Consider the following 113,917-nt stretch of genomic DNA (forward strand, 5'->3'; position numbering starts at 1 on the left):
CGAAACCGCCGGCGTGGTGTCGCAGATATTGAGGGGCCGCTGAAGCGGGTTCATGAACGCGTACGTGAGAGCGACCTGCCGCTGTATCAAAAGAACGGCTGCGGATCGTTTCTCGTCTTCCTCTTTGATCGGCGGATCGAGCCGCGCCAGATCACGACAGAGACGCTACGGGACTATTACGAATATCGTCTCGAGAGCTCCTGTAAAGGTGAGGCAAAATCCCGCCGTCATGTGAAGGAAATGGCAACGCTCGTGACGACCTTGGCCGCGCGCCAAGACTTCGCGGATTGCGGGTTTGTCGCGGTATCGCATCCCTTTATGGACGCCCGTGACCGGTATGGCGTATCCGATGGTGCCCTCGTTTCGCTCTTGCAGGAGTTCGACGATCGGGTTGCCCCATGGGCCCTGGGTCAAATGTCGAACCAAGGTGAGCTGCTGAGTGTCTTTCTTGAGAGACTTGATGCCCACGCCGGCGCGGCCGTGACTGGGAAGAAGGCCCTTCTGCGCAGGAATGGAAGGCATCGAACGCCGCAGGAAAAGTCTGAGCACAATGAGACACTGCTTCGGCAGGGATACCTGCCAGCGGATAGGCGCTGGTCACAAGCCACGCTGAGAACGCGGCGCGGATACGTGGTCGCTGCGGCTAAGGCATTGATGTCGGACAGCGGCTATCTGATTGAGAGCATCCACGAGTTGACGGACCCTGAGGTCGTTGGCGGCATCGCGGATGCCCTCAGCGATGCGAACGCTGGAAACCCGTTTCATAGCGACTACGTTGCGTCGGTGTTGAAAGCGATCCGCAAAATTGCGGTCGGTTATTGCACGCGGCCTGCCGAGGAAATTCGCGAACTCGCTGAACTCATCCAAGAGTTTGAGACCGGGCACAAGGGCGTCGCCGCGCGGAACAAGGCAAAGCTTCAAGCATTTACCAAAGCCCGCATCCTGAGATTTCTCGGAACATCCGACGAAATCATCTCGGACGTGAATGGCCGGGCGGAGGTAGCAAAGCAGCGGCTTCGCAAGGCGGGACACAGCACCCTAAACTTGGCAGATGTTTACGACGCGGAGATGATCAGGGACGTGATGGCAGCCGTTGCGCACGACATCCTGATTGCACGCGCGCCAAGGACGGAAAACGTCGTCGGAATTCGGCTCGACTGGATCCGCTGGACAGGAGCATGCGCGCGGATCGTCGTCCCCGCAGCTGAGGTGAAGATGCGCTCTGCCGAGGATCGGGACCTGGTGATCCCGCTCACTGAGACGGCGAGTAAGCGGATGGGCCTGTTCGTTGATCGGCTGCGTCCGCTTGCGCTTCAGGCGGGAGATGCTCGCAATCCGTACCTGTTTCCCGCTCAGCGCTATTCAGGGAACAACGAGAGCGGAAGGTACGGTGGCTTGTTGCAGCGGCTAAGCCGGCGGGTCTCAAGGGTAACGGGAGTGCCGATCAATCCTCATCTCTATCGCCATCTCATCGGCTGGATCTGGCTGAAAGACAATCCCGACAAGCTTCCAGCGGTCCAGAAGTTACTGGGCCACAAATGGTTGCAGACGACGCTCGATTACTACGCGGAGATCGATGAAGATCTCGCACTTGATCAATGGCAGGAATACATCAATGAAACAAGGCGGTCGGGGGAGTGGGGACGACGACGTGCGTGAACTCTTGGGCTGTGGCGAATTGGCAGAGACTCCGGGCAGCGCGGCGCGCGCCGCGCTGAAGGCATTTCTGGCGTTTCGCGAGGATGGCGCGCGCGTACCAACAAGGATGGAAGCCAGAGCATACCTCGAGGCTCTGGTGGCCGGAAAGGGCAGGGCGACCGCATATGCGGAGTTCGCTTGGCTCCAGATCGCCGCGGCTCATGCTTGGGGTGCTTCCGACACATCCTTTTTTGCGACGGTTTTGAGGCAGTTTCGGGTGGGTGAAAAGGGTGTGCGCCTCTCGCAATGGGATCGTGCCGAGGTCGCCATAGCGGCATTGCCGGAGGAGTGGAGGTCGCAATTCAGCGGCGTGCTTGTGCATTCGCGTGACCACCGCCGGCGGCGGCGTGGGGCCGTCACTTGGAGTGCAAGCCATATAACGGCGGTCTCTCGCGCACTTGCACGATGGCATCGCCATTGTGTGCTGGCTGGACATGACTTGGAGCCGTCAGGCCAAGGATTTCAGAAATTTGCGGAGGTTCTTGTCGCCGAGGAGGTTTCGGCAAGGTCGATCCACAGCTACTTGCAGCGGGTCTACTCGGGATATTCCACTGTGATTGCTCCTGGCTTTCAGGCACCGGGGTGCGCCTTCATGATCAGAGAGTATCGGATTGCTGCGGCCAGTACGGTTGCTGTGACCAAGACAGGCCGGATTGCCGCGAGGGACCTCTATGCTCTGGGCTTCGAACTGACGGAGGAAGCCCGAGCTGCGTCGGTTCGGGGTCTGTGCGCCGCGCTGACGTTTCGCGATGGGGTGATGATCGCGCTGGCTGTCGCGCTCCCGCAGCGAGCTCGGGCGCTGTCAGCTTTTGAACTGGATGCAACCATCAAACTTGATGAGTTTCCATCGATCTCGATCAATCTCCCAGGGGCGGTCCTCAAACTGCCCGAGGCTCAAAAGCGACGGGAGAGCTACACGAAGACGATCCAGAACCCGGACCTGTGGGAGGCGCTCTCTGAGTACCTGTCTGAATACCGGCCGATCTTTGATGACGGCCGTGCGCTCTTCCCGTCGAAGATCGCGCCGGGACAGGGCCTCTCTGAGGCGCAAATCGGACGTCATATCGGAGATGTCACCCTTCGCAGGTTCGGGGTGCGGATTTCGGTTCATCGCTTCCGCGACAGCGTTGCAACTGAAGCTGCGGAAGAGATGGAGAGAGGAGGTGTACTGACGTCAGCTCTCCTCGGACACCGTGATCTGCGGACGACGCAGCGCCACTACGACCATTCGGAAGGGGTGCGGATCGCGCGCGAGTTTGCGGATCTGGCCGCGGCCATGAAGGGCACGAACGTCGATCTTGTCTTGTGATCCGGTGGCTCGCGCTTCTCCGCAAGCTGCTCTATTTTCCGGTAATTCCGAATGTGGTTGAGAAGGGTAGATGATCACCCGCACGGGGTGATGGGATACCCTTTTCAACTTATTCCACACTCCGCTGCACCTACCTTTGGTCGCTGTTTCCTGAGCCGAGGAGTTATAACTATTGTATGGGAGTGATACTCTGGCTGAAAAAGTGCGGTGGAGTTGCCATGTCTTTCTCTCCAGGAGACTAAGTGGGCGATCGAGTTTGACATCATATGGTTCAAGAATCTTATTCGGTAAATGAAGTGGTGGAGGATGATCACTATGCCTCCCGAAATGCTGCGCACTGGTAGCGTCTTTCTTTCGATATACAGGTGGATCCGGTATCCTGGCCACCACCTCATGGTAGAGAATCCCAAGAACGCCAGCGACGAGATCGAGGAGGTCTTGGACCGAACGTTCGAGCCTATGAAACACGACCTCCGCGACCGCTCGCCGGCACACTACCAGGCTGTTCTCAGACCTAACAATTGGCGAGATGAACCAGAGGAGAGATAGGGAACGAAGGGTTCTCGATGACTTGGCTCGCCTTTACGGTCGTCACGGCCTTGCGGTGCGCAAGCATAACATCAGGACTTTGATTGAACAGCCGCAGGTAAGGACTGCTTTCCGCCGCTGCTTCGGGCAGAATTTCAGTTCCCGAGGTGGGCGGGCGGCAGCACTCTCACCAAGATGGCGAAGGTCTCTGTAGCCGAGTAGTTGGCGAGGCCCGAAAGCTGGTCCTCAAGGTTCCTCAACCGATCCGTCATTCCTTCAATTCGCGTCGTCATGCGGCGCTGCTCGGCGGCGATTTGCCCTTCAGTCATCTGGATTTGTTGCTGGTCTTGGATATTACGTGAACGCAAATGCTCGATGCTCATCTGCTTCCATCGAACATAGGTTTCGGTTTCATAATTTAAGATCTGGTGCCTGTCTGAGAAGGCGACCCGCGCTTCTTCCCGCGATTCTGCAAGCCGAAGACGCTCTTCCTGGATAATCTCCCGCTCCAGCTCTTTTACAAACTTCTGAGCTTCGCGGAAGGGCGAAATCGTCCTTTGTATCTGGCGGTTAGTAGTCGGGGTGCAGTCTCCGCTTAGCAGGGCTCGGATGATCTTGGCGGTGCCGACATGGGTCACCCCATCATCGGAGATCACGAGGCTGCGCGTCCGTACCCAGTCGGGAAAAAGGATGGAAATCCACCGGCGGTCTGAAAGGCGTCCTATTCGCACGGCTGGAGCATCGTTGTCGCGCGCTTTGAGCTTTTTTTCTTTCAGCAATGAGGGCCGACAGGCGCTACGAACGAGTAGTAGTGTTTTCCCGGCCAGATCTGTAGTCAGGCTTTCGTCAGACAGGTGGACGCCAACTGGGATCGGCGAAAACATCCCGGCTTTCGAAGAAATATATGCCTGAGAAACCAAGTCATCGTGTAATTCGTCTCCGGTCGAAAAGAAGCGCGCCCGTTTTCCGAGGCGATCCTTTGGCAGGAGAACATCCTTTCTTGGTGACTTCCCAAGTTGATCCCGGCGCCAGCGGAAAACTTCAGACTCGTGTGTCGTCATCGCGCCGAGAGTGTAGGGGCAATTCTCTAACTGTGGCGGCAAAGACAGTGTTGCGACGGGCTCGCCATCGTTTGCTTTGGGAAAGCCGCCTTTCAGGGCGCCACTGATATGCAACAGGCGCAACCAATCCTTTCCGACACATTCCGATGCGAGAATGTTGTCGACGATCTTTCTTATCTCATCAGGATTATCGGGCTGAAGCGAAGTGATGCTGTCTCCAGATTGATTTAGGCCGAAGGAAAGTTCGTTTTTCAGCTCGGAGGCAGCCTGTCTGAAGTTAGCTTTACCGGCTGCAGCCTCGGTGATGATCCTGTCAATACGTTGGGACAAGGCTTCGTCGAGGTAAGGTAGCGGGTGTTCGAATACGTTGAGGAGGTCGAGGGCCTCGAGAACTCTCTCATCAGCCGAGCCGGCGACAACCATTCGCCAAATGCCGATCGTGCCAACGGTCCTGTCTTTCATATATGCGCTGAGCCCGCCGGAACGCAGGCGGTCAAGGCGGCCGATGAGCTGATCGATACGCGAGGCCTGCCATGGCAGGTTGTAGAAGATCATGTCGACGGCGAAGTTATGCAGGTTGAGGCCTGCTTCAACAAACTCCTCCATGATCAGGACCGTGGCTTGGCTCTGAACGGCACCCACGACATCCACCAGATCTGTGTTGTGGCGGCCACGCATGGTTGCAATGCCGTCGTCAGAGAGGTGCGGAAACATTTCTGACAGACGCCGTTCCAGCATGTCCACGGTGGGCGTGTCACCGGCGACGACGATAATGCGCCGCTTTGGATCTTTGTGCCAGTAGCCGAGCAGCACGTCGCACAGGTCGTCGAACAGCGCGTTTCCGGGGCTGCGCGACAGGATGCTTTCCACCTCGTCACGCAGCTCCGGATGCACCGAGAAGGTTCGGTGGTGCAGCACGGCGCGCAGGCTTGGTCCAGCCCGGAACATCTGACGGCACTGGGACCAGGGCGCTGACTCTATCTCGGTGTTCCGGCCGTCGCGGCAGGCCGCATTTTGCAGCATAATCTTCGGCATCTCGGCATCAGAGGGCGCGGTTCGGACCGTGTACACTTTTCGTGTCGGCGCAATGCCTGGCCACTGGCTCCTGGTCTGACGGAGGATACGGCGATCCGCTGCGAAGGCTGCCCTGTAGGCCGCGGCGGAGAGCGTGCCGTCCGTCACGCGCGCCTGTGCCGCAGCAGCCTCTTCGGCAAGGAATTCGAGGGGCTCGCGCCCGAGAAGATTGGCTATTGCGGAGCGTTCTGGTTCGATCGCACCAATGACAGCCCGCGCCCATGCAGGATTGCCCAGCCGTGGCGTTGCTGTCAGCAGCAGGACGTGTCTGAACCGTGGAGAGTCGCCGCGCTCACGGCACATGCTGGAAAGGAAAGCTGCATCCTCGAGATTCATGGCGTGGATTTCGTCCACGATGAGCATGTCATAGTCTTCCGGCGAGGGGCGTGCCGGTTGCCTGCGAACCATGTCAGCCTTGATCAGGTGGACATAGCCTTCCCCATCGGGATGCTCCTGTTCTTCATCTGCGTCTGTCAGGATGCGGGCCAATATGTGTCCACGCGCCGAAAGCTCGACCTGCCACTGATAGCAGATGCGTTCGGGCGCAACGATTGCGACCCGCAAAGACGGGTCACGCCTGCGCAGGATATTGAGGATCATCAAGGCCTGCACCGTTTTGCCCATGCCAACTTCATCAGCGAGTAAGTGACGGATTTCCGTGTCGGCAAGGATGCGGCGAAGGTTTGCGATCTGATGGGGGTACGGGTCGGCTGCGACGCCGAGGGCTCCACCCATCTCCCAAGATTCCGCTGCGACGAGGCGTTCGAGCGCATGAAAACCGGATTGGGTGAGGTGAAAGGTATTCATGAAAGGCCAACATTTGTCGTCGCACGATAGCGCAGGGCAACATACCGGACGGCACGTGCGGTAAAACGGTCCGCGCCGAAGCGAAGCAGTCTGCCTCGCCATTCAGGATCATCCATCACCCGTTCCGGGGCGAGGAAAAGTGACAGCAAGGCGCGCAGGTCGGCGGGCGTGATCCAGCGTCCACTTCGGGACTGAAGATCGACATGGCTGGACACGAGGGCGGCAATCAGGTCGTCTTGGTGACTGGATTCGTATGACAGACGTTCGAGGGTTTGCGCGCGCTGCGAGGGCAGCACAAGTGCGGACAGCTCGGGCAGGCGGGCCGCCTCACGGGCGCGCGCCACGGTTCTCTGCCAACCACCATCAGCGTTGCCAGCATCGAATTCGAGCTCAGCAGAGCCTTTGGACATAGCTTTCTCAGAAAGATGCTCCCACGCATCGAGAACGGCATCGTCCATTTCCGGCCACATCTCTCCGCCGGGAATGACGATTAGATCTGGTGCGGGTAATATTCGGCGGAAGCAGTCCTCAAGATAGCCGGAGAGTGCGTACTTCTGATCGTCATTCAGCGGCGAGAAGGCTGTGGTGTCACAGACAAGGCCGACCTTCATGGCTTCGGTGACCAGCCGTCGGTGAAAGCCCGTCCCAAGTCCGCGACAGGCCTTTTCCGTCTTCATCCAGAGATCGCCGCAGAGTGCGGCGACAAGCCGATCCTCAAGCTTTCGGCGAACGCTGGAGCGGAGGCCTTCACCCATTACGGTTCCAGCCGAGGCGAGGCTCCAGCTGAGATAAGCTTCAATGCCTTCAGTTAGGCCGCGTGCATCTCCTTGAGTGTCCGCTATACGATGAATTTGTTCTGCTGCGGCGTGGGGGATACTGTCAAGTGCCGCGCCAGCTTCAGGTTCTACCATAATGCAACTGCGTAAGGCCCCATCACCTCTACCTGTGGGACGGAGGAGTACATATCCCGAAGACAGTGCGACAGACGACTTTTCGGTCGGCACAAACGCCGCGCACGAGGTCAAGGGATCGCAGAACAGTGACGCCAGCGCCCCTTGCCCTTCGGCGGTCCATTCTCCGCTTCGACGATCGTATTTCCACTCTGGCTCCGGAGCTGCCAGTGCCCAGGATTGGGTGTCCAGCCCGTTTGCGCAGACCTGCAGACGAGCGTGCATGCCGCCCCCGGTCCAAAGACGGGCTGCGGACCGGATATCGGCAAATTCCGGGCTGTCGAATGCGATCCTCAGTGGCGAACTCGGCGCGCGGATTCGCGCGGCGCTGGTCTGGCCGTCACTGGAACTCAACGTGATGTCGAGGTCCACATCATGCAGAGTGATCGGGGTCGACAGATGCAGCGCGCCGGCGCCGCGCGCAATTTCTGCGAGGCCGACTTCATCTGGCTGGAGGGACAGGCGTACGGGGGCAGGCGGTTCAATGTCACGAAAAACGAGGTCGATCGGCGCAACCTTAGAGGTGTCGAGCGGCGACAGTGTCCAGATCCCCTCGGTCATCGGCAACTGGTGCCATCGGCCGTCGGGAAGACGGAACTCGATGCTTTCCGACTGGTCGAGGCGCTCTGCAGAGATTGTAACCGGTGTCCTCGGACGCGCGCTAACCGGCCGTCCCGAAGCCTGAGACACGGTGGCACCATCATGGCGAAGGGTCAGGCCACCGAGGAAGTCGACGAAGGGTTCCGCTTCGACATGGATCCCATGCTGGGACAAGACGGTATCCCCCTCCGGCGTTCCGCTTGTAAAATGGTAGAGTCCGTCTCCCCACTCATCAGGGTTCAGCCCTTCCAGTTTCAACACATAAAAGGAAACTCCCGGAGTCACTTTATCAGTAGGTCGGAGTTGCGTCTGATAGCCGTCGTCGCCCTCGTCTCGAAAGAGCAGCCCCGCCGCGGGAATGATGACAGCTTCCAGCCAGGCGGGGGCGTTGATCAGGCTGACCATCGGGCGAGGGACTGCTCCGATCGGACGTCCTACAAAGACTGCATCGCCACATAGGAAACGCTCGAGCGTCGTGGATCGCGCACCGACGGTAACCGTCAAATTCGACAGCGGGGCATCGACTTCTGCCCTAACGGCCTCGAGTTCGGCGGGGGTGAGGCTCGGGCCTCTCACCGCCAAGCCTATGGCTTCGGCATCATCAAGTAGAAGCTCATAAGTCGCCCTCGGAAGACTCTCCACCCCCTGATGCTGCGCAAGTCGTCTTGCCTTGATGACACGTTCGAGGCGCCGGACCTCACTTTCGGAGCGCAAGTCCAAGGTGAGCCGCTGGAGGAAACTGGGTTCTATGCCCAAGTCGCCTGTCCGTCCTGAGACGAGATGGCCGATGACCGCCAGCGCAAGGTCGTCATCCTGCAGCCAAGACTCCAGCCTTCGCGAACCGAAACCCCGGGCGAGTTCCCGCAGGCTCGGTAGCGTGGCGCGGGTTACACTGAGATTGCGAGTCTGGCTTAGGAACTCTCTGACGAGACGTGCCAAGGGGCCATGGATCTCGCGAGGGACCATGGCATTGCGGATGGGCCATGCAATATGTGGAAAGGCTGAAGACCATCCATCGTCGAGAGGTCTCGCGGTCCCAAACTGTCTGGCGCAATCCCGGAACAGGTCAGAGATTCCGCTTCGTTGTGGAATTGGAATATCGACCTTGAGTGCTGACTCAACCAATGGCCAAAAGTCAGTCCCTGTCCCCCTATATTCATAGCCGACTTCGGTCACGATTACGGAAAGCGATAGGACGAAGTCCTGCCATGCCCGCTTGGCAAATTGGTACAAACCAGCTCTATGGCTGACAAGGTATAGCAATTGCTCGATTTCGTCGCGAGCGAGCCCATGTTCGATCAGGTAGATGGATCCGCCATCCCGTTGCCGGGAAAGGTCAGAAAAAGTCTGCGCCAGCAGATTTTCACTTGCAAACAACTCATTCATCTTTTCATTTCGTCACGCAGGCGCCAGTAATGGTGCTACATGCTTGAAGCGGTTCGCGGTGATTTTCAATAGGCATGTTATTACTTTGGGTCGAGTACAACGCGGAATGCAAAACACTGAAGTCGACATGATGGACGCCCTTGTCCCTTGTCAAAAGCTCGCCGCTCAGTTGCGCAGGGATGTCCATGATCTGGGGGCAGTGCCGGCATCTCGGGCAATCGCAGGGCTGAAAGCAGCCGCCATGGCCGATGGCTTCTCGGAGGCGGCAGCAAAGCTGCAGGCACAGGTTGTCGTGTCAGTGCTGATCGCGTGTGGTGATCTTGGCTCGGGCAAATCGTACGGTGACACGGTCTTGGTGAAACGGCGATCGGTGTCGGTGCTGTTTCAGGGGGATCGCTGCATCCTCTTTGGGGGCGATCCGTCTCAAGGTGAAACTCATGGCCTGTTGCGGGCAACGGATGTTGTGCCTGCTGATGTTACCAGTTTCCTGGACTGGGCCGGCGAGCTTTCAAATGAGGACATTGTTGGTATCTGGCAAATTCTGGACGCGGGTGTCTGGTCGTTGGACGCAATTTTGTCGGACGGAGCGGCGCGCGCCCTCTGCCTTGCAGGCGTCGTGCCTGAAGGCCTTATTCCCGAAGAGGCATCTGTTTGGCTCAGGGAGAACTTTCCTTTGCCGCGGAAAGAGGGGAATGCTGCAGATCCATCGCAAACCGCGGTGATCGAGCGCCCCGCAAGCGCACGGCAGATCGTCACCGCCGGGCCGGGCAGTGGCAAAACGCACACCGCCACGGAACGTGTCATCCATCTTGTGAAACAGGGTGTGCCGCCCGCTGGAATTCGCCTCATCACATTTACCCGCGTCGCGGCTGGAGAGGTGGGCCGTCGCATCTCGCATGCCCTGGCTGAACATACCTACTCCGGTGGCGTCATATGCGGGACGATTGACTCCCTCGCGTGGAACTTGGTGACCACGCTTGGGAATGCGCCTTCCGGTGGACACGAGCGGATTATCCAAGTTGCTCGAAAGTCGATCGCCGGCGGCGAGCAGGCGATGCTGGATTTGCTTGCAGGTATTTCCCATCTGGTGATCGACGAAGCACAGGACATCGTTGGAGAGCGGCATATGTTTTGCCGCGCATTGATCGATGCGCTGCCAACGAGCGTTGGCGTCACGGTGTTGGGTGACGGAGCACAGGCGATCTACGGATCGTGGGCGGGTGACAAAGGAGGCGGAGGCTCACTTCATGCCGAGCTCAAACGCGGCAACGGTTGGGAAGACCGTTCCCTGACGGCAAACCATCGGACGAAATCGGACGGCTTGAGGAGGTTCTTTGCGCAAGCGCGTGCACTGTTGGATGTCGATGGTGATCCTCGTTCGATCTATCTCGAAATTCGGGAAATGCTCGAAGATGTTGCGACCGACCCGAGCGTAAGTCTGACCGGACCGGTTTTCCCATGGCGGGATGACAGCCTGATCCTATTCCGGGGCCGCGCCGCAACCGAGGCGGCGTCAGTTCGGCTTACGCGCGCTGCGCGCGCGCACCGACTAAAACTTGCGGGTCAAACCACCGTTTGTGATCCTTTGGTGGGCGCGATCTGTGCAGGTCTTGGTGCCGGGGCCGCAATCCGGCTTGAGCACGTCCGGCGGCGACTTGCAGACCTTCATCCTGCGCCGTTTGGTCTGATCGAAGAGGACGTGCTTTCTGACCTTCAGTCCCTCGGGAGTGGACCAACTGCTCGTGTTCAGGACATCGCGGAAGCTGTAGAGCGGGAGCCGATGCGACACACACGCGATCATGTCGGCACCGCAGGTCCGTTGCTTGGTTCCATTCATGGTGCGAAGGGACGGGAAGCATCGAACGTGCTTCTTATGCTGCCGCCAGTTCCGACCGGCGATGATGTCGATTGGCGAGAGGAAGCTCGCGTTCTGTTCGTCGGGGCGACGAGAGCATCAGCACACCTGTATCTGGGCAGGGCACTGTCTGGAATTGTTCGGCCTGGAAAAAATGGCGGTAGATGGATGCGCGGAAACGGTGGAGGACTACTTCTTTCCGGATCAGACGGTTTGCGGCCCCTCGCCGGGATCGCTCCGGCCTTGGCAGTTTGGGAGGCCGCATTCCGGCAGCCGAGTTGTGGGTTCCGGCGCAGTGAAACAGATGACGGGGCTCCTTGGCATCTTTTCACGGACAGTGGTGAGCCGCTGGCGCAAGTCGATAGCCCGCTGGCCGCTAACCTCGACTACATCGAGTCTGCCCGGGGCGGCCTCGCGGTCGGCACGTTGCGCGTCGTCGGGGCCACGACCGTAGTTGACCGTCGGAGCGATGGCAAAATTCAATCGGTGACCCTGCTGCCGGTGCTTCAGGGCGTCGCGCGAGGCGCCGAGAACGAGGACAATCAAGATGACCAGTAACGACGCGGATGTCGCGCGCCAGCGTATGATCGAACGCCTCAGGCAGGATCTCATGGGTCCCTTGGCTGATGATGAGGTTCTGCACGACAGCCCATCGGAAATCTACATGACAGGTATTCTGTTCGCCCAGAAGAATCCTCAGGGCGTGGGTGAGACGGAGGGCGCGGTTCTTGTTTCCGACGAGGAGGACGATGCAGCCTCCCGGGTGCCGCCGGATACCTTCCGCCCGAGCTCGGCGGGATTGTCGTTTGCCGTACGCTCGAACGATGGCGAAAACGTCTTGCTCAACGTGGATGTTTCGGCGGCCCGGTATGAGGTCCGACCCCGTGCCACCTCAGACGACGGGCGCCCACGCTTTGACTGGATACGCAAACCGCTGAGCGCTCGTACCTCCATCGAGTTGCCTGGTGATCGCGATGGGGCATACGATGTGCCGGGTATTCCGGATCTGGCGCTCTGGTTGCGTACGCGCAAACATGGCGACCTTTATCTCGTGACGATTATTCTTCTGAACAGGAACGTGACGCCAGAGAAGCCCGAACCCGGATTACGGGATGCCGGTAATCTGCATCAGGTTGGCTTCTGCGTCGACGCTGATTCAGATTTTGGCGTCATAGTGCCCCGTCCAGATCCCATGCAGCGAATGCCCGATGAAGACCGCGCTACGGCCGCGCTGCTTTATCGCGACTCTCCCGACTATGGCGCCGGGCATACCTGCTCCATTCGCAGTGAGCAAATGCCGGATGGAACGGTTCGCCTCTCGACCGAGTGGCTGCCCTCAAAGCTGGTCAGATCGCCGGGGCCGCTGGGTGATCCGGAGCATTTTGCGAAACTCGTCGCGACAAAGCTTGAGGGGGCCCTCGGCTCCGAGTGGCTGTCTATCGCGCCCTCTGGCGATGTTTGCGTGGCACTCGATGACCTCTGCGCGTGCTACGACGAATGGATTTCTGCTCGAAATGCTGAGGTTGCTGCACTGCCATCTGGGCTACAGGATACGGCGCGGCGACATCTGACTGAGTGTCGCAAAGCATCCGGCAGGATGAGAGAGGGTGTGGCTCTTCTTCGGAAGGATGGTCCCGAACTCATCGCTTTCCGGCTCGCCAATCGCGCTCTCTGGCAGCAGAACGAATGGAAGCGTAAGCGAAACTCCAAGATTGCCCCATTGGTCTGGCGCCCGTTTCAGATGGCCTTCGTGCTGCTGTGCATGGCGTCGACAGGGGACAGGGATCACACTGATCGTGGTGTGATGGATTTGCTCTGGTTTCCCACAGGGGGGGGCAAGACCGAGGCCTACCTGCTGCTGACGGCGTACACGATTTTCCTGCGCCGTCAGCAAGGTGGGCCAGAAACGGAAGGTGTGACCGTTCTGATGCGCTACACGCTGCGCCTTTTGACGGCGCAGCAATTCCAGCGGGCAGCGGCGATGATCCTTGCCTGTGATCTGCTGCGGACCGGAGACTGCGACTGCCCCGGCATCGACATACCTTCGTCACTCGCGAAAGGCGCGCCAATTTCCATCGGGCTCTGGGTCGGGAGGGACACGACTCCGAACTGGGTTGTCGAAACGGAAAAGACTGGCTCACCTGCACAGATCGAGCACTGCCCGGATTGCGGTTCGCACCTTGAATGGGACATCGCGTCCACCGGTGACCGGATCCATGCATGCTGCCGTGATACCGGATGCAAATCAGGGCAGGCGCGCAACCACTTTCCTTTCTGGACGGTCGACGAAGACATCTACCGCGAACTTCCGACACTGCTCCTGGGCACTGCGGACAAATTCGTTCAGATTGTCACAAAGAAGGAAACCGGTCGCCTGTTCGGGCTTGGCGATGCCGGTCGGTTACCGCCTGACCTGATCATTCAGGATGAACTTCATCTCATCTCCGGGCCATTGGGCAGCATGGCGGGCCTTTTCGAAACCGCAATCGACGCACTGTGCACCCGGGACGGACGGCGCCCGAAGGTGATCGGCTCCACTGCAACGATCAGGCGCGCAGCGGATCAGGTGCTGAACCTGTTCGATCGCTCCGTCATGCAATTCCCTCCACCGGGATTGCACCATGCCAATTCCGGCTTTGCCTGTGTCGAGCAGGACAGCCCGGGTCGGCTGTATCTGGGCGTCACAACGGCGGGTCGCACCGGTAGCTACATTTATCAGGCGATTGCATCATCTCTTCTCCAAGGCGCTGCTGATCAGTCGTTTTCCGGTGCAGAGGAAGATTACTACTGGACGCTTGTCGGTTACTTCAATTCGCTGCGCGAACTCGGGAGTGCCTCGATCATCATGCAGGACGACGTCACGCATGGGATCGAACTGGTTTCGGCACGACGGCACGAGCAGCCGCGTCATCTTCATCCGCCGACTGAACTGACAAGCCGAGTTAAGTCGGACGAGATCCGCGAAAAGCTCCTGGAACTGGATGCAACGCGCGACAGCGACGGGGCGGCAGACGTCGTTCTGGCATCAAACATGATCTCGGTCGGTCTCGACGTCGGGCGTCTGGGCCTCATGCTCGTCAATGGCCAGCCAAAGACCATCGCTGAATACATCCAAGCAACAAGCCGCGTTGGTCGCGGTCGCGTTCCCGGACTTGTCGTCACGCTCTATAATGCGAGCAAGTCCCGGGACCGAAGCCGTTATGAGACCTTCCCGACTTGGCATGGCGCTCTCTATCGGGATGTCGAGGCAACCGGAGTGACGCCCTTCGCACCGAGGGCGCGGGACAAGGCACTCCATGCCCCGTTCGTTGCAATGGTGCGGCATCTGGTGCCGGGCATGCTGGACTCGCCAGCTGTGGCGGCGAGCCACGAGGCGAAGCTGAACACACTGATCGATGTGATATGTCAGCGGATCTCCAACGTAGACCCGGGTGAGGCTGATGCTGCCCGTCGCGAACTTGGGGAATTCATGATGCGCTGGCTTCGCCGCGGCGCGCTGCCAAAATACTGGGACAACTGGTCGGACAACGCTCTGCTGATTTCAGCGGATGCACAGGCGACATCCAATGCCTCCGGCTTCTCCAAAGGTCTCGCACGGGCCACTCCAGGAACGCTGCGCGCTGTCGAGCCTTCGACAGAATTCGTCATCAAAGAAATTGCGTCGTCGGACGTTGAGGAAATCCAATGAGCAAGAATGTCGGCAGCATCCGCCGCAGCCAGATCATCTCGACCTTCGGTCCGGGGGCGATCGTCGATTTCCGTCTACCGGGAAGCGGAGCACTGCTTTCAGGTGTCATGCAAGGTTTGGAGGCGTGGGAGGCCTACACGAAAGGCGGTTTCAAGCAGGATGTGGTACGCGAACCGCGACTTGAAGCGCTCTTGGGAGTCGACCATTTTCGGGCGCCCCCAGTCGGGACCTATCTGAAGGACGGTCAGACCAGAGATCGAGTGCTTCCGATAGAACGTTTTCCGGATTGGCTTTCATGTCCAGAGTGCCACGTCATCAACCGTTCACAGCATTGGGCACCGTCGCGAAACGGCGACAGTCTGCATTGCGGTCAATGTCGTGGGAAGCCTGCCGTGGTACCCGTGCGCTTTGTTGCCATTTGCGAGAATGGGCATCTCGATGATTTCCCTTGGGCTTCCTGGTTGACGCACGAGGCCAGGTGTTCCCGGCCGATCCTGGCTTTGAAGACGGTCGGCGCGGGTATTGGGGGACTGCTACTGACCTGCAAGTCCTGCGATGCCGCGCGTACGATGGCCGAGGCATTCTCGCCCAAGGGCATTCCGAAACACAGATGCGGCGGCGGCAGGCCTTGGCTTGGTGGTCGCCAGTTGGGATGCGAAGCTCCGCCGCGGATCACGCAGCGCGGCGCGAGCAATGTCTATTTCTCGATCGAGCAAAGCGCGATTACCCTTCCTGACTGGAAGGTGACCTTCAAAGAGAAGATTTCTGACTTCGTGGACACGCTCGATTTCTTTGATGATAAGGATACGCTTGTCGCTTTTATTGCGAAGAAAATCCTACCGACTTGGGACGGTGCTGAGAGTGCAGAAGAAATCGCCTGTCTTTACAGGGAGATGAAGGAAGATAACTCGGGAGCCGAAGGAGACCTGCGGTTGGACGAGTTCCGGATGCTGCTGACGGATACTTCTGCGTCGGACGAAAGCGCGATGACCCTGCTGAACCGTCAGCAACCTGTGCCAGCCCCATTGTCAGGGATGATCACTTGGATTTCGTCGGTGGAACGTCTTCGGGAAGTGCGTGCCCTGACCGGATTCACGAGGCTGAAGGCGCAGGTCGGTGGCAAGCCGGATCCGGTGCCGCTGTCTCGATCTGGATTGTCATGGTTGCCAGCCGTTGCCATGCATGGGGAAGGTATCTTCCTGTCGTTGGATCTCGACGCTGTTTCAGAGTGGGAGAGCCGGACGGATGTTGTCGAACATCTTGCCGGCTTGATCCAGACACACATTGAGACCGCTCGTGCTGAAGGAAAACAGGTGGATGGTGCGCCGCTACAACTCAATGCCCGGTACATGCTAATCCATACTTTGGCGCACGCACTGATCGCTCGCCTGTCTCTCGACAGTGGGTATTCCTCGAGCGCCTTGCGTGAGCGCCTTTATGTCGGGCCGGATATGGCTGGATTGCTTATCTACACCTCAACGCCCGATGCGGATGGAACGATGGGCGGGCTTTCACGGCAGGCCCGACCGACCCGCATGGAGCAACTGGTCCTACAGGCGCTGGCGGACCATGAACTTTGCTCCGCTGATCCGCTTTGTTCCGAAGGGATGGCGCGGAGTGGCTCGAACGGAAATCACGCAGCGTGCCATAACTGTGTCTTCCTTCCGGAAACCAGCTGCGAGGCTTGGAATGGCTTTCTTGACCGGAGCTTGTTGAGTGCCGGACCGCTTTCGTTTTTCAAAAATCTGGTCGAATGAATAAGCTGATCGAGCATTGACCTCCTGCCGCCGGTCTTCCGGTCAGCGGAGAGTCAATGCACGCGGCGCCAGCCGGCAGAAATCTTGATGCGGACGGGGCCATCGTCGGCTGGTTCGTCGGGTTCCTGCGGTGCTTTGACGACGTTGATCTGGTAGCGGGTCGCGCCGTCTTCTTTGGATATTTCGAAAGAGTCGCCCTCCTTTGCGCCTTCGACCCTGAAGAACTTTGTCAGGTGCGTGATCCGGTATTCATTCCGTGTCCCTTTCGGCTTGTGGAAGCGGTTGTTGTAATAGACGTAACGCAGGCGAAGTTCGCGCCCATCGGGGGTTACGCAAATAATCCACTCGCTCGGATTGTATTCGTTGGGGTCCAAGTGCGGGAGAAATGCCAGAAGCTCGCTGTCGCCCTTCGGGATGAGGATGCCGCCCATGTGGGCACCCGTTGAACCGACGTCATTGGCGCTAAGGGTCTTCAGGAATTTCTTCATCGGGACTTTCCGTTGGGAGTCATTTGGAGTGCCCGGGTCAGATCTTCGGCGTCACGGATCGCTACAGGCACGGTTTCGTTTGCGAGTTCACTTTTCCACGCCGAACGTTCGATCATAACTTGTTCGACCGTATCCGCGTAGAAGAGGCGGTAGATGGTGACCGGCTCGGTCTGGCCGCGGCGATGCGCACGGGCACTGGCCTGTGCCTCAAGTGCCGGATTCCATAGGGGCGTGAAGTGGATGACGATTCTCGCGGCGGTGATGTTCAGGCCTGCACCTGCAGCGCGCGGGTTGAGCACGAGGCAGGCTGGGCCATCTATGGACGAGAATTCATCGACGATGGCTTGGCGCTCCTGCTGAGCTGTGCTGCCGTTGATGGCACCCCACCATGCGTCAGGCAGGTCATGACCGGCTTCCTTCAAGAGGTCTCCGAGCCTATTGAAGGAAGCAAAGACGAGCACTTTGCGCCGGTTGATGAATACTTCGCGCAATAGCGCAACGGCCCGCTCCATCTTCGGCGTCATCAGTGGTACGGTATCGCTTTTCACCACGTCGGCATTTTCGTCGCCTTGCGCGTCGTCTGCGCTCCTGAGCCATGGGTGGGCACAGAACAGTTGCAACTGCAGCGTTGCAACCAGCGCCCCGGCCACCGGATATTTCTCGAGGGTCGTCTGTCTGACCAATTCGTATTGCCGGGCAAGCTCGTCATCGAGCGAGAGCGGCAGCTCAACATCGATCCGTTCGGGCAGGTCGCCTGCCACATCAACGACCCGCCGTTTCAGGATGACAGGGTCGGTCAGCTGTGCCAGCCGATGAGCGGCTTCCACAGTGTCAGGATATTCAACCTCGAAGACGCTCCGTTGGCCTAACATACCCGGGACCGCCAGATCGATCAGCGACCAGAGGTCGAGAAGAGTGTTCTCGACCGGTGTTCCTGTCATGGGGATAGCACAGCGCCGCGGTATGGTGGCCAGTGCCTGACGACGGTTGGACTCCGGGTTCTTGACTGCTTGCGCTTCGTCACAGATCACCCAAGACCATTCCAAGGACGAGAGCAAGGCGATGTCGTTTACCATGGTGTCGTAGGTCGTGATGACGACGGAGGAGACCTGCAGGTCGCGGAAAATGCCGGCCCGATACGCACCTCGATGCACCAAAATGGTGAGCGACGGTGCAAAGCGGCGGACCTCGCGGACCCAGTTGGCAATCAGGCTTGTCGGGCAGACGATGAGCGCCGGTGCAGTGTCCGGAGGCGGATCCATCATCAGGAGCGCGATAATTTGCAGGGTTTTCCCAAGGCCCATTTCATCCGCGAGGATCAGGCCGCCGGTCCGCTTGGCGGTCTGCCACATCCACTGGACGCCTCGGGCCTGATAGGGAAACAGCTTCGCGTCCAGGCCGGGGATGGACATTTCCGAGCCAAGACCGTCCGCCGCAACCGTGCCAGGTCGAAATACTTCTTGGTCGGCCTCGACTTGTATCAGATCGTTCAGTTCCCGGGTGAGCCTCACGCCCAAGGCAAACGGGATATCCTGCGGATCGGCTCCTTCGAGGACTTCGGCCACCAGATCGGGCGTATCTTGGGGCAGAGGCCTGATCGTTTTGCCATCGAGCACCCAGGCGTGGCGGGGTGAGGGAGCCTCGATGAAGCTTTGGGTGCCACGCAGCATCCGAAGGCCACCCAGCCGTGCGGCAAGGCGCACGGGGCCATTGCCGATCCGGAGGGCTGGATCGAGGACCCGCTCAGAAACGCTGAACCGGTCGCCAAATTCTGCGACAACCTCATCGAACGTGATGGGCATGTCGGTCGGTGTGCTCACAGGACACCAGCCTTGCCCATCGGGTCGGCCATCAATTCGAGAAGTTCCTCCAACGACCAGGGTTCGGGACGGCGCGTGTGCACGGCGCGATGACAATTCGGGCAGAGGGGCGCGAGGTCGCGTGCCGGGTCATAGGGGCGCGGTTCTTTCAGTAGCGAAAGAGGTTCGAGATGGTGAACCTCGATGATGCTGCCTGCCGCGCCGTATGTCTCGCGCGGATCAAGGCCGCAGCAGGCGCAGGTTTCACCGTGCAGCCTGATACACAGGAGCCGGTTGCGGGGGTTACGTTCCCGGCGTCTGACGGTCGAGACGAGTTCTGCCCCTTCGTATTCCGGCACGCCGCCATTATCGTCCTCATCAATGACGTCGTATCCGATCAGTTCGGCCATGGCAGCCATCATGGGCACGATCGTGTCGCGGCTGACTTCTGTCAGGGCGACCTCGGGGTCACGCGGAAGGTTGCGGATCGTGGCCGTCATCCTGAAGTCTCCGGAAGTAATCTTCCAGTCGGCCATGTCCTGCCCTTGGATTTCGACCTCGACAGAGCTGTCGATGGATGAGACGAGGGCCCGCGCCAGGCGGACATCTTCGGACCCAGCATTGGCGATCCGCCGCACGACCTCACCCGCAAATGCGCCAAAACCCAGCGTTACAGCGAAACCCTTCAGACCGTATGGACGCAGCTCGGCTACGGGGCCGTGCCGCTCCTCGATGTCCGCAAACCAGATCCGCAGCCCGGTCCGCGATTTCGATCCGTCGACAGCCATGCTGATCGCCGCGCCGGTTCCGGCCTCCAGTTCTTCACGGATGAGGATTTGGCGGGCTGACAGCATCTCAGTCTTCGTCAACCTCGGTCAGTTCCACCGACGTAGGATCTGGAAGGTTGCGGAGCAGCTTCTTGAGGTTGGAAGATATCTCCTCGCGAATGTCCTCGAACACCGGCTCCAGTTCGGGATCGGTGTTGTTCTGTTCCGCCATCGCGAAGGCGTAGAGGAGCAGGTCCATGCCCTCAACGGCATATCCGCTGGCTGCAGCGCGCTGGTAAATCTTCTGATAGAAGTCATGATGCTTGTTCAGAAGAACGCCCGGCACATGATCCGAAACGCCAGGGCTGCGGTACGCCGGCTCGAATAGGTGCCCACTGGTGATGGTCGTAACTGCCTCGACGTAGATCGAATCCGGATTGACGTGATCTTGGACGGGCACCTTGATCCGGATCTTGACACCACGCCGGTTGTTGACCTCCACGGTTTGGCGCGCCGGGTCTGTGCAGGCCACTTGCGGTTTTGCAACGTTCGCCGTTGCCGCGATGTTCTTGTTTGAACTCCCGTGGTCGACCGTCGCCTTCTTGTTGGAATCGTCGCGGGTGATGCGGCGATACCTGTTTCCGGCTTCACGGTAGACAGGTTGCAGGAGGCCGCGAAGTCCGTCTTCAAGTTCCGGATGGAACAGGATGCGAGATTTTTTCACGTCGATACGGAAGGCTTCGTCCAATTCATGGGTGAAGTCGAATTCGATACGCAGGAGTGAAGTATGGGGTTCGGGTGCGCCAAACACGTCCAGCCAGCCACCATCCTGAATGAGGCGCCCCTCGCGATAGACATAAAAGCCCTGCGCCCGGTTCGAAATGCGCGCGAATTCGGCTTCTTCTTCCTTTGTCATGTCGCGGCGGTGAGGCAGAATCCACGCCTTTATCCCGGCTTCGGCTTCGCTGCCATCAGGCAGTTCAACAAGGATCCGCTGCTTCGATTCTGCAAGCACCTGATCGGAGCGAGTCGGATAGAATGGGTTCCACGCAGGAACATCGGCGCCGTTGATCCGGATGGCAACGTGCCGTTCGCGTTCGTCAGATGTATCGAGAAACCGGTGAAAGACCAGCGCGACGTGCTTTCCCAAGGTTTCGGCCAGCCGTTTAATTGCGGCTTTTTCTTTCGAGCCTGGGTCGTAATCCTTGGACAGGATACGGTCGCAGTTTTCCCAGACGACGAGCGTCCCGGTCTCGCCACAAAGTTCCTCGAACATATCAGCCTGATCGGGCGTCACCGGATCATCGAGCATTTCCCAGATGTTCTGTGCCTCGACATGTTCGAGATCCCAGGTCAGCTTGGCCAGTTCCTGGTCGGGCGACTTCCTCGAAATCAGGCTGTAACGCTTACAGACCGAACTCGAAGCTGTTTTCAGCCCCAAGCCAAATTTCCCGAGGCTCTTGGCGTCCGACCGCTTGTCAGCACCATAGCGCATCGCATTGCGGACCTCATGGCGGGTCATGCCCTGACCATCATCACCGAAATAGACGATCTTCCGCCCATCGTGCATCAACTCGATGTTGATGTTCACCGCATTGGCTCCGGCCGCGATTGAGTTATCGATGATGTCGGCTGCCGCGGTCTTGACGTTGTAACCGGTGTCACGAAGCCCGACGATGAGGCGTGCGGCATTCGGATCGTTGATGAGGTCGTGCATACTCGTTCTCTTTCAGGTCACTACTGAGCGTCGATGCGATCCGTTGGAGGAAAGAAATCCCGCTCCGAAATATTGCCTGCATAATCGGACCCAGCCAGCCAATCTGCAACCTCAGTTGTTAAGGGAACCTCTGGCACACGTCGAGTTGCACATTCCCATACTGTCAAAACGCGCCAACCCGATTCCATCAGTTTTGCTTGGACTTCAGCATCACGGACTTGATTGCGCCTAATCTTTGCCAGCCAAAATTCTGTGTTCGTCTTTGGAACCTTGAAAAAACTACAGCCTTCGTGGCCGTGCCAGAAACATCCATGGACGAATATCACTGATTGGTATTTTGGCAGAACGATGTCCGGTTTTCCTGGTAAGTCCTTTCGATGCAGACGATACCGAAAACCGAACTTATGCAAGCCTTTGCGTATTACAAGTTCCGGTTTCGTGTTCTTGCTTCCAATACCAGCCATCATGGCGGATCGGGTCATTGGTTTCTTCTCAGGCACGCAGTCCCCGTTTTGGACGCAGTGCCACTGTATTGGTTAACCAAGGGGCCATTGCGTCTGCAATTGCGATGGCGACGGGTGCCGCTACGGCATTTCCGAACTGACGATATGCTTGAGTATCAGATACAACAATATTCCACGGATGGTTTGAACCTTGTCTGTCAAATCCCATCAGTCTTGCGCATTCCCTCGGCGTCAGTCGTCGAGGCGTGCCGCAATTTTGCGCGATCAGGATCTCACTCCCGTCCTTATAGTAACGCGCGCTCAATGTTCGGGAGACATTGTGTGGCTCGCAAAGTCCAAAGCCGAAACCGTTTCCTGCAGCTTTATGCTTTGCAGCATAATTCTGGAGATATTCCCACAATTTTGGGGTGAGCGTGTACTTGTCGGCAACCCTGGCGAGGGCGCCTGTGGTGTAGGGCTTTTCAACAGTCTCCGACCCGTCCTGTGGATGGAGAATGTCTGCCAAGGTCGGCGTGGGCCCATCGGGCAGGATTACATCGTCCAGAGAAAACGCGACTGGCATGTCACGCCGGAAGCCAACGATGAAAATACGCTCACGGTGTTGCGGAACCCAGTGACGTGCATCGATCACCTTGTGGTCGACGTCGTAGCCGAGTTCGTCGAGGGCATGCATGATAACCCGGAAAGTGTTTCCCTTGTCGTGGGACAGCAGATTTTTGACGTTTTCCAGAAGGAAGGCCTTCGGCTTGTGATGTCGAAGTATACGGACTACGTCGAAGAACAGCGTACCCTGGGTCTCGTCCGCGAACCCGTGGGCACGGCCCAACGAATTCTTCTTCGACACCCCGGCAATGGAAAACGGCTGGCAGGGGAAACCGGCGAGCAGGACATCATGAGCGGGAATGTCACGCTCATCGACCTTCGTGATGTCACCGTTGATTTCATGACCGTCATCGAAGTTGGCTCTGTAGGTCTGCTGTGAGAACTTGTTCCACTCGCTCGTGAATACGCACCTGCCGCCGATGGCCTCAAAACCAATACGCAGGCCACCGATCCCTGCGAACAGGTCGATGAATGAAAAACCGCGCGAAATGCTGGTCATGCGACCCCTCCGAAAGAATGTGCCAGATACGAAAACCTGGGCTGCAGAACTCAGACGCTACTACCTGTAGCTCAGCTTGGCGACTAAGAAAACGTCTACGGTCCAAGCTGCGGTGACATCGTGAAGGATGAATTCGACGTACAAACGGAGCGATCATAATTGCCACTTGGGAAACGTTTAGTTGATCTCTGTCGGCTCATGTCCCGCTCTGATCAGCTTCGCTTGGACTGCCGACGGCGCAGAAGACATGGGGGATAGTGCGTGGCCATACCCTCAAAGGAGCCCTTCTTCCCGACGTGCTATGGCTCGGAATACACAAGCGGCACCGCCATGGAAGGGGCCGAGAACTGCTCATCGATGAGCTGGGCTTCGTGCCTCTGTCAAGAACCGGAGCCGAGCTACTCTTCAGAGATGATCTCGCAACGCTACGAGCGGGGCCGGGGCGCCACGCTCATCACCACCAGCACCTGCCGTTCGACGAGTGGACCGAGACCTTCGGAACAGAGCGCCTGACCGGCGCTCTCCTCGACTGCCTTACCCACCACGTCAAAAACCTCAGGGTGCATGGCGAGAGCTACAGGCTCGCCAAAAGCCTGGTTCGAAACTCCGGTCGTACCCCATAGAAAACCGCGACGCGCTTGAGTCCGCCGCTTGGGCTACGCCCTCCCGGCGGGCTCAAGCGCGCAATAAGGTGGTCTGCTTTTGCGCCGCCCCGTGGCCGGTTTTTGCTCCGCCATTGCCAGCTCATCGATCGCCGCCCCGACCTTGCGGTTGTCGATCGCGGCTACTGTGGTCATGGCGTAACCAGAACGCGTGTCCTGATCTCCGGAATGCGCCACGGGATGACCGAGCCGCTGAAGGCCCAACGCCGAAGGCGAAGAGCAATCCAGCCGGAAATCGGTCACATGAAGATGGATAGTCGCCTTGCACGCTGCCCGCTCAAGGGGGGCGCCAGCGATGCCATCTTCGCCGTCCTGTGTGGCTGCGGGCACAATTTCCGCAAGCTCCTGGCCTACCTGAGAACCCTCTTGCTCATTTGCCTCGCGTGGCTGGAGGGCCTGCTCGGGGGATGTACCGCCCGGAACACGCGTTAGCAGGCATTCATCGCCGGCGCATAGCCTTGCTCAAGTTCGGCTAAATCGATGTCTTGTGTGACGTGCTTACCGAAAATTTCCTCAATATCGGTAAGTTTCTCATTGTGGCCCTCGCTCGGGATCGCTCGAAACAGAGGAACAAACCGAATTATGCAGTTTGGTTGTTTGTACCGATGTCCTCCTCATGAAGGACACGATCAACCATCCAACCGCACTACCACGGCTCTTGAGTGAAGGGCGAACCCCCGAACAGTGGGTCGCAATTTTTGCGATGCACGGACGGGTGATTTCGGCGCGTTCTCTCGCCGAGAAAGCCAACCGTATCGGAGGCTTCCCGCGGATTGGTCGCGATCTGATCCTTCTCCCTGAACACATTGATAAAATCTTCATGGAGGAAGCATGCCGCTCGAGCCATACAAAAGAGGAAAAGTGTATTGGGCCAAAGGCACCGTTGAATTCAACGGGCGCGCGGTCTCCAAATATATCAGAGAGAGCACTCGCTCATCTACAATCTCAGGCGCATACGACTGGATCAAAGAAAGGACGGAGAGCGAACTAAAGCGGCATCACTTCGGTGAAATACTCCCGCCGTTGACCGTTGCTGAAGCCGCCACTTTCGTACTGACTGACGCTCAGAGTGCGAGGTACCTAATTCAAATTGTCGAAAAGGCGGGTGATGTGTGTATAGATGAAATTAATCGCGCCCGTATCGTTAAGATATGCCGAGAAATTCTTCCTAAAGCATCCACGGATACTTGGAAAAGGTGGATAGTGGTCCCACTGCAGCAGCTCGCGAATGCAGGTTGTGAGGAGAATCGCTGTCAGCCGTTGCATTTTAAAGGTTTCACGTCTGCTGAGCGCCAAAAGCAAGACGAGTTCCGAGGGAAACAGAGTCGACAGAAAAAGCTCCCAGGGTCTTGGAAGTGGTTGAGGGAATTCGAAAAAGCGGCTCCACACAACGTCTATGTACTTGCTCGCTTCATGTTCGAGACAGCTGCAAGGATTGGCCAAGCAACGGAGCTTGGACCTTGCCATCTTTCTGATATCTCCAAGAATATTGTGAAGATCCCCGCTGCCAAAGGCCATGCTGAAGTTGAGCTCGTGATTTCACCTGAGCTTGCGAAATTGCTTGCGGAGTTGGAGCCTCGTGTCCCGAGAGGTTGGAAACGGTCTAAAGACAACCTCAGGGTGTTTGGCTATGCCTCGAAAGATGGCCCGCGAAAGGCATGGAACAGTGCATGTTCACGAGCTGGTATTGTTAGGCTGGTTCCGCACGGTGCTGGCCGGCACGGCTTCGCAACGGAAATGTTTGTGAGGCAGGGAGTGGATGTGAAGACGTGTACTGAATACGGGCGTTGGAAAGATGACAAGCTCTTCTTGGAAACGTACGCACACGCTGAAGACACAGAGCGAAAAATCATGCAGGCTATCCGTACAGGGCGAGAACAGTAATACTAAGCGTGGTCAGTAAGTTACTGACCACGTTATTTTTTCTCTCGGACGCTCGCTGCCCTCCGAAGGCAGAGGCCATAGGTTCGAATCCTATCGGGTGCGCCACCTTCCTCAAAAATCGCATGTTTTAACTGGTTTCAGCGCGATAGTTGGAACCGGTTTCGGATGAGTTGGAACTTTCTGTTCCCTCTATGGTCCTGCGAAGGTCAGCGCTCTTGCTGTAGCGAGTTGCCTCACCCTCGGTTTCGTGCCCCAGAACTGCCATCCGCTGTTCGGCGCTCGCGCCATTCTCCTTGAACACGCTTGCCCGGTGCTTCCGGATGCCGTGGGCCGACAGGCGCGGCAGTCCGGCGTCGTCGCATGCCCGGCTGAACCACTGCGCCGCAGCCTTGTGCGAGCGCACCCGCCCGGCGCGTGTCACCATGTAGGTCATGTGCTTCTGTGGCTGCGCGGCGATGGCCCGTGCTAGGTCCTCTGAGTGTTCGAACCAAGCCGGCGCATCGGCACCCATTGGGCAGGAGGCCATGCTTCCGGACTTCTTCCTGGTGTATGTCAGCCAACCATCGCGGATCATTCCCGGCCCGAGAACGCACGCGTCACCGATGCTCGCACAGGTCCGGTGCATCAGCTCGAACGCGAGGCGCTGAGCAGTGCTCGGCGCCCAGTGCTTCCGGAATGCCGCGACATCCTCGCGCGTCCAAGGCGTATGTCCCTCGGTTCTCGGTGTCGCGCGTGGCCGGACCTTCTCCGCGGGGTCGTCATCAATCAGGCCAGCATCAACGCACCAGCTGCAGAACGCGCGCCAGACCTTCCGTCGGTTGTTGGCAGGATGGGGCTCGAAGCGTGCGAGGTCCTTGCGGATGTGGCGCGTCTCGAGGTCGGCCAGCATCGAACGTCCCCAAGTGTCCTCCATTTCGGTCAGAAAGCGCAGCCAGACGCCGCGTGTGGACGTGGCGCGCGATAGGAAGCGGTCGGAGGCCCTGAAGGCCCTCAGAGCGGCTCCTATCGTGCCGGTGCGCGGTTCAGGCTTGGACTTGATCGGCTCACCCGCAAGCGCGACATAGGCCGCTAGAAAGCCCGGGTGATCAATCGGCAGGTCGGGCATCGGCGTGCCCTTCTGCCCCTTGGGCCGAAAGTAGAAGCGGGGGTTCCCGCTGCGGAACGTGCCGGACCGGTTCAGGTGTTTCAATCGAGCACCCCGTCGCATGTGTTTTCTCCGATTTCCGAATTCTGTGAGGCTACCGCGCCGGGTTCCTGTGGGACAAGGCGGATGGTTCCGCGTCGTGGGCAGACCTCGACAATCCACCCGAACTCGGAAGCCACCTCGGCGGCGCGGCGTAGCTCAGCTGCGGTGAAGACAGGGGCGCCCATGACTACAACTCTCCGTCGAAAAACGGCAGCGCGCAAAGGCGAATGCGCGAAATGTCATCGGCCACTTTGTTGTCACACACACAACGCCTTGTGCGGTCTGTCTCTAGCTGTTGATGTCCACAGAAACCTCGGCAACTGCGGGTTGAATGCGTCTCGACTGTGGCCGCAACTTGTCGCAGCGTGGCCGAGGTCCGTGAGTGGACTGACGCGCCTGGAGAGGCTTCGGAACAGAACACTGGAATTTTCCCCGTGTCGAGGCGGAGGGCAAACGTTTGAAGACAGTGATTTTGCATTACCAGTTGCCCCGGTTTGGAGTTTATGTCCCCATTCCGGGGCTTTTGGTGGGCGACGACACTCACGCTGCGGCCTCCTTCATCGCAACCAGGTGAGCGCAGTTCGAGCGCACCAGCGCCTCGGCGAGCGGCGGGCAGACGCTGTTCCCGACGCAGGAGACCTGCAGGTCTTTCGGGAAGGCCTCGAACTCCCACTCACCGCCCCGCTCGTGACAGACGCCCTCGATCACGTAGTCGGGCGGGAAGCCCTGCGCGTTGAAGAGTTCGCGCGGGGTGAGCATCCGCATGCCCACGTCGACGATGACGAAGGACGTGCCGCCGATCTCGACGGTGACGAACTCGCGGTCATCCCAGAGGCCGTGCCGGCGCAGCAGTTCGGCCACCTGGCGGGCTCGGGGCGCGTGCGCCTCGTCGAAGGGCGGGGCCGCAAGCTCGGCCTGCATGGGCACGATCCGGTCCTTGGTGGTGATCGTGTGCATGGGCTCTGTCGCGGGCGCGCCGTCGCCGGTGCCGTAGTATTTCGCCAGCCACGCCGCGACCGGGCTCTGGGTGAAGCCCTTGCCGACGATGGTCGATAGCGGCGCGGTGGCGTGGTGGCCGACGAGGCCGGTGTTCTGCTGAGCGAGGTAGGCCGCGACCGGGTAATGCTTCACGCCGCCCGCTACGACCGTGTTCAGCGGCGCGGTGATGTCGAGGGCGCGGGGCGCTTGGCCCTGCCGCTCGCCGTTCCCGACGTGCACCATCGTCGCGGCGATCATGCTGTTCTGGTCTTTCTTGCTGGCGCAGATGGTGTGGTGCGGATCCTCGATTGACCGGCAGCGGCCGCCCTGCTGCGCGTAGGTCAGCACGGGCGCCACGACGGCGCTGTGGTTGCCTTCGGCGCAGATGGTGGGGGAGGCTGCGCTACGAGGCCCATACGGCGCGTCGTGCCCTTCAGGCTGGCCAGCAGGGGTGCGAGCATGCCGAGGGGCGCAGCACCGCCCGGGCGCTTGAGGTAGCTGTTCGCGGTGATCGTCGGGAGCGGCGCGTCAATGTCGCTGCCGGTCGCGCCGGTCATGAACTTGGCGATGGAAGGGGCGACGAGTGCTGTCTTGCCGCCGCCTCCGGCCACGATCGTCGGAGCCGGGGCCCCGATGTCAGCGGCGACTGACGCGCCGAAGTGGCGCATCAGGGTCGGCGCCACAACGGCGTGTGAGATGCCGCCGGCGGTCACCACGCCGTGCGGCTCGGTCAGCGGGTATTCCCGGCGGCCACCGCTGTCGCCATGGGCGATGTTCACCAGCGACGGGGTTACCAGTGCCTTCTCGCCGCGGTTCGCGCCGGTCACGGTGCGCAGCGGATCGTCCAGATCCTCGGTTCGCGCACCATGGGTCAGGTTGACCAGAAAGGGCCGCTCGGCGTCCAGCACGTAGCGGCGCAGCCCCTTAGCGACCCGGGCGAGGGTGTTGTCTGCCAGCGGGCGCACGGCGCGCAGTCCATGCTTAGCCATGATCGCGGCCTTGCTGTCGAAAATGCTCGGGCAGGGCAGCGACCAGTCGATGCATTCCGCCGCGGTGCGCCACGGCTGCAGCTTGCCCGCCTTCACCTCGTCCGAATCCGGCGCGCCGTGCGTCGGCTCTGGCCAGACGATGCGCTGGCCGTCGAAGCGGATGGCGACGAAGAGCCGCTTGCGGATGGTCGGGGCGCCGTAGTCGCAGGCCTTCAGCTCGCGACGCTCGATCTTACCGCCGAGCTTGCGGATCGCCTTGCACCAGGCGGCGAAGGTCTCGCCCTTGCGTGCCGGGCAGGGCATCAAGCCGCGCTCGGTCTCGATCAGCGGGCCCCAGCCGGCGAACTCCTCGACGTTCTCCATCAGCACCACGTCGACGCGCCCGCCGCTCTTCTGGATGCGATCGATCCAGCCGGGGATGATCCAAGCGAGATCGCGGATGTTCCGCGCTACGGGCTTGCCGCCCTTGGCCTTGCTGAAGTGCTTGCAGTCCGGGCTGAACCACATCAGGCCGATGTGCTTGCCTGCGAGATGGTCGAGCGGATCGACGCGATAGACGTTCTCGGACAAGTGCAGCGTCTCGGGGTGGTTCGCCGCGTGCAGCGCCAGCGCCGCCGGGTTGTGGTTGATCGCGATGTCGGGCCCGCGGCCAAGCGCCATCTCGATGCCAGTGCTAGCCCCGCCGCCGCCGGCGAAGCTGTCTACGATCAGCGGCAGGCCGGTGAGGGCGCGGTCGGGCAGCTCGGGGAAATCGAAGGTGTCGCGCATCAGTAGGCCTCCGCCGCTTTCGCGGCCTTGCTCAGGCTGCGGATGCTGTCCTCGGCCACGCTGGCGATGGCCGCGAACACGATGCCGACGGGGCTGTCGCGTAGGGCTCGGGCTTCTTGGTGCGCGCGATCGCGGACGTCGCTGAGCATGTCGATTTCGGCCATGGCCGAGCGATTGCCTTCGGCCTCGACCTGGTCGGCGTGGAATGGGTCCAGCATCACAGCCACCCCGCCAGATAGGCCGCAGCGGCGCGGATCGCGGCGGCAAGCAGGTCGAGGCCGTTCCAGATTATCCACACGCCGCCGGTGACGACTGTTGCGGCGATGAGCAGCGCTGCCCACCAGCCTTCCTGGAGGCCCGCGTCGGCGGGTTTCTCGGCGCTGAGTCGGTCACGCAGGCCGTTGCCTTCGTATTCCTGCTCGCGGGTAAGGGGCGGAAGGTCGGCGGACTTGCGGTGCGCGCGTTCGCTTGTCATGTGGCTGTAGGTGTCCATCAGTCCATCCCCAGCGCGGCTTTGTACATTTCGAGCACCGCCTCTTCCTCGGCGACGTCGTCCTTGTCGCGCTTCCGGAGGGCGATCACCTTGCGCAGGACCTTGGTGTCGTAGCCTCGGCCCTTGGCCTCGGCCATCACCTCCTTCTGCTGGTCGGCGATCTCTTTCTTCTCGATCTCCAGGCGCTCGAAGCGCTCGATGAACTGCTTCACTTCACCGGCGGCGACGCCATAGGCGCCATCAGAAACCGCTTTGTCCTCGGCGGTCTCCTTCATGGGGGTGCGCTTGCGCGACGCCGCGCGAGCCATGCCGGCGCCAGCGGTGTCCACCTGAAATTCGGCATCTTGGGGCATCAGCATGCTCAGTCCTCTTGGGAATGTGGCCCCTCGCCGCGTTCGTCTTGGGGGCAGACGATCCATGCTGGGTCGCGGCGAGGGGATGCGGGCCTCATGCCCGGCATTCGTTGTGTCGGCCCCATGGCGGGCGGCATCCGGCGCGCAGGCCTGTGAGACAGTTGGCAGGTCTCGTCCGTGAGTGGTGGCTTCTTGCGCTGCGCGTTCTCTCTGCGTCGGGCGACTGGCAGCGCCCGTGCCGGATGCCGCCGGCCATGGGGCCGGCGGTGAATCAGGTCGCCGTTCTTGACGTGGGGGCGAAGAGCTCTTTCAGCACTTGCGCGCGGCGCGCAGCCCTCAGGCCTTTGACAGGTTCGCAGGCCGCCATGACGGCAGGGCGTGCGCGTTCCAAGGCGGCTGCAAGATCGATCTCGCGAGCCTGATGTTGAACAGACACGCGCCCGCGAAACGGAATGATGTTTCTGGATTTGTTCATTTTTTCCTCGGCTTTTTGGGAAGGCGGCTCGAGCGGCGAAGCTCGACCTCAATTGCTGCAGCGCAGAAGCGCGCGGCCTTGGAATTGGGCAGTCGGATGAAGACGTTGGGTCCTCGAAAATTTCCGAGAGCGACAAATTTTTTGAAGAATCTTACCCTTTGGGGGCAAACGATTACGCGATTCATGCTGCAACTCCGGGTTGAGCAAGGCGGAAATCTGCATTCGGCACCTGTAAGGGGTGCTGACATGCTGATATTTCCGAACACGAGCGAGCGGAGACCCGCGCAAAAAGGGGCGAATTGAGAATGAGTGGTCAAAGTCATCATTGCCTGCAGTCCTCGATGAGCCACGCGGGCATCAGGGAAAGGGCAGGCGGCGGCGTGCTGCCGCCAGCGTTGAAAGCCGCAAAAATATCGGCTGCTTCGCCGGCTAGGCGCGATGCCTCGAGGATGTTGCCCTGGAGGATTGCGTTGCCGAGCTGGCGAAAGTGGTGCTGAAAATGATCCATCTGTGATGTCTCCCTAAACAAATCCGCGATTGGCTTGGCCTCTTCGGCGGATGCAGATGTAGGCTATGACTAAAACAGTCATCACGCAACAGAAAAAAGACTACTCTAGTCATTTGATGTGACTAGAGCTTGCGCAGCGGCACCTGACTGTGCCTAGGTGTTCACGTTATGTTCTATAGGCGGGGAAGGCTTTGAAGGCGAGTAGATTGCATGTGTTGGCGCTAAGGGCCGCTTGCACTGGCGAAAGTTTGGACGCCCTATTCAGGAGGGAGTGCGCGCATCTTTTCGGCGAGATCGAGAGGAAGCTTGTCCCACTTCCCGAGCATAATGAAGTCCAAGGTGACCCCATATCTGACAGTCAGAAGCGCCGCGACGCTATCTGACAGCCCCTGGCGCCCCTTTTCGAAGCGCGACCAGTAGGTGCGCTCGATTCCCAGGCTGTCCGCCATTTCGGATGGTGTCTTCCCGATCGCGCGGCGAAGTAGGGCAAGCCTGTGGCCTACCGCCTCTTTGCGCATGGCCTGCCACACGTCAGGTGGCAGCAGGGAATCTGGTTTGAGCGACATAAGCGAACATTGTTCGCTGCGGTAGTCATCAGCAATCACTGTTTCAGTCCCTTGACGGAATGACTAATATAGTCATTATGGCGATCATGAAGCAGCGCATAAAAAATCTCCTGGCAAAGGTCGGGTCGCGGGAAGAGGTCGCGATTGAATGTGGTGTCGAGCCCATCGCGGTCTACCGGTGGGCTCAAAATGGCTCGATCCCGTCGAAGCATTTGGCGGGGGTCTTGCGCGTAGCGACCAGAAACAACACTGGCGTCACGGCGTCTTCTATTCTCGAAGCGCACGATCCTGCCCAGCCAGAGAGCTCTCGGGAGGCGTCGTGATGCAAATATTCTCATCGATCGTGCACTCATCACATCAGTGCCTGTGCGCCCTCTTTCAAGGGCTGCGGTCCGCAATCAGCATCCCGGCGCCCCTCGTGCCGGGCCGCAGCGCGGGCGGGGGCTCTTCCTCCTCCCTGGTCCTGCCCGCGCTGCACCTTAACGCCACCACTCACTGAACATTGCACTCGTTCCATGGTCCCGAACCTAAACGGAGTAGCCAAGTCCTTCCAGCTAAACGAAAACGAGGCCCTTCACATGAGAGCGCAGACGTACGGCACGATCCAGAACGCGGTTTGCGAGGCGGTCGAAGCGACCGGCAAGCGTCACAAGGATGTGGCGGACTTCCTCGGCATTCGTGGCTCGACCCTGTCCTACGGGATGGAGGACAACGAAGACCGTCCGGGCGGTCTCGGTGTGAACTACCTGCATCGTCTGGGCATGGATTGCCCGGCCGCAGCGGTTCCCCTGGCGCAGCACTTTGCGGGGCTGGCCGGCGGCGTCTTCCAACCCGTCGAGGTCGGAGGCAGCGTGACCTCGCTCTTTTCGCAATGCGGCGTGGTCGCCAAGGAATGCGGCGAGGCGCAGGCGGCGATTATTCGGGTGATCGAAAAGGCCTCCGGACCTTCGAGCCAAGCCGCGCTTTGCGAGATCGATGAGGCCGTCGAAGCCTTGATGCGCGCTCGCGCCTCGATCGTCGCCAGCCGGGGTGCAGCCTGATGAAGGTCGACAGGGAAGAGTTTCGGCGCTTGCACGCGCAGGGTTGGAGTGACCGGAATCTGCGGGATCACTTCAAGGTTCGACATTCGACCGTCATGCGCGTCCGAGAGGCGCTTGGGCTGGCGCGAAATCCCTATTCGGTACCGTCAGGCCCGCAGGCATTCAGTGAATCGGAATTGAGGGACATGCATGAAGCGGGGCTTTGTGATGCGGAAATCGCGGAGAAGCTCGGGGTTAGCGCTGCGTCTGTCCTCCGGTGGCGGCGTCGGTTGATCGGCCTGCCGTCGAACCCGGTCCCAGAAGAACGTCAGCGGATTGCCGAGGAGCGCGCGCGCACGTCCATCGCGAGCGGACCTGTTGGCGCCGCAGTCCGTGGTGCCTTCAGTCTCTCGCTGTCCGATCCTCGCATCATGACGATGCTGGAGCCGCATTCGGCAGAAGCCATGAGGGCAGCAGCATGAACGGTCCGGAGCGCGCCACATTCGTCATCGCCGCAACCTCTCTGGCGCTTCGCAAGGGCGGCATGACGATCTGCTCTGACAGCATTCAGATGCTGAGCGAGGCGCTCGTTGCCTATCCGATGGCGCTGCCGGGTGACGAGATCGGCCCGGCGCATGGTCGAGCGTGCGAGGTGATCTCGGCTCGTCGTGCTGATGACGAAGCCGCCTTCGGCGCGGCCAAGTACGCGCTCGAGCTGGAGATGTCGGCCTTCTGGTCGCTCCGCGCCATGGCTTACTCAAAGGGGAACGCACGATGAGCACAGTCAGCCTGACCCGCGTGTCCGACGTCACCGATATGCCCGAATACCCGGTCCCTGCGGGCGAGCGCCTGGAGACGCATAGCTATTTCAAGCTCCATCACGTGGCCTTCTTGGAGAGCGACTTCTTCAAGGCCTGCAAAGAGATCGAAGACTGGGAGGTGGTCGGCCTCGCCTTGACGCTTTGGTCGAAGTGCCAGTCGCAGGACCCGGTGGGCACGATTCCGGCTGAGCCGCAGCGTCAGGCTTGGATGATGGACATGCCGCTTGCGCGGTGGGAGGGCTACCTGCGGCGCAAAATCAGCCCGCTCCACGGCTGGACGCGGTGCCGCATCATCGGGACCGGCGAAGTCCGCCTGATGAACAAGCGTGTGACCGAGGTGACCCTCGATGCGCTGGACTGGAAGAACAAGCACCAGGACCGCAAGGCGGCGGATCAGGAGCGACAGGCTCTCAGCCGCCTGCGCAAGAGCGTCGAGGAGATCGGCTCCAAGAACCTCGCCGCAAACCCCCGCTATGTCGTGATGCTGCACCGCTGGCTTCTCGACAACTACCCGCACGGCAACCGCACCGCCGTCCGCATCCTCGAGGGCATGGAGTACCTCGGGACCACCGATTTCCGGAGATGAAGAAACAACCGGTTTTGTCACGTGTGACAGAACCGTTCGGAAGCGTGACAGAACTCCAGACATTCTGTCGTCTCTAAGAGAGGAAAAGAGAGGAAAAAAAATGAAAAGAGATTTCCGCTCGGCTCCGATCCCAACGCTGACACCTGTGGATAACTCAGGATTTGCTGAGAGAAGGGGCTGGCAATGACCACCGAGCAGACCACCACCACCGAGACGAACCGTGACCGGGTGCGCAGACTGCTGATCGCACCGCTCCAAGCGCGGGGCTTCCGCTTTCCGAAGGGCACTGAGCAGTCTGAGCAGGTGAAGCGGCTCGATGCCATTGCTGACAGCATGGGCTATCTCGGCGATGAGAGCCTACGGGTGCTCGAGCAATGCATGCGGGCGAAGGGTCAGGGATCGGCCCGGTGTTTCTGGCCTGAGCTGGCGAGCTTCGAAGGCTACGCCGAGGCGCGCGAGCCGCGTCCTCTCGGCGAGCTGCCCGCCGTGCTGCGCTGGTTCCGGTCTGTGGCCGGGCGCGAGGCGCTGGCGGGCAACAGGCTGGTGGCCGAGTATCAGTTCTGGACCGAGAAGAAGCGCCCGCCGACCAGCTACCGGGAGAAGGCGGTGGTGGCGCGGCGCGCCAGCGAACACGCCTCGAAGGTCGAGCGGGTGCGGGATCGCATCTCGCGCGGCCTCCTGCCCTTCGATGGCGATGGGGAGTGGCTCGCCTGGTACGACGAGACCGAGGCGAAGGTGCGCGGCTACGTCGAGGCGGCGTCGGAAGGTGGCGCATGAGTATCTTGATTTCAGAACAGCAGTGGAGTGCGCACACGATGGTCAGCCCCTTCCTCAGCCTCAGGATCGGCGACGCGGTGCCGGTCGAGAGCAACTCGACGTCGATCTTCGAGGCGGGCGACAGCGCATGGTATGCCCTGCTCTGCCGGCCGCAACAGGAGCGGCAGGCCGAGAGTTGGCTTGCGGCCCGCGGTGTCTACGCCTTCCACCCCGTGACCTCGCGACGGACAAAGGTGCGCGGTCGGGTGCGGGAGTATGAACGTCGCTACCTTCCGGGCTATGTCTTTGCACGCTTCGCGGGTGTGCCGGTTCCGCACCGTGTTCTAACCTCGCCCTTCCTGACCGGCGCGCTCTGCCGGTCAGATGGTCAGTGGGGCGTGCTCGGGCCGAAGCGTCTGGCCTCTCTGCACGAGATGCGGGCGCGTGACCTGCGGCAGGAAGATGAGCGGCAAGAGCAGCGGCGCAAAGCTGCGGCGGCGCGGCGTGTGCGAGCTGGTGATCGGGCGATGTTCCGTGCTGGGCCGTTCGAAGGCTTCCAGTGCGAGGTGGTCGAGGTCGACGCGGCGGGCGGCATCAAGGTGCGCTTCGAGCTCTTCGGGCGGGAGAGCTCGGTCACCACCACCGGGGAAACACTCGTGGGGCTGGCTGCGAAAGAGAGTTGACAGGACGATGCGGCGATTCCTATGTTGCCGATACAGGCCTCATGCTCCGAGTGCTCTCCCGGAGAGGGACAGATACCGGAGCGGGTGGGCGGCGAGGATGGGTTCGAACGCCACATCTGACACGCCTGCACTGTGTCCCGAGCCCCGCCATTGTGCGGGGCTTTGTCGTTTCTAGGCTATGGGCATGGACCTCTTCCCTCAGCCAGCAGCCGGGCACGGCGATGCGTAAGCTCTGCGCGGCGCCCAGCTGCGAAGAGATCGCACTCACCGGTAAGCCTCGGTGCGCTGAGCATCAGGCCGAGCAAGACGAGAAGCGGGCCGGACAGAAGGCGGCGGCACAGGCCACGCCCCACGCTGCCGCTGCCCGAGCGCTCTACGCCGATCCGAGATGGAAGGCGGCGGCGCGGCTCTTCCTTCAGCGGCATCCGTGCTGCGTTGACTGCGACGAGCTTGGGGTTGTCGAGCCCGCGACCGACGTTGACCACGTGGTGCCGCACAAGGGCGACCGCTCGCTCTTCTGGGATCGGGCGAACTGGCAGGCCCTCTGCCACCGTTGCCACAGCCGGAAGACGGCCCGAGAGGTTTTCCACGGGGGCCGGGGGTAGGTCAAAAATCTGGGCTGGGGAGCGGAAACCGACGCCCAGACCGCTCTATCGGTGCCCAAAGATATGGAGAAGAAAGCCACTTCGGTCGTCACTTTTGGGTCTTGCCGAGCTGCGTACAAGCACCTTTAAGGAATACAAGGTTGATTAGCTTGGTAAAGTGACGAGGTGAGAATGGTCTCTGAGTTGTGGCAAAAGGCACTGCGTTGGTCAGGGCGGCACCTACCTGCGGTCTTCGCAGCGTTTCTATCGGTGCTGTTCGTCTTCTTGGTGGCAGGCCTATTCATTGAAGAGAAAAGCCTTCTTTCGCGGCTTGTGGCGCCAGCTGCGGGCTTTGTTGGCGGGGCAGTTATCGGTGGAGGATTGGCGGCCACCGTAGGGGGCATCGGCGTTGTCGCTATGGGAACCGGAATTGGGGTTCCGGCGCTGGCTGTAGCAGGACTAGGGGCAATGGTTGGGGGCCTTCTAGGCGGTGCCGGTGGCTTTTCTTTCGAACTAATATCGCTCATGAGAAACCCAAGCTCGTTCGATGTACAATATCTTGGCCTCTTCGGAGTATTTATTGCGGCAATCGTGCTCTTCTTCCTGCTTCGCTCAGGATTGAAATTCCTTCTTCACCGAAACGCATAGTCCCGAACTTATGCGCAGCTTTTCTCAGTGCTGGTCCTAGGTTTTGGATCAGCGCTCGATGCGAACATGATGTCCCCGGCGCGGCATAGCTGCTGCCGGGGTTCTTTATTGAGAGGGTCCGTATGCGTATTGATGCCTCTGACCTTCGCAACTTGAACCGCAACCTCGACAACCTTCGGACCGATCTGCCTCGGATGAATGCCTGGGCGTTGAACGACATGGCTTTCGAAGTCTTCCGCGAGAACAAGAAGTTGATGGCGCGGGTCTTCGACAACCCGGTACCCTACACGCTGAACGCCTTCTTCGTGCGCAAGGCCACGCCGCAGAACCCGGTGGCGACGGTCCAGCGCAAGGATAAGCCGGTCGGCAAGCACTACCTCGAGGTGCAGCAGCAAGGCGGTCGCCGTTCGCAGACGGGCTTCGAGAAGTTGCTGTCTCGTCGGCTGAAGTACGAGGGGATCATCCAGTCGGTGCTGCCGACGCGGGCCGCGCGGCGGAACCGCTACGGAAACATCTCGCCCGGCCTGATCCAGCAGGTGCTCTCGTCGGTGAAGGCGCAGGGCGATGCCTATCAGAACACGACGGCGGCTTCACGGCGCAGGGCAGGTAGACGCCGCGCGGGCTACTTCGTGCCGCAGGCCGAGAGCGCGCTGTCGCCGGGGGTCTATGAGCGGCGCGGCGAGACGATCCGCAAGGTGCTGGCCTTCTCCGACACGGTGCCGAGCTACTCGGCCCGGTTCCCGATGGAAGATCACGGCCGGCAGGTGGCGACGGCGGCGGCGCCCGCGGCCTACGACCGGGCGCTGACGCGGACCCTGAAGGCAAAAATCTAGGCGTGGGTCCTTCCCCCCATGCCCCCGCACAGGGGTTATTCGCACCCCGTTACATCTTACAGGCCGAAACCGGCGAACCCTGATTGTTGGGGTTCCTGTTGTTGTTGCAGAGGAAATCGAGATGCAGGAACGGCTCACGCTTCCGGACGGGAGCGTGCTCGACGTCACGCGCTACCCGCTCCCGGATGGCGTGGTCGACGACGGCGAGCCGCTCAACCGTACCGATCTCTCCCGCGTCTTCGGCGTGTCGGAGAACACGATCACCGACTGGATCGGGAAGGGGATGCCCGTTCTGGCCGGTGGTCGGAACGGCGTTGCCTACGAGCTTAGCCTCACCGAGTGCTGGGCGTGGCGACAGCACCGCGAGGCCGAGGACAAGAAGACCCGTCTGCGCCGCGACGAGCGCAATGCGCAGAATGCGCTGCTCTTCCGCAACCTCGATGACGGGCAGGAGGCGGAGGAATCTGGCCTCACCGCCAAGGAACTCCGCGAGTGGTCCGAGGCCGAGTATCACCGTAACCGCGTTGCCGAGCAGCGGGGCGACCTGGTGCGCGCAAGCCGGGTGCAGGAGCTGCTCGAGGACCTCGTCGGGATCACCCGCACCTCGCTCAGCACGCTGCCCGATCACCTTGAGCGTGAGCTTGGGCTGAACGCGGACGAGGTCACCAGGGTGCAGCGCCATTGCGATGCGCTGCTGCTGAAGGTGCGCGAGCGTATCGAGACCGAGATCCTCGGCGGCGCGCAGGTGGCGCAGCTGCCGGGCCGGACCGATCGGGCCGGGTTGCTCTGATGGTGGTCATGGCTGACCGGGCCAGCTCGGTCCGGCACATCCCGCCACTGCCGTCCTGGCGGCAGCCCACCGAGATTCTCGGCGACTGCCTGCCGCTGCTCGACCCACCGTCGCGGATCACGGTGACGGATGCGGCCGAGCGCTACATGCGGGTGCCGGTGGCGGGCGACTGGCGCCCGTTCGACCGGATGGTCACGCCCTACACCGTCGAGCCCGCCGACATGACGCAGTCGCGCCGGTTCAAGGCGGTTTGCTTCGTCGGACCCTCGCAGTCTGGCAAGACACAGCTTTTGATGACGGTGGCATTCCACTCGATCACCTCGGCCCCGGACCCGGTGCAGGTGATCCACATGACGAAGACGGACGCCGACGCATGGGTCGAGGAGAAGCTAAACCCGGCGATCAGGCACAGCCCCGAGGTTCTTGACCGGCTCGGGCGTGGCCGCGACGACGACACCTTCAGCCGCAAGCGCTTTCGCGGGATGCGGCTCAGCATCGGCTACCCGGTAGCGAACCAGCTGTCCTCGCGCAGCCAGCGCCTGGTGCTGATGACCGACTACGACCACATGAAGCAGGTGCTGGGCCCGAAGGATGCGCCCGAGGGCAGCCCCTACGGCATGGCGCGCCAGCGTATCCGGACCTTTATGAGCCGGGGCGGCGTGCTGCTGGAAAGCTCGCCGGCCTTCCCGGTGACCGAAGACGATTGGAAAGCCGGTCCGATGAATCCGCACGAGCTGCCGCCGGTCTCGGGCGGCATCGTGCGTATCTACAACGAGGGCACGCGCGGGCGCTGGTATTGGGAATGCCGGAACTGCAGCGAACTCTTCGAGCCTCACTTCGAGCGCCTGGTCTACGACGACACGCTCGAACCCGCCGAGGCGGGCGCCAAGGCGCAGATGGAATGCCCGGACTGCGGTGAGCTTTATGCCCACCGGCACAAGATCGAGCTGAACCGGCGCGCCCTGGCTGGTCACGGCGGCTGGCTGCACGAAGGCTCGCAGGTCGAGGACGGTAAGCGGGCGCTGGTGCGGATCGACGACGAGGCCCTGCGCGCGACGGACGTCGCGAGCTACAGCCTCAACGGCGCGGCAGCGGCCTTCGCGAGCTGGGAGGGGCTGGTCAGCTCCTACCTCGGCGCGCTGCGGCAGGCCGAGCAGTTCGGCGACTACACCGAGCTGTCGCGCGTGTTCTTCACCGAGCGCGCCGAGCCGTTCAAGCGGCCGGTCGATGCCGACGAAGACGAGCTGACGACGACGAAGCTGCGCGAGGCAGCGGTGACGCTGCCCCGCGGCGTGGCTCCGAACTGGTGCCGCTTCGTGACGGTCTCGATCGACGTGCAGGGCAATCGGTTCGAGATCCTCGTGATGGGCTGGGGAGAGCAGGGCGAGCGCGTCGTGATCGACCGCTTCCCGATCTCGCAGCCGCCGGACCACGCACCGCGGGCGAAGAACGAAGATGGTCGGTATCGGCTGATCGATCCCGGTCGCTACGCTGAGGACGCCGACGTGCTCCTGGAGCTGGCCGACAAGGCATACCAAGTCGAGGGTGAGAGCTGGGCGCTGAAGCCCTGCGCGCTGACCATCGACTTCAACGGCCCGGCAGGCTGGTCCGATAACGCCGAGAAGTTCTGGCGGGCGCGCCGGCGGGCCAATCAGGGACACCTCTGGTTCCTCTCGATCGGGCGCGGCGGGTTCCACCAGCGAGACCGGGTCTGGCTGGAGGCGCCGGAGCGCGGCTCGAAGGGCAAGAAAGCCCGCGGCATCAAGTTGCTCAACATGGCGGTGGACCGGCTGAAGGACAGCGTGCTTTCGGCGCTCGGACGCCTCGAGCGCGGGATCGGCGCGCAGCATGTGCCGGACTGGATCGAGACCGAGGCGCTGGCCGAGCTCCTCGCCGAGCAGCGCACCGCCAAGGGCTACGAGAAAAAGCAGGGTGTGACCCGCAACGAGACGCTGGACCTCGCGGTCCAGGCGCTCGCGACCGCCGAGCACAAGGGGCTGAACCGGATCAATCCGGAGGCGCCGCCGGATTGGGCGGTGCTCGGGCCCGGCAACGCCTTCGCGGTGGCCGGTATCGCGGCCGAGCCAGAACACGACGAACCCGAAGCCGCGCCAGCGCCGGCAGAAACTCCGCCGCCTGCGCCTCGTCGCAGCATCGGCTGGCTGAAAAGGAGATAGACCGGATGGCATGGACGCAGGCCGATGTGGACCAGCTCAAGGCTGCCATCGCCAAGGGCGTGACGCGCGTGCGTCTCAACGGCGAAGAGGTACAGTACCGGACGCTCGAAGAGATGAAGTCCACGCTGCGCATGATGGAAGACGAGGTCGCGGGCCGCGTGGCGGGCGCCTTCCGCGTCTCATATCCGCGCACCTCGCGGGGTCTCTGACATGAACCCGCTCGACAGCATGATCGGGTTTTTCAACCCGACCGCCGGTCTGCGCCGCGCCCGGGCCCGTGCCCAGACCAAGACGTTGATGAACTATGATGCCGCATCGCGCGGGCGGCGGACATATGGATGGAAGGCACCGGGCTCGTCGGCCGATGCCGCCGCCTACGGCGCTCGGGTGCGGCTGCGGAACATGAGCCGCGACTTCGTTCGGAACCGGGCCTATGCCGCCCGCGGGCGTGACGTGATCGTCGCGAACGTGGTGGGGGAAGGGATCACCCCAAGCATCCGCGCAGAAGGCAATGCCAAGGCGACGGTCGCGGATTTCCTGCCGCACCTCACCAGCACCGACATCGACGCGCTAGGGGAATACGACCTGTCTGAGATGCAGGGCATCGTCATGTCGACCGTCTTCACCGATGGCGAGGTGCTGGTGCGCCGGCGGATGCGCAACACGCGTTTCAGCCGGAACCTGCGGCTGCCCTACCAGGTCGAGCTGCTCGAGGTGGACCTGCTCGACCACACGATCCAGAGCTGGGGCGACAACCTGGTGATCGAAGGCGTCGAATACGGGCCTACGGGCGCGATCGAGGCCTACCACCTTTACAATGAACACCCCGGGGCGGTGCTGAACCGAAAAGCGCTGACCTCGACCCGCGTGCATTGGTCGGACGTGATCCACATCCGCCGCTTCGACCGGCCCGGCCAGCTGCGCGGTGTGCCGTGGCTCGCGCCGGTCATGATGACGCTCGGCGAATTGTCGGACTACCAAGAGGCGCAGATCCTCAAACAGCGCATGGCGGCGCTGATGGCGGTGATCATAGAGTGGGATGACGGCGCGGCGCGACCGTCTGGTGCGGGGCAGGGCCTCGAAGAGCTGGCACCTGGCGCGGTGGTCGATCTGCCGGTCGGTGCCAAGCCGCATTTCACCGAGCCGCCGACTGTCGACGGCTACGACGACTTCATGCGCCGGGGCCTCGCGACGGTCGCGGTGGGTCTCGGGGTGACCTACGAAAGCCTTGCGGGCGACCTGCGCAGCGTGAATTTCTCCTCGGGCCGGATGGGCCGGATGGAAATGGATCGGCTTGTCCGTATGTGGCAGCGCAACCTGATGATCGGCCAGTTCTGCCTCGGCATGGAGCGCTGGTTCCGCGAGGGCCTGGCGCTCGCCGGGCACCGCGGTTTGCGCTTCGAGATGGACTGGACGCCGCCGCGCCGCATCCTCGTCGATCCGACCAAGGAAATCCCCGCGATGATCGAAGAGATCGACGCAGGGCTGAACAGCCGGCAGCGCACTCAGCGCGAGCTGGGCCGCGATCCCGACACCATCCGCCAAGAGCGCGAACAGGACGCAAAAGCCGACAAGGACGCCGGTGTGACCATCACGCCGAAGGCAAAGGCGGCGCCCGCAATCAAAGAAGGAGAGACCGATGAAGGCGAGTGACCTCATTGTCGCGGGGGAGCTTATCCTCAGCGGCCCCGTCATCTTGGACGAATACGCCGCGTGGATGCTTCATGACGAGGTGTTCTTCAGCGCGCGCATGGTGCGCGAAGCCTTGCAGGAGCTCGGCGAGGGCCGGGTGATCGTTCGGCTGAACTCTGATGGTGGACATGTCTGGGGAGGCGAGCAGGTGCGCGCGATCCTCGCGGGTCACCCGGGCGGCACCGACATCGTCGTCGAGGGCCTCGCCGCCTCGGCGGCCTCTCTCATCTTCATGGCGGGCACGACGCGGCGCATGTCGGGCGGCTCGCAGCTGATGATCCATGATCCGTCGGGCTACGCCTGGGGCACGGAGAAGGAACTGCGCAAGGCGGCCGACGATCTGGACCGCGCCGCAAACCTCTATGCTTCGGTCTACGCGTCCGCTTCGGGGAAGAGCCCGGAGGAGGTGCGCGAGATCATGAAGGCAGAGACCTGGTATTCGCCCGAAGAGGCGGTTGCCGAAGGTTTCGCCGACTCCATCGACGGCGCAGCGGAAACCGACCGGGTGCCCGCTGCTGCGTATGCGACGATGGAAGCGGCAAAGGAGGCTTACACGCTCTCCGCCAAGTCCTTCCGGGCCATGCATGTCCGCAAGCGCGAAGGCCACCTGCCTCCGAACAATTCCACCGCCGCACGCTCCGAGCCGGATGGCGGCATCTCGGCCATCTCGGCCCCTTCCTCTGAAATGGAGACCACGACCATGTCGAAGCCCAACACGGCGGCGCCTGCCGTCACCCCGACCGCCGCGATTGCTGATCCGGCGCCTGTCATGACCACGCCCGACGCGGCTCTTGCGGAGCGCGCCCGGGCCCGCGGTATCCGTGAGATGGCCGCAACCTTCGTGACCTCGGGCCGTCTCGCACAGTCGGACGTCGACACGCTGATCGATGACGGCACCTCGGTCGCCGACGCCTCGGCGCGCTTCATGTCGATCATGGCGGCCGCTGAGCCGGTTGGTCGCAGCGCTTCCCCGACCGCGCAGATCACCCGCGACGAGACCGATACGCGCCGCGAGGGTCTCGTGCAGGCGATGATGCGGAATTACGAAGGCCCGGGCGCACAATATCGCGGCATGCGGCTGCGTGGCCTTGCCATGGAACTTGCGGGCGAGAGCCGGTCTTACTCCGAGTCGGCGACGCTTCACGCCGGGATGCGTGCCACCACCATGCTCGGCGGCGCTCACGGCGTCAGCGACTTCGCTTACATCACCACCGAGGTGATGAGCCGCACCCTGATCGCGGAATACAATCGCCGCGGTGCAAACTGGCAGGTGGTGGCCGGGGCGCCGATGACTGCCGCCGACTTCCGCGAGCTGCACGCAGTTCGCTTCGGCGGGGATTTCCAGCTCAAACCGGTGCTGGCGAATGGGGAATACCAGCAGGCGACGCTGAGCGACGAGGCAGAGGGTCTGAAGGTCGAGCGTCGCGGTCGCACCATTCACCTGACCTTCGAGGCGGTGGTGAACGACGACATGAGCGCTTTCGACCGCATCCCGCGCGAATTCGCCATGGCGGCGCGTGTGATGGAATCCAGCATGGTCTGGTCGCTGATCCGCGCCAACGCCAAGCTGAAGTCCGACGACAAGGCGCTGTTCCACGCCGATCACAAGAACCTCGCCGGCACCGCCGCGGTGATCTCGGTTGCCTCCGTCGGCGCGGGCCGCAAGGCGCTCTGGGAACAGACGGCTTTCGGCACGAAGGACAAGGACGATTTCCTACAGGTCGAGCCGAACGTGCTTCTGGTGCCGCCCGCGCTTGAGGTCGCCGCGCTTCAGTTCGCCACGGCGACCAACCCGGCCAAGGACGGCGATGCGAACCCCTACAAGGGAACGCTCCGCCCGGTCACCGTGCCGAACATCGGTGCGGCCGCGGGCGGTTCGGATACTTCCTGGTACCTGATCTCGGAAGACCTGCCGCCGATCTCGGTGGCCTACCTCGAAGGCTACGAGGCGCCGACCGTGCAGACCATCGAGGGCATGAACCCCGATCGCGTGACCATGGACGCGCGCCATATCTTCGGCGCGGCGGCCAGCGAATACCGCGGCGCCTACAAGAACGCCGGCGCCTAACTCGCAGCCGAGCTGAGTTTGTGACGGGCGGCGCGGCCGCCCGTCTTTCATAGCGGCCAGATGCATGGCCCAACCGAAAGGTGAAAGAGATGAAGAACTACATTCAGCCGGGCGCGAACCTGACCGTCGTGGCGCCCTACGCCCGTGTCGCAGGTGAGGCGATGCTCGTCGGCGCGCTCGTGGGTATCGCACAGGAAGCCGTGGCCCAGGGTGACGAGGTTGTCATGGTGCGCACCGGCGTCTTCGAGGTTGCGAAGACCTCGGCGCAGGCCTGGACTGCAGGCGCGCCCATCTACTGGGATGACACCGCAAAGGTGTTCACCACCGTTGCGACCGACAACACCCTGTGCGGTGCAGCGGTGGCGTCTGCGGAGAACCCTTCGTCCACCGGCACGGTGCTGCTCGACGGCGCCATTCGCTGACGCGATGACCAGCGTCTTCGCGGGTATGACCGGGATCCTCGATGCTGTGCTCGGGGATTCCGTGACCGTGCAGCCGAAAGGTGGCGCGGAGCGTGCCGAGCAGGCGGTGTTCCGAGAGGGACCAGTGCTCGTCCTTGGCCGCGATGGTCAAGAGGTGACCACGGTCCTTCCCACCCTGTCTGGCGACCGGCTGAAGCTCCAAGACCTGATGCGAGGCAGCACGGTCAAGCCCGGAAACGGAAAAACCTATCGCGTTCTGTCCAGCATGCCGTCAGGCAGCCCCGCCGACGATGCTCGCCTGACCTTGAAGTTGGAGATGATCAGTGCATCCGCTTAAAGCCCTGCGCATTGCCTCAGCTGATCTGCTGTCCTCGGCGGGCCTTTCGGTCATCGTCGGAGCAGAGACCCGCGAGGTGACCATACTCGAACATCCGCCGATCGATGCAGCGGTTCCCGAAGAGTTGCTGCCCGCGATCTACTGCTATTGCCGCTCGGAGCGGATCGATTCTGACAGCATGCGCACGGATCGTCGGCAGGTGCTGATTGATTTTGTCCTGCAGGCGGAGGGTGTCGATCAGACCGCTCTCGATCAGGTTGACGACATGCATCTCGATGTCGAGCGCACCATCGCCGCAAGCGACAATCTCGGCGGGCTGGTCATGATGATCCGGCCCGTCGGCTCCGAGGTGAACGTTCAGCGAGGCGAAGTGGTCTTCGCAGCCCGCCGCGTGAGTTTTGAGGCCACCCTTATCCTTCCTCGTCACGATCCTTCCGTGACCCTCTGACGGGCCGACTTGGCCCTCACCATCCCGCGGCGACGCCGCCGGTCCCCACCTCTTGAAAATGGAGAGACAAGATGCCCGATGGAATGATCGGCTACGGAAGCATCGTCCGCATCGGTGTTGGAGAAACGCCGACTTGGACCACCCTCGACCTGCTCGGCGATCTTGAGATGCCCGATGAGCAGGTTGACGAGGTGGAAATCACCCACATGAAATCGCCTGGTCGGCGCAAGCAGTTCATCGCGGGGCTCACCGATAGCGGCGAGGTCGCAATTCCAATGAACTACATCCCGGGCAGTGATACGGACGTGCTGCTTACGTCGCTGCGCGCAAGCCGCGAGGAGGTGCTCGTCGAAATCACCCTGACCGACGATGTCGCCGCAGTTCCGGAAACATATTCGGGCTTCCTGAAGGGCTACAGCCGCACCGCGCCCATCAACGACAAGATGACGGCGGTCGCGACCTTCCGGCTCAGCGAAGAAGTGATCGCGTAATGGCAAACAGGTTTCTTGGAGAAGTCGACGTCACGGTCGAGGACAGAAACTGGAGGCTGCGCTTCGACTTCAACGCCATGTGCGAGTTCGAGGATCGCACGGGCAAGGACGCGATGAAGGCGTTCGAAGATGTCGAAAAGGGCAAAATCGGGATCCGCGATCTCCGCATGGTCGCTTATGTCTGCATGCTGCACCACCAGCCCGATGCCACTTTGCAGGAGGCAGGTGACCTCCTCAGCCGGGACATGGACGCGGTGATGCGGGTTCTGCGGGCCGCGGCGCCCGAAGCCGCCGATATCTCTGATGCTGAGCGCAGGGGTGCGGAGGGAAACGCGGCGCCGGGGCCGGGGGCCTAAGCTACCTCGACATGCTCGAGGACTATGTCGCCGCGGGGCTCGATCCCGCGGCGTTCTGGTCCCTGACTCCCCGGCTATTCCTCTACCAAATGCGCGGCGCCCGCCGCCGCATGGAAGGTGAAGAAGAGCTTTTCGTCCGGCAGTCCTGGCTCACGGCCAAGCTTTCTCGGGCGGAGAAGATACCTGGCCTGAAGAAGCTCTTGCGCAGGCGGAGCGCTTCGACCTCCCGCGAAGAGCTGAGAGCAAATCTGGCAGCGATGTCTTCGGCCCTGCCGAAAGTCTCGTTTGCCGAATGGCGCGCACGCCAAAGGAAATGACATGGCAAACACCACCATCGGACGGCTGCGCGTCATTCTTGGCGCGGATTCCTCGGAGCTCGATGAAGGGCTCTCGCGGGCGAAGGCCGAGTTTAAGGCGGTCAGTGCTGCCGTCGCCGGTATGGCGGCGGCGGCCGGCACCGCAATGCTGGCGATCACCCGCCAGGTGATCTCGGGCGCGAACGAGATTCAGCAGTTCGCGCGCGTTGCGAATGCGGCGCCCGAAGAGTTCCAGAAGTGGGCGGCTGCGACCTCGACCGTCGGCATCGAACAGGACAAGCTTGCCGATATCCTGAAGGATGTGAATGACCGCGTCGGTGACTTCCTGTCCACCGGCGGCGGCCCGATGGCGGACTTCTTCGAAAACATCGCGCCGAAGGTCGGGGTCACCGCTGAGCAATTCCGCAACCTTTCGGGTCCGCAGGCGCTGCAGCTCTACATCGACAGCTTGCAGAAGGCCGGGGTCAGCCAGGGCGAGATGACCTTCTACCTCGAGGCCATGGCGTCGGACCTGACCATGATGCTGCCGCTGCTCAAGGATGGCGGGGCGGAGATGGATCGGCTCGGGGATCGCGCCGAGGCACTTGGCGCGGTGCTCGACAGCGACACGATAGCGTCGATGCGGCGCACGCAGGTGGCGATTTCCGAAATCGGCCTTGTTTTCAAAGGAATTGCCTACGAGATCGCTCGGGGAATGACGCCGGTGCTTGAAGGCCTCGCGACCGCATTCAGCTCGCTGGCGGTCGAGGGCGCGCCGCTGCGGACCGCATTCAACACCATTGTCGATAACCTCGGGCGCCTGGCAGCATACGGTGCCACCGCAGTGGGGGTGTTCGGCGTTCAGTTGGCCGGCGGCATGATCGCGGCCAAGGTTGCAACCATGACGCTCGCTGGCGCGCTTTCCTTCCTCCGAGGTGCGCTGATCCGAACTGGTGTCGGTGCCCTGATCGTTGGTGCTGGCGAGTTGGTCTATCAGTTCGGACGGTTGGTCTCGGCCTCGGGTGGTTTCGGTGAGGCGATGAGTCTTTTGAAGGACGTCGCGCTCGAGGTCTGGGAGCGGATCAAGATCGGGGGCGAGTGGTTGGTTACATCGCTGCGCGTGGTGTTCAACGATATCTCCTTCAACTGGTCCTCGATGGTCGGGAACATGGGCGTGAAATGGGGAAAGTTCCTCGACGATGTGTCGGGCACGTCGCTTGGGAAGGCGCTGGGTCTAGAGGGGGGCAATGAGGCTGCTGCCGTCGCTGAGCTCAATGCTTCCCTCGCTGGGCTGAATAATTCCTACGGCGATCTTCTGGATCGACAGTACGAGCTGAAGAAGAGCATGACGGGGTCTCTTGAGAGTGTCGCGGCCCTTCGTTCAGCGATGCAGGGGGCGGGAGATGATGCCAGCGGCGCAGCAGATGCAGCCGCGCGGATTGACCAGGCTCTGAATGGCTCTGGCAGCGGTGCAGGCGAGGGCGGTGCCGATAAGGCTGGTGCGAAGGCCAAGGAAAAGCTGACCGAGCTTGAGCAGCGCGCCGAGCAGGCCGGCGACTCCATTCGTGGTAGCCTCACAGATGCCTTCAAGGGCATCGCGACTGGCGCCAAGTCCATGGGCGAAGCAGTTTCCAGCGTGCTATCCAGCCTGAGCGACATGCTGCTGACGAACGTCGGCAACGCGCTTTTCTCCGGCATTTCCTCGTCACTTGGCACGGCTATCGCCGGCAGCATTCCCGGCTACGCCAATGGCACGAACAATCACCCGGGCGGGCTCGCATGGGTAGGTGAGCGGGGGCGCGAGCTCGTCAACCTTCCGCGTGGGTCGCAGGTCATCCCGCACCAGCAGTTGCGCAGTCTCGACCGAGATGCCGGGCAGGCGGGAATGGCGCGCGTGGAGATCGTGCCGAGCCCGTATTTCGACAGCCGCGTCGTCGGGATCAGCCAGAACACGGCGGGGCCCATGGTGCTCAACTCGGCGCGGGCGCAGCAGAAGAACTTCGGCAACATCGCGGCCGCATATCAGGAGAGAGGTGTTCCTGGATGAGCCGTCCTTTGGTTTCCATCCCGATGGACCTGCTGACCGCAACAGAGATCGATTGGGATATCGACTGGCGCGGGCAGCCCGGCGCCGAGAGCACGGCTGACACCTCGCAGGTGATCTACAACCGGTTCCCGCGGTGGGTCGGCGCGCTGTCCCTGGTGCAGCCTCCGGCCATCATCGGACGCTGGCGCGCTCTGCGTTGGTCGGCGCAGGGCAGGGCGGGCATCTACCGCCTGCCGATGATCGATCCGGCGATCTTCGACCGCACCGTTGTCCCCCAGAAGATGGCATCTTCGCTCGGCTTCGGCTTTCCTGTCGGGAGTGGTTTCCTTGGGGACTTCAGCGAGCAAGCGGTTCCGACCGTCTCGGCAGCCAGCGCTGCACCCGCGGGCTCCGACGTTGTGCGCATCTCCGTCACTGAACTCGACCTTGTGCCCGCGGTTGGTCAGATCATCAGTGCAGACGATTGGCCGATGGGTGTCACCGACGTGAGCTACGAGGGCGGCGCGACATTCGCGCTTGGCGTGCAGATGCCGCTGCGGGCGCCGATCTCTGCAGGTGACTCTATTAGCCTCGTCGGCACGGGGCGCTTCGAAGTCCTGACCGATATGGCCGGTCGGGGTGGCTACGGGCTGGATCGCGTCAGCGCTCCAAGCATCGAATTCCGTGAGGTTCTGACCCGATGAGCTTCTTTCCAGAGAGCTTCAACCCGCGCGACCCTGTCGTGTGGGGTCTCGACCTAGTGGCGCTCGACACGCCAGACGGGATCGCGCGCTTCATGATCGGCACCGATGGCACCTTCACCGACAGCCTTGGGCGTCCCTGGTATGGCTCGCAGCTGCTCACGCTCTCGGGGATGGAAAGCGCGATCAACGGCCTGGCGCCGGCGGGTAAGGTCGGCATGGCCTTCCTGCAGGACCCAGACGGGCCCAACGTGATCGAGAGCCTGAAGGAATACGGAGCTGCTTATCTCGACGGGCGCCCGATCGACTTTTTCGTGCAGCCGCTGGCCGGGCCGCACGAGTTCTCGGCCCCGACCGCGCCGCCTCTGCAATGGGCCCGGCGCACCATGCGGACCATGGGCAAGACGCTCAGTGGCCCGCTGCAGCGTGAAATCTGGGTCGGCTTCGAGGCCTACAGTGAAAAGCGCCGCACCGCGCGCCGGATCGCCATGAACACCGAGGGGCACGCCGAGCTGATCGGCGAGAGCAATCCCTCGCTCGAGTTTCTTCCCACCAGCGAGTTCAAGGGGACCGTCTGGAATGACTGACATCATCCCCGCCGAGGTTCACGTGCCTGCGCTGATGCAGGAGATGAATCGCTGGAATCTGCGCGAGTTCCAGTGGGGCGAAATGGACTGCGGCACGACCGTCGCCGACTGGGTGTGGCGCGTGAAGGGCGCGGACCCGATGGCGCACGTGCGCGGCATGTATGACAGCCCGGCGAGCTGCCAGAAGCTGCTCGGCGTTGTGACGGACCCTGTGGGGGCCTACGAGCGCTGTTTCGCGACCATCGGCGGACTGCCCCGCGTAGACGCTCAGTCGCGCGGTGACGTGGCTGTCTGCGCGCGCTACGGCGAGCGGTTTCCCATCGGGGCGATCTGGAACGGCCGGCAGTGGATCAGCAAGGGCAGGGACTGCGTGACCTTCCTCGATGCCCGGATCGTGCAGCCGTTCGCCATCTGGGGGCTGGGCTATGCGGAATAACCTGCGCAGTTCCACGGCTCTGTCCCTGCCACAGCCGGTGCATGCGCCTCAGGCGTTGGGCTTTGTCCTCGGCGCGGCCGGGGCGAGCACCGCGACCGTTGCGGCTGCAGGTGGAGCGTTCGCGGCGGCAACTGCCGGGGCAACCTTTGCGGCATCGGCCATCGGCGGCGCGGTGATCAACGCGACGATTGGCATCGGCCTCTCACTTCTTGCGCAGTCGCTCCAGCCTGCGGCGGCGGTTGCCAAGCCATCGGTGCAGATGCGGAACTCGGCGCAGCCGGTGACATATGCGCAGTTCGCGCTCGGCAAGGTGCGCAACGGCGGCTTCCTGGGCTTCACCGAGAAGTCGGGCAAGTACCGCTACAACATCTGCGTGATCGCGGCGCATCCGATCAACGGCATCGTCACGCACTACATCGACGAGCGCCCGGTTACCGAGATCAACGTCGGCGACGACAACAGCATCAGCCAGCCGGATGTGGGCGGCAAGGGCAAGCTCTGGCCGTTCCTCGGCGCGCCGGGGCAGTCGCTGCATCCGGACGTCTACGCGAATTTCCCGCAGCTCACCGAGGCACACGACTTCAAGGGCCTCTCGGGATGCGTGGTGCGCGGCAAGGCGCCGGGCAATCCCGAGCACCTGACCGAGTATTACCCCGGCGAGATTATATGGGCCTATGCCCCGGTCTTCGAAGGCTACACCGGGATCTACGATCCGCGCACGGACAGCACCGGCTACACGAACAACGCCGCGCTGATCCTCGCGTGGTGGCTCACTGAGGTGCAGGGCATCGAGGTGGACTGGGATGACGTCGCGATTGAGGCGGATGTTTGTGACGAGGATGTCCTGCAGCGCGACGGCGTGACCACGCAAAAGCGCTGGACGATCAACACTGTGATCTCGGACGATCAGGACTTCGAGACCCAGCGCGCGCAGCTCTGCGCCGCTTGCGATGGCTTCCTCTATGAGCGTCCTGACGGCAGGGCGGGCTTCTACGTGGGCCGCTACATCGCGCCGGATGTCACGCTGACCGATACCGACTTCTGGAGCCTGAGCCCGAGCGAGGGGCAGACGGGCAGCAGCGCGCCCACCGAAATCGCGCCAGAATACACCGAGCCCGACAACCACTACCGAGAGTTCCAAGGCGGGGCCTACGTCTTCACCGAGGTGGAGCGCCGGGTGCGCGAGACGCCGCAGCTCTTCGCCATTGACAACCACAACCAGGCGCAGCGCGTGGCCAAACGCATCGGCCTTATGAAAAGGGCGCGCTGGAAGCTCGAAGGCTCCATCGGGATGATCGGCTACGAGCTGATCGGCAAGCGCTTCGTGAAAATCGAGCACGCCGAGGCTGGGATCGACGCCGTCTTCGAGATAGGCAAGCTGGCCCGCACCAGCATCGGTACGTTCGACATCACCGCGCAATCGATCGAGGCGTCCGACTTCGATTTCGACGCGGTGACCGATGAGCCAGACCGGCCCGAGATCACGGAAGTCACGGGCCTCGATGATGGCGTCGATGACGTGACCGGCGTCACGGCGGTCAGCAGCGCGCAAGGGCAGATCACCGTTAGCTGGGATGCTCAGGACGAAATCTACCAGCAGCGCGCCCGCCTGACCGACATCAACGGCGACGAGATCGTCCTCACGCAGACGCAGGATGACACCTCGCTGGTCTTCACCGGCCTGGTGCCCGGGGCCGATTACGTGGTCGAGGTCCGCAACCAGAGCGCCACGCGCAACGGCGATTGGATCGCGGCAACGCCGGATGTGGTCACTGCCTCGGGCACTGCGCCAGGCGACCTCTCGGTGGATAGCGCGACGGCCGACGTTGGCGAGGTGAACGTCACCGGCACCGCCGGCACAAATACCGCCGGCGTTATCATCTACCGCGCCGCGTCCAATGATTTCGCACTGGCGTCCTACATCACTGGCGTAGTGCCGGCTGGCTCATTTGCTGCCTTCGACATCACGGCCAGCTCGGCCGCCGGCGCTGCCTATTTCTGGGCGGTGCCGATAACTGCTGCAGGCGTCGAAGGCGCGCCCGTGGGCTCCTATTCCCTCACCGTCACCTAAGAGGCACCCATGTCATTTCTCCGCACGACCGTGACGGGCAGCATCTTCCTGCCCGATGGCTCTGTGATGCCCGATGGCGCGAACATCATCTTCACTCTGCGTTCGTGGGACAAGGATGCGGACCTGGACGCGCTCGCGCTCCCGGGCCCCATCATTGCCACCGTCGAGGAGGGGTCGATCTCTGTGCAGCTTATCCGCACGGCCTCGACAGACCTGCAGACCACGTATGACGTCGGCTATATCTACCGTAACCAGTGGACACAATTGCCTGTGCCTGGGCGCCTCGGTGTCATCGCGATCAGCGGTGCAGGTCCTGTCGACCTCGCTGATATCCTGGCGATCCCGGCTCCCGTACCAAATGTTCCGGATGCGCTGGCTCAGGCGCTGGCGGCGGCGGCAGACGCCATGCAGGCGGTGCAGGATGCGAACAGCGCCGCTTTGCTGGCCCTGGTTGGGACGGGGGCAGGCTTCGACAGCGTGCAGCAGCTCCTTGACAGCACGATCAACTACGGCGCGAACAGTGTGTCGCATAATGGTGAGACGGTCACTCTAAACGTTGCTGCTGGTGATCGTTGGTCGACGAAGGAAGGATACGCGTATGACGTGCTTCCGCTTGGTGCTATGGACTACCACCTGATCACCGAAGGTGATGTTCTCCTGAAGGCGGTGCCGAATGCGTCGGGTGAACTGACCTACCAGCAATTCGCGGCTGTCGAGTGCGCCGCTGATGGGGCAGGGGTGGACAGCTATCCCCAGATGCAGGCGTGTATCATCGCTGCCGAAAATATTGGCGCGAAAGTCCGACATCGTGGCCGGTTCCGCTCGGGCTATCTTCTCTTCGCGGGGACGGCAGACAAATCGGTCGAGATTTACGGATCAGGCCCATCTGACGAGTTGTTCTTTGTGGACCCAACGTTCGCGAGGACCCGCCGTGGTGGCTTCGTCATTGGCTCGAGTCGTGAGCAGAACCGGGAGAACGGCTTGGCTCTTGGCCTGGCGGGGACCTATACCAACCCCGAGAACAGCGGCTTTGCCGAGCTTGGACTAGGGGAGTATCTGCGCGACAACCTCGGATCGGTTCAGGCGCGCTATACCTCGATCCACGATCTGCGCATTACCGCGCTGCACGAGGGTGGGCTTCAGGGCGGCTATGCGATCAACATGGTTAACGCGTTGGGCTGTGCCGCCTGGAACATCTGGGGGGATGGTTGGACGCAGCTTCTCAACATCGGCTCCGATGTTGCGCCGGCGACTCCCTCATGCCACGACTGCCATGCGTGGAACCTCTTCGTCGACACGCCGGACCAGACGATCTGCTACTACAGCATCGGCTTCATCGCGAATTCGACCTCCTGCACGATCAGGGATGCGCAGGCAAACAAAGGATCGGCGGACACCACCAACAACAACGTGGCCTCGATGAACTTCTGCGAGGACTGCTTCATCGAGGGCGTGAGGGCCTACAATGTCGGAACGAACGGCAATTCGACCGGGGTGACGGTGAACGGCTCCAAGAACAGCGGTGCACGGCGCATCCACATTGAGGGGGCAAAATATGCCGTGGGCGTTGCAAACACACAGGGCCGGACGCTCACCGCCGCGGAACGCAGCGTCATCGAGGATGTGACCGGGGTGAGTTGCAGCGAAGCTGCGGTTAAGCTGGCCGGCACCTTTGCCGACATCCGCCGGGTGAATGATCCGAACTGCGCCGCGACCTACAAGATCCTCACCGGTGCCGCCGACCTCGAGTGCGATCTGCGGCGGGGTCAGACGGTCGAGACGAACATTGCCAAGCGTATCGGCGAGAGCATTCAGGGCGATCGTATCCATTTCGGAACGTACGTGGAGCGGGTGTATCAAGCCCTCGCGTGCGATCTGACGATCGGGGCCGCTAACGGCGGGACGCTGACCTACCTGCAGGACGATGGTGCAGGCAATCTTATCGCGATGAAGAAGCTCGATGAGTTCGTCTCGCTCGTGGGTATCGCGGCCTATGGCTACTTCGCCGCTGGCGGCGACACTGCGGGGGCGGCCATCACCGTCGATATCCTCAAGCAGCTCGCCTACAACTCGAGCACGGCGGAAGCCGCGCAGCTGGTGAGCATTTCGAGTGCATCGACCGCGGCGGCTTCCGATGCTGCGGCCGACACTGCGCGGACGCTCGGCTACCAGGTGAGCGTGTTCGACCAGACCGAGGATGAATTGCTCGGGAAGGCCGAGATCACGAACGCGCCGGTAGGCAGCCGCCTCAAGTCGGTGCGGGTGCAGGGTTACGTCTACAGCTGAACACGGTGAGCCGGGGCGGTCCCGGGCGGCGCCGATCTGTAATCAACCAGTGCCTCCCGCTTTGGCGGGCTTTATTTTGCAATGGGGGCAGCATGACGAAAGCGGACTTCATGCCGCGCACGCGGACGATCATCGGGCTGATCCGTGACTTCTTCTGGCTCGGGGCAGTGGTCACGCCCATGATGCTGGCCATGCTCTACGGCCTCTATTCCTACAATCGCGGCTGGATCGTCTCGACGGTCAAGGATGAGTTGGGGATCGAGGGGCTGGCGACCGAGGGAACGGTGGCGAAGCTCGCCGACCAGGTGGAGAAGCTCGGCGAGGATGTCAGGCGCGCGACCGGTGAGGATCGGGTGATCCGCCAGCCGCAGGGGCTTTCCTATGTCGAGGAGCCGGTGAGTGTCGGCGAAAACGTGGTGCTGTGGCTCACGGTGGCGCGCACGCGTCTCGGCAAGGATTGCCGGCTGCGGGACTGGACGCCGCTCTTCACGGATGGCCGCAACGTGCCGCTGGCGGGCACCCGGCGCCATCCGGGCGGCGTGTCGCGCCAGATCGGCGATGACTTCGAGAAGCTCCGGGTAGAGATGGTTCCGCCGCGCAACCTCATCCCCGGGCGGATCGAGCTCTACCTTGTGCTCGACTACGATTGCGCGGGCAAGCGCGTGCCGGATCGGACGGATGTGGTCACCTACCAACTCCTCGGCTGACATACGCGACCACCGGTGGCGACCTGTCGCGCGGTCTTTGGGAAATGGCTTCCATCTCAGCGCGTGCCTGAATAGGGTGCAGCCGGGGTGATCCGGGCCTGTGGTTTCCGGATGCGCCTGCATCCGTAGATTGAACGAAGTCCGAAAGCCTGCTCTAGGGGTGCCATGAAAATCCATGTCGGAAAACTCGCGGTCACACTTCTGGCCATCTTCGTGATCGCCTTCCCCAAGGCCGGCGTTGTTCCCGGGGGGGTGCCGCTTTACATCTCGGTCCCTGTCGGCGAGGTGGTCGCGCTTCTGGGCTGGCTCTGGGCCTTGCGCCACCCTGGCCGCTCCGAGTCGATCTGGGGACTGGCGCTGCTGCTCTGGGTTACCCTGACATGGGTGCACCATGTTCTGTGGAGCGAGGCACTCGACATGCGGGGCATGGCTCGCCTGGTGTTCAACTATCTGCCGGTCACCGGGCTCGGGATCGCGTTTTTCTTCATGAGATCGCCGCAAATGACGGACCGGGCGCTAACCGCGACCAAATGGGCCTTCTACTTCTTGCTCGCCTACTCGGTGCTGCAGATGCTGGTCGGTGCCGACACGGTCGCGATCCAGCACCTCACGGCAAATTACGAGGAAAGTTTCGAGGAAGTGGAGCGGCGCTCAAACCTGATCCATGCCCTCGGGGTCGCGAAAGTCTTTGGCACCTACCAGAACGGCAATATCTTCAGCCTGACGCTGGTGATGATCTTCCCGATCATCATGGCGGCAGAAAAGCGAATGTGGGTCATCTTCTGCGCGGCGGCCGTGCTGCATGTCGTGGTGATCTTTTCGGCATCCGCATCCTCCTACATCGCGCTCGCGATCGTGGATTTCCTGCTCGCGATCGCGCTGCGCAGGCTGTGGATTTACATGCCGATCCTCGGGGTGATCGTTGCGGTCGGGGTTATCCTGCTGCTCTCGCAATGCAACAACTGCGGGATGATAGAGCTGATGAATTCGCGGCTCTTCGATCGAGACCTGACCACCAATATGCGCTGGTACAAGACAGGCCTCTGGTGGGATCGCGCATTGAACGATCCGATGATTTTCGTGGTTGGGGAAATGGGGGGCAACATCCTCACAATCTTCGAGGTGCTAGCGCTGAGCATCGCGCAATATTACGGGCTGCTCGCTCTGGTCCTCTTCTACGGCTTCTATCTGTCGGTCCTGAAGCCGTTTCGGTACCGGGCCTACAAGGCCGGAATGATCGGATACCTGGTGTCGAGTTTCGGCGAGGGCGGGTTTTGGCTCACCCCTACGCCGTACATCATCGGATGGTGTTTGGCTCTATGCGTGGCACTGGACGCAAAGGAACTCAGTACCAAGCGTAGTACGCAATCCATGGAGCCAGAAGAAGGCCGAGGCGGCCGGCATTTGCCTGCCGCCGCGTGACCTCCAGTTCCTTTTCGGCCCAACCTAGTTTGAATTCGGCGGCCAATAGGAGGGTATAGATCGCGGGGATGCCCCACCACGGCATTTCGGTCATCTTAGTCTCTTTCAAATGAAGTGGCATGCGCTTCGAGCCCTGAATGGGGCTCGAACTCTCGCAGCACAATACCTTCAGAAAATCTGAAAACCAACGCCCTGCAGATGCGGGGTCTCTTAGCATGGGACAACGTGATGCGAGACGAAATCCGCGCACTGCAGATGGCGCTGAACGAGCTTGGTTTCGATGCTGGCCCGGAAGATGGGATCCTCGGCGAGCGTACGCGCGGGGCCGCGGGTGACTACCTCGCCAGCCGACAGGTGACCTCGACCATTGCGCCGCCGCGTTTCACCGGCGCCGCCAAGCGCCTCGATGACATCGACCTGCCGCGGATCGGCGCGCAGATCGGCTTGGGCGAGGACGAGCTGCATGCGGTGATGGAGGTTGAGGCCCGGGGCTCGGGATTCGACTCGCAGGACCGCGTGACGCAGCTCTATGAGCCGCATGTTTTCTACCGCGAGCTGGGGCCGGGGGCCGAGCGTGACCGCGCCGTGGCGCAGGGGCTCGCCTACAAGAGCTGGGGCACGCGCGCCTATCCCAAGGACAGCTACCCGCGCCTGCTCGCGGCCATCAAGATCAACGAGGAGGCCGCGCTGCGGTCCTGCAGCTGGGGGCTCGGGCAGATCATGGGCTTCAATGCCGAGATGATCGGCTACCCGAGCGCCCGCGCCATGGTCGAGGCCTTTGCCGAGGACGAGGCTGCGCAGCTTCAAGGGCTGGTCGACTACATCGTGGCGGCCGGGCTGGACGACGAGCTGCGGCGCCACGACTGGGCCGGGTTCGCGCGCGGCTACAACGGGCCGAGCTACGCCACGCACGGCTATCACACGAAGCTGCGCAGCGCCTTCCTGAAATGGGACGCGATCCCTGACACAACCTATCCGGAGGCGGCGTGATGGCGCGGCTCGGTCGCAAGCTCCGCTCGCTGCAGGGCAGTATGGTTGCCTTCATGTGCCCCGGCTGCCGGATGATGCACCAGGTCGGAGTCGGGGAAGGCCCCGGCCCGCGGTGGGGCTACAACTGCAACCCGGACACGCCGACCTTCTCGCCGTCGATCAAGGTCAAGGGAACCGAGCGGCTCACTGATGAGCAGCACGCGGCCATCATGCGCGGCGAACCATTCGAGCCCGCGCCGTTTCTCTGCCACAGCTTCGTGCGCGAGGGGCGCATCCAGTTTCTGAACGACTGCAGCCATGCGCTGGCCGGGCAGGCGGTCGATCTCCCCGACCTCGATCTGCCCTGATGGGCGTCCGCTTCCTCCCGATCACCGACTGGCGCCTCGCGCTGGTCCTCTCCGCGGCTGCGTGCCGCTTACTGAAAGGACAAGACCATGAACGCCCTGAACAACGTCTACGTTCGCCTCGCCCTCTATATCCTCTCCCCGCTGCTCACGGCGCTGGTGGCCGCGTTCCCCGGCTGGGGCATCGGCTACGCGGACGGGGTGCTGACCATTGACCTCGCCACGCTCGTCGGGGCCATCGTCGTCGCGGTCGGCCTGTCCGGCAGCATCTTCGCAAAATGGGGCGTGAAATAGCGCGCCTTTGAAATCGGGCGTTCTGCCTGATGCGCGCCGGGCGCTTCCCGGCAGCGGCCTTCGGGCTGCAAGGCACAGTAGGAACCCTGCTGAGCTGTCCCTGTTGGACCTCCCCGGCCTTCGGGCCGGGGCTTTTTCATTTAGGCCGCAGCTCCTATGTGCGTCTCATGTGGACACGAAAGCGTACGGTAATTGCAGGTCGCACTGACGGTGACAACGACTGGATCGTCCTCAAAGACGGGCAGCAGGTGGGGAGGGTGCACACATCCCATCTTCCTGATCCGGCGTTTAGCTGGGAGTGGGCGATCCAAGTGCCGCCAGTTGCGCAGGGCTATGCGGCGGGGTTGGACGAAGCTCTAGAAGAAACTTGGAAGCGATTGAGCTGATCTTCGGGCCGGTTCAGTTGCTCCGAAATTGGTGGGGCAAGACCGAGGGCGCTCGCAAGATGATCGTATGGTTGAAAATCTCATCAGCTTGCGATCCTAGAAACTAGCATCACGGTCGCATTGAGCATCGAAACCGCAGGGTTGCGTCGGCAACGCTTGCTCGCTCGTTTGTAAGCCCCTACGCCTTAGTCGATTGATTTCATGTCTTTGGGTGAGGTGCATGAGTCGTAACACAAGAAGATTTTTCAGTTGCAAAGCCTGCGGTCACCAAATGCGCTTTGGCGCCCGTCAGTGCGGAGGTTGTTTTCAGCCAACGACGATTTGGAACAGGAAAAGTACCTACGTGGCGGTGCTTGTGATCCCTGTAGCGCTACTAGCTGTTTTGTTGGTCTGGGCTCTGTGATGACCCCGTAATGGACTGCACCGCTCCTATTGGCTGCTTGGGCTACTTCTCTTGCTCTGCGGGGGGAGGCGTTCTCTCCTGAGGGTGTGCTCTCTTCTTCCGCGACGGACGGGAGAACCTGATGCCGGCCCCAGGGGGGCGATGTATAGCCGCTTGGTGAGCCAGAGTGCTGAACTTGGCAATCAAGGCGTGCCCGACCCCTGGTCTGGCGATCTGGAACTTTTCGGATTCCCGGGAACCGGCCGAGGTTGATCTGTTTCACCGGTGTGCCGCAAGGAAAGTCAAGGAATTTTTCTTGTTTTTTTGTGCCGTGTCCGGACTTGCGGACTCCAACCTCAGCGTGGCTAATGCGGCACGGCAGTGACATTGTCGGCGTCATAGTTGAGTGGAGTGAAGTCAGTATGTTATCGGCAAGAGTTAATGGACACACCTTGTTTGTTTCCGGCTCGGCGGCGGACTATTCGTCCTATGCCAAGGTTGATATCACCCAAATCGGGGAAGATATTACGGTCGTAGATAACGATGCCATCGGCACAGTCATTCCTATTGTCGGGGCTGCAGAGACCGCCCGCATCTTCGATGCTCGTGACGTCACATCGGCAGGCGTCTACATTTACTCATCGTATTCTGAACAGAGCGTTCTTAGAGGGTCGATGCAGGATGACCGGATTTATTCCTATGGATCAGGAAATGACCGCCTATTTGGTTATGCTGGCGACGACCACTTAGAAGGGCGAGAGGGAAACGACCTCTTGGATGGCGGAAATGGAGACGATAATCTGGTCGGTGGAGACGGGGACGACACTCTCATCGGTGGACGGGGCGCAGACTCCATAGATGGCGGAAACGGTATCGACACACTGATGCTCAGCGGAAATCGCTCTGAGTACTATATTCAAGCTGTAGATGGGCGCTATGAAATTAGCCACATCGGAGGAACGGGAGAAGACGGGTTCGACACGTTCGCCAACATCGAGTTTTTGCAGTTTCGTGACCAAGCGGTCGAAATTTCGTCGATGCCCTTGAACTTGGACGCTTTGGTCTCGAACCACACCTTGTTTGTCTCTGGCTCGGCGGCAAATTCGTCGACCTCTGCGAGGGTAGAAATTACTCAGGTTGGCGCCAACGTTTCGGTCGAAGACAACGATAGCACTGGCACAATCATTCCAATCATCGGGACTGCGGAGACCATCCGCCACTTTGATGCTCGCGAAGTTTCTGGAGCGGGCGTCTATATGTTCTCGTCGTACTCTGGGCAGAGCCTTCTCAGGGGTTCGATGCAGGATGACCGGATTTACGCGTATGGATCTGGCAACGATCGTCTTTTCGGTTACGCGGGTGATGACTACATGGAAGGGCGAGAGGGGAACGACCTCTTGGATGGCGGCAATGGAAACGACAAACAAAGCGGCGGAGATGGAGACGACACCATCATTGGTGGCCGAGGCGCAGACACCATAGATGGGGGGAATGGTATCGACACTCTGGTGCTCAGTGGAGATCGCTCAGAATACCATGTGCAAACTGCAGGTGGACGCTACGAAATAAGCCACATCGGCGGAACAGGGAGTGACGGGCTCGACACGTTCGCCAACATCGAGTTTCTGCAGTTCCGCGACCAGGTGGTCGAGATTTCTTCAGCACCCTTAAACTTGGACGCCTCAGTGTCGGGCCACACCTTGTTTGTCTCTGGCTCGGCCGTAGATTCGTCGATCTCGGCAAGGGTCGAAATTTCCCAGGTTGGCACCAACGTTTCGGTCGAAGACAGTGATAGCATTGGCACAATCATCCCAATCATCGGGACTGGGGAGACCATCCGCCACTTTGATGCTCGCGAAGTTTCTGGATCGGGCGTCTACATGTTCTCATCGTATTCTGGGCAGAGCCTTCTCAGGGGTTCGATGCAGGATGACCGGATTTATGCTTATGGATCAGGTAACGACCGTCTGTTCGGATATGCGGGCGATGACTACATGGAAGGGCGAGAGGGAAATGATCTCTTGGATGGCGGAAATGGAAGCGACAATCTGGTCGGGGGAGACGGGGAAGACACTATTATCGGTGGCCGGGGCGCAGACACCATAGATGGCGGAAACGGTATCGACACGCTTGTCTTTAGCGGAAATCGCTCGGAATATGATTTGACTGGCCTAGATGGACATTATCAGATCAATCACTCGGGTGGTTCTGAATCTGACGGGTTCGACCGTTTCTCGAACATCGAAATTCTTCAATTTTCGGACCAAACGGTGAATATCGACGATTGGGTTCTCTAAGGTCGCTCGCGTCCATGCGGATAGCGCGTAGTGCGTGAGCGCAAGTTCTTCCGCTTAATGCATTCCGGTGAAGCAGCGCGCTCATATCCTCAGTCGCCAGCGCCGCTGGCGGCAAGGGTTGAGGCTACATTCTTCATGCCTAGCGTGGTCGATATGTCTGAGAGATGGCCTCGCTGGTACCGGAACCGTGTAGGAAATCGTGGTCCACATGCGATGTAAGTCGTTGGTATCATGTGGACCGGTTGTTCGGCCCGAGTTCCATAATGGCGTTAGTTTTGCGGGAAATTTTGGCCTTTTGGTAAGTTCAGAAGTTCTTGAGCCCGTGCCTGCGGAGTACCCAGGCGAAGCGTCGAGCATGCTTGAGGCGCTGGAGGAGGTTCGCCGCCGCGTCTGAAGCGGGGCTCCGGGCCCGGTTTGGGTCCGGATTGGCGTTTCCAAAGCCTCTGAAACGGGTCCAAAGCGCGCTCAGAACGCGAACAAACGCCTGACATTTCGGGAAACGTGGCCCTCCGAAGGCGGCGGTCTATCCGGGTTTGCTGGACTCGATCCGCATGGTCGCAGTCAGCCCATAGCAGACGGACGACCGGGGCGCATTAGCCGACGAGGCGGGCTCACCACTCCATTGCTCAACGCGCGGCATGAGGTAAGGGAGTGATCATCCCGCAGACGAGGCACCGGTTGGTCATTTATCCATCTAAAGAAAATGCTCGAACGGCTTCCGCGTGTCCCCAAATACCTCATAAGTATATAGTGCGCTCAGCTTGACACGCGAGTATTTCTCGACCATTTGCCGATCCAACCCATATCCTATAACCTCTTCCGTTAAAATTTTTTCGAGGCGGGCCGGGGCAATCAGGCGCACGAGAAGTGGGATGATACTCGAAAACACTTCGTCATAGTGTGCCCTGGGCTCGGCGATAAATAGAGAATATGCCTGCGCCATCCCGTCAAACGTCTTGAAGGGGCGCCACCATTCCACGCCATCGATCCGACCCGTTTGATATTCGCAGGAAACGGGTAGAGTAGGTGCCAAAATTTTCCCTAACTTCTCTGGCGTGTCTGGGCCTCTAAAAAGTATGTCGCTGCCAAGATAGAGGCGGCGGCGCAAATGTTCCTTTGTGAGGCCATATTCAATAATGCTCCGCTTGATATTGCCGAATTTCAAGAGGGAAATTGGACTAAGGAGGTCAAATAGCTCCGGTAGATCTTGAAGTGAAAGATAACGATCTAGGTCAAAATCTGCACTAGGGAAGTCCTTCGAATTACAGGTAAGTGAGGAAGCGAACTCAATTCTCTCCTGAAGAATAATGCTCTTTGTATACTTTAGTTCTCCATCTATCAGCTGATCGAATGATTCTGAGAGAACACGATGAAAAAGTCCGGACTCGGCGCCGATCAAAGCGGTAGTAAATTCCTCAAGGGCGTTCCTGCAAATTTGGTAGGTTTCAAAATACTTTGAAGCCGCCTCGTCGAAATCACGCCATTTGCCAGTCTCTTCAATAACTAACAACCTAGCGCTCTTCCGAAGGTAGCTGTCCAGTTCGTATATGCCCCAGCCGGTCTTGGAGCTGAAACGTTTATCTTCGCTGCCGTAAAATTTTGCAGACGCTTCTTGTAGTGAAGCTTCAAGGGACTCCTGAATTTCGCCCGAAAATTGGCAGATCTTTTCCCTCAAATCATCATCTAAAACTCTCCAGTCTAGATCCCCCAGGTCCTCGATTGAAAATATCTCATCATTCTCATACTTTTCGGGGGCAAATTGTCCCATCTGCGTCTTCGATCTCGCCTTGGCAAGAATTGCGAAACGTAGAGCCCGGCCTGCATGCATGTTGTCGATGCAGGCGTCGATAAAATCGCGCAGCTTGTCCTGCGCATTGTTAGCACTCTTTATTAGCTCAGATATCTCGCTGTCATGCAATCCGATGATTCCAGCCGTAATCTCCCTATCCGAGCTCTGGAGGGACTTTACAGCAAGGAGAAGGGCAACGACAGAAGCCACCGAAGTGATCGCGAGCCCCAGCGTTCCTTGCAAAAAATTGTACGAACCAGAATCACCCTTTTCGATCGGAACCTCCATCACAATACTCAGGCCAAAGAGAATTGCGCCAAAGATGGCGGCGAGTGAGAGAACGAAGAAGATGACAGCGAGAAGCTTTCCTGGGTTCATCTTTTGATTTCCAATTGATCGTAGCACCGATCACTATGCCGATGCAGTTAGCTCGGAGGGCATTATGATCGCGCAGCCTTGCCCTGTCCTGATTGACTTAACGGCAGTTTTGCATCGAACGTGTCGGTTCGGTGCGAACGTGCCTAGGTGATGGTTCAGAAAGCGAAGTGTGAACCGCTTAGCTTCGCTTTTTCTCCACTGCTTATCTGTCCGTATTGGAGCAGCCTTAGCTAACCTCCACTGCAATCAGCGAGACAACTGTTCTTCAAATACTCATCTGGAGGGTAGATATTCTGCGTGGTCCTCCAGTGCAGCGCGGCGGCCGCCAGCAACTGCGCTTTCTTGCTGGTGATGGGCTAATCGTTGGAGGCCCGCTTGCTGCGCCTTGCTGCCGACCGAGCCAGGCGGTGTGCACGATCTAGGTCCACCTCCTAACTGAAGCTCGAGCCAAGCGCGGCAGTCGGCAGGAGGCAGCCCAAACTTGCCCTTCTCCTCGCGCCGCCGGGTCCGGTGAAGCGGACCTTCATCCCAAGACCATTGGACGAGCGAGGAGCGGGACTTTCCGGCCATCCGGCGATTAGCTGGTGCAATTGCAGTATGACGAAGGAATTACTCGCAGCCGCAGCAAGCGGGGTTCTGCGCCGCAGCGCAAATCACGTTAGCGGTCGTTCAAGGCCGCTCCAAATCCGGGAGCCTAAACCCGCCATTCGCTGCGCCTTGCCGCAGCGCCGCCGATGCGGACCTTCCTGCCGTTCGCTTCGCATGCAGCGTTGGTTGTGAGCAGCGGCAGCAATGCGCAGGATGCGGACCTCGCTCTGCTCGCGCTGCGACCCGAAAGCTGCCGTTCAGGCTGAATAATGCGATCGGCCCTTCGTGCCCTAGCGGAATATACATGAGAATTCTGGCCGGCGTCGCGCGAAAGACGCCTGATCCCGCTTCCAAGACGCCCATATGTGGGCCATGCTAGCAGAGGTCCTTCGGCTTGCCGCCAATTTTCTAGCCCAAGTGGGCGACTGAAGGACCGCACACTACCAAAGCAGGTGCAGAGATGAGCGACGACCCAGAGAAGTTCACCAAAGCAGCTTTTGAGGAATTTAAGCTCTTTTACGAGTCAACTGAGAAGGTGACCGACCGACGGCTTGAGTCGAACAGATGGAATTATTCCATTTGTGTGGCGATACTGGTGGCAGTGGCAGTAATAATAAACTGGAGCCTGGCGAGGCCCAGCTTCATATTGATGTCTGTTGGTGCAGTTATTGTTCTAAGCTTGATGGCGGCACTGTACTGCACTTTGTGGATTGGCCAGATCAGAGATTACAAGGCCCTCAATAACGCAAAGTTTGATGTTTTGAACTCCATGGCGCCCCGCGTTGCGTTCGGGGAATCCGAGGCCGATCCTAGAATTTCATTTCGCCCTTTCGAAAAAGAGTGGGAATCACTCCAACGAGCAAACGCAGTTGAGGAAGTATACCGCTCTAACATTGTTGCTTTAAGAGCCTCAAACATGGAGTACCTAATCCCTCGAGCTTTCAGAATTTTATTTGTATCGATTATAATTGGCGCAATATTTTTCTCCGCTTGGAATTGGGAATCAGTCGTCACCATTCCAGCTATTGAAGGTGTCGCGCCGGGTAGCGCTGATGACTAGCTCAGGAAATAGGTTCTTCTGTGTAATCATGCCGATCGGGTCGGATCCCAGCCACAGAGATAAGCTCAACATATTGGAGGCGCTAAGCTGCCCCAGTCTGGCCGCGCACTTTCCAAGCTACTCGGTGCAAGAGCAAACTTTCCATCTCGAGGAAGCCCTTCAAGAACTTCGTGCTGCCGACTTTATCGTCGCTGACTTATCGCTAGAGCGGCCTAGTTGCTACTATGAGCTTGGGCTTGCGCATGCGCTAGGGATACGCGCCTATCTAATTTCCGAGGCGAAAACTCCAATTCACCAAGCAGACCGGAGAGATAAAGTCATCTTCTATCTGGGACTTGAGGAGTATGAAGAAGTGCTAAGAAGTATCTTAGAGATCGAGAGGTAGGGCATTCCCTTCGCCCGATTTCAGCCCCATGAACATACCAAAGGTGATATTCCGTAGAGTCTTAGGTGAAGGGAAAATCCTAACACTCGAATCAATAACTGTCGATTTCGGCCGAGAAAGTGGCGCACTCGATGAGCTAGACAAGATCACCCCAAAACACCCCGCCTCTGTTTTGGTAATTCCTTTCGATTTGGAATCTGGCGTCTGGCTGATTCGAGAATTTGGAGCCGGAACAGAACGCTCCGTCCTAAAATTTCCAACCGGCCGCATAGAGTCTTCAGAAGACGCGCGTGCCGCAGCTGACCGTGAATTGGCTGAAGAGATAGGTTGCCGGGCAAAATCGTTGACGTACATTGGCTGCCTATTCGATGAACCAGGACACTCGAATGCGACGACGTGCATATTTTTCGCTGAACATTTGCGTTCGGGGAGCGCTGTCGGCGATGAACCGCAGCAGCCTGAAATTCTAAAGTTCCCCGCGAGCAACTTACTCGAGCTCATTCGGTCGGGACGCCTAATGGACTCACGTAGCATCGCAGCGGTAATGCAACTGATCGCACATAAGGGTTCTCCTATTGCAGAAGATTTCCTTCGCGTCCAACGATGAGGTGATCGCTACTCCCCCAACAATCCAAATCTATCGTTTCAATTTCTGATCAGTCGGCGCGTCGGTTGCCCAATGACCTCGCGATTAGGGTCAGCTTTATCGGCTTCGGCTGCTTTAGACTAAGGTCGCGTTTGGGCTGGATCCGGACGAATGCACCCGCAGCAAAGCTACGGCACGGTCCCGGGCAGTTTGGGCTCGGAGGGGCCGATCGCTGCTCTCCGTCTGAACGGCAGCTTTCGAAAAACGAATTCAGCGGAGCCAGGTCCGCTTCCAGCGCGCTGCCGACCGAGCCAAGAGGTGCGCACGATCTAGGTCCACCTCCTGACTGCGGCTCGAGCAAAGCGCGGCAGTCGGCAGTAGCCATCCCAAAATTGCCGCTCGCCTCGAGCCGCAGGGGCCGGCGAAGCGGACCTTCCCGCCATGCGCATCGCGAGATCGCTCAGCGGGCATTGCTAACATCGAACTTCGGCTTCGAGGCAATGATAGGACAAGAAACGCGAAAGTTGGCCTGCTGGTCAGTAGGCGCCTCTCGGGTGCGCCATTTTCTCAATACCTTAGCGCGCTTTGCAGTTGGAACTTCTCTCGTAACCCATTGACGGCACGTTGCACCCAAAGTTGGAACTAAGCGCGCTAAGTAGCTTCATTGCTCCGTGCAGCGTTGTCCTATCGGGTGCGCCATTTCTCCATTGATACCACGTTTCCCCTTCAAAGCATGCCAGCAAGCGACTTCGGCGTGGCGAAGCGGGCTGCCTTTTGATCGCCCGCTCCGTCATTTGCGCCAAGGAAATCACATCGGGCTGTACCAGATTGGCGAGGTATAGGCGCGCTCGGTGGTGATCATCGGCACGTCTTCGGGCATCTCGACGCCGAACCTCTTGGCCTCGTAGGCCGTCCAGCGCGGTGTCGGAATTTCGATGACACGCGCATAGTAGAACGCCGGCAGCGCCGCGTCGAAATCGGGATCCTCCCAGACGCTGATGAGCTCGGGAGAACCGATCGAATTGGTCCAGCTGGCATTCGCGACATCGACGGTGTTGCCCACGTCCGGCAACTTGCCGGTCTCGTCCGGCGCCCGGTCGCCCGACCAGACCACGTCGTAAACTTTCTCGTGGGTCTCGCCTTCGGTGTCGATCCAGCCCTTCACGATCTGGATGCGGTCGAGGTTGCCAGAGATCGGATCCTTCAGCGCGGCGACGAGGAAGCTCGGTGCGACGCCCTCGGGGGCCGGGCCGAGATCGCCGCCCATGGGCACGCCCTTGGCGTATCCGGCATCCGCGGGCAGGCGGGTGATCGTATCGGCTTTGGTGAAATCGTAGCCGCCGAAAAAGCGCACCGTCATGCGTGAGCCGGTGGTGGCGTAAGTCTCCTTGCGCATCATCGCGTCGAAGATCGCCGCGCGGCTGTTCTCCGTAGCCCAGACCGCGCCGAGGCCGCCGGCGGCCTGCTTCCACCCGTAGATGGTCAGCGCGGGATCCGGCGCCTCGATCACCACGTGCTCCCAGCGGTGCGGTTCGGGCTCGACGCCGGAGTGCTTGCCGAAGAAGTTGTCCTCCTGCGCGGTCGCCATGCCGGTGTGGGAATCCGTTGCGCCGACCATACCGAACTTGAAGGGGTTCACCCCGAGGTCGCGCTCGATGTCGAGGCCGCGTTTCAGCGCTTCGCGGGCGTATTCGCCGGCCAGCATGTCCGGCGTCTTGACCTCGGTGCCGTTGAGGTTCGAGGCGTCCCATGTGTCGTGATCGGCGAACTCGTCGTCGGGGCTGAGGAAGGGATGCGCCTCGCCGTCGCCCTTGATCTGGGTCGGCTCGTAGAGCGGCTCGAACCGCGCCCGCATCTGCGCGATCTCCTCGGTCAGCGCCGAGCCGTCGTAGGCGTTCAGCGAGAACATCCGCCCGTTCGACAGGTTGCCATTGTGCGGGATCGCCAGTACCTCGGCGCCGCTGCGTGCCTCGTAGTCGGCGAGATAGGTCCAGAGATCCTCGGGGTTCTTGCTGTCGTACTGCGAAAACGGCCGGGTCTGGTTTGCCCGCATCGCATCGTCGCGGAACAGCACGTTGCGGTGCAGGTTGTTGGCACCCTCGGTGGTGTATTCGTAGCCGATGATCGCCGAGAAGACTCCGGGCTCGTTGTAGCGGTCGGCGAGCGCGGTGTAGCTCTCCCAGGCGTGCTTGATGGCCTTGGGGTTGTCGATCGGCGGCTCCTCGCCCGACAGCGAGGCGACGATCTCCATGGCGGTGTCGAAGGCGCGCTGCGCGTCACCCGCTGTCAGCGCCTCGTACCAGAGCCGTCCCTGCTCGGTGGCCAACACCTGTGCGTCCCCCGACAGCAACTGCGGCATCAGCCCGTACATCTCGGCATGGTCCGAGATCACCAGCCAGTCGAGCGGGCGCGAGAGCTTGGCACGCAGTCCATGGGTGGTGGTGACCTCCTCGCCGCGGGCAAAGCGGTAGGCGTCTTCCTGTGACAGGCGCGTCATGGTGCCGGCATCGACCGAAACCATGGTGTGCAGATGCGAGTCTCCCCACAGCGGCGCCTGCGGGAAATTCCGCCCGGCATAGGGCGAGAAGGCATCGGGCGCGAGCACGACCTCGGTGTCGGCTTGCTCGGTGGCGTATTCCTGCGCGGACGCGGAAAGCGGCTGGAGCGCGGCGCCGAGCGCCAGCACGTATCGAAATGATAAGGCGTATCTATGATTGAAGAAATGCGGCATTGGATATCTCCTCCCCAAGACCAAAACCGAAAAGAAGAACCAGGAAACCCACGGGTATGCCTTTACCACAATTTCGCATGCCGAGGAACGAATGCAGGGTGGGTGCCGCCCTTGAAGTCGGCTCCGCCATCGTGATCCTGGCGCATGAAACGACCGCACCGCCACGCTTTCTGATGACCAGCGTTTTTGTCTTGGAGGTCTCGTCCCGGGTCTGGTTGCGGGCGGCAGTGTCGCGTTCGAGGCTAGGTCACCCCTTCGGGCCCAGGGAGTTTCTGCCGTGTTGCGCGCCTGCTTGCGGACCGTTGCAAGCATCTTGTCAGATCGCCCCTAGCGGGAGATCATTTGAGCATGACAAAGCCACATCGCCATTCAAGCCACGCCAAGACCGGAGCCGGGCTGAACCCTTGCGAAACGGCGCTACGCTCGGGCATCGGGGCGGGAGTGGAGGCGCGTCCGGACCTCAATATCGGGACGCGGTTGGCTTCGGTTAGACATGCGCGGCAAACCGCAGAAAAGCCGCTCGTCCAAGGTCATGTCGACCACGGCCTCGACGCGGACGGCCCCAGACACGACGGGGCCGAGCGCACGGCCCTCACCTGCTTCCTTTGAGGTCCTCATGCTGGACATCCTGAAAGACCGCACCTACCGGCATCTCTTCCTTGCGCAGGTCGTGGCCCTCTTGGGGACTGGCCTTGCCACCGTGGCCCTCGGGCTGCTGGCCTATGATCTCGCCGGCGACAGCGCGGCCATGGTGCTGGGCACGGTCTTCACCATCAAGATGGTGGCCTATGTCGGGATCGCGCCCATCGCCGGGGCCTTCGCGGACCGGGTGAACCGCCGCGCGCTGCTGGTGGCGCTCGACCTCGTGCGCGCCGCCTGTGCACTGATGCTGCCCTTCGTCACCGAGGCCTGGCAGGTCTACGTGCTGATCTTCCTGCTGCAATCGGCCTCGGCGGGTTTCACCCCGACCTTCCAGGCGACGATCCCGGACGTGCTGCCCGAGGAGGCGCGCTACACCCGCGCCCTCTCGCTCTCGCGCCTCGCGTACGATCTCGAGAACATCGTCAGCCCGACGCTGGCCGCGCTGCTGCTGGCGGTGATGAGCTACAACACGCTGTTCCTCGGCACGCTCGCGGGCTTCATCGCTTCGGCGCTGCTTGTGGTCTCGGTGCTGCTGCCGAGCCCCAGGGCCTCGGAGCCGCGCGGCATCTACGACCGCACGACCCGCGGCATCCGCATCTACCTCGCCACGCCGCGCCTGCGCGGGCTGCTGGCGCTGAACCTCGCCGTCGCGGCGGCAGGGGCGATGGTGCTGGTGAACTCGGTGGTGCTTGTGCGCGGCACGCTCGGCCTATCCGAGAGCGCGCTGGCCTGGACGATGTTCGCCTTCGGCGCAGGGTCGATGGCGGCGGCGCTGCTGCTGCCGCGGTTGCTCGACCGTCTGCCGGACCGACCGGTCATGCTTGTGGGGGCCGGGCTGATGGTGGTGACGCTGCTCGGGCTGGCGGCCGCGATCCTGACGTCGGGCCTGCACTGGGGCGTGCTGCTACTGGCCTGGCTGTTGGTCGGCTTCGGCTATTCCGCCGTCCAGACGCCCTCCGGGCGCCTGCTGCGCCGCTCGGCCCACCCCGAGGACCGCCCGGCGCTCTTTGCCGCGCAATTCGCCCTGAGCCACGCCTGCTGGCTGCTGTGCTATCCGCTCTCGGGCTGGCTGATGACCCGCTTCGGAGCGGTACCCGCGCTGCTCGTCCTCGCGCTGCTGGCGGGGGCCGGGATCCTGCTCGCCCTGCGTCTCTGGCCCGCGGGCGATCCTACCGAGGTTGCGCACAGCCACGAAAACCTGCCGCCTGACCATCCGCACCTGCGGGACGGGCGCCGTCACAGCCATGCGCTGGTGATCGACGACGCGCATCCCCGCTGGGCGACGCGCTTCTGAGTTGCAGACGGGAGGCAGCTCACGGGGGCTATCCTTCCAGAAGGGTCTTCTGCCCGCCGGCGTCCTCGTGTGTCTCGGACGCCAAGGTCAGCGCCTAAAGGGCCGGGGCACGTGCAATTCCCTAAAGCTCCCGCAGCGCATTCCAAGGCCGTAAGGCGCGCGGCGAGGTCGGAATTCCCCGCGTGAAACGAATGAAACAGCCCGCGCAATCGGCCTGAAACGCGAGGCCGTCAGAACTTCTGTCCATCGGAAGGGCACAGCGCCCGACGAGTTCACCAGCCCCCAATGGACAGGAGTTCAGCCATGACGACCCAAACCCTCGAGAAGCCCGCCAAGACCGCCATGAACGGCGTCGACGTCCCCACCTTCCTCGCCACGCTCGGCGTGGTGGGAGAGACCCCGCAGATCGCCCAGTTCACCTTCCGCGCCGATGGCGAATGGCTCTCGGGCACGCACAGCCGGACCGCCTTCACCGGCTTCCACGGCGCCATGCAGGACATGCAGCACCGCCGCGACTACGCCGTCGAATGCGACCACCCGCAGGTGCTCTGCGGGGCCGACAACGGCGTGACCCCGGTCGAGCTGCTGCTGGCGGCGCTGGCCTCCTGCATCACCGCAGGCATCGGCAATATTGCCTCGATCCGGCAGGTGAAGCTGCATGCGGTCGAGACCAAAATCGAGGGCGACATCAACCTCAACGGCATCCTCGGCCTCGACAAGTCCGCCCGCAACGGTTTCACCGGCGTCCGCATGGCGGTGAGCATCCGCGGCGACGCCCCGCAGGAGAAGCTGCGCGAGATCGTCGAGCAGTCGGTCGCCCGCTCCGCCGTCTTCGATGTGCTGAGCAACGGCGTGCCGGTATCGGTCGAGATGGCCGCATGAACCTCCCCAGCAAGACCGCCCGCGCCGACCGGGGCGCGGGCCAACCCCGCCACCCCCTCATTGAAAGGACGCCCCCCATGCCCCGTTTCCACGCTCCCGCCGCGACCCCCAGCTACGGCTCCGGCTTCGACAGCGTCGCCCTGCGCGACACCTTCGCCGACTTCCGCAACTGGTGGGACCGCAATTGCCTGCTGGACGACGCTGAGCCGCAGGCCGAGCAGGAGGCCTCGCTGGCAAGGGCCGCCTGAGGCCCGCCTGCCTTTCCTCTGACCTGCCTCCCGACCTCCCCCGACGGCCCGCCGCCTTTGCGCTGCGGGCCGTTCGCGTTCCGGACCGCCGGGCCGGGCTGAAACACTCGAAACCCGAACGCCCGTTGCCCGAGGCATGGGTGAAACGCGGCGGGTCCAGTCTTCGGGAAACCGCACTGGAGTTGACCCATGAGCACTGCAACCAGCGTCCTGATCCTCGGAGCCGGCCAGGCCGGCCTCGCCCTCAGCCGGGCCCTGTCGCACCGCGGCATCGACCACGTCCTGCTCGAGCGCGGGCGGGTGGGCGAGCGCTGGCACTCTGAGCGCTGGCCGGGGCTGCACCTGCTGACCCCGAACTGGATGAACCGCCTGCCGGGGCCGTGGCCCGAGGCCGAACCTGACGGCTTCATGTCCGCCGCCGAGTTTGCTGCCCGGCTCGAGCGCTACAGCGCGGCCATCTCGGCGCCGGTGGTGACGGGCTGCGAGGTGCAGTCGGTCGCGCGCGAGAACGGCCGTTTCCGCGTGGTCGCGGGCGGACGGCAATGGTTCGCCAGGGCAGTGGTCATCGCCACGGGCGCCTGCGACCGGCCCGCGGTGCCGGCCTGGGCCAGCACCTTGCCAAAGAAGATCACCCAGATCGTGCCCACCCGTTACCGCGGCGCGGAGCGCCTGCCCGAGGGCGGTGTGCTGATCGTCGGCGCGTCTGCCACCGGGGTGCAGCTGGCCGCCGAGATACAGGGCTCGGGGCGTCCGGTGACGCTGGCCGTGGGCCGCCATGTCCGCGCGCCGCGCCGCTACCGGGGACGGGAAGTCTTCGAGCTGCTCTCGCAGAGCGGGTTTCTGGGCAGCCCGCGCCCCGCGGATGCTCATCCGGCGCATTTGATGACACTTCCGTCGTTGCAGCTCACCGGCTCCGGCGGCGGCGAGGCGCTTGGTCTCGACCGGTTGCAGGCCGTGGGCGTGCATCTGGTGGGGCGGGCGCTCGGGGCGGAGGGTGGCGTGCTGCGTCTCGATCCTGCGCTTGGCGCCGAGATCGCCGCCGGCGAGCGGCGGCGGCGCAAGTTGCTGACCCTTCTCGAGACCTACCTCGCGGAGACCGGCAGCGCGCTGCCCGATGATCCCGGCGCCTGGCACGCGCCGGACCTGCCGCACGCCGGGCCGGACCGCCTCGATCTGACAGCCCGGGGCATCCGGACCATCGTCTGGGCCACCGGCTTTCGTCGCGCCTACCCGTGGCTGCACCTGCCGGTGCTGGGCGCCGCGGGCGAACTCGAGACCGACCGCGGGGTCACCGCCGAGCCCGGCCTCTACGCGCTCGGCCTGCCGTTCCTGCGCCACCGGGCCTCGGCCTTCATCCACGGGGTCGGGCGCGATGCCGAAGAGCTCGCCCCGCATATCGCCGCCGGCCTGCGCCGGGGCATCTCGCGTGCCGCCTGACAGAGTTCAACCCGACACGGAACCACAAGGGAATTTCGACATGACCATAGAGACTTACGACGCACTCATCGTTGGGGCCCGCTGCGCCGGGGCCGCCACGGCCCTGCAACTGGCCCGCAGCGGGGCAAAGGTGCTGCTGATCGACAGCGCGCGCGGCGGGAGCGACACCATGTCGACCCATGCGCTGATGCGCGGCGCGGTGATGTTGCTCGAGCGCTGGGGCCTTGCCGCGCCGCTGCGCGCCGCCGGAACACCGCAGATCGCGCGCACCAGCTTCATCTACGGCGAGGACGCCTTCGACATCGACCTGCGCCCCGAACATGGCGTCGAGACCCTGATGGCGCCGCGGCGCCACCTGCTCGACCGGATGCTCGCGGAGGCCGCTGCCGAGGCCGGGGCCGAGCTGCGCTTCGAGACCAGTTGCACCGAGCTCATCAAGGACGCGCAGGGCAGGGTCACCGGCGCACGTGTGTCGCTGCCGGATGGGCGCACGCGCGAGGTCTCCGCTGGGCTGGTCATCGGCGCCGACGGCAAGCGCTCGCGCGTCGCGCGGCTGGTGGGCGCCGAGGTCACGCGTCAGGCCCGCCACACGGTCGCCTGCGCCTATCAATATGTCTCGGGCCTGCCCAACCGCGGTTTCCGCTGGCATTTCGCCGAAGCCGCGGCGGGCGGAATAATCCCCACCAACGGCGGCGGCAGCTGCGCATTCGTCGCGCTGCCGGAACACGCTGCTGCCGAGCTGCGCAGCGCCTCGGTGCAGGAATTGGCCGCGCGCCACATGCCGGTGATGGCCGAGGACATGACCGGCGCGGAACCGCTCGAGGCACGGGTGATCTTCGCGGGGCTCAAGGGCTACATGCGGCGCTGTGCAGGCCCCGGCTGGGCGCTGGTCGGCGATGCCAGCTGGTTCCGTGATCCGATCACCGCCCATGGCATCACCGATGCCTTCCGCGACTCCGAGATGCTCGTCAAGGCGGTGAAGACAGGCACGCTCGGCTGCTACGAGGCGCAGCGGGATCGCCTGTCGCTGCCGATCTTCGAGCTTTCCGACCGTATCGCAAGCTTCGACTGGTCGCTGGGTGACCTGGCCGGGCTGCACAAGCAGCTGAACCGGGTGATGAAGGCCAACCAGGCGTGGATTGCCGGGACGCGGGACGAGGTGCGGCGGGTGGCGTGAAGGCGCCCCGCCAGTGCACCGAGAGCCGGGCGAGGGCCTCCCTGCGGCGACGGGGCGGCCCTCGTCCGGCGGCCTTGCCTCGGTTGCGGGCGGATGAGCGCGGCGCGACGTTACCAACATCATGACCGAAAGCAGAAGGACCCGCCACTTCGGCGGGTCCTTCGCGGTGTCCGTCTGCGTATTTCAGCAATTGTGGATGCGCCGGTAGATGCGCTGGCGCTCGGCTTCGACGATCTCGTCGGTGCCGCCGGGCAGGGCGCGCAGGGCGCGGCGCAGGCGGCGCTCGGCGCGGCGATGTTGCAGGGCATCGTGCAGATCGTTCAGGGCTTTCATTTGTAGTATCCTTCTTCATCAGGGTGATGAGGAAGTCTCGCCCGCAGCGGTTTCAGCCCGATGTCGGCCCGGCGCCGGAAAGGTATCCGCCGTATCGCCGGTCATCCCGCGCCTGAAACAATCGAAACAAAGCCGCGCCCACTACGACACGCGCCTGAAACATGTGCCGCCAAGGCTGGACTCTCCCCGCCCGACGAAAACCTTGCCACAGAGGTGCAAGATCCCGCATGTTTGTAGAACATTACAAAACAGCGCATTCTTACGCCGAGGAGCCCCGCGCTCCGGGGGAGGTGGCCATGGAAAAGTCCCTGTTCGACAAGTACGGCGGCTTTTCCGTCGTCAGCAAGATCGTCCTCGACCTCTACGACCGGCTGCTCGACGACGATGACGTCGGGCCGTTCTTCGACGAGATCGACATGGCCCGGATCGTCGATCACCAGACCAAGTTCGTCTCCTCGCTGATGGGAGGCCCGGCCTCCTACACCGACGACCAGATCCGCAAGATGCACGCGCATCTCGAGATCCATCAGCTGCATTTCGACAAGCTGCAATCGCTGCTCCGCGCCACGCTGGCCGATCACGGGGTGGCGCCCGAAGATCAGGACGCGATCCTTGCCGCCTTCGAGGCGCGGCGCAACCTGGTGACGGAATAGGAGAGGCGCCATGACCATCGCCGCGATCAACGAGCAGCTGCTGAGGGCGATCGGGGTCGGGGTGGCGCTGCTCGACCTGCAGAGTCTGCGCCTGCGCTTCGGCAACGACACCTTCCGCGGCTGGTTCGGCGAGATCGAGGTGGGCTCCAACCTGCTCGAGCAGTTCCAGGATTTCGACGTGGAGGCCCTGCGCGCGGCGCTGGCCGCCGAAGGGCGCTACACCACCGAGACCACCTTCCGGCTGCGCCGCCGCACGATGACCGTGGCGATGGACTTCAACCGCGCGCTCGACGAGGAAGAGCCGATCGCGGTGCTGGTGTGCCAGAACATCTCGCGCATCAAGGAGCTGGAGTCGATGATCGACAGCTACTCGATGATGGTCGAGCGCAACACCCGCGAGATCAAGCGCGAGAAGGAGCAGGTCGAGAAGCTGCTGCTCAACATGATGCCGCGCTCGGTCTACGAGGAATACAAGACCTTCGGCATCGTCACGCCGCGGCTCTACGATCCGGTGTCGGTGGTCTGCCTCGACTTCGTCGGCTTTTCCGAAATGGTCAGCGCGCATGAGCCGGCGGTGATCGTCTCGGAGCTCAATGACATCTACACCGCCTTCGACCGCATCGGCGAGCAGTTCGGCTGCGCGCGGATCCGGGCGGTGGGCGATCTCTACATCGGCGTCGCGGGGCTGCCCGATCCTACCGACGATCATGCGCAGGCCGCCGCCAATGCCGCCATCCGCTTCATGCGCTATCTCAACCAGCGAAACGGCAGCCACCCGATCCAGTGGCGCTGCCGGGTCGGCATCGCCGCGGGCGCCGTGGTCGGCTCTGTCGTCGGCGTGCAGAAATACATCTACGACGTCTTCGGCCCGGCGGTGATCACCGCCAGCCAGCTGCGCTACAAGGCTGAGCCGATGACCATTTCCGGAAATCGTGCGGTGGTCGAGCGGCTCGGTGACGCGTTCACCGCCGCCGAGGCGGGCAGCATCACGCTCTCTGACGGCAGCGAGGAGGCGGTGTTCCGCATCGCCGCCGAGATGCGCGCGGCGCAGGAGCGCTGAGATGGCAGTGCGCTTCGACCCTTCGGTCCCGGAAGCGGGGGACGGCGCGGGGCACCGCCCGGCGGATATGCTCGAAGGGGTGATCGACGCGCTTTCCGAGGGGTTGGCGATCTTCGACGAGAATGCCCTGCTGCTGCGCTTCAACCGCGGCTTTGCTGAGATGAACCCGGCGGTGGCGGACCTGCTGGCCGAGGGGCTCGACTGGTCCATCCTGCTGCGCGAATGGGTGATCCGCGGCGGTCTGACTGCCGGGGACGCTGAGCGGCTCAGCTTCATGGAGGCGCGGCTGGCGGGCGGCGACTGGATGGTGACCCCGCTGGAGATCGAGGGCGGCGACCGGGTTACCGAGATCCTGTTGCGCAGCACCGCCGCGGGCGGCTTCGTGCTGGTGCAGACCGACATCACCGAGCGCCGCGCCTTCGAGGAAACCGAGCGCGCCGCCGACCAGCTGGTGCGCAAGGTGCTGGAGAGCTGCCCCGCGAACATCATCATGTCGCGCGTCGGCGATGGCGAGGTGATCTACCGCTCGCCCGCCGCCAGCGAGCTTCTGGGCAGCGCCGAGCATACCCACGCCCATTTCGCCTCGCGCGCCGAGCGGGCCGATTTCATCACCGCCGTGCTGCCCGACGGTCGGGTCGACGACATGCCGGTGACCGGCATCCGCGCCGATGGCGCGCGCTTCCCGAGCCTCGTCTCGGCGCGGCTGATCCAGTATCGGGGCGAGGATGTGCTGGTCTCGGCGACGGTGGATGTCTCGAAGGAAGTGGACCTGCGCCGTCGCCTCGCCGCACAGCGCGAACAGATCTTCCAGGCCGAGAAGATGTCGGCGCTCGGCGAGTTGCTGGCCGGGGTGGCGCATGAGCTGAACAACCCGCTCTCGGTGGTCGTCGGCCACGCGCTGATGCTGCGCGACGAAGAGATTTCCGACGATGTGCGCCGCCGGGTCGAGAAGATCTCCGACGCCGCAGAGCGCTGCGCGCGGATCGTGAAGTCCTTCCTCGCCATGGCCCGCCAGCAGCCGGCGCGGCTGGTGCCCATGGATATCGCCGAGACCGTCGAGACCGCCGTGGGCGCGCTTTCGCAAAGCGCCGAGGGGCTGCGGGCGGAGGTGTCGCTGGAGATCGCGCCGGACCTGCCGCCGGTGCGCGGCGACGCCCACCAGATCGCGCAGGTGGTGATCAACCTCGTGACCAACGCCGATCAGGCCATCGGCGAGAGCGGCACGGGCGGGCGGATCGACATATCCCTCAGCCACGACCCCGCGGCGCAGGTGGTCGAGCTGCGCGTCGCCGACGACGGGCCGGGCATCCCGAAGGACATCCGCAGCCGCATCTTCGACCCGCTCTTCACCACCAAGCCGGTCGGTTCGGGCACCGGCATCGGGCTGGCGCTCTGCCACCGCATCGTCACCGCCCATTCCGGCGCCATTTCCCTGGCCGCGGCAGGGCAGGGTGCGACTCTCGTGGTGCGCCTGCCGACCACTGAGGCGGATACGGCGCAGGCCCCGGGCAAGACGACAACCGAGACCCCCGCCGGGCGCGGAGCGGTGCTGGTGGTGGACGACGAGGAGGACGTCTCGGACCTCATCCGCGAGATCCTTCTGCGTGACGGGTTCGAGGTGACCGTGGCGAACTCAGCCGAAACCGCGCTCGATCTGCTGGCAGGGCGGGACTTCGCGCTGATCCTCACCGATCTCAACATGCCGGGGCTCGGTGGGCGCGGCTTCTACGAGCGGCTCCTGCGCGACCGCCCCGCGATGGCGCGCCGCATGGGCTTCGTCACGGGCGATACGATGAGCCCGCAGGCGCGCGGCTTCCTCGACGGCGCCGGACGGCCGTTTCTCGAGAAGCCCATCGCCCCCGAAGAGCTGCGGCGGCTCGCGCGCACCATGCTGGAGGGCGGCGCATGAGCGATCACGTCCTCATCTGCGACGACGAGCAGGACCTGCGCGAGATGGTCGGCGAGTACCTCGGCAAGCGCGGCTACCGCACCACGCTGGCGGGCGGGGCGGACGAGCTGCGCGAGAAACTGGCGCAGGACCGGCCCGACCTTATTCTGCTCGACATCAACATGCCGGGTGAAGACGGGCTTTCCGTGCTGCGCAGCCTGCAGGGCCCCGAGGCACCGATGGTCATCATGCTGACCGCTGCAGGCGAGGTGATCGACCGGGTGGTCGGCCTCGAGATGGGGGCCGACGACTACCTAGCCAAACCCGTGGATCTGCGCGAGCTCGCCTCGCGGATCAAGGCGGTGCTGCGCCGCCAGACCTCGGCCCCCGAGGAGGCGCCGCGCGAGCGCACCCGCTTCCGCTTCGGCAAGACATGGCTCGATCTCGACGCGGCGAAACTCTTCGACGAGGAGGGCATCGAGCTGCCGCTCACCGCCATGGAGTTCAACCTTCTCAAGCTCTTTGCCCGCAACCGGGGCCGGGTTCTCAATCGCGACCAGATCCTCGAGGGGGCGCACGACCGGGCGTGGGATCCCTTCGACCGGTCGATCGACATCCGCATCTCGCGCATCCGCAAGAAGATCGAGGTGAACCCGGCCAAGCCCGAGGTGATCCGCACCGTGCGCGGGGTTGGCTACATCTACGATCCGGGCTGAAACCTTTGAAACACCGGCGCGCTAGGGCGGAAACAGGGCGGAAACCCGGGGCGCGCAGACTGGCTGCATCATCCGATCCAGAGGAGAGCGCCATGAGCCTGACACCGCAGAACATTTCCGACATCCGCGCCAGCTGGCAGGTGCTGGCCGCCGATGCCGATGGGTTCACCGCCGATTTCTACGCCGCGCTGTTCCGCCGCGATCCGGCGCTGCGCCCGCTCTTTGCCCAGACCGACCTGCCTGCGCAGCGCAAGAAGCTCGTCGCGGCGCTGGCGCTGGTGGTGCGGAATGCGGACGATCTGTCGGCCGTGCTCGGCCCGCTCGAAGAGATGGGGACCCGCCACGTCGGTTACGGCGTGAAGGACAGCGACTACACCACCGTGGGCGGCGCGCTGATCGAGACCATGGAAGCGCACCTGCAAGAGGGGTTCACCGCCGAGGTGCGCGACGCCTGGATCACCGCCTACGGCGCGGTGGCCGGCACGATGATGGCCGGCGCGCAGGCCGCCGAAGCCCGCAAGTCGGCCTGAGGAGCGCGCCATGCCCAATGCTCCCGCCCCCTCGATCCCGCCCGCCGCCTTCAAGGCGGCGGGGCCGCGCAGGCTCCTCGCCGCCGCTGCGCTCGCCTCGGCCTTCGGGGTCTTCGCCCATTGCATTCTCCCGCTCCTCTGAGCGCTTTTCACAAGAGGACTTTCCGATGACCAAGGCTTTCCAGAACATCCTGCAAACCGTCGGCAACACGCCCATCGTGCGCATCACCAGGCTCGCGCCCGAGGGTGTCGAGCTTTACGTCAAGCTCGAGGCGTTCAACCCGATGAGCTCGGTCAAGGATCGGCTGGCGCTGGGGATCATCGAGGCCGCCGAGGCCGACGGTTCGCTCAAGTCCGGCCAGACCGTGGTCGAGGCGACGAGCGGAAACACCGGCATCGGCCTCGCCATGGTTTGCGCCGCCAAGGGGTACCCGCTGGTGGTCACCATGGCCGAGAGCTTCAGCATCGAGCGCCGCAAGCTGATGCGCTTCCTCGGCGCCAAGGTCATCCTCACCCCGGCCTCGGAAAAGGGTTCGGGCATGATCGCCAAGGCGCGCGAGCTGGCCGAGAAGCACGGCTGGTTCCTCGCCCGGCAGTTCGAGAACGAGGCAGGCCCCGACATCCACTCGCGCACCACCGCGCAGGAGATCCTCGACTGCTTCGAGGATGCCCCGCTTGACTACTGGGTCAGCGGCTTCGGCACCGGCGGCACGCTCAAGGGTGTCGCCCGCAGGCTGAAGGCCGAGAGCCCGGACACGAAGATCGTCGCCGCCGAGCCGGACAATTCCGCGCTCATCGCCTCGGGATTTTGCCAACCTTACAATGCGGACGGCTCGCCTGCCGCCAGCCACCCCGCGTTTCGCCCGCACCTGATGCAGGGCTGGACGCCGGATTTCGTGCCGAAGCTGGTCAACGACGTGCTGCAGGAAGAGTGGATCGACGAATTGCAGCCGGTGGCGGGCGCCGATGCCATGACCTGCGCGCAGGATCTGGCGCGCTACGAGGGCATCCTCTGCGGCACCTCCGGCGGCGCGACCTTTGCCGCCGCACTGGAGGTGGCGCGGCGCGCGCCGAAAGGGTCTCGCATTCTCGCCATGTTGCCCGACACCGGCGAGCGCTATCTCTCGACCCCGCTCTTTGCCGAGATCGAGGAGGTGATGAACGTCGAGGAACTGGACATCGCCGCCTCCACCCCGCGCTTCCGCTTCGATGCGGGCGCAAGTGCCCCGGCGCCGCAGGCCGCGCCCGTCGCGGCGACCGAGGAGGCGAAGGCCGACCTCGAGGCGCTGATCTCGGACCCCGACCAGCCGGTGGTCTTCTTCGCGCTGGAGTGGTGCGAGTTCTGCTGGTCGGTGCGCAAGCTCTTCGCCGCGGCGGAGATCGAGTACCTGTCGGTCGACCTCGACGGCGCGGCCTATCGCGAGGACGACCGCGGCGGGGCCCTGCGCAGGGCGCTGGCCGAGAAGACCGGCGCGGTGACCATTCCGCAGATCTTCATCGGCGGGCAACACGTCGGCGGCGCGACCGAGACCTTCGACGCCTTCAACAGCGGTACGTTGCAGGAAATGCTGGCCGCCGAGGGGCGCGAGGTCCATACCGAGGGCATCGGAAATGCCTACGGCTTCCTGCCCGCCTGGCTGCATCCGCGCAAGCCGGCCACCGCCTGAGGAGGAGAGACGATGGAACAGGTCAAGGACAGCCCGGTGGAGCCGGACCGCTACCGCTGGATCATCGTCGGTACCGCCTCGGTGGTGCTGGCGGTGGCCATGGGGCAGCTGGTCAACGGGCTCTCGGCCTTCTTCACCCCGCTCGAAGAGAGCGAGGGCTGGAGCCGGGGCGACATCGCGCTGATCAACTCGGCGGGGCTGATCGGCCTCGCGGTGGGCGGCATCGCCATGGGCTGGCTCGCCGACCGGGTCGAGACGCGCAAGGTGGTGCTGGCCGGCGCCGTGGTCACCGGGCTCTGCGTCACGGCGGCTGGTTTTGCCACCACGCTCTGGCAGCTCTACGGGCTGTTCTTCGTTGCGGGCGCGCTTGGCGGCGGGGCGCTGTTTGCGCCGCTCTTCGCGCTTGTCGGAAGCTGGTTCCGCACCGGCGCGGGGTTGGCGATCGGCATTGTCTCGGCCGGTCAGGCCATGGGGCAGGGCGGCATCCCGCTCGCCAATGCCATGCTGATCGGCGCCTTCGGCTGGCGCGGGGCCTTTGTCGCCATCGGCATTGCCTCGCTGGTCATCATGGTGCCGCTGGCGCTGCTGGCGCGCGCCCCGAAGACCGAAGACGGTGGCCCCGGCGCGCAGGTCGAGGAGGATGCCCCCGCCGTTCGCCCTGCCGTTGTCGTGGTGCTGATGAGCCTTGGCGTCATCTTCTGCTGCGCGCTGATGTCGGTGCCGCTGATGCACCTCGCGCCGCTGGTCGAGCTTTGCGGGGCGACCGGCCCCGAGGCCGGGGGCGTTCTCTTCGTGATGATGCTGACCGCCATCGCGGGCCGGGTCGCCTTTGGCAAGCTGGCGGACATGATCGGTGCGCTGCCGGCCTACCTCGCGGCCAGCGCCTGGCAGACCGCGCTGGTCTACGTCTTCATCCAGATCGACGACATCGGGCTCTTCTACCTCTTCGCGCCGATCTACGGCTTCGGCTACGCCGGGGTGATGACCGGGGTGCTGACCACCATCCGCGCGCTGATCCCGGCCTACTGCCGAGCCGGTGCAAGCGGCATCATCATTGCCTTTGCCTGGGGCGGTCACGGGTTGGGAGGCTGGCTCGGCGGCGCCTTCTTCGACATGACCGGCAGCTACGGGCTGACCTTCGGCGTGGCGGCGCTGGCAGGGGTGGCGAACCTCGGGTTGATCCTCACGCTGGGCGCCCTGGTGCTGCGCGGCAGGGCAGGCCCGCCCGCGCCGGAGGTGGCCAGCGCCGCCTAGAGCTTCGGCACCGGAACCCGCGGCAGGGCAGAGCCGTGCAGGGCCGTCCCGCGCAGGGGCGGCCTGTCCCAGTCGGCCCGCCTCTTGAGCGCATGGGTGTAGCGCATCACCAGCCAGGCATCCACGGCGATGACCATGGAGTTCAGGGCATAGAGCCAGACGATCGGCGGCAGCGCCCCCGTCTCGTGCCAGATCAGCAGCTTCGAGGCGACCCCGCAGAGGTAGCCGAAACAGATCACCAGCACGAAGGGCAGACTCTTGCCGCGCGCCTCGCGAGTGCGGAGCATCTTGAAGATCGAGCAGTACCAGCCGGTAGAAAAGGCCACCAGCATGAGCGCTTCCAGGGCATCGGACATCGTCGTTCTCCCGCAATTCCGGAGGGCCTGAAGACCCCCGAGACCGAGACGGCGGCGGGTCTGCAGGAGCTGGAGCCATGCTGCGGGGCGATTGTTGCAGGAGTGTTAGAAACGGCGATCCGGGCGGGGCGTAAGGCCGCCCCGCGCAGCCTCAGAGCATCCCGGCGGCGCGCGGCAGCCAGAGCACGAGGTCCGGCACGAAGGTCAGCACCAGGAGCAGCGCGATGAGGATCGCCAGGAACACCCAGACCTCGCGGATCATCTCGCTCACCGGGATGCCGTTCAGTGCCTTGATGATGAACAGCAATATTCCGTAGGGCGGGGTGATCAGCCCGATCATCATGTTGAAGACCAGAACCACGCCGAGGTGCGTCAGGTCGATCCCCAGCGCCGCCGCCGAGGGCAGGAACAGCGGGGTGACCACCAGCATGATCGTCGACACGTCGAGAAAACACCCCATCGCCAGATAGAGCAGGTTGAGCAGGATCAGCAGTTGGATGGCGTTCAGGTCCATGCTCTCGAAGAACGCGAAGACGCTGGCCGGCACCCGCTCGACGGTGATCACGTAGTTGAAGATGAAAGCGCCGCAGAGAACGATGGTGACCACGGCGGTTGTCCGCACCGTGGCGCGGACCACGTCGAGGAACGCTCGCAGGCCCAGCACCCGGTAGGCGAAGACCGACAGCAGCAGCGCGTAGAAGGCCGAGACGGCGGCGGCTTCGGTCGGGGTGAAGACGCCGGTGTAGATGCCGCCGAGCAGGATCGCCGGCATCATCAGCGCCGGCGCGGCGCGCAGGAAGACCAGCGGGAAGGTGCGCCAGGGGATCGCCGCCTCGACCGGGAAGCCGCGGAGCCTTGCCATGACCATCACCGCAATGCCCAGCACCACGACCAGCAGCACCGCCGGGATCACCCCGCCGAGGAAGAGCGCGCCCACGGACGTCGAGGAGATCAGCGCGTAGAACACCATCGGGATCGAGGGCGGGAAGATCGGGCCGACCACCGCCGAGGTCGCGGTGATCGCGCCCGCAAAGCCGCGCGGGTAGCGCCCGTCTTTGGTCATCATGTCGGTGATCACCTTGCCGACCCCCGCCGCGTCCGAGATCGCCGATCCCGACATGCCCGAGAAGATCAGCGAGGTCAGGATGTTGACCTGCGCAAGCCCGCCCGGCACCCGGCCCACCAGCGCCAGCGCAAAGGTGAGCAGCCGATCCGACACCTTGCCCGCGTTCATGATGTTGGCGGCGAAGATGAACAGCGGCACCGCCAGCGCGACGAAGTTGCCGAAGACCCCGTTCAGCACGTTCTCGGCGGCCAGCCCGATGTCGCGCCCGGCCATCAGCAGGTAGAAGACGCTCGAGACGATCATCGCGAGGCCCATGGGAAGCCCGGCCACGGTGATCATGACCAGCAGCCCGATCATCAGCAGCAGGGCGTTGTCGGCAAAGAATTCCATTGATGTCCCTTGGGGTCGGAGGGGAGTCAGAGGGCGTCGCGCCAGCGCGGCCCGAAGAGCCGCAGCAGGCGACCGAGCATTTTCAGCGTCAGGCCGACGACGAAGAGCAGGTAGCAGCCGTAGATCCAGTGCATCGGCAGGCGCAGCACAGGGCTCTTCTTGCGGGTGAGAAAGTCGAGGTAGTCCAGCGTCGGCAGGATCAGCAGGCCGAAGGCGACGAGCGCAACGACCATGGTGAAGATCGCCATCACCCGCTGCGTGCGCGGCGAGACCACGTCATAGACCACGTCGAAGGTCACGTGCTCGCGGATCGGCACGAGGAATGCTGCGGCCCAGAACACCGTCCAGATGAAGGCGATCATCACGAACTCTTCGGACCAGACCAGCGGCGTGCCCATCACGTAGCGGAAGAAGATCTGCACGATGAACCCGGCGAAGGCGGCAAGGAACATCACGATGCCGACTGCATCGGCCGCCCGCGCAAGCAGGCGGCCAAGGGTTTCCAGAGCGCCGGGGCGGGTCGCCTCGGTCTCGGGGTCGGTGCGGGCCGTCACGCGGATCACTCCGCCAGGGCGTTGATCTTCTCGGCCCAGCCTTCGGGCCAGTCGGCCGAGCGGTCAGAGCTGAAGTAGACATCCTGCACGTGGCTGCGGAAGGCGTCCACGTCGGGCTCGGTGACCTGCAGCCCTTCGGACTTGAAGAAGTCCACAAGCCGCTCCTCGTTGGCCACGCGCTCGGCGTTGTTCCAGTCGCAGGAGGCGACGGCGGCCTCGGTCATCGCGGTCTTTTCCTCGTCCGAGAGCTGGTCCCAGGTCTCGTTGTTGATCGCGATGTTGATGCCGTCGACAAGGTGGCTGGTCAGCACGATCTGCTCGGTGACCTCGTAGAACTTCGCGGCCTCGACGGTGGGCAGCGGGTTATCCTGCGCGTCGATGGTGCCGGTCTGCAGGCCGAGGTAGACCTCGCCGAAGGGCAGCGGCGTCGGCGCGGCGCCGAGCGCGCTGCCGAGGAACAGCCAGGCGTCGGAGCCGGGCATGCGCAGCTTCAGCCCCGCGAGGTCGTCCGGCGTGCTCACGTCACGCGCGCTGCGCAGGTTGAGCTGGCGGGTGCCTAGATAGCAGGTGTCGAGCAGTTGCACGTCCATCTCGTCCGAGACGGTCTGCTTGAACTCGGCACCGATGTCGGAGCTCAGGAAGGCGCGGTAGTGCTCGGGGCTCTGGAACAGGTAGCCGGCGGTCAGCAGCCCGTAGGCGGGGATCGCGTCGGCAATCAGCTGGTACGACAGGTAGGTCATCTCGGCATTGCCTCGCTGCAGCGCGTCGAGATCGGCGCCCTGCGCGAAGAGCGAGCCGGAATCGTAGAGCTGCACGTCGAAGCGGCCGGGCACGCGGGCCTCGAGCTCGTCCTTGAACACCTGCATCGCCTTGGTGTGCAGGTCGGTCGGTACCGAGGCGGTGGTGTATTTGATCTCGATCTGGTCGGCGGCGAGCGCCGGGGTCACCAGCGCCGTGCCGAGGGCAAGCGCGGTCAGCGTGCGTGTGAATGTCATATCAGTCCTCCCTGAATTCCGTTTAAGGATTTTCGCCGCTTTGCCAATGGCCGGACCCTCCTCCGGCGGCGATTGCTGCAGACTTTACAAAGCGAAGTGGCTTATGTAAACACTGATTGTATCAGTTATAGGATTAATAAAACAATCAAGCCGATACGGCTGGTTGTCCGGTGAATCGGAGGAGAACGGGATGCGCGCAGGCACGGACTTCAGGGGGGTGGTCGGCGCCGCGGTGACGCCGGTGACCCCAGCGTGCGAGATCGACGTGCCGCGGCTGATCTCGCATTGCGACGCGATGCTGGAGGCCGGCTGCGCCTTCACCTCGGCCTTCGGCACGACGGGCGAGGGCGCGTCTTTTTCGACCGACCAGAAAATCGCGGCGCTGCAAGCGATGAAGGATGCGGGCCATGACATGTCGCGGCAGGTGCCCGGCATCATCGCGTCCGCCGTCGAGGATGCGGCCCGGCTCTACCGGGCCTGCGCGGACCTTCGCTGCCGCGCGGCGCTGATCATCCCGCCGTTCTACTACACGCCTTCGTCTGACGAGGCGGTGGCCGAGTTCTACGCGGCGGTGGCCGAGAAGGCAGGCAATCCCGGCCTCGATATCGTGCTCTACAACTTCCCGCATTTCTCGGGCGTCACATTCACCCCGGCGCTGGTGCGCGCGGTGCAGGCGAGGCTCGGCGAACTGGTCATCGGCATCAAGGATTCCACCGGCGACCTCGAGGGCGGGCTCGAGTTGATCCACGCCTTTCCCGAGCTGTCTGTCTTCACCGGCGACGACCGCATCCTGACGCGCATGGTCGCGGCGGGTGGCGCTGGGATGATCGGCGGGCTGGTCAACCTCTTCCCGGCGGACAGCGTTACGCTCTGCGGTGGCAAGGTGGATGCAGCTTTCGAGAAACGCGCGGCGATGCGGATCGAGGCGGTTGACGCTCACGGCGGCCTGGTGGTTCTGAAAGCGCTCGTGGCGGCCCGCTACGGCGACGACGGTTATCGCCGCACCGTGCCGCCGCTGGCGCCGCTGGAGGCCGGGCTCAGCGCCCGTCTCGCCGAGGAACTGGGCTTCACGGGCGCGACGCTCTGAGCCGCCGCAGGAAAGACGACAGGAGACAGCTTATGCCGGGCAACCGCGCCGAGGAGACCCAGAAGCGCCACGACGGCCGGGTCCGGCAATCGGGCTACGAGCAATTCCAGAAGGCGCTGCTCGACGGCCGCCTCCGGCCCGGCCAGTTGGTCAGCCAGCGCGATCTCGTGGCCATGCTCGGCCTGTCGATCGGGGCGCTGCGCGAGCTGTTGCCGCGACTGGAATCCGAGGGTCTGATCAACGTGCTGCCGCAGCGCGGGATCCAGATTCCCGCGATCGACCTGCCGATGATCCGCGACGCCTTCCAGATGCGCGCGGCGCTTGAGCGCGAGGCGGTGCTCAACGCGGTGCGGACCCTGCCCGACGAGGTCATCCGCGCGCAGCTCGCGTTGCACCGCGAGGTGCTGGCGCAGGTGAAGGCTGACCCCAGCGAGGCGGTTCTGGAACGCGGGCAGGAGATCGACACGGGTTTCCACGCTCTGCTGATCGGCGCGACGAAGAACGAGCTGATCATCTCGGCCTATGACATCAACTCGATCCGCATCCGGCTGATCAAGCTCGACCGTATCCGCCTCAGCCCGGTGACATTGCCTGCCGCCTTTGCCGACCATATCGCGGTGATCGAGGCGCTTCTGGCGCGCGATCCGGTGGCAGCCACGGCGGCGATGGACCGCCATATCGCCAATGCCCGCGAGCGGGCGCTGGAAATCTGACCTCGAGACCCGACTTGAGATCTGAACTGGAGACCTGACATGGCCGCATATGGCGACCGATCCGCAGGCGCAGACCTGCGCCCCGTTGCGCTGCGCTGCGAGCTGCAGGCCGTCCCGAAGGGTCTGAACGACCTCACGCCCCGCCTGAGCTGGGGCTGCGAGGGGGAGGCGTCGCTGGCCGCGAGCCGGGTGGTGCTTGGTCGCGACCATGACGCGGTCGCCTCGGGGCACGGCGATCTCTGGGACAGCGGCTGGCTGCCGGGCACCCCGTCGCCGCTGCGCTACGCCGGCGCGTCTCTGCCGCGTGATTCGCGCCTGTGGTGGGCCGTGGGCCTGCGCGACGGGCAGGGCGCCGAGACATGGTCAGAGCCAGCGCCGATCTTCACCGGGCTCGATGCGGCGGACTGGGAGGCCGAGTGGATCGCTCGCTACTTCGTCCTGCCCGCCGGACGTGAGGTGCCGCAGGACAGCGCCTATGACAACCGCTTTCAGGCCCGGCCCGCCGACTACCTCCGCCGGACCTTCGATCTTCCCGAGGCCCCGGTGCGCGCCTTTGTCCATGTCACCGCCCTTGGCCTCTACGAGCTGCATCTCAACGGCGCGCGCATCGGCCAGGACGTGATGGCGCCGGGCTGGACCGACTACCACATCCGAACCGAATACACCGTGTATGACGTCACCGATCATCTGAAAGCAGGCCGCAACGCCCTCGGTGCGATCCTCGGCGAGGGCTGGTACTCGGGCCGCATCGGCCACAATCAGCGCCGCGCGGGCAACCATTACGGCGGACGCCCGGCCTTCCTGTGCCAGTTGCACCTCGAATTTGCCGATGGCCGGACCCGGCGCATCGTCACCGACGACCATTGGCGCACCCGTCAGGGGCCGGTCTGCTACTCGGATTTCCTTGCAGGCGAGATGTATGACGCCCGGCTCGAAATGCTCGGCTGGGATACGGCGGACTTCGAGGAAATCAACTGGCAGCCGGTCGAGGTCTTCACCCCCGATCCCGTGGCACCTCAGCTCGACGCCGCCCGCGCGCCGCTGGCCCGAGAGGTCGCGTCGCTGGAGCCGCAAAGCGAAACCCGGGCCCCCGACGGCGAGCGCATCTTCGACTTCGGCCAGAACCTCGCGGGCTACGTGAGCATGGAGGTCGAGGCCCCTGCGGGCACAGAGATCCGTTTGCGCCATGCCGAGCGGCTGGACGAAGAAGGCGCGCTCTACACCGCCAACCTGCGTTTCGCGGTCAGCGAGGACATCTACATCTGCAAGGGCGGCGGACCGGAACGCTTCACCCCGCGCTTCACATTCCATGGCTTTCAGTACGCTGGCCTCAGCGCCAGCGGCCCGCTCGAGCGGCTGACCCTGCGCGCCATCGCCATCCAGTCGGACCTGCCGCGTGCCGGGCAGATCGAGACCGGCCACCCGATGGTCAACCAGCTGATCTCGAACATCTTCTGGAGCCAGCGCGGCAATTTCCTCGCGGTGCCCACCGACTGCCCGCAGCGCGACGAGCGTTACGGCTGGTCCGCCGACGCGCAGGTGTTCTGGCGCACCGCGGGCTATTTCATGGACGTCAGCGCCTTCACCGAGAAGTGGCTGCTGGACATGGTCGACGGCCAGTCCGCCGAGGGGGTCTTTCCCGATGTGGCGCCGACCAAGCCGCTCAACCCCTACCGGCTGACACCGCAGCCCGGCGCACCGGCCTGGGGCGACGCGCCGGTCATCCTGTGCCGCGACCATTGGCTGCGCTACGGCGATGCGGGGCTGCTGCGCCGCATGTGGGCGCCGCTGGTCGCGTGGATGGACTATATCGAGCGTGAGAACCCCGATGGCATCCGCACGCGGTCGGTGCACAACAACTACGGTGATTGGCTGTCGATCGGCCCGGCGACCGACCGGGCGCTGGTCGCCACCGCCTACTGGATCCACCTCGCCGACATCATGACAAGGCTGGCCGGGGTGCTGGGCGAGCCGGAAACGCGCTGGACCGAGCTTGCGACGCGGCTGCGCGCGGCGTTCCTCGACCGCTTCTGGCAGAACGGCCAGCTCAGCGGCGACACCCAGACCGCCTACCTGCTGGCGCTCGACTTTGCCCTGCTGCCCGAGGCCCTGCGCCCGCAGGCGGCGGCGCGGCTCGGCACCCTGCTCGACGCGGCGGAGGGCCACCTGCAGACCGGCTTTCTCGGCGTGCGCCACCTGGCGCCGGTGGTCTGCGACTGGCTGGGCCCGGAGCGGGCGGTCGACCTGCTGCTGAAGGATACCTATCCATCCTGGGGCTTCTCGATCCGCCACGGCGCGACGACGATCTGGGAGCGCTGGGACGGCTGGACTCCGGAAACTGGTTTTCAATCCACCGCGATGAATTCGTTCAATCATTACGCCTACGGAGCGGTCGGCGAATGGATCTGGGCGCGGCTGGCAGGGATCGACTGGAACGCCGCCGGGCCCGGCTATCGCAGGCTCACCATGCGCCCGGTCTTCGACCGCCGCATCGGTCATGTCAAAGCGCGCTACGAGGCGGCCACGGGGCCGGTCGAGAGTGCCTGGGTCTATGACGGCGCGGCCGTGATCTGGGACGTGTCGCTGCCCCCAGGCACCCGAGCCGATATCGCACTGCCCGAAGGCTGGCGCCGGGACGGGCAGGCCGCCTTCACGCTGGAGGCCGGGCGGCACAGGCTTGTCCTTCGCCAGGACGGCTGAGCTTCGCAGGGTGAAGGCCCGTGAAGGCGCCTTGCTCTCGAAGGAGAGCCGCCTCCCGCTTCGCCTCAGCCGTTCGGCGAGCCGAAGCCGATGGTCGCCTCGACCGCGCGTTTCCAGGCGGCGTATTTCCGGTCTCGGGTCGCGGCTTCCATCTTCGGCTCGAAACGCGCATCGCGGGCCCAGGCGGCGGCGAACTCTTCCATCCCCGGCATCAGGCCGGCCTTCTGACCGGCGAGCCAGGCGGCGCCCATGGCGGTGGTTTCCAGCACCGTGGGCCGCTCGACCGGCGCGTCGAGGATGTCCGACAGGTACTGCATGCCCCAGTCCGAGGCGCTGAGCCCGCCGTCCACGCGCAGCGCCGCCATCTCGACATCGCCATGCTCGGCGCTCCAGTCGGCCTTCATCGCCTCGATGAGGTCGCGGGTCTGGTAGCCGACGCTCTCGAGCGCGGCGCGGGCGAACTCAGCGGGGCCGGAATTGCGGGTGAGCCCGTAGATCGCGCCCCGGCAGTCGGCGTTCCAATAGGGCGCGCCGAGCCCGGTGAAGGCGGGAACGAGCACCAGTTCCTGCGCCTCGTCGGCGGCCTCGGCCAGCGGCTGGCTCTCGGCGGCGTGGCGGATCACCTGCAACCCGTCGCGCAGCCACTGGATGACGGCGCCGGCGACGAAGATCGAGCCCTCGAGCGCGTAGGTGGTCTTGCCGTCGATGCGGTAGGCGATGGTGGTCAGCAGGCGGTTCTTCGACACGACCGGAGCGTCGCCGGTGTTCAGCAGCGCGAAGCAGCCGGTGCCATAGGTGGATTTGACCATGCCGGGCGCAAAGCAGGCCTGGCCGATGGTGGCCGCCTGCTGGTCGCCGGCGATGCCGAGGATCGGGATCGGCTTGCCGAAGAGATCGGCGCGGCACTCGCCGAAGCTGGCGTCGCAGTCGCGCACCTCGGGCAGCATGTTGGTGGGGATGTTCAGGCGTTTGCAGATGGCTTCCGACCACCGCCCCTCGCGGATGTTGTAGAGCATGGTGCGTGCGGCATTGGTGGCGTCGGTGGCGTGGACCGCGCCGCCCGTCAGTTTCCACACCAGCCAGCAGTCGACCGTGCCGAAGAGCAACTCGCCCGCCTCGGCCTTCTCCCGCGCGCCCGGGGTATTGTCGAGGATCCAGGCGAGCTTGGTCGAGGAGAAATAGGGGTCGAGCAGCAGGCCGGTCTTTTCGGTGACGGTCTCCTCGAAGCCCTCGTCGCGCAGGGTGCGGCAGAGCTCGGAGGTGCGGCGGTCCTGCCAGACGATGGCATTGTGGATCGGCTTGCCGGTGGTCTTGTCCCAGACCACCGTGGTCTCGCGCTGGTTGGTGATGCCGATGGCGGCGATGTCCTCGGCGCCCACGCCGGCCTTTTCCACGACGGCGCGGCAGGTGGCGGCGGTTGTCGACCACAGGTCGAGCGGATCGTGCTCGACCCAGCCGCTCTGCGGGAAGTGCTGCGGGAACTCCTCCTGCGCCGAGGCCACGACCTGCAGCTTTTCATCAAAGAGGATCGCTCGGGTGGAGGTGGTGCCCTGGTCGATGGCGAGGATGAGGGTCATGGGTGTCTTTCGGCCTTTGTTTGAGTCGTTACGTGTTGCCCACCGTTGGGCCGGGCGTAGCGGGAGCCGGGCGGGCACCTGCCCGTGGGATGGCGCTGCAACGGTCGTGATCTGTGCTTTATCCTAGACAAAACGGGACGACTTCCGAACGTCGCGCGACGATGACACAGCGCCAGCCCGCCGGGACGGGCAGGCGCTTGCCCGGCGGCTTCGCCTCGATTCCGGGCGAAGTTGCGCATCTCTCAAGTCTCTCGACCAAAGAGCCTCCCGACATCTCTTCCCTATTTCAATCTCTTACTCAACTCGTATCGGCGATGGCCCGACATGGCCATGGCGAAGACGAGCAAACGGGGGCGGGCCGAAGCCCGCCCCAGATCACCTAGCTCAGTTCCACGAGGCGACGAGTTCGTCGTAGGAGACGGTCTTCGGCTCCTCGCGCTCGTTCTCGATCTTCGGCTTCGGCGAGCCTTCCATCGAGAGCCATTCCTCGGCGTCCTTCTCCTCGTTCATCACCGGGCCCAGGTCGCCCTGGATGCCGGCGCGCTCGAGGCGCTCCATCACGCGCTCCATGTCCGAGCAGAGGCTGTCGAGGGCCTCCTGCGCGGGCTTGGCACCCGACATGGCGTCGCCGATATTCTGCCACCACAGCTGCGCCAGCTTGGGGTAGTCCGGCACGTTGGTGCCGGTGGGCGACCAGCGCACGCGGTCCGGCGAGCGGTAGAATTCCACCAGGCCGCCGAGGTTCGGGGCGCGGTCTGTGAAGCTCTGGTCCTGGATCGAGCTCTCGCGGATGAAGGTCAGGCCGACGTGGCTCTTCTTCACGTCCACGGTCTTCGAGGTGACGAACTGTGCGTAGAGCCAGGCGGCCTTGGCGCGGTCCTCTGGGGTCGACTTCATCAGGGTCCAGGATCCCACGTCCTGGTAGCCGACCTTCATGCCGTCCTCCCAGTAGACGCCATGCGGCGAGGGGGCGAGGCGCCACTTGGGCGTGCCGTCCTCGTTCATCACCGGCAGGCCGGGCTCGACCAGCGAGGCGACGAAGGTGGTGTACATGAACATCTGTTGCGCGATGTTGCCCTGCGCCGGGACCGGGCCGGCCTCGGAGAAGGTCATGCCCATGGCCGAGGGCGGCGAGTACTTGTTGAGCCATTCGATCGCCTTGTCCACGGCATAGACCGCCGCCGGGCTGTTGGCCGCGCCGCCGCGCGACATGCAGGCGCCGACGGGCTGCGAGTTCTCGTTCACCCGGATGCCCCATTCGTCGACCGGCAGGCCGTTCGGCTCGCCCTTGTCGCCCATGCCGGCCATCGACATCCACGCGTCGGTGTAGCGCCAGCCGAGCGAGGGGTCCTTCTTGCCGTAGTCCATCGAGCCGAAGATCTCCTGCCCGTCGATATTCCGACCGGTGAAAAATTCGGCGATGTCCTCATAGGCCGACCAGTTGACCGGCACGCCCAGCTCGTAGCCGTATTTCTCCTGGAATTCGGCCATGATGTCGGGATCGGTGAACCAGTCGTAGCGGAACCAGTAGAGGTTGGCGAACTGCTGGTCGGGAAGCTGGTAGAGCTTGCCGTCCGGCGCGGTGGTGAACTGGGTGCCGATGAAATCGTCGAGATCCAGCGTCGGGCTGGTCACCTCGGAGCCCTCGTTGGCCATCCAGTCGGTCAGGTTGCGCACCTGCTGGTAGCGCCAATGGGTGCCGATGAGGTCGCTATCGTTGACATAGGCATCGTAGATGTTCTCGCCCGACTGCATCTGCGTCTGCAGCTTTTCGACCACGTCGCCCTCGCCGATGAGGTCATGGGTGATCTTGATGCCGGTGATCTTCTCGAAGGCCGGGGCAAGCACCTGGCTTTCATACTCGTGGGTGGTGATCGTCTCGGAAACCACCTTGATCTCCATGCCCTGGAACGGCTGGGCGGCATCGACGAACCATTGCATCTCGGCTTCCTGATCCTCGCGCGAGAGCGTCGACAGATCGCCGATCTCCGCGTCGAGGAAGGCCGTGGCCGCCTCCATGTCGGCGAAGGCCGGCCCGCTCAGCAGGCCAAGCGCGAGCGCCATGGCGGTCGTTGTCTTCAGGTTCATGGTTTCCTCCCTTATTGAACCGTTTTTGACGTGTGCAGCGGTCCGGGCTCCTCCTGCCCGGACGGGGTTCTTCTGGGTCTCAGACCCAGCGGAACACCGCCGCCGCGTAGATCAGGCAGACGACAAGCGCCGCCGGCTGCGCCTGGCCGACAAGGCCGAGCCAGGCGAGATTGATGAAGGCCGAGCCCAGCAGCGTGATGAACAGCCGGTCGCCGCGCGTGGTCTCGATGCCCAGAACGCCGAGGCGCGGCGTCTCCGGAAAGCGGATCGCCAGCACGGTGAAGGTCACCAGCAGCGCCGCGATGGTCAGAAAGAAGGCCGCGGTGGGCCAGGTCCATGCCATCCAGTCCATTGCTCTCTCCTCTCAGACGCGGCCGAGGGCAAAACCCTTGGCGATGTAGTTGCGGACGAACCAGATCACCAGCGCGCCGGGAATGATGGTCAGCACGCCAGCGGCCGCCAGCACGCCCCAGTCGAGGCCGGAGGCCGAGACGGTGCGGGTCATGGTGGCGGCGATGGGCTTGGCGTCCACCGTGGTCAGCGTGCGCGAGAGCAGCAGCTCGACCCAGGAGAACATGAAGCAGAAGAACGCGGCGACGCCGATGCCCGAGGAGATCAGCGGCATGAAGATCTTCACGAAGAAGCCGCCGAAGCTGTAGCCGTCGATATAGGCGGTCTCGTCGATCTCCTTGGGCACGCCGCGCATGAAGCCCTCGAGGATCCAGACCGCCAGCGGCACGTTGAACAGGCAATGCGCCAGCGCCACGGCGATGTGGGTGTCGAAGAGGCCGATGCTGGAATAGAGTTGGAAGAAGGGCAGGGCGAAGACCGCGGGCGGTGCCATGCGGTTGGTCAGCAGCCAGAAGAACAGGTGCTTGTCGCCCATGAAGTGGTAGCGCGAGAAGGCATAGGCCGCCGGCAGCGCAACGGTGAGCGAGATCACCGTGTTCATCACCACGTAGATCAGCGAGTTGATATAGCCGGTGTACCAGCTCGGATCGGTGAGGATCGTCGCGTAGTTGGCAAAGGTGAGGTTGCGCGGCCAGAGCGTGAAGTCGCCGAGGATCTCGGTGTTGGTCTTCAGGCTCATGTTGAGCAGCCAGTAGATCGGCAGCAGCAGGAACAGCAGGTAGAGCGTCATGACGATGACGCGCGTGTTGATCCGGGGCAGGCTGCGCGACCGGCGTGCGGCGGGGGTGAAGGTGGTGTCGCTCATGCGAGGCTCGCTTGAAGAAGATGGGAGGGGAGCCGGGCGAGCGCCTGCCCGTGGGCGGGAGCTACAACAGTCGAGCCCTGCGATTTATGCCAGCCAAGTCCGAGCGAGATCGAACCGGGGTGCACGGGCGTCCAAGCGCCAGCCCGCCGGGACGGGCAGGCGCTCGGCCGGCGGCGTCGCCTTGATCCCGGGCGGGTCGAGGCCTGTGTCAGAGGTCGGCTCATCTCACATCCCCTTTTTGTCGAGGTTGGTCATCACGGTGTAGAACACCCAGGAAATCAGCAGGATCACCAGGAAGTACATGATCGAGAAGGCCGCCGCGGGGCCGAGGTCGAACTGCCCCAGCGCCATCTTCACCAGGTCGATCGACAGCAGCGTGGTGGCATTGCCCGGACCGCCGCCGGTGACCACGAAGGGCTCGGTGTAGATCATGAAGCTGTCCATGAAGCGCAGCAGGATGGCGATCATCAGCACCCCTGCCATTTTCGGCAGCTCGATGTAGCGGAACACCTTCCAGCGGCTGGCCTGGTCGATCTTGGCGGCCTGGTAGTAGGCGTCGGGGATCGATTTCAGACCCGCGTAGGCCAGAAGCGCCACCAGCGAGGTCCAGTGCCAGACGTCCATGACGACGATGGTGATCCAGGCGGCAAGCGGGCTTTGCGTGTAGTTGTAGCCGATGCCGAGGCTTTCCAGCGTGCGGCCCAGCAGGCCGATGTCGACGCGGCCGAAGACCTGCCAGATGGTGCCGACGACGTTCCAGGGGATCAGCAGCGGCAGCGACATGAGCACGAGGCAGAAGGAGGCCCAGAAACCCGACTTCGGCATGTTGAGGGCCACGAAGATGCCCAGCGGCACCTCGATGGCGAGGATGATCCCCGAGAACATCAGCTGCCGCCCGAGCGCGTTCCACATGCGGTCGGAATGCAGCATCTCGTCGAACCATTCGAGCCCGGCCCAGAAGAACTGGTTGTTCCCGAAGGTGTCCTGCACCGAGTAGTTGACCACGGTCATCAGCGGGATCACCGCCGAGAAGGCCACCAGCACCAGCACCGGCAGCACGAGAAACCACGCCTTGTGATTAACGGTCTTGTTCATCAGGCGGCCTCCCCCGAGGGTGCGACGCGCCAGTCGTCGCGGTAGACGTTGACGTGCGCCGGATCGAACCGCACGCGGGTCATGTCCGGCCCGATGCTCTCGTCCTCGCCGGCGACGATGTTGATGTCATGGCCGAAGAACTCGGCGCGGATGATCTTGTGACGCCCGGCATCCTCGACCCGGCGCACTTTCACCGGCAGCCCCTCGGTCTGGCTCAGGCGGGCGAATTCGGGGCGCACGCCGATCTCCACCTTGCCGTCCATGGCGCGGTAGCCGGCGCCGAGATCGAAGTCCGAGCCGTTGATATAGGCCCGGCTGCCCTCGACCTTGGCGGGGATCACGTTCATCCCCGGCGAGCCGATGAAATAGCCGACGAAGGTATGCTCGGGTCGCTCGAAGAGCTCCTCGGGCGTGCCGATCTGCACCACCCGGCCATCGTACATCACCACCACCTTGTCGGCGAAGGTCAGCGCCTCGGTCTGGTCGTGGGTGACGTAGATCATTGTGTGGCCGAAATCGTGGTGCAGCTTCTTGAGCTGGGTGCGCAGCTCCCACTTCATGTGCGGGTCGATCACCGTCAGCGGCTCGTCGAAGAGCAGGGCGTTCACGTCCTTGCGCACCATGCCGCGGCCAAGGCTGATCTTCTGCTTGGCGTCGGCGGTGAGCCCGGCGGCCTTGCGCTTGAGCATGTCCTCCATGCCGATCATCCGGGCGATCTCCTGCACGCGCTCGGCGACGTAGCTCTCGTCGCGGCCGCGGTTGCGCAGAGGGAAGGCGAGATTGTCGCGCACGGTCATCGTGTCGTAGACCACCGGGAACTGGAACACCTGCGCAATATTGCGCTCGGCGGTCGGCGCGTGGGTCACGTCCTGCCCGTCGAAGAGCACGCGGCCCTGCGAGGGGATCAGCAGCCCCGAGATGATGTTGAGCAGCGTGGACTTGCCGCAGCCCGAGGAGCCGAGGAGCGCGTAGGCGCCGCCGTCGTCCCAGTCGTGGGTCATCTGCTTGAGCGCGAAATCCGCCTCCGAGGCGGGGTTAGGCAGGTAGGAGTGGGCGAGATTGTCGAGCGTTATCTTGGCCATGTCGCCATCTCCTCAGGCAGCCAGCGCATAGGCGGCGGGGGCGACGAGATCGCCGTTCTCGCCAAAGACGTAGACATGCCGGGGCGAGAGCCAGACGTCGAGCGGCTCACCGATCGGCAGGTGGTGCACGCCGCTCACCAGGCCGACCCAGCGTTCCCCGTGGTGATCCAGGTGCACGAAAGTCTCGGACCCGGTCAGCTCGCTCACCTGCAACTGGGTGCGGAAGCGCAGCGCCTCCGGGTCGTGCTGGAGGATCTCCAGGTGGTTGGGCCGGAAGCCCGCCATGTAGCGTCCGTCGGGCAGATCCTTGAGCTTGCCGGTTGCCGGCGCGCTCTGGCCCTCGCCGAACATCAGCCGGTCGCCGGTCTTGGAGATCTGCAGGAAGTTCATCGGCGGATCGCTGAAGACGCGCGCGGTGGTCGCGTCGAGCGGCTGTCGGTAGACCTCGGGCGTCGGGCCGAACTGGGTGACCCGTCCTTCCCAGAGCGTGGCGGTATGGCCGCCGAGCAGCAGCGCCTCTTCGGGTTCGGTGGTGGCGTAGACGAAGATCGAGCCGGAAGCCTCGAAAATCTTGGGGATTTCCACGCGCAGCTCTTCGCGCAGCTTGTAGTCTAGGTTGGCCAGCGGCTCGTCCAGAAGCACCAGCCCGGCGTTCTTCACCAGCGCCCGCGCCAGCGCGCAGCGCTGCTGCTGGCCACCCGACAGCTCCAGCGGCTTGCGCGTCAAGAAGGGGGTCAGCTTCATCAGTTCGGCGCTCTCGCGCACCCGGCGGTCGATCTCGGCTCGGTCCACGCCCATCAACTTCATCGGCGAGGCGATATTCTGGTAGACGGTCATCGACGGGTAGTTGATGAACTGCTGGTAGACCATGGCCACCTTGCGGTCCTGAACCCGCATGCCCGTGACGTCCTTGCCTTCCCAGAAAATCTTGCCGGTGCTGGGCGCGTCGAGCCCGGCCATCAGTCGCATCAGCGACGTCTTGCCCGACAGGGTCGGGCCCAGCAGCACGTTCATCGTGCCATTGGCGAGCGTCAAATCGGTGGGGGCAATATGGGTCTGCCCCTCGACGATCTTTGAAACGCCCTTCAGTTCCAGCGACATAAGGTCCTCCTCCCCGCGCCGTATGTCTCCGCCGTGCTATTCGGCGGCGTCGGCGCTTTGCCGGCGGGATGTCATCCAGCCGTCAAGTGCCGATATCTCCTCCGTGCTCAGGCGCAGCCCGAGCTTGGTGCGTCGCCACACCACATCCTCGGCCGTGCGGGCGAACTCCTGCCGCATCAGCCAGATCACTTCCGCCTCCGTGAGCGTCGCGCCGAAACCCCTCCCAAGGTCCTCCGCGCTCTGTGCCTCTCCCAGAAGCGTTTCTGCCTCGGTGCCGTAGGCGCGCACGAGCCGCCGCGCCCAAACCTCTCCAAGGAAGGGATATTTCCCGTTCAGAGCTTGCACCAGAGCGTCGAAGCCGTCGACCGGGAAATCGCCGCCGGGCATCGCCACGCCCGCCGTCCAGGGGCCGGACTTCAGCGCGATGTGCTCGCTGATCTTCTCCAGCGCGCTTTCTGCAAGCCGCCGGTAGGTGGTGATCTTGCCGCCGAAGACGTTGAGCACCGGCGCGCCGCCCTCCGCGTCCACTTTCAGCGTGTAATCCCGCGTCGCCGCCGTGGCGCTGGAGGCGCCGTCGTCATAGAGCGGACGCACGCCGGAGTAGGTCCAGACCACGTCCGCGTCCGAGATCGACTGCGCGAAATACTGGTTGGCGAAGTTGATCAGGTAGCCCTGTTCCTCGGGCGTGCAGACGGGACGCCGATCCGGGGCCTTATGCTCGGCGTCGGTGGTGCCGATCAGGGTGAAATCGCGCTCGTAGGGGATGGCGAAGATGATCCGCCCGTCGGTGCCCTGGAAGAAGTAGCACTTGTCGTGATCGTAGAGGCGGCGGGTGACGATATGGCTGCCGCGCACCAAGCGTACGCCCTCGCGCGAGGGCAGGTCGATCTTGTCGTGGATCACGTCGCCGACCCACGGCCCGCCGGCATTGATCAGCATCTTCGCGTAATGCGTTGCTTTCGCGCCGGTCTCGGCATCCTCGGTCTCGACCCGCCAGAGCGCGCCGTCGCGCTGCGCATGGGTCACCTTGGTGCGGGTCATGATCGTCGCGCCACGCGCCTCGGCGTCGCGGGCGTTGAGCACCACCAAGCGCGAGTCCTCGACCCAGCAGTCGGAATACTCATAAGCGCGCTCGAAGCGCTCCTGTAGCGGCGCGCCTTCTTTCGTGCCCTTCAGCGACAGCGTCGCCGTGCCAGGCAGGATCTTCCGCCCGCCGAGATGGTCATACATGAACAGCCCCATGCGGATCAGCCAGGCCGGGCGGCGGCCCTTCATCCAGGGCATGACAAGGCTGAGGCCCTTGGAAATCGGCGTCTCGCTCTCGAAGCGCATGTCCCTGTGGTAGGGCAGCACGAAGCGCATCGGCCAGCTGATATGCGGCATGGCGCGCAGCAGCACCTCGCGCTCGACCAGCGCCTCGCGCACCAGCCGCACCTCGAGGTACTCGAGATAGCGCAGCCCGCCGTGGAACAGCTTCGTCGAGGCGGAAGAGGTCGCCGAGGCCAGATCCCCCATCTCGGCCAGCACCACCGACGCGCCGCGCCCGGCCGCGTCCCGCGCGATGCCGCATCCGTTGATGCCGCCGCCGATGACGAAGAGATCTGCTGGGGTATCGGGGCTGGTCTTGCGCACGGGGTCCTCTTTCGGGTTGGGGGCAGGCTAATCCCGGATCGCACATTCACGCAACAACTTTATGTTCGTTTTTTTTCGTTCCGCATGAAATCCGGTATTTCTTCCTATAAACCTGTGCTTGTCGTGCAAGTGGCATGGAAAACCGTGCGCTTGCAGCAAGGTTTTTGCTGGAATTTCGTCGTTGGCGCGGGTCTTCTGCTGCTAGAATCTCGAAAACGAAAGAAACCGAACACTGATGTCCCAGTCCCTGCGCCACCCGGAGATTCTCGAAATCGCCCGCCGCGACGGCAAGGTGACCGTCGAGGGGCTGGCGCAGCATTTCGGGGTCACCTTGCAGACCATCCGCCGGGACCTGAGCGATCTGGCCGATGGCGGCCGGCTGGAACGGGTGCACGGCGGGGCGGTGCTGCCCTCGGGCACGATGAACATCGGCTACGAAGAGCGGCGCCATCTCAACATGGACGCCAAGACCGCCATCGCCCGCGCCTGCGCCGAGCGCATCCCGCATGGCATCTCGCTGTTTCTCAACATCGGCACCAGCACCGAGGCAGTGGCGCGCGAGCTTCTGCACCACAAGGGGCTGATGGTGGTGACCAACAATATGAACGTCGCCAATATCCTCGTCGCCAACCCAGATTGCGAGGTGCTGGTCAGCGGCGGCAGCCTGCGCCGCACCGACGGCGGGCTCATTGGCGCGCTGGCGACCGAGAGCATCCGGCAGTTCAAGTTCGACCTCGCCGTCATCGGCTGCTCGGCGCTGGATGCCGAGGGCGACATTCTCGATTTCGACATCCAGGAGGTCGGCGTCAGCCGCGCCATCCTGCGCCAGTCGCGCCGCACCTACCTCGTGGCCGACCAGTCGAAGTTCAAGCGCAGCGCCCCGGCGCGCATTGCCTCGCTGTCGGAGATCGACAAGTTCCTCACCGACGCACCGCTGGAGCCGGGCCTTGCCGCGGCCTGCGCCGACTGGGGTTGCGAGGTGGTGGTGGCGGCGCGGGGCTGACCTCCGGCTTGCACGCCGCGCCGGCGGCGGTATAGCTCGAGACCATGCGTTTCGAGACCCCGCTCATCCCCGCCCGCCTGCTGCGCCGCTACAAGCGCTTCCTCGCCGACTGCCGGCTCGAGGATGGCTCCGAGATCACCGCCCATGTGGCCAACCCGGGCAGCATGCTGGGCATGGCCGAGCCCGAGAGCAAGATCTGGCTCGAGCCCAACGACGATCCGAAGCGAAAGCTGAAATACGCCTGGCGGCTGATCGAGCACGAGAGCGGCGCCTTCACCGGCGTCGACACCGGCGTGCCCAATCGCGTGCTGCGCGCCGCGCTGGAGGCCGGGCAGGTCGCGGGGCTCGAGGGCTACGAGACGGTGCGCCCCGAGGTGAAATACGGAGAGAAGAGCCGCGTCGACTTCCTGCTGACCGGTGCCGGGCGCCGCGATTGCTATGTCGAGGTGAAATCGGTGACGCTCTCGCGCCGCCCCGGCCTTGCCGAGTTCCCCGACAGCGTCACGGCGCGCGGGGCCAAGCATCTCGCGGAGCTCTCGGCGATGGTCGCAGAGGGGCATCGTGCGGTGATGCTCTACCTCGTGCAGCGCACCGACGCCGCCGCGGTGACCCTCGCCGCCGATATCGATCCGACCTACGCCGCCGCCTTCGCCGCCGCGCGGGAGGCGGGCGTCGAGGTGCTCGCGCTCGGCTGCAAGATCGGCCCCGACGAGATCACTCTCGGCAGCGCGTTGCCGTTCCAAGCGCCCTGACTCGCCCCGGGCGCTCTTTCCGGCGCTTTCGTCCCACCCGGGCTTTCGCCTAGGTCCAAATATCCCGGGGGAGTCCGCGTCAGCGGACGGGGGCAGAGCCCCCATCCACCTCGCTCAAACAGCCCGCCTCAGACCAGCTGCGACCGCGGCTCCGCGCCGCTCTCCTCTGCGTCGTCCCGGGAAACGTGCAAGGTGCGGGTCGGGAAGGGGATGTCGACGCCATTGGCGTCCAGCGCCTCCTTGACCTTGCGCTTCATGTCGGCCTGGTACTGGAAGAAGTCGCCGCTCGCGACCCAGACCCGCACCAGGAAATCGACCGAGCTGTCGTTCAGCGCGTTGACCTGGATGAAGGGCGCGGGATCGCTCATCGAGCGGTCGTCGGCCATGATGGTCTCGCGGATCACCTTCTCGGCGGTGGCGAGGTTGGCACCGTAGCCGACGCCAAAGGTCCATTCCGCCCGGCGGGTCTGGTAGATCGAGTAGTTCTCGATGACATTGCCCCAGACCTCGGAGTTCGGGACGATGATCTGGGTGTTGCTGAGGCTGGCAAGCTCGGTGGTGTTGAGCGTGATGTCCTTCACCGTGCCCGACTGGCCGGCGACCGAGACGAAGTCGCCCAGCTTGATCGGCCGGAAGACGATGATCATCACCCCCGCGGCAACATTCGACAGGGTGCCCTGCAGCGCGAGACCGACCGCAAGCCCGGCGGCGCCGAGGGCGGCGATGATCGAAGTGGTCTGCACGCCGAAGGTGTTGAGCACGATCAGCACGGTGAAGATCAGCACCAGGTAGCGCGCGATATTGCCCAGGAAGTTGAAGAGCGTGTCGTCGAGCTTTGCGCTGCGCTCGGCCACGGCGGCGATCCGGCCCTTGACCCAGCGGCCGATGAAGAGGCCGATCAGCAGCAGCACGATGGCTGCCACCACGTTGCCGAGCATGCTCGCCAGGAAATCCAGCGTGAACACGTCGGAAAGCGACGTGCCGTTGTAGATCTCGGTGTTCATGACTTCGTTGATACTGTCCATTGTCCCTCGTCGGTCCTTTTCTGCGCCTTGCGGCTTTCTTGCGCGCCGCTGCGACCGGCGCGTCTTTTGGTCGGATGCGCCTGATCCCCTTCAGGCGGTTTGGCATGCACTGCGGCCCCCGGGACGGCCATTTTCCGGCAGATCCCCGTCGCGGCCCGCTTCGCGGGTCGAAACGCAGGGGCATGGCATTGCGTTCCCCTGCCATCCTCTGGCAATGGAACACAACACGCATTAAGTATTGAAGGGAAGAGACCAATGGAGCGCCCCGTCTTGCGAAATGACACGAGCGGCCGTCTCACCCGCGACGGCATCCGCATTCACGAAACCGCCGATTTTGCCGGCATGCACAAGGCCGGTGCGCTGGCCGCCAAGATCCTCGACGATCTGGCGCCGCTGGTCGAGCCTGGCCAGACGACGGGCGTCATCGACGACTTCATCCGCAATGCGGTGGAAGAGGCGGGGGCGACCTCGGCGACGATCGGCTACAAGGGCTACCAGCACGCCAGCTGCATCTCGATCAACCACGTGGTCTGCCATGGCATCCCCGGCGACAAGAAGCTGAAGGATGGCGACATTCTCAACGTCGACGTCACGGTGATCGTCGATGGCTGGTACGGCGATACCTCGCGCATGTACGTGGCCGGAAAGCTCTCGCGCAAGGCCGAGCGGCTGATCCAGGTGACCCACGACTCGCTGATGCTGGGCATCGAGGCGGTGAAGCCGGGCAACACCTTCGGTGACATCGGCCACGCGATCCAGAGCTACGTCGAGGCGCAGCGCATGTCGGTGGTGCGTGACTTCTGCGGCCACGGCCTCGGCCGGGTGTTCCACGCGGCGCCCAACGTGCTGCACTACGGCCGTGCCGGCACTGGCCCGGTGCTGGAAGAGGGCATGTTCTTCACCATCGAGCCGATGGTGAACCTCGGCCGCCCCGAGACCAAGGTGCTCGCCGACGACTGGACCGCGGTGACCCGCGACAAGTCGCTCTCGGCGCAGTTCGAGCATTCGGTCGGGGTGACCGCCGATGGCGCCGAGATCTTCACGCTCTCGCCGGGCGGCAAGTTCCACCCGACGTGGGGTTGATCCGGGGCTGATCGGGGGGAGCCCCGACCGGCAAAGCGTTTGTCGAAAGTTCATCGGGCCGTGCCAGCGGAGTGCTGGCACGGCCCGTTTGGTTTCACCGTTGGAAGCTGCCGGGCTTCTCAGCCCATCAGCGCCTTGCGCAGCATGTTGCCCGCCAGCACCAGCACGGTCAGCGCAAAGACCAGCCGCAGCCGGGCCGGGCTCAGGCTGTGGGCCAGCTTCACGCCGATCGGCACGGTCAGCAGCGAGGTCACCATGATCAGCAGCACGGCCGGCAGGTTGACGTAGCCGACGGTGCCCGGCGGCTTGCCGGTGATGTCCCAGCCGGTCAGCAGGAAGGCGATGAAGCCGGGGATCGAGATCAGCAGGCCGAAGCCCGGCGAGGTGCCCACGGCGCGGTGCGGCGGTACGTTGTAGGCGGTCAGCAGCGGCACGGTGAAGCTGCCGCCGCCGATGCCCATGAGCGCCGAGAAGAAGCCGATGATGCCGCCGTAGATCGCGCTCAGCCCCCGCCCGGGCAGCGTGTCCGAGAGCCGCCAGGTCTTCTTGCCGAGGAGCATGTAGAGCCCGAGGCAGACCCCGATGACACCGAAGACCAGCAGCAGCTGGTCGCTGCGCAGCACGGTGGCGGCCAGCACTCCGAGCACCGAGCCGATGGCGATGAACGGCCCCCAGCCCTTGATCAGCTCGAGGCTCACCGCGCCGCGCTTGTGGTGAGAGGTGACCGAGCGCAGCGAGGTCACGATGATCGTGCCGGTGGAGGTCGCCACGCAGATCTGCATGAGTTGCTCGGGCTGGTAGCCGAGCCCGGTGAACACGTAGTAGAAGGCCGGTACGAGAATGATCCCCCCACCGACGCCCAGCAGGCCCGAGATGATCCCGGCCACCGCGCCGGCGGCGGCGATGACGGCGAAAAGCGTGACGTAGTCCATAGGGGCTCTTTCCTGCAGGGCGGTGCGTGGCGGCGTCTTGCGCCGGCGGCGGCCTCTGGCCGGCCGGGCTGGCGCGGAATTCTGCCGCCCGAGAAACGCGGTGCCGGGCCGAAGGTCAAGGGCAGGCCAGCCGCCGCGCTGGCAACGCGCGGCGACTGAGGTGGGAATGCCGCGCTCTACGCGGCTCTGGCGCCGGCCCCTGCCATTGCCAGACAGAGCATCGCGCGCGCCGCTTGCGCTGCATGTTGCAGGGGCCGAGGCCCGTCGGTCAGGCAGGCCGCCGGTAGAACTGGGGGGCTCTCCGGCCCGCGCGCCGGTGCTGCGGGCCAGTGGGGGCGCGCTCACCGCACGTGGTGAGCGCGCCGTGCGTTATCCGCGCAACAGGATCTTGCCGCTGCGCGCCGGGGTCTGCGCCGCCTTCATCGCCTCGCTGACCTGCTCGAGGTCGAAGATGCCGCCCACGTCGAGCGCAAGCTCGCCCTGCGCCGCCAGCGTCACCAGCTCGGTCAGCAGGCGCACCTGCGTCTCGTTGCTCAGCTCGCCGAACACGCGCGCGGCCCAGAAGCCGCGCACCGCGAGGTGCTTGGTGATCATCTCGCCGCTCGGCAGCTGCAGCGGCGCGCCGGTGGCGGTGCCGAAGACCACGTATTCGCCGTCCTTGCCCAGCAGCGCTGCCAGCGCCAGCCCCATCTCGGCGCCAACGGAGTCGATGGCCGAGACCGCGCCCGCCTCGCCGATCAGCGCCTTGGCGGCGTCGAGCCAACCCTCGTCGCCGGTGCAGAGCACATGCTCGGCACCGAGCGCCGTCAGTTCCTCGACCGCCTCGTCGCGGCGCACCAGGTTCAGCAGCTTGATGCCGCGCGCCTTGGCGAGGCTCACCATGATCTTGCCGACTGCACCGTTGGCGGCGGTCTGCACCAGCCACTCGCCCGCACCGACTTTCAGCGAGTCCAGAAGCGCGATGGCGCTGAACGGCATGGCGATGAGCTGCGCCGCCTCCTCGTCTTTGATGCTGTCGGGCAGCGGCACGACCGTCGCGGCCTTGGCGATGAAAAACTCGGCCCAGCTGCCGTGCACGCCGCCGACGGAAACGCGCTTGCCGATCATCCCGGCGTCGACGCCTTCGCCGACGGCGGCAACCGCGCCCACTGCCTCGGAGCCGCCGATCTCGCCGGGCAGCTCGGGCACGTAGCCGTACTGGCCGCGGATGGTCCACAGGTCGTGGTTGTGGATCGGCGACAGGATGGTCTTGATCAGCACCTCGCCCGCGCCGGGGGCGGGGGTGTCCATCTCGCCAAAGAGCATCACCTCGGCGGGGTCGCCGAAGACGTCATGATATGCAGCACGCATGTCGGGGTCCTTCGTATCGGGAAGTATGTGTCAGGTTAGGTCGGGAAACAGCCTGCGCGTGGTGTCGGCGCGGGCCTGTCGTAGCGGGGCGTCGTCCTGCGAGAGCTTCGACAGGATCGCCGCCCCAAGCCATTGCGCGTAGAGACCGGAGGCCGTGGCCTCGGGGTCGGGAAGCGGGCGCAGCGAGCCATCCTCGGCGCCCTCGGTCAGCAGCGCCGCGAGTCGAGACATGAGGTCAGAAACGCCCTCGTCGAGCACGCGGCGCATATCGTCGGAAAGATCGGCAATCTCGGCGGCCAGTTTCACCACGAGACATCGGCTTGCGAGGCCCTCCGAGGCGGCCTCGCCGATCCATCCGTCCCAATAGGCGGCTATCCGGTCTCCGGCGCTGCCCGGGGTCTCGGCAAGCGCATCGAAGCTCTCGAGGTATTCGGCCACGTAGTCCTCGAGCAGGGCGCAGCCAAAGGCCTCCTTGGACGAGAAATAGTAGTAGAACGACCCCTTGGGGACGCCGCTTTCCTTGAGGATTTGCGACAGCCCCACGCCCGTGAAGCCGCCCCGCAGGACAAGCTCCCGCCCGGTGCTCAGGATCTTTTGGCGGGTGGCTTCGGATTTGCTCGGCTCGGTCATGCCGGGATAGATAGTCAAATTAGACCGGTCGTCTAGTGCCGGGGGCAGAGTGCCACAAGATGACGTCGCGAAACAGGGGGCGGCGTGATAGGCTGATCCATCAGCCGTCAGGGGAGGACTGGCAGATGATCGACCTATCGCCGCCGTATCGGCTCGCCACGCCCGACGATGCTCGGGAACTGGCGGACCTTGTGAATTTCGCCGGGGAGGGGCTACCGCTGCACCTCTGGCGGGAACTGGCCGGGGAGGGCGAAGACCCCTGGGAGGTGGGCCGGACACGCCAGGCGGAGAAGACGCGTGAGGGACAGGTCGTGGTCGTCGATTTCGGCGTTGGCGCGGTTGCCGCGCTGACCGGCTACGCGATCGACGCCAATCCCGCGCCCGTGCCGGACGATCTGCCTCCGGTCTTTCGCCCCTTGCAGGAGCTGGAGAACGAGGCGCCGGGAAGCTGGTACGTCAACGTTCTGGCCTGCTACCCGGAGCACCGCGGGATGGGGCTCGGTTCGGGCCTTCTGCGGCTGGCCGAGCAGATCGCCCGCGCCGAGGGGCTGGAGCGCATGAGCATCATCGTCGCCGGAGACAACGAGGGCGCGCGGAGGCTCTACGAGCGGCAGGGTTACGCCGAGGCTGCGCGGCGACCCTGCGTGCATGGCGGCTGGGAGAGCGGCCAGGAAGATTGGGTGCTGCTGGTGAAGGCGCTCGAGACCTAGGCGAGACTGTCGGCGAAGCCGTTCAAATAGCCCTGCAATTGCTCGCGCACCTCGGTCTCGCTGAGGTTGCCCTTGTCGTCGAAGGATTTGCCCGCCCGCGACACCATCAGCTTTGCCCCGAACCACGGCCGCGCGCCGAGCTGGCGCAGCACCGGCAGCCAATGCGCCTGCGACAGGATCGTGCCGAAGCCGCCGGGCGAGGCACCGATCACCGCGACCGGCTTGCCCTTGAAGGCCTTGCCGCCGTCGCCGCGCGACATCCAGTCGATGGCGTTCTTGAAGACGCCGGGAATGCCGCCGTTGTACTCGGGTGTGACCAGCAGCAGGGCGTCGGCCTCGAAGAGCTGCGCCTGCAGGGTCTTCACCGCGACGGGCAGCCCTTCTGCGGATTCCGCGTCGGCGTTGAACAGCGGCACCTCGTGGATCGAGCCGGGCAGGACCGGGCATCCCTCGGGCGCCAGGTCCATCGCAGCGCGCAGCAGGCCAGCGTTGTAGGAGGCGGCGCGCAGGCTGCCGCAAAGGCCGAGAATTCGGGGCATGGGTCCGTCCTTCCGCTAGGTCAGGCGTAGCATGGCCCGCGGCGGCGCATCGGGCAAGACATTGATGCGCGCAGAAAATGAGCGGTCAGTCGAACTTTCGCGAAGGCGCGAGCACCTTGGCCTCGCCGACGAGCACCGGCTTGCCATCGACCGAGCATTTGCAGTCCAGCATCACCCGGCGCTTCGAGAAGTCTATGTCGGTCACCGTGACCTCGGCCAGCACCGTGTCGCCGGGGCGCACCGGGCCGATGAACTTCAGCGTCTGGCCGAGGTAGACCGTGCCGTGGCCGGGAAGCTGCTCGCCGATCACCGCCGAGATCAGCCCGGCGGTGAGCATGCCATGGGCGATCCGCCCCTCGAAGATCGTGTCCTGCGCGTAGGCGTCGTCGAGATGCACCGGGTTGTGGTCAGTGGAGACCTCGGCAAAGAGCGCGATGTCGCGGTCGGTCACCTGCTTGCGCAGGTGGCGCGACATGCCCATCTCGATGTCCTCGATGCAGATCGTCCCGCGGGGCAGGTTGTCGAGCATCTTCTCCTCCATGATCTGCGACCCGGTAATAAATCGACGCCATGACAGCGTCATTGGGTAATTTTATTACTTCGCGGCCGCAGAAAATCAAGGGGAGAATTTGTATCTTTCAGCGCAGGAAGCCGATCGAGTAGGTCGGCGCCATCTGTTGCGCGTCCAGGTAGCGCTCGAGCGCCTCTGACTCGGGCTGCTCGCCGGTCTTCGTCTCTTTCGCAGCGAGCCCGCCGGTGATGAACAGCGAGTCGATGTCCTCGCCCACCGCGCCGAGGATGTCGGTGCGGATGCCGTCGCCGATGCAGAGGATCGAACTGTCGGGCACGCTGCGGTCGATCTCGGCAAGGCGGCGGCGGGCCAGGTCGTAGACCGGCGGGTGCGGCTTGCCGAAGTAGAGGCTCTCGCCGCCCATCTCAGTGTAGAGCTGCGCCACCGCGCCGGCGCACCACTCGCGGGTGTCGCCGCGGTCGACAACGATGTCGGGGTTGGCGCAGAGCAGCTTCATGCCTTTCTGCTTGGCGTAGAGCAGCTGCGGGCGCAGCTCGGAGGGATCGGCCTGCGCATCGAACGGGCCGCAGCAGACGATGCCCTCGGCCTCTTCCAGCGCGACGCGCTCGATCTCCAGCGGATTCTCCAGCAGCTTGATCGGCTCGAAGAAGGGCTCGTCGAACTCGGTGCCCATGAAGTAGACCTTCTGGCCGACCTCGCCGCGGAACATGGCGACACGGGCGCTGTCGCCGGAGGTGGCGATATTGTCCCAGGCGTCCTCGGGCACACCGAAGACCTCGAGTTGCTTGACCACCTCGTGGCGCGAGCGCGGGGCGTTGGTCAGCAGCACCACGGTGCCGCCCTGGGCGCGGAAACCGCGCAGTGCCTCGATGGCCGCCGGAAAGGCCTTCACGCCGTCATGCACGCAGCCCCAGAGGTCGACGAAAGTCGCCTCGTAATTCTGCGAGATCTCGGAAAGCGACTGGATGATGCGGGTCATGGGAAGCCTTTTTCGGACTTTGAGTGAGAGGTTTGCGCCCTTGATAGGGCAGCGCGGGCACTGTGGCCAGCGCGGGCTGTTCAGAGATGCGGGGTGACGGTGTAGCCGAACCGTGCCGTCTCGAGGGGGGCGAGGCTGAGCGCGCCGGGACGCTCCGAGAGCTGTGCCGAGGCGCCAGTGGGCGCGTGCATCCCGTGCCAGGGCTCGACGCAGAGGAAGGGCGCGCCGGGCTTCTGCCAAAGGGCAAGGAAGGGCAGGTTCTCGAAGGTGAAATCCAGGCGCGGGCCGTCATCGGCGCCGTAGCTGAGCGCCGAGCCCGCGCCCTCGGGGAAGATCATCGCATCGGCTTCGAACTGGTCGTGCGAGAGGGTGAGCTTGCCGTTCCTGAAGGGCGAGGGCAGGCGGGCTTCGGGCAGGCGGCCACCGTCGATCCGGGCCAGCGCCGGTTCGGCACAGTTCGCGAGCGTGACCCTATGCGGACGGTCCTCGGCGCCGGGCAGCGGCCAGGCGAAGGCGGGATGGAAGCCGAGGCAGAAGGGCAGCGGCGTATCGCCCGCGTTGGCGACCTCGGCGGTGATTTCGAGCCTTCCGCCCGCCAGCGCGTGGGTGATCGCCAGGCGGAAGGCGAAGGGATATTGCGCGCGTGTCATCTCATCATCGGTCAGCACGTGGCGGCAGGAGGTTGCGCTGCGTTCTTCGAGCGAAAAGCTGCGACGCCGGGCAAAGCCGTGCTGGCCCATCTCCGCCTCAAAGTCGCCGATGCGGATCCGCCCCTCGGGCGCCGGGCCGACGATGGGGAAGAGGATCGGTGCGCGGCCCGACCACCAGTCCGCATCGCCCTGCCAGAGCAGTTCCTTGCCGGCCTTGGTAAAGCTCTGCATCTCGGCGCCGAGCGGGGACACGGCGAGGGTGAGGTCGGCGTCGGAGAGGGTGACGGGATCGGTCATGGGAGGGCTCCGGTCAGGGTAAGGGGCGGCATGAAAAAGGGCACCCGCTGGGGTGCCCTTGGAAGTTCTGCGCGGCGCGATGGCTCACACCTTCAGGTTCGGGATGATCTGCTTCTTGCGCGACATGACGCCCGGCAGCACCACCAGGTCGCCCTCGACCGTCGCGCCGAAGCTCTTCTCCGCCACGGTCTTCACCAGATCGTTCGGCACCAGCAGCGTCGCCTCTTCCTTCAGGATGTCCACGACGAAGAGCAGCACCTCGTCGACGCCGTCCTCGGCGGCCACGGTCTTGAAGGCCTCCATGAGGCTTTCCTTGCGGCCGAGCGGGATCTCGGGGGCGGTGGTCTCGAGCACCGAGACGCGGAACTTGGTGCCGCCGACCTCGTATTCCTTGCTGTCCATGCGGATCAGCTCGGCGTCGGAGAACTCGGACACGTCCGACTTGGCGGCGAACATCTGCGCGGCGAACTCGGTGATCTCGATGCCGAGGTCGGCGGCCAGCGTCTCGGCCACGGCGCGGTCATGCGGCGTGGTGGTCGGCGAGCGGAATTCCAGCGTGTCGGACAGGATGCAGGTCAGCGCCGCGCCCTTGATCGCCTCGGGCATCTTCACGAAGTCCTTGCCCATCAGGTCGACCATGATGGTGGCGGTGCAGGCCAGCGGGCGCACGGTGATGTCGATCGGGCCCTTGGTTTCCAGCCCGCCGACCAGCTTGTGGTGGTCGATGATGGCGCGGATGTCGGCGTCGTTGATCGAGGCGGGCAGCTCGGCGGGATTGTTCGTGTCGACGATGACGACCGGCGCATCCGCCTCGACGTCAGCGATGATCTCGGGCTTCTCGAGGCCCCAGTGCTCCAGCATGAAGGCGGCTTCGGTGTTGGGCTCGCCCAGCAGCACGGGCTTGGCGTCCACGCCCTTCACCTCGTTCAGGTACCACGACCAGATGATCGGGCTGCCGGTGGAGTCGGTGTCGGGGGACTTGTGGCCAAAAACCAGGGTGGTCATGCGGAAAAACTCCTCGGGGTCAAAGGGAGGTGCATCGGAGTGCATTGCGGCTTTCGCGTGGGGTTATAGGCAGATGGCCGGGGCTTGTCACGCGGCCAAATGCTGCGGCTGCAGCCACGTTTGCGCAAACCTTCGCGGTGTCATGGAACCGCGCCCGCCGCGCCGCGTTGTGTGCCCCATAAGGAGGAAACATGATGAGTTTCATGACCAGCCCGCGCACCATCGACGCCGCCATGGACGTGCCGCCCGATCCGCGCCAGCCGATGACCGCCGAACAGGAGCAGCGCCTGCGCGAGCTTTCGGAGCGCGCCGGAGAGGCATTCGACGCCGAGTTGACGCTCTGGCAGGCCGAGCGCCGCATCGCCGAGCTCGACGACCTCGCCGGAACCACCCCGCCGGCCGCCTGAGGCCTGATCCGGCACCGATCCGACCCTGTTCCGGCGGGCGGCGCGCCGCCCGCTCCTACACAGCCGTGATGCGCTGTCCGGCGTTTTTCGTTTACCGGCTGTCGAAATCCTGATACCCGGCCCCCGAGCCCGCATGGGCAGATTGTTCAACGTTGAACCATCTTCGTTGGGAGGCCTACGACATGACCGATACCGCTCAGGAGAGCCTGCGCCAGGCGGCACTCTTCTACCACGAAAACCCCAAGCCCGGAAAACTCGAGGTCCGCGCCACCAAGCCCTTGGCGAACGGTCGCGATCTCAGCCGCGCCTATTCCCCCGGCGTTGCCGAGGCGTGCCTGGAGATCAAGGCCGACCCCGCCAACGCCGCGCGCTACACCTCGCGCGGGAACCTTGTCGCGGTGGTCTCGAACGGCACCGCGGTGCTGGGCCTCGGCAACATCGGCCCGCTGGCATCGAAGCCGGTGATGGAGGGCAAGGCGGTCCTCTTCAAGAAATTCGCTAATATCGACTGCTTCGACCTCGAGCTGAACGAGCCCGACCCCGAGAAACTGGCCGAGATCGTCTGCGCGCTCGAGCCGACCTTCGGGGCGATCAACCTCGAGGACATCAAGGCCCCCGACTGCTTTATCGTCGAGAAAATCTGCCGCGAGCGGATGAACATCCCGGTCTTCCATGACGACCAGCACGGCACCGCCATCGTGGTCGGCGCCGCGGCGACCAACGCGCTGCACGTGGCCGGCAAGTCCTTCGAGGACATCAAGATCGTCTCCACCGGCGGCGGCGCGGCCGGCATCGCCTGCCTCAACATGCTGCTGAAGCTCGGCGTCAAGCGCGAGAACATCTGGCTGTGCGACATCCACGGCCTCGTATACGAGGGCCGCGAAGAGGACATGAACCCGCAGAAGGCGGCCTTCGCGCAGCCCTCGGACCTGCGCACACTGGACGATGTGATCGAGGGCGCGGACCTCTTCCTCGGCCTGTCCGGCCCCGGCGTGCTGAAGCCCGAGCAGGTGGCCAAGATGACCGCCCGCCCGATCATCTTTGCGCTGGCCAACCCGACGCCCGAGATCATGCCCGACCTCGCGCGCAGCGTCGCGCCGGATGCGATCATCGCCACGGGCCGCAGCGATTTCCCGAACCAGGTCAACAATGTCCTGTGCTTCCCCTTCATCTTCCGCGGCGCGCTCGATGTCGGCGCGACCGAGATCAACGACGCCATGCAGGT

Annotated in this window: 105 protein-coding genes, 1 tRNA gene and 2 pseudogenes (1 of these 108 cut by a window edge); 67 read left to right on the plus strand and 41 right to left on the minus strand. The window is 63.4% G+C overall.

The annotated features are described in order from the left end of the window. Together LC039_RS22270 and LC039_RS22275 are read left to right on the plus strand one after the other, a co-directional pair. On the plus strand, nt 1-1,659 hold a 1,659-nt coding region (locus LC039_RS22270), incomplete at its 5' end, for a tyrosine-type recombinase/integrase (RefSeq protein WP_226628369.1). Further along, nucleotides 1,652-3,007 (plus strand): site-specific integrase, encoded by a 1,356-nt coding sequence (locus LC039_RS22275; protein ID WP_226628370.1) that lies wholly within the window; start codon nt 1,652-1,654, stop codon nt 3,005-3,007. The genes LC039_RS22270 and LC039_RS22275, both read left to right, overlap by 8 nt. 683 nt (nt 3,008-3,690) lie before the next feature. Here LC039_RS22275 and LC039_RS22280 read toward each other — a convergent pair. After that, the gene (locus LC039_RS22280) at nt 3,691-6,477 is read right to left on the minus strand and encodes an SNF2-related protein (RefSeq protein WP_226628371.1); all 2,787 of its coding nucleotides are present in this window, start codon (nt 6,475-6,477) and stop codon (nt 3,691-3,693) included. Further along, a complete protein-coding gene (locus tag LC039_RS22285) occupies nt 6,474-9,413 on the minus strand; it encodes a hypothetical protein (RefSeq protein WP_226628372.1) in 2,940 nt (979 codons plus the stop codon). The genes LC039_RS22280 and LC039_RS22285 overlap by 4 nt, the downstream gene beginning before the upstream one ends. 106 nt (nt 9,414-9,519) lie before the next feature. Here LC039_RS22285 and LC039_RS22290 point away from each other — a divergent pair, with 106 nt between their 5' ends. The 3 genes from LC039_RS22290 to drmB are packed head-to-tail and all read left to right on the plus strand — an operon-like array spanning nt 9,520 to nt 16,713. After that, on the plus strand, nt 9,520-11,826 hold the full coding sequence (locus LC039_RS22290) for a UvrD-helicase domain-containing protein (protein ID WP_226628373.1): 2,307 nt from the start codon (nt 9,520-9,522) through the stop codon (nt 11,824-11,826). Beyond that, on the plus strand, nt 11,816-14,956 hold the full coding sequence (locus tag LC039_RS22295) for a helicase-related protein (protein ID WP_226628374.1): 3,141 nt from the start codon (nt 11,816-11,818) through the stop codon (nt 14,954-14,956). Before LC039_RS22290 ends, LC039_RS22295 begins: the two co-directional genes overlap by 11 nt. Next, nucleotides 14,953-16,713 carry a DUF1998 domain-containing protein gene (gene drmB / locus LC039_RS22300; protein ID WP_226628376.1) on the plus strand — a complete coding sequence of 587 codons (1,761 nt, stop codon included), beginning with the start codon at nt 14,953-14,955 and terminating at the stop codon, nt 16,711-16,713. The genes LC039_RS22295 and drmB overlap by 4 nt, the downstream gene beginning before the upstream one ends. Before the next feature lie 53 nt (nt 16,714-16,766). Here the strand turns inward: drmB and LC039_RS22305 are convergent, their stop codons facing one another. Genes LC039_RS22305 through dcm form a run of 6 tightly spaced genes read right to left on the minus strand, consistent with a single transcriptional unit; the run spans nt 16,767 to nt 23,050 of the window. Then, on the minus strand, nt 16,767-17,201 hold the full coding sequence (locus LC039_RS22305) for an EcoRII N-terminal effector-binding domain-containing protein (RefSeq protein ID WP_226628377.1): 435 nt from the start codon (nt 17,199-17,201) through the stop codon (nt 16,767-16,769). Continuing rightward, on the minus strand, nt 17,198-19,003 hold the full coding sequence (locus LC039_RS22310; protein ID WP_226628379.1) for a DEAD/DEAH box helicase: 1,806 nt from the start codon (nt 19,001-19,003) through the stop codon (nt 17,198-17,200). Before LC039_RS22310 ends, LC039_RS22305 begins: the two co-directional genes overlap by 4 nt. 14 nt (nt 19,004-19,017) lie before the next feature. Further along, nucleotides 19,018-19,854: an HNH endonuclease gene (locus LC039_RS22315; RefSeq protein ID WP_226628381.1), complete on the minus strand. Its 837-nt coding sequence runs from the start codon at nt 19,852-19,854 to the stop codon at nt 19,018-19,020. 1 nt (nt 19,855) lies between these two features. Further along, nucleotides 19,856-21,484, minus strand: a complete 1,629-nt coding sequence (locus LC039_RS22320; protein ID WP_226628383.1) for an ATP-binding protein — start codon at nt 21,482-21,484, stop codon at nt 19,856-19,858. 20 nt (nt 21,485-21,504) lie between these two features. Further along, nucleotides 21,505-21,966 carry a very short patch repair endonuclease gene (locus tag LC039_RS22325; protein ID WP_226628385.1) on the minus strand — a complete coding sequence of 154 codons (462 nt, stop codon included), beginning with the start codon at nt 21,964-21,966 and terminating at the stop codon, nt 21,505-21,507. 10 nt (nt 21,967-21,976) lie between these two features. After that, the gene (dcm, locus tag LC039_RS22330; protein WP_319003741.1) at nt 21,977-23,050 is read right to left on the minus strand and encodes a DNA (cytosine-5-)-methyltransferase; all 1,074 of its coding nucleotides are present in this window, start codon (nt 23,048-23,050) and stop codon (nt 21,977-21,979) included. 371 nt (nt 23,051-23,421) lie between these two features. Between dcm and LC039_RS22335 the strand changes: the two genes are divergently transcribed. The 4 genes and pseudogenes from LC039_RS22335 (at nt 23,422) to LC039_RS22350 (ending at nt 25,701) form a co-directional block, all read left to right on the plus strand. Then, nucleotides 23,422-23,673: an ATP-binding protein gene (locus tag LC039_RS22335; RefSeq protein WP_413463855.1), complete on the plus strand. Its 252-nt coding sequence runs from the start codon at nt 23,422-23,424 to the stop codon at nt 23,671-23,673. A gap of 120 nt (nt 23,674-23,793) precedes the next feature. Next, a pseudogene (locus tag LC039_RS22340) lies at nt 23,794-24,144 on the plus strand (IS5/IS1182 family transposase); the annotation flags it as partial. A gap of 399 nt (nt 24,145-24,543) precedes the next feature. Next, nucleotides 24,544-25,596, plus strand: a complete 1,053-nt coding sequence (locus tag LC039_RS22345) for a tyrosine-type recombinase/integrase (protein WP_226628386.1) — start codon at nt 24,544-24,546, stop codon at nt 25,594-25,596. Further along, a tRNA-Arg gene (locus LC039_RS22350) sits at nt 25,584-25,701 on the plus strand. The genes LC039_RS22345 and LC039_RS22350 overlap by 13 nt, the downstream gene beginning before the upstream one ends. A gap of 22 nt (nt 25,702-25,723) precedes the next feature. Here LC039_RS22350 and LC039_RS22355 read toward each other — a convergent pair. From LC039_RS22355 to LC039_RS22395, 9 genes are all read right to left on the minus strand, one after another. Beyond that, a complete protein-coding gene (locus tag LC039_RS22355) occupies nt 25,724-26,785 on the minus strand; it encodes a tyrosine-type recombinase/integrase (protein ID WP_226628388.1) in 1,062 nt (353 codons plus the stop codon). Between the two features lie 537 nt (nt 26,786-27,322). After that, nucleotides 27,323-28,117: a DNA cytosine methyltransferase gene (locus LC039_RS27000; protein ID WP_226628390.1), complete on the minus strand. Its 795-nt coding sequence runs from the start codon at nt 28,115-28,117 to the stop codon at nt 27,323-27,325. Beyond that, the gene (locus LC039_RS22365; protein WP_226628392.1) at nt 28,102-29,517 is read right to left on the minus strand and encodes a DNA cytosine methyltransferase; all 1,416 of its coding nucleotides are present in this window, start codon (nt 29,515-29,517) and stop codon (nt 28,102-28,104) included. Before LC039_RS22365 ends, LC039_RS27000 begins: the two co-directional genes overlap by 16 nt. Next, nucleotides 29,517-29,735: a hypothetical protein gene (locus tag LC039_RS22370; protein ID WP_226628393.1), complete on the minus strand. Its 219-nt coding sequence runs from the start codon at nt 29,733-29,735 to the stop codon at nt 29,517-29,519. The genes LC039_RS22365 and LC039_RS22370 overlap by 1 nt, the downstream gene beginning before the upstream one ends. Continuing rightward, the gene (locus LC039_RS22375; protein ID WP_226628394.1) at nt 29,735-30,010 is read right to left on the minus strand and encodes a hypothetical protein; all 276 of its coding nucleotides are present in this window, start codon (nt 30,008-30,010) and stop codon (nt 29,735-29,737) included. The genes LC039_RS22370 and LC039_RS22375 overlap by 1 nt, the downstream gene beginning before the upstream one ends. Continuing rightward, the gene (locus tag LC039_RS22380; protein ID WP_226628585.1) at nt 30,010-30,285 is read right to left on the minus strand and encodes a DUF2312 domain-containing protein; all 276 of its coding nucleotides are present in this window, start codon (nt 30,283-30,285) and stop codon (nt 30,010-30,012) included. Before LC039_RS22380 ends, LC039_RS22375 begins: the two co-directional genes overlap by 1 nt. A 349-nt stretch (nt 30,286-30,634) precedes the next feature. Next, nucleotides 30,635-30,838, minus strand: a complete 204-nt coding sequence (locus LC039_RS22385; RefSeq protein WP_226628395.1) for a hypothetical protein — start codon at nt 30,836-30,838, stop codon at nt 30,635-30,637. Nucleotides 30,839-31,160: 322 nt separating this feature from the next. Beyond that, a complete protein-coding gene (locus tag LC039_RS22390; RefSeq protein ID WP_226628396.1) occupies nt 31,161-31,346 on the minus strand; it encodes a hypothetical protein in 186 nt (61 codons plus the stop codon). A 257-nt stretch (nt 31,347-31,603) separates the two neighbouring features. Then, nucleotides 31,604-31,951: a helix-turn-helix domain-containing protein gene (locus LC039_RS22395; RefSeq protein WP_226628397.1), complete on the minus strand. Its 348-nt coding sequence runs from the start codon at nt 31,949-31,951 to the stop codon at nt 31,604-31,606. A 38-nt stretch (nt 31,952-31,989) separates the two neighbouring features. On the opposite strand from LC039_RS22395, the gene LC039_RS22400 reads away from it, so the two are divergent. The 33 genes from LC039_RS22400 to LC039_RS22560 all read left to right on the plus strand — a co-directional run bounded on the left by LC039_RS22400 (nt 31,990) and on the right by LC039_RS22560 (nt 61,848). Further along, nucleotides 31,990-32,235 (plus strand): carph-isopro domain-containing protein, encoded by a 246-nt coding sequence (locus LC039_RS22400; RefSeq protein WP_226628398.1) that lies wholly within the window; start codon nt 31,990-31,992, stop codon nt 32,233-32,235. A gap of 255 nt (nt 32,236-32,490) precedes the next feature. After that, nucleotides 32,491-32,952, plus strand: coding sequence for a hypothetical protein (locus LC039_RS22405; protein WP_224917805.1), 462 nt, complete (start codon nt 32,491-32,493; stop codon nt 32,950-32,952). Next, a complete protein-coding gene (locus LC039_RS22410) occupies nt 32,952-33,413 on the plus strand; it encodes a helix-turn-helix domain-containing protein (RefSeq protein ID WP_226628400.1) in 462 nt (153 codons plus the stop codon). Before LC039_RS22405 ends, LC039_RS22410 begins: the two co-directional genes overlap by 1 nt. Then, nucleotides 33,410-33,709 (plus strand): hypothetical protein, encoded by a 300-nt coding sequence (locus LC039_RS22415; RefSeq protein WP_226628402.1) that lies wholly within the window; start codon nt 33,410-33,412, stop codon nt 33,707-33,709. The genes LC039_RS22410 and LC039_RS22415 overlap by 4 nt, the downstream gene beginning before the upstream one ends. Then, the gene (locus LC039_RS22420; protein WP_226628403.1) at nt 33,706-34,338 is read left to right on the plus strand and encodes a hypothetical protein; all 633 of its coding nucleotides are present in this window, start codon (nt 33,706-33,708) and stop codon (nt 34,336-34,338) included. Before LC039_RS22415 ends, LC039_RS22420 begins: the two co-directional genes overlap by 4 nt. Nucleotides 34,339-34,521: 183 nt before the next feature. After that, complete coding sequence (locus LC039_RS22425) at nt 34,522-35,115, plus strand: hypothetical protein (protein WP_226628405.1); 594 nt, start codon at nt 34,522-34,524, stop codon at nt 35,113-35,115. Then, entirely contained in the window at nt 35,112-35,777 is a 666-nt protein-coding gene (locus tag LC039_RS22430; protein WP_226628407.1) for a transcription termination/antitermination NusG family protein, read from the plus strand. Before LC039_RS22425 ends, LC039_RS22430 begins: the two co-directional genes overlap by 4 nt. A 221-nt stretch (nt 35,778-35,998) precedes the next feature. Next, nucleotides 35,999-36,382 carry an HNH endonuclease signature motif containing protein gene (locus tag LC039_RS22435; RefSeq protein ID WP_226628408.1) on the plus strand — a complete coding sequence of 128 codons (384 nt, stop codon included), beginning with the start codon at nt 35,999-36,001 and terminating at the stop codon, nt 36,380-36,382. Nucleotides 36,383-36,553: 171 nt separating this feature from the next. Beyond that, nucleotides 36,554-37,009, plus strand: a complete 456-nt coding sequence (locus LC039_RS22440; RefSeq protein ID WP_226628410.1) for a hypothetical protein — start codon at nt 36,554-36,556, stop codon at nt 37,007-37,009. Between the two features lie 218 nt (nt 37,010-37,227). Continuing rightward, nucleotides 37,228-37,842, plus strand: coding sequence for a hypothetical protein (locus LC039_RS22445; RefSeq protein WP_226628412.1), 615 nt, complete (start codon nt 37,228-37,230; stop codon nt 37,840-37,842). Nucleotides 37,843-37,963: 121 nt separating this feature from the next. Next, the gene (locus LC039_RS22450) at nt 37,964-38,632 is read left to right on the plus strand and encodes a DUF1441 family protein (protein WP_226628414.1); all 669 of its coding nucleotides are present in this window, start codon (nt 37,964-37,966) and stop codon (nt 38,630-38,632) included. A gap of 8 nt (nt 38,633-38,640) precedes the next feature. After that, nucleotides 38,641-40,809 (plus strand): terminase gpA endonuclease subunit, encoded by a 2,169-nt coding sequence (locus LC039_RS22455; protein ID WP_226628415.1) that lies wholly within the window; start codon nt 38,641-38,643, stop codon nt 40,807-40,809. A 5-nt stretch (nt 40,810-40,814) separates the two neighbouring features. Further along, the gene (locus LC039_RS22460; protein ID WP_224917787.1) at nt 40,815-41,018 is read left to right on the plus strand and encodes a phage head-tail joining protein; all 204 of its coding nucleotides are present in this window, start codon (nt 40,815-40,817) and stop codon (nt 41,016-41,018) included. A gap of 1 nt (nt 41,019) precedes the next feature. Next, nucleotides 41,020-42,462, plus strand: coding sequence for a phage portal protein (locus tag LC039_RS22465; RefSeq protein ID WP_226628416.1), 1,443 nt, complete (start codon nt 41,020-41,022; stop codon nt 42,460-42,462). Then, a complete protein-coding gene (locus LC039_RS22470) occupies nt 42,449-44,569 on the plus strand; it encodes a head maturation protease, ClpP-related (RefSeq protein WP_226628417.1) in 2,121 nt (706 codons plus the stop codon). Before LC039_RS22465 ends, LC039_RS22470 begins: the two co-directional genes overlap by 14 nt. A gap of 89 nt (nt 44,570-44,658) precedes the next feature. Beyond that, nucleotides 44,659-44,991, plus strand: coding sequence for a DUF2190 family protein (locus LC039_RS22475; RefSeq protein ID WP_226628418.1), 333 nt, complete (start codon nt 44,659-44,661; stop codon nt 44,989-44,991). Nucleotides 44,992-44,995: 4 nt separating this feature from the next. Then, nucleotides 44,996-45,328, plus strand: a complete 333-nt coding sequence (locus tag LC039_RS22480) for a hypothetical protein (RefSeq protein ID WP_226628419.1) — start codon at nt 44,996-44,998, stop codon at nt 45,326-45,328. Further along, the gene (locus tag LC039_RS22485; protein ID WP_226628420.1) at nt 45,315-45,776 is read left to right on the plus strand and encodes a hypothetical protein; all 462 of its coding nucleotides are present in this window, start codon (nt 45,315-45,317) and stop codon (nt 45,774-45,776) included. The genes LC039_RS22480 and LC039_RS22485 overlap by 14 nt, the downstream gene beginning before the upstream one ends. Before the next feature lie 71 nt (nt 45,777-45,847). Further along, the gene (locus tag LC039_RS22490; RefSeq protein ID WP_226628421.1) at nt 45,848-46,267 is read left to right on the plus strand and encodes a phage tail tube protein; all 420 of its coding nucleotides are present in this window, start codon (nt 45,848-45,850) and stop codon (nt 46,265-46,267) included. Next, entirely contained in the window at nt 46,267-46,623 is a 357-nt protein-coding gene (locus tag LC039_RS22495) for a hypothetical protein (protein ID WP_226628423.1), read from the plus strand. Before LC039_RS22490 ends, LC039_RS22495 begins: the two co-directional genes overlap by 1 nt. Nucleotides 46,624-46,634: 11 nt before the next feature. Continuing rightward, nucleotides 46,635-46,940: a hypothetical protein gene (locus LC039_RS22500; protein ID WP_226628425.1), complete on the plus strand. Its 306-nt coding sequence runs from the start codon at nt 46,635-46,637 to the stop codon at nt 46,938-46,940. Between the two features lies 1 nt (nt 46,941). Next, on the plus strand, nt 46,942-48,966 hold the full coding sequence (locus tag LC039_RS22505) for a hypothetical protein (RefSeq protein ID WP_226628427.1): 2,025 nt from the start codon (nt 46,942-46,944) through the stop codon (nt 48,964-48,966). Between the two features lie 23 nt (nt 48,967-48,989). Next, complete coding sequence (locus tag LC039_RS22510) at nt 48,990-49,649, plus strand: hypothetical protein (RefSeq protein ID WP_226628429.1); 660 nt, start codon at nt 48,990-48,992, stop codon at nt 49,647-49,649. Then, nucleotides 49,646-50,233 (plus strand): hypothetical protein, encoded by a 588-nt coding sequence (locus tag LC039_RS22515; RefSeq protein WP_226628431.1) that lies wholly within the window; start codon nt 49,646-49,648, stop codon nt 50,231-50,233. The genes LC039_RS22510 and LC039_RS22515 overlap by 4 nt, the downstream gene beginning before the upstream one ends. After that, nucleotides 50,226-50,669, plus strand: coding sequence for a DUF6950 family protein (locus LC039_RS22520; RefSeq protein WP_226628433.1), 444 nt, complete (start codon nt 50,226-50,228; stop codon nt 50,667-50,669). The genes LC039_RS22515 and LC039_RS22520 overlap by 8 nt, the downstream gene beginning before the upstream one ends. Continuing rightward, nucleotides 50,659-52,740, plus strand: a complete 2,082-nt coding sequence (locus tag LC039_RS22525) for a fibronectin type III domain-containing protein (protein ID WP_226628434.1) — start codon at nt 50,659-50,661, stop codon at nt 52,738-52,740. Before LC039_RS22520 ends, LC039_RS22525 begins: the two co-directional genes overlap by 11 nt. A gap of 9 nt (nt 52,741-52,749) precedes the next feature. Beyond that, the gene (locus LC039_RS22530) at nt 52,750-55,026 is read left to right on the plus strand and encodes a hypothetical protein (RefSeq protein WP_226628436.1); all 2,277 of its coding nucleotides are present in this window, start codon (nt 52,750-52,752) and stop codon (nt 55,024-55,026) included. Nucleotides 55,027-55,118: 92 nt separating this feature from the next. Next, entirely contained in the window at nt 55,119-55,733 is a 615-nt protein-coding gene (locus LC039_RS22535; RefSeq protein ID WP_226628438.1) for a hypothetical protein, read from the plus strand. A 165-nt stretch (nt 55,734-55,898) separates the two neighbouring features. After that, complete coding sequence (locus LC039_RS22540; RefSeq protein ID WP_226628440.1) at nt 55,899-57,155, plus strand: hypothetical protein; 1,257 nt, start codon at nt 55,899-55,901, stop codon at nt 57,153-57,155. A gap of 228 nt (nt 57,156-57,383) precedes the next feature. Next, nucleotides 57,384-58,145, plus strand: a complete 762-nt coding sequence (locus LC039_RS22545; protein ID WP_226628442.1) for an N-acetylmuramidase domain-containing protein — start codon at nt 57,384-57,386, stop codon at nt 58,143-58,145. Beyond that, entirely contained in the window at nt 58,145-58,492 is a 348-nt protein-coding gene (locus LC039_RS22550) for a DUF6527 family protein (RefSeq protein WP_226628443.1), read from the plus strand. The genes LC039_RS22545 and LC039_RS22550 overlap by 1 nt, the downstream gene beginning before the upstream one ends. A gap of 87 nt (nt 58,493-58,579) precedes the next feature. Beyond that, the gene (locus LC039_RS22555) at nt 58,580-58,783 is read left to right on the plus strand and encodes a hypothetical protein (protein ID WP_224917755.1); all 204 of its coding nucleotides are present in this window, start codon (nt 58,580-58,582) and stop codon (nt 58,781-58,783) included. 1,220 nt (nt 58,784-60,003) lie between these two features. After that, entirely contained in the window at nt 60,004-61,848 is a 1,845-nt protein-coding gene (locus LC039_RS22560; protein ID WP_226628445.1) for a calcium-binding protein, read from the plus strand. A gap of 694 nt (nt 61,849-62,542) precedes the next feature. Here LC039_RS22560 and LC039_RS22565 read toward each other — a convergent pair. Next, a complete protein-coding gene (locus LC039_RS22565) occupies nt 62,543-64,015 on the minus strand; it encodes a hypothetical protein (RefSeq protein WP_226628447.1) in 1,473 nt (490 codons plus the stop codon). A gap of 1,048 nt (nt 64,016-65,063) precedes the next feature. Here LC039_RS22565 and LC039_RS22570 point away from each other — a divergent pair. Together LC039_RS22570 and LC039_RS27105 are read left to right on the plus strand one after the other, a co-directional pair. Continuing rightward, entirely contained in the window at nt 65,064-65,663 is a 600-nt protein-coding gene (locus tag LC039_RS22570; protein WP_226628449.1) for a hypothetical protein, read from the plus strand. A 413-nt stretch (nt 65,664-66,076) separates the two neighbouring features. Then, entirely contained in the window at nt 66,077-66,655 is a 579-nt protein-coding gene (locus LC039_RS27105; protein WP_226628451.1) for an NUDIX domain-containing protein, read from the plus strand. Nucleotides 66,656-67,442: 787 nt separating this feature from the next. On the opposite strand, the gene LC039_RS22580 is transcribed toward LC039_RS27105, so the two are convergent. Further along, entirely contained in the window at nt 67,443-69,365 is a 1,923-nt protein-coding gene (locus LC039_RS22580; protein ID WP_226628453.1) for a DUF3604 domain-containing protein, read from the minus strand. Between the two features lie 616 nt (nt 69,366-69,981). Between LC039_RS22580 and LC039_RS22585 the strand changes: the two genes are divergently transcribed. The 5 genes from LC039_RS22585 to LC039_RS22605 all read left to right on the plus strand — a co-directional run bounded on the left by LC039_RS22585 (nt 69,982) and on the right by LC039_RS22605 (nt 75,045). Continuing rightward, nucleotides 69,982-71,301 (plus strand): MFS transporter, encoded by a 1,320-nt coding sequence (locus tag LC039_RS22585; RefSeq protein ID WP_226628455.1) that lies wholly within the window; start codon nt 69,982-69,984, stop codon nt 71,299-71,301. Between the two features lie 303 nt (nt 71,302-71,604). Continuing rightward, nucleotides 71,605-72,183, plus strand: coding sequence for an OsmC family protein (locus tag LC039_RS22590; RefSeq protein WP_226628457.1), 579 nt, complete (start codon nt 71,605-71,607; stop codon nt 72,181-72,183). A 77-nt stretch (nt 72,184-72,260) separates the two neighbouring features. Next, the gene (locus LC039_RS22595; RefSeq protein WP_226628459.1) at nt 72,261-72,431 is read left to right on the plus strand and encodes a hypothetical protein; all 171 of its coding nucleotides are present in this window, start codon (nt 72,261-72,263) and stop codon (nt 72,429-72,431) included. A gap of 189 nt (nt 72,432-72,620) precedes the next feature. Next, entirely contained in the window at nt 72,621-73,868 is a 1,248-nt protein-coding gene (locus LC039_RS22600; protein ID WP_226628460.1) for a flavin-containing monooxygenase, read from the plus strand. A 40-nt stretch (nt 73,869-73,908) separates the two neighbouring features. Continuing rightward, on the plus strand, nt 73,909-75,045 hold the full coding sequence (locus LC039_RS22605) for an NAD(P)/FAD-dependent oxidoreductase (RefSeq protein WP_226628466.1): 1,137 nt from the start codon (nt 73,909-73,911) through the stop codon (nt 75,043-75,045). Between the two features lie 183 nt (nt 75,046-75,228). On the opposite strand, the gene LC039_RS22610 is transcribed toward LC039_RS22605, so the two are convergent. Beyond that, nucleotides 75,229-75,378, minus strand: coding sequence for a hypothetical protein (locus LC039_RS22610; RefSeq protein WP_226628468.1), 150 nt, complete (start codon nt 75,376-75,378; stop codon nt 75,229-75,231). Nucleotides 75,379-75,674: 296 nt separating this feature from the next. Here LC039_RS22610 and LC039_RS22615 point away from each other — a divergent pair, with 296 nt between their 5' ends. The 9 genes and pseudogenes from LC039_RS22615 (at nt 75,675) to LC039_RS22650 (ending at nt 83,146) form a co-directional block, all read left to right on the plus strand. Continuing rightward, nucleotides 75,675-76,031: a group I truncated hemoglobin gene (locus tag LC039_RS22615; RefSeq protein ID WP_226628469.1), complete on the plus strand. Its 357-nt coding sequence runs from the start codon at nt 75,675-75,677 to the stop codon at nt 76,029-76,031. Nucleotides 76,032-76,041: 10 nt separating this feature from the next. Next, nucleotides 76,042-77,091, plus strand: a complete 1,050-nt coding sequence (locus LC039_RS22620) for an adenylate/guanylate cyclase domain-containing protein (protein WP_226628471.1) — start codon at nt 76,042-76,044, stop codon at nt 77,089-77,091. A 1-nt stretch (nt 77,092) separates the two neighbouring features. Further along, nucleotides 77,093-79,000 (plus strand): ATP-binding protein, encoded by a 1,908-nt coding sequence (locus tag LC039_RS22625; RefSeq protein WP_226628472.1) that lies wholly within the window; start codon nt 77,093-77,095, stop codon nt 78,998-79,000. Continuing rightward, nucleotides 78,997-79,695, plus strand: a complete 699-nt coding sequence (locus tag LC039_RS22630; RefSeq protein ID WP_226628473.1) for a response regulator — start codon at nt 78,997-78,999, stop codon at nt 79,693-79,695. Before LC039_RS22625 ends, LC039_RS22630 begins: the two co-directional genes overlap by 4 nt. Before the next feature lie 92 nt (nt 79,696-79,787). Next, the gene (locus LC039_RS22635; protein WP_226628474.1) at nt 79,788-80,225 is read left to right on the plus strand and encodes a globin family protein; all 438 of its coding nucleotides are present in this window, start codon (nt 79,788-79,790) and stop codon (nt 80,223-80,225) included. A 10-nt stretch (nt 80,226-80,235) separates the two neighbouring features. Beyond that, nucleotides 80,236-80,367, plus strand: coding sequence for a hypothetical protein (locus LC039_RS26915; RefSeq protein WP_264179646.1), 132 nt, complete (start codon nt 80,236-80,238; stop codon nt 80,365-80,367). Between the two features lie 25 nt (nt 80,368-80,392). Continuing rightward, nucleotides 80,393-81,430 (plus strand): annotated as a pseudogene (cysK, locus tag LC039_RS22640) (cysteine synthase A); the annotation flags it as partial. A gap of 105 nt (nt 81,431-81,535) precedes the next feature. Beyond that, entirely contained in the window at nt 81,536-81,892 is a 357-nt protein-coding gene (locus tag LC039_RS22645; protein WP_226628587.1) for a glutaredoxin domain-containing protein, read from the plus strand. A gap of 12 nt (nt 81,893-81,904) precedes the next feature. Then, nucleotides 81,905-83,146 (plus strand): MFS transporter, encoded by a 1,242-nt coding sequence (locus LC039_RS22650; protein WP_226628475.1) that lies wholly within the window; start codon nt 81,905-81,907, stop codon nt 83,144-83,146. On the opposite strand, the gene LC039_RS22655 is transcribed toward LC039_RS22650, so the two are convergent. From LC039_RS22655 to LC039_RS22670, 4 genes are all read right to left on the minus strand, one after another. Further along, complete coding sequence (locus LC039_RS22655) at nt 83,143-83,502, minus strand: hypothetical protein (RefSeq protein ID WP_226628476.1); 360 nt, start codon at nt 83,500-83,502, stop codon at nt 83,143-83,145. The two genes, LC039_RS22650 and LC039_RS22655, sit on opposite strands and share 4 nt — an antisense overlap. A gap of 151 nt (nt 83,503-83,653) precedes the next feature. Then, nucleotides 83,654-84,958 (minus strand): TRAP transporter large permease, encoded by a 1,305-nt coding sequence (locus tag LC039_RS22660; protein ID WP_226628477.1) that lies wholly within the window; start codon nt 84,956-84,958, stop codon nt 83,654-83,656. Between the two features lie 26 nt (nt 84,959-84,984). Next, nucleotides 84,985-85,512 carry a TRAP transporter small permease gene (locus LC039_RS22665; protein WP_226628478.1) on the minus strand — a complete coding sequence of 176 codons (528 nt, stop codon included), beginning with the start codon at nt 85,510-85,512 and terminating at the stop codon, nt 84,985-84,987. A gap of 5 nt (nt 85,513-85,517) precedes the next feature. Further along, on the minus strand, nt 85,518-86,507 hold the full coding sequence (locus LC039_RS22670; RefSeq protein WP_226628480.1) for a sialic acid TRAP transporter substrate-binding protein SiaP: 990 nt from the start codon (nt 86,505-86,507) through the stop codon (nt 85,518-85,520). Nucleotides 86,508-86,697: 190 nt separating this feature from the next. On the opposite strand from LC039_RS22670, the gene LC039_RS22675 reads away from it, so the two are divergent. The 3 genes from LC039_RS22675 to LC039_RS22685 are packed head-to-tail and all read left to right on the plus strand — an operon-like array spanning nt 86,698 to nt 91,007. Then, nucleotides 86,698-87,594 (plus strand): dihydrodipicolinate synthase family protein, encoded by an 897-nt coding sequence (locus LC039_RS22675; RefSeq protein WP_226628482.1) that lies wholly within the window; start codon nt 86,698-86,700, stop codon nt 87,592-87,594. Between the two features lie 32 nt (nt 87,595-87,626). Beyond that, a complete protein-coding gene (locus LC039_RS22680) occupies nt 87,627-88,307 on the plus strand; it encodes a GntR family transcriptional regulator (protein WP_226628483.1) in 681 nt (226 codons plus the stop codon). Nucleotides 88,308-88,346: 39 nt separating this feature from the next. Continuing rightward, nucleotides 88,347-91,007 (plus strand): alpha-L-rhamnosidase, encoded by a 2,661-nt coding sequence (locus LC039_RS22685; RefSeq protein WP_226628485.1) that lies wholly within the window; start codon nt 88,347-88,349, stop codon nt 91,005-91,007. 65 nt (nt 91,008-91,072) lie between these two features. Here LC039_RS22685 and glpK read toward each other — a convergent pair whose 3' ends face one another. The 8 genes from glpK to glpD all read right to left on the minus strand — a co-directional run bounded on the left by glpK (nt 91,073) and on the right by glpD (nt 100,798). Further along, complete coding sequence (glpK, locus tag LC039_RS22690) at nt 91,073-92,584, minus strand: glycerol kinase GlpK (protein WP_226628487.1); 1,512 nt, start codon at nt 92,582-92,584, stop codon at nt 91,073-91,075. Between the two features lie 384 nt (nt 92,585-92,968). Further along, nucleotides 92,969-94,672, minus strand: a complete 1,704-nt coding sequence (locus tag LC039_RS22695) for an ABC transporter substrate-binding protein (RefSeq protein WP_226628489.1) — start codon at nt 94,670-94,672, stop codon at nt 92,969-92,971. Between the two features lie 79 nt (nt 94,673-94,751). Next, entirely contained in the window at nt 94,752-95,024 is a 273-nt protein-coding gene (locus LC039_RS22700) for a DUF2160 domain-containing protein (protein WP_226628491.1), read from the minus strand. Between the two features lie 12 nt (nt 95,025-95,036). Further along, nucleotides 95,037-95,888 carry a carbohydrate ABC transporter permease gene (locus LC039_RS22705; protein ID WP_226628493.1) on the minus strand — a complete coding sequence of 284 codons (852 nt, stop codon included), beginning with the start codon at nt 95,886-95,888 and terminating at the stop codon, nt 95,037-95,039. A 225-nt stretch (nt 95,889-96,113) separates the two neighbouring features. Next, on the minus strand, nt 96,114-96,983 hold the full coding sequence (locus LC039_RS22710; protein WP_226628494.1) for a carbohydrate ABC transporter permease: 870 nt from the start codon (nt 96,981-96,983) through the stop codon (nt 96,114-96,116). Continuing rightward, the gene (locus LC039_RS22715; RefSeq protein ID WP_226628495.1) at nt 96,983-98,065 is read right to left on the minus strand and encodes an ABC transporter ATP-binding protein; all 1,083 of its coding nucleotides are present in this window, start codon (nt 98,063-98,065) and stop codon (nt 96,983-96,985) included. The genes LC039_RS22710 and LC039_RS22715 overlap by 1 nt, the downstream gene beginning before the upstream one ends. Nucleotides 98,066-98,077: 12 nt before the next feature. Next, nucleotides 98,078-99,166, minus strand: coding sequence for an ABC transporter ATP-binding protein (locus LC039_RS22720; RefSeq protein ID WP_226628496.1), 1,089 nt, complete (start codon nt 99,164-99,166; stop codon nt 98,078-98,080). A 36-nt stretch (nt 99,167-99,202) separates the two neighbouring features. Continuing rightward, nucleotides 99,203-100,798 (minus strand): glycerol-3-phosphate dehydrogenase, encoded by a 1,596-nt coding sequence (gene glpD / locus LC039_RS22725; protein WP_226628497.1) that lies wholly within the window; start codon nt 100,796-100,798, stop codon nt 99,203-99,205. Between the two features lie 235 nt (nt 100,799-101,033). Here glpD and LC039_RS22730 point away from each other — a divergent pair, with 235 nt between their 5' ends. Both LC039_RS22730 and sfsA read left to right on the plus strand, forming a co-directional pair. Next, the gene (locus LC039_RS22730; protein ID WP_226628498.1) at nt 101,034-101,801 is read left to right on the plus strand and encodes a DeoR/GlpR family DNA-binding transcription regulator; all 768 of its coding nucleotides are present in this window, start codon (nt 101,034-101,036) and stop codon (nt 101,799-101,801) included. A gap of 44 nt (nt 101,802-101,845) precedes the next feature. After that, nucleotides 101,846-102,553: a DNA/RNA nuclease SfsA gene (sfsA, locus tag LC039_RS22735; protein ID WP_226628499.1), complete on the plus strand. Its 708-nt coding sequence runs from the start codon at nt 101,846-101,848 to the stop codon at nt 102,551-102,553. Nucleotides 102,554-102,681: 128 nt separating this feature from the next. Here sfsA and LC039_RS22740 read toward each other — a convergent pair whose 3' ends face one another. Then, nucleotides 102,682-103,578: a mechanosensitive ion channel family protein gene (locus LC039_RS22740; RefSeq protein WP_226628500.1), complete on the minus strand. Its 897-nt coding sequence runs from the start codon at nt 103,576-103,578 to the stop codon at nt 102,682-102,684. A 255-nt stretch (nt 103,579-103,833) separates the two neighbouring features. Here LC039_RS22740 and map point away from each other — a divergent pair, with 255 nt between their 5' ends. Further along, nucleotides 103,834-104,661 carry a type I methionyl aminopeptidase gene (map, locus tag LC039_RS22745; protein WP_226628501.1) on the plus strand — a complete coding sequence of 276 codons (828 nt, stop codon included), beginning with the start codon at nt 103,834-103,836 and terminating at the stop codon, nt 104,659-104,661. A gap of 119 nt (nt 104,662-104,780) precedes the next feature. Here the strand turns inward: map and LC039_RS22750 are convergent, their stop codons facing one another. The 3 genes from LC039_RS22750 to LC039_RS22760 all read right to left on the minus strand — a co-directional run bounded on the left by LC039_RS22750 (nt 104,781) and on the right by LC039_RS22760 (nt 107,573). Further along, nucleotides 104,781-105,593 (minus strand): sulfite exporter TauE/SafE family protein, encoded by an 813-nt coding sequence (locus LC039_RS22750; protein ID WP_226628502.1) that lies wholly within the window; start codon nt 105,591-105,593, stop codon nt 104,781-104,783. A 369-nt stretch (nt 105,594-105,962) separates the two neighbouring features. Continuing rightward, a complete protein-coding gene (locus tag LC039_RS22755) occupies nt 105,963-106,943 on the minus strand; it encodes a zinc-binding dehydrogenase (RefSeq protein WP_226628504.1) in 981 nt (326 codons plus the stop codon). A 30-nt stretch (nt 106,944-106,973) separates the two neighbouring features. Next, the gene (locus tag LC039_RS22760; RefSeq protein ID WP_226628506.1) at nt 106,974-107,573 is read right to left on the minus strand and encodes a TetR/AcrR family transcriptional regulator; all 600 of its coding nucleotides are present in this window, start codon (nt 107,571-107,573) and stop codon (nt 106,974-106,976) included. Between the two features lie 125 nt (nt 107,574-107,698). Here LC039_RS22760 and LC039_RS22765 point away from each other — a divergent pair, with 125 nt between their 5' ends. Next, nucleotides 107,699-108,283 carry a GNAT family N-acetyltransferase gene (locus LC039_RS22765; RefSeq protein ID WP_226628508.1) on the plus strand — a complete coding sequence of 195 codons (585 nt, stop codon included), beginning with the start codon at nt 107,699-107,701 and terminating at the stop codon, nt 108,281-108,283. Here LC039_RS22765 and LC039_RS22770 read toward each other — a convergent pair. The 5 genes from LC039_RS22770 to LC039_RS22790 form a co-directional block, all read right to left on the minus strand. After that, nucleotides 108,280-108,822, minus strand: a complete 543-nt coding sequence (locus tag LC039_RS22770; protein WP_226628509.1) for an NADPH-dependent FMN reductase — start codon at nt 108,820-108,822, stop codon at nt 108,280-108,282. The two genes, LC039_RS22765 and LC039_RS22770, sit on opposite strands and share 4 nt — an antisense overlap. Nucleotides 108,823-108,907: 85 nt before the next feature. Further along, nucleotides 108,908-109,351, minus strand: a complete 444-nt coding sequence (locus tag LC039_RS22775; protein WP_226628511.1) for a MaoC family dehydratase — start codon at nt 109,349-109,351, stop codon at nt 108,908-108,910. A gap of 109 nt (nt 109,352-109,460) precedes the next feature. Continuing rightward, nucleotides 109,461-110,333, minus strand: a complete 873-nt coding sequence (locus LC039_RS22780) for a TIGR01459 family HAD-type hydrolase (protein WP_226628513.1) — start codon at nt 110,331-110,333, stop codon at nt 109,461-109,463. Nucleotides 110,334-110,413: 80 nt separating this feature from the next. Continuing rightward, the gene (locus LC039_RS22785) at nt 110,414-111,280 is read right to left on the minus strand and encodes an aldose 1-epimerase family protein (protein WP_226628515.1); all 867 of its coding nucleotides are present in this window, start codon (nt 111,278-111,280) and stop codon (nt 110,414-110,416) included. Nucleotides 111,281-111,364: 84 nt separating this feature from the next. Beyond that, a complete protein-coding gene (locus tag LC039_RS22790; RefSeq protein WP_226628516.1) occupies nt 111,365-112,285 on the minus strand; it encodes a manganese-dependent inorganic pyrophosphatase in 921 nt (306 codons plus the stop codon). 194 nt (nt 112,286-112,479) lie between these two features. On the opposite strand from LC039_RS22790, the gene LC039_RS22795 reads away from it, so the two are divergent. Beyond that, nucleotides 112,480-112,692 (plus strand): DUF3072 domain-containing protein, encoded by a 213-nt coding sequence (locus LC039_RS22795; protein WP_226628518.1) that lies wholly within the window; start codon nt 112,480-112,482, stop codon nt 112,690-112,692. Nucleotides 112,693-112,874: 182 nt separating this feature from the next. Continuing rightward, nucleotides 112,875-113,917, plus strand: partial view of an NADP-dependent malic enzyme gene (locus LC039_RS22800; protein ID WP_226628520.1) — the beginning only. The gene runs 1,237 nt beyond the window's last position; only the first 1,043 of its 2,280 coding nucleotides appear in the window; it begins with the start codon at nt 112,875-112,877; the stop codon falls past the right edge of the window.

The organism is Alloyangia pacifica, assembly GCF_020524285.1.
GTDB lineage: Bacteria > Pseudomonadota > Alphaproteobacteria > Rhodobacterales > Rhodobacteraceae > Salipiger > Salipiger pacificus_B.

Excerpts from the sequence above, each read along its gene's own strand:
- LC039_RS22280 (WP_226628371.1), bottom strand. The coding sequence starts at position 6,477 with ATGAATACCTTTCACCTCACCCAATCCGGTTTTCATGCGCTCGAACGC.
- LC039_RS22285 (WP_226628372.1), bottom strand. The coding sequence starts at position 9,413 with ATGAATGAGTTGTTTGCAAGTGAAAATCTGCTGGCGCAGACTTTTTCT.
- LC039_RS22290 (WP_226628373.1), top strand. The coding sequence starts at position 9,520 with ATGCAAAACACTGAAGTCGACATGATGGACGCCCTTGTCCCTTGTCAA.
- LC039_RS22295 (WP_226628374.1), top strand. The coding sequence starts at position 11,816 with ATGACCAGTAACGACGCGGATGTCGCGCGCCAGCGTATGATCGAACGC.
- drmB (WP_226628376.1), top strand. The coding sequence starts at position 14,953 with ATGAGCAAGAATGTCGGCAGCATCCGCCGCAGCCAGATCATCTCGACC.
- LC039_RS22305 (WP_226628377.1), bottom strand. The coding sequence starts at position 17,201 with ATGAAGAAATTCCTGAAGACCCTTAGCGCCAATGACGTCGGTTCAACG.
- LC039_RS22310 (WP_226628379.1), bottom strand. The coding sequence starts at position 19,003 with ATGCCCATCACGTTCGATGAGGTTGTCGCAGAATTTGGCGACCGGTTC.
- LC039_RS22315 (WP_226628381.1), bottom strand. The coding sequence starts at position 19,854 with ATGCTGTCAGCCCGCCAAATCCTCATCCGTGAAGAACTGGAGGCCGGA.
- LC039_RS22320 (WP_226628383.1), bottom strand. The coding sequence starts at position 21,484 with ATGCACGACCTCATCAACGATCCGAATGCCGCACGCCTCATCGTCGGG.
- LC039_RS22325 (WP_226628385.1), bottom strand. The coding sequence starts at position 21,966 with ATGACCCGATCCGCCATGATGGCTGGTATTGGAAGCAAGAACACGAAA.
- dcm (WP_319003741.1), bottom strand. The coding sequence starts at position 23,050 with ATGACCAGCATTTCGCGCGGTTTTTCATTCATCGACCTGTTCGCAGGG.
- LC039_RS22345 (WP_226628386.1), top strand. The coding sequence starts at position 24,544 with ATGCCGCTCGAGCCATACAAAAGAGGAAAAGTGTATTGGGCCAAAGGC.
- LC039_RS22365 (WP_226628392.1), bottom strand. The coding sequence starts at position 29,517 with ATGCGCGACACCTTCGATTTCCCCGAGCTGCCCGACCGCGCCCTCACC.
- LC039_RS22370 (WP_226628393.1), bottom strand. The coding sequence starts at position 29,735 with ATGCTGGACCCATTCCACGCCGACCAGGTCGAGGCCGAAGGCAATCGC.
- LC039_RS22375 (WP_226628394.1), bottom strand. The coding sequence starts at position 30,010 with ATGGACACCTACAGCCACATGACAAGCGAACGCGCGCACCGCAAGTCC.
- LC039_RS22380 (WP_226628585.1), bottom strand. The coding sequence starts at position 30,285 with ATGAAGGAGACCGCCGAGGACAAAGCGGTTTCTGATGGCGCCTATGGC.
- LC039_RS22385 (WP_226628395.1), bottom strand. The coding sequence starts at position 30,838 with ATGAACAAATCCAGAAACATCATTCCGTTTCGCGGGCGCGTGTCTGTT.
- LC039_RS22390 (WP_226628396.1), bottom strand. The coding sequence starts at position 31,346 with ATGGATCATTTTCAGCACCACTTTCGCCAGCTCGGCAACGCAATCCTC.
- LC039_RS22400 (WP_226628398.1), top strand. The coding sequence starts at position 31,990 with ATGGCGATCATGAAGCAGCGCATAAAAAATCTCCTGGCAAAGGTCGGG.
- LC039_RS22405 (WP_224917805.1), top strand. The coding sequence starts at position 32,491 with ATGAGAGCGCAGACGTACGGCACGATCCAGAACGCGGTTTGCGAGGCG.
- LC039_RS22410 (WP_226628400.1), top strand. The coding sequence starts at position 32,952 with ATGAAGGTCGACAGGGAAGAGTTTCGGCGCTTGCACGCGCAGGGTTGG.
- LC039_RS22415 (WP_226628402.1), top strand. The coding sequence starts at position 33,410 with ATGAACGGTCCGGAGCGCGCCACATTCGTCATCGCCGCAACCTCTCTG.
- LC039_RS22420 (WP_226628403.1), top strand. The coding sequence starts at position 33,706 with ATGAGCACAGTCAGCCTGACCCGCGTGTCCGACGTCACCGATATGCCC.
- LC039_RS22425 (WP_226628405.1), top strand. The coding sequence starts at position 34,522 with ATGACCACCGAGCAGACCACCACCACCGAGACGAACCGTGACCGGGTG.
- LC039_RS22430 (WP_226628407.1), top strand. The coding sequence starts at position 35,112 with ATGAGTATCTTGATTTCAGAACAGCAGTGGAGTGCGCACACGATGGTC.
- LC039_RS22435 (WP_226628408.1), top strand. The coding sequence starts at position 35,999 with ATGCGTAAGCTCTGCGCGGCGCCCAGCTGCGAAGAGATCGCACTCACC.
- LC039_RS22440 (WP_226628410.1), top strand. The coding sequence starts at position 36,554 with ATGGTCTCTGAGTTGTGGCAAAAGGCACTGCGTTGGTCAGGGCGGCAC.
- LC039_RS22445 (WP_226628412.1), top strand. The coding sequence starts at position 37,228 with ATGGCTTTCGAAGTCTTCCGCGAGAACAAGAAGTTGATGGCGCGGGTC.
- LC039_RS22450 (WP_226628414.1), top strand. The coding sequence starts at position 37,964 with ATGCAGGAACGGCTCACGCTTCCGGACGGGAGCGTGCTCGACGTCACG.
- LC039_RS22455 (WP_226628415.1), top strand. The coding sequence starts at position 38,641 with ATGGCTGACCGGGCCAGCTCGGTCCGGCACATCCCGCCACTGCCGTCC.
- LC039_RS22460 (WP_224917787.1), top strand. The coding sequence starts at position 40,815 with ATGGCATGGACGCAGGCCGATGTGGACCAGCTCAAGGCTGCCATCGCC.
- LC039_RS22465 (WP_226628416.1), top strand. The coding sequence starts at position 41,020 with ATGAACCCGCTCGACAGCATGATCGGGTTTTTCAACCCGACCGCCGGT.
- LC039_RS22470 (WP_226628417.1), top strand. The coding sequence starts at position 42,449 with ATGAAGGCGAGTGACCTCATTGTCGCGGGGGAGCTTATCCTCAGCGGC.
- LC039_RS22475 (WP_226628418.1), top strand. The coding sequence starts at position 44,659 with ATGAAGAACTACATTCAGCCGGGCGCGAACCTGACCGTCGTGGCGCCC.
- LC039_RS22480 (WP_226628419.1), top strand. The coding sequence starts at position 44,996 with ATGACCAGCGTCTTCGCGGGTATGACCGGGATCCTCGATGCTGTGCTC.
- LC039_RS22490 (WP_226628421.1), top strand. The coding sequence starts at position 45,848 with ATGCCCGATGGAATGATCGGCTACGGAAGCATCGTCCGCATCGGTGTT.
- LC039_RS22495 (WP_226628423.1), top strand. The coding sequence starts at position 46,267 with ATGGCAAACAGGTTTCTTGGAGAAGTCGACGTCACGGTCGAGGACAGA.
- LC039_RS22500 (WP_226628425.1), top strand. The coding sequence starts at position 46,635 with ATGCTCGAGGACTATGTCGCCGCGGGGCTCGATCCCGCGGCGTTCTGG.
- LC039_RS22505 (WP_226628427.1), top strand. The coding sequence starts at position 46,942 with ATGGCAAACACCACCATCGGACGGCTGCGCGTCATTCTTGGCGCGGAT.
- LC039_RS22510 (WP_226628429.1), top strand. The coding sequence starts at position 48,990 with ATGGACCTGCTGACCGCAACAGAGATCGATTGGGATATCGACTGGCGC.
- LC039_RS22515 (WP_226628431.1), top strand. The coding sequence starts at position 49,646 with ATGAGCTTCTTTCCAGAGAGCTTCAACCCGCGCGACCCTGTCGTGTGG.
- LC039_RS22520 (WP_226628433.1), top strand. The coding sequence starts at position 50,226 with ATGACTGACATCATCCCCGCCGAGGTTCACGTGCCTGCGCTGATGCAG.
- LC039_RS22525 (WP_226628434.1), top strand. The coding sequence starts at position 50,659 with ATGCGGAATAACCTGCGCAGTTCCACGGCTCTGTCCCTGCCACAGCCG.
- LC039_RS22530 (WP_226628436.1), top strand. The coding sequence starts at position 52,750 with ATGTCATTTCTCCGCACGACCGTGACGGGCAGCATCTTCCTGCCCGAT.
- LC039_RS22535 (WP_226628438.1), top strand. The coding sequence starts at position 55,119 with ATGACGAAAGCGGACTTCATGCCGCGCACGCGGACGATCATCGGGCTG.
- LC039_RS22540 (WP_226628440.1), top strand. The coding sequence starts at position 55,899 with ATGAAAATCCATGTCGGAAAACTCGCGGTCACACTTCTGGCCATCTTC.
- LC039_RS22545 (WP_226628442.1), top strand. The coding sequence starts at position 57,384 with ATGCGAGACGAAATCCGCGCACTGCAGATGGCGCTGAACGAGCTTGGT.
- LC039_RS22550 (WP_226628443.1), top strand. The coding sequence starts at position 58,145 with ATGGCGCGGCTCGGTCGCAAGCTCCGCTCGCTGCAGGGCAGTATGGTT.
- LC039_RS22555 (WP_224917755.1), top strand. The coding sequence starts at position 58,580 with ATGAACGCCCTGAACAACGTCTACGTTCGCCTCGCCCTCTATATCCTC.
- LC039_RS22565 (WP_226628447.1), bottom strand. The coding sequence starts at position 64,015 with ATGAACCCAGGAAAGCTTCTCGCTGTCATCTTCTTCGTTCTCTCACTC.
- LC039_RS22570 (WP_226628449.1), top strand. The coding sequence starts at position 65,064 with ATGAGCGACGACCCAGAGAAGTTCACCAAAGCAGCTTTTGAGGAATTT.
- LC039_RS27105 (WP_226628451.1), top strand. The coding sequence starts at position 66,077 with ATGAACATACCAAAGGTGATATTCCGTAGAGTCTTAGGTGAAGGGAAA.
- LC039_RS22580 (WP_226628453.1), bottom strand. The coding sequence starts at position 69,365 with ATGCCGCATTTCTTCAATCATAGATACGCCTTATCATTTCGATACGTG.
- LC039_RS22585 (WP_226628455.1), top strand. The coding sequence starts at position 69,982 with ATGCTGGACATCCTGAAAGACCGCACCTACCGGCATCTCTTCCTTGCG.
- LC039_RS22590 (WP_226628457.1), top strand. The coding sequence starts at position 71,605 with ATGACGACCCAAACCCTCGAGAAGCCCGCCAAGACCGCCATGAACGGC.
- LC039_RS22595 (WP_226628459.1), top strand. The coding sequence starts at position 72,261 with ATGCCCCGTTTCCACGCTCCCGCCGCGACCCCCAGCTACGGCTCCGGC.
- LC039_RS22600 (WP_226628460.1), top strand. The coding sequence starts at position 72,621 with ATGAGCACTGCAACCAGCGTCCTGATCCTCGGAGCCGGCCAGGCCGGC.
- LC039_RS22605 (WP_226628466.1), top strand. The coding sequence starts at position 73,909 with ATGACCATAGAGACTTACGACGCACTCATCGTTGGGGCCCGCTGCGCC.
- LC039_RS22610 (WP_226628468.1), bottom strand. The coding sequence starts at position 75,378 with ATGAAAGCCCTGAACGATCTGCACGATGCCCTGCAACATCGCCGCGCC.
- LC039_RS22615 (WP_226628469.1), top strand. The coding sequence starts at position 75,675 with ATGGAAAAGTCCCTGTTCGACAAGTACGGCGGCTTTTCCGTCGTCAGC.
- LC039_RS22620 (WP_226628471.1), top strand. The coding sequence starts at position 76,042 with ATGACCATCGCCGCGATCAACGAGCAGCTGCTGAGGGCGATCGGGGTC.
- LC039_RS22625 (WP_226628472.1), top strand. The coding sequence starts at position 77,093 with ATGGCAGTGCGCTTCGACCCTTCGGTCCCGGAAGCGGGGGACGGCGCG.
- LC039_RS22630 (WP_226628473.1), top strand. The coding sequence starts at position 78,997 with ATGAGCGATCACGTCCTCATCTGCGACGACGAGCAGGACCTGCGCGAG.
- LC039_RS22635 (WP_226628474.1), top strand. The coding sequence starts at position 79,788 with ATGAGCCTGACACCGCAGAACATTTCCGACATCCGCGCCAGCTGGCAG.
- LC039_RS26915 (WP_264179646.1), top strand. The coding sequence starts at position 80,236 with ATGCCCAATGCTCCCGCCCCCTCGATCCCGCCCGCCGCCTTCAAGGCG.
- LC039_RS22650 (WP_226628475.1), top strand. The coding sequence starts at position 81,905 with ATGGAACAGGTCAAGGACAGCCCGGTGGAGCCGGACCGCTACCGCTGG.
- LC039_RS22655 (WP_226628476.1), bottom strand. The coding sequence starts at position 83,502 with ATGTCCGATGCCCTGGAAGCGCTCATGCTGGTGGCCTTTTCTACCGGC.
- LC039_RS22660 (WP_226628477.1), bottom strand. The coding sequence starts at position 84,958 with ATGGAATTCTTTGCCGACAACGCCCTGCTGCTGATGATCGGGCTGCTG.
- LC039_RS22670 (WP_226628480.1), bottom strand. The coding sequence starts at position 86,507 with ATGACATTCACACGCACGCTGACCGCGCTTGCCCTCGGCACGGCGCTG.
- LC039_RS22675 (WP_226628482.1), top strand. The coding sequence starts at position 86,698 with ATGCGCGCAGGCACGGACTTCAGGGGGGTGGTCGGCGCCGCGGTGACG.
- LC039_RS22680 (WP_226628483.1), top strand. The coding sequence starts at position 87,627 with ATGCCGGGCAACCGCGCCGAGGAGACCCAGAAGCGCCACGACGGCCGG.
- LC039_RS22685 (WP_226628485.1), top strand. The coding sequence starts at position 88,347 with ATGGCCGCATATGGCGACCGATCCGCAGGCGCAGACCTGCGCCCCGTT.
- glpK (WP_226628487.1), bottom strand. The coding sequence starts at position 92,584 with ATGACCCTCATCCTCGCCATCGACCAGGGCACCACCTCCACCCGAGCG.
- LC039_RS22695 (WP_226628489.1), bottom strand. The coding sequence starts at position 94,672 with ATGAACCTGAAGACAACGACCGCCATGGCGCTCGCGCTTGGCCTGCTG.
- LC039_RS22700 (WP_226628491.1), bottom strand. The coding sequence starts at position 95,024 with ATGGACTGGATGGCATGGACCTGGCCCACCGCGGCCTTCTTTCTGACC.
- LC039_RS22705 (WP_226628493.1), bottom strand. The coding sequence starts at position 95,888 with ATGAGCGACACCACCTTCACCCCCGCCGCACGCCGGTCGCGCAGCCTG.
- LC039_RS22710 (WP_226628494.1), bottom strand. The coding sequence starts at position 96,983 with ATGAACAAGACCGTTAATCACAAGGCGTGGTTTCTCGTGCTGCCGGTG.
- LC039_RS22715 (WP_226628495.1), bottom strand. The coding sequence starts at position 98,065 with ATGGCCAAGATAACGCTCGACAATCTCGCCCACTCCTACCTGCCTAAC.
- LC039_RS22720 (WP_226628496.1), bottom strand. The coding sequence starts at position 99,166 with ATGTCGCTGGAACTGAAGGGCGTTTCAAAGATCGTCGAGGGGCAGACC.
- LC039_RS22730 (WP_226628498.1), top strand. The coding sequence starts at position 101,034 with ATGTCCCAGTCCCTGCGCCACCCGGAGATTCTCGAAATCGCCCGCCGC.
- sfsA (WP_226628499.1), top strand. The coding sequence starts at position 101,846 with ATGCGTTTCGAGACCCCGCTCATCCCCGCCCGCCTGCTGCGCCGCTAC.
- LC039_RS22740 (WP_226628500.1), bottom strand. The coding sequence starts at position 103,578 with ATGGACAGTATCAACGAAGTCATGAACACCGAGATCTACAACGGCACG.
- map (WP_226628501.1), top strand. The coding sequence starts at position 103,834 with ATGGAGCGCCCCGTCTTGCGAAATGACACGAGCGGCCGTCTCACCCGC.
- LC039_RS22750 (WP_226628502.1), bottom strand. The coding sequence starts at position 105,593 with ATGGACTACGTCACGCTTTTCGCCGTCATCGCCGCCGCCGGCGCGGTG.
- LC039_RS22755 (WP_226628504.1), bottom strand. The coding sequence starts at position 106,943 with ATGCGTGCTGCATATCATGACGTCTTCGGCGACCCCGCCGAGGTGATG.
- LC039_RS22760 (WP_226628506.1), bottom strand. The coding sequence starts at position 107,573 with ATGACCGAGCCGAGCAAATCCGAAGCCACCCGCCAAAAGATCCTGAGC.
- LC039_RS22765 (WP_226628508.1), top strand. The coding sequence starts at position 107,699 with ATGATCGACCTATCGCCGCCGTATCGGCTCGCCACGCCCGACGATGCT.
- LC039_RS22770 (WP_226628509.1), bottom strand. The coding sequence starts at position 108,822 with ATGCCCCGAATTCTCGGCCTTTGCGGCAGCCTGCGCGCCGCCTCCTAC.
- LC039_RS22775 (WP_226628511.1), bottom strand. The coding sequence starts at position 109,351 with ATGCTCGACAACCTGCCCCGCGGGACGATCTGCATCGAGGACATCGAG.
- LC039_RS22780 (WP_226628513.1), bottom strand. The coding sequence starts at position 110,333 with ATGACCCGCATCATCCAGTCGCTTTCCGAGATCTCGCAGAATTACGAG.
- LC039_RS22785 (WP_226628515.1), bottom strand. The coding sequence starts at position 111,280 with ATGACCGATCCCGTCACCCTCTCCGACGCCGACCTCACCCTCGCCGTG.
- LC039_RS22790 (WP_226628516.1), bottom strand. The coding sequence starts at position 112,285 with ATGACCACCCTGGTTTTTGGCCACAAGTCCCCCGACACCGACTCCACC.
- LC039_RS22795 (WP_226628518.1), top strand. The coding sequence starts at position 112,480 with ATGAGTTTCATGACCAGCCCGCGCACCATCGACGCCGCCATGGACGTG.